The organism is Leisingera sp. (assembly GCF_982940295.1).
The window spans coordinates 1-111,133 of sequence record NZ_CEYXRG010000007.1 but is presented as its reverse complement, the minus strand read 5'-3'; the positions used below and the strand labels follow the sequence as shown (position 1 = coordinate 111,133).

Below are 111,133 nucleotides of genomic sequence, written 5' to 3'. Positions count from 1 at the left end.
AACAGCGCCACGGCGTGGTTCTTGCGGTCCGGGTCGCTCCAGACATTCATGTCGGTGATGCCCGAGGCCTGACGGTTACGCTTGTCCTGCCGGAACACGGTGAGCCAAGCGTCGAAATCGGCCACATCGGCCTGCCAGAGTACATGGGTTGCCATCGGTGTTACTCCTTTATCCTTGATGGAGGCAGGATGCCCCGGATTGGCTGGAGAGCGCTTTGATACCACTCAATAAAGGTGGAGCCAGTGGCAAGGTTTGCGGACTGGGGGCGCTGCCCCCGGCCCTGGCGGGCCTCCCCCGGAGTATTTTTGCAAAGGTGAATAATCATAGAAGCGCCGCCATCAGCATGAGGGCGGTGGCGAGGTAGCCCACGCTCCAGATCAGGCTGCGCCAGGGCACCCAGCCGAAGGCGTAGGCGGGGATATAAAGCACCCGCGCGCCGAGGTAGGCATAGGCGCAGGCCGCGGTGAAGGGCGAGCTTTTTCCTGCCAGCGTGACTGCAACACAGGCGATGGTGAAAAGGATCAGCCCTTCGAAGTGGTTGTTCATCGCGCGGTAGAGACGCGCGGTACGTCTGGAGACCTGATCCTGCAAATCGCCGCCCAGCCGGTCCCGGTCGCGGGGGCCGAGCGTCTTGCCCTTGCCAAGCTCCAGGTTGGCAGGCACCGCCATCAGGGCGATCTGGAAGACCTGTAGGAGTGCGGCAAGGGTGAGGGCGGTGAGTTCGGGAGTCATGTCTGGCGATCTTTTCGAGCTTTCACCCAAATCCAAAGTGGATAGATCCAGCCAAGAGCAGCGTACAAAGCGAAGACCTTGAAAGATGGTCTCTGCATTTGATGGATGGATTGTCCTGCGTAAGTCAACAGCGTGACGAATACGCAGAGAAACCAGATCCACAACCAGAAGGAAACCGGGCGGTTGGACTTCCATTCGAGCACGCGTTTCTTAAGCGCAAACAGTTTGGGAAGTTCCCTTTGATGGTCTGGCTCGGGCTGGTAGCTCATACCGCTCACGCAATGCTTTAAAGAAATATGCATCGGGCCGCTAATGGGCCCGATGCAACTCGAGTGCGCCCGTGTTACAGATCCATAAGCAGGCGCCGAGGATCCTCCAGCGCTTCCTTGACGCGGACCAGGAAAGTCACGGCCCCCTTGCCGTCGACGATGCGGTGGTCGTAGCTCAGCGCCAGGTACATCATCGGGCGGATCTTGATCTCGCCGTTCACAACCATCGGGCGGTCCTGGATCTTGTGCATGCCCAGGATGCCGGATTGCGGCGGGTTCAGGATCGGCGAGGACATCAGCGAGCCGTAGACGCCGCCGTTGGAGATGGTGAAGGTGCCGCCCTGCATTTCCGCCATGCTGAGCTTGCCGTCACGGGCGCGCTTGCCCTTCTCGGAGATCGCCTTTTCGATCTCGGCAAAGGACATCCGGTCGGCATCGCGGATCACCGGCACCACCAGGCCCTGCGGGGTGCCTGCCGCGACGCCCATGTGCACGAAGTTCTTGTAGACGATGTCGGTGCCGTCAATCTCGGCGTTGACTTCCGGCACTTCCTTCAGCGCGTGGCAGCAGGCCTTGGTGAAGAAGGACATGAAGCCCAGGCGCACGCCGTGCTTCTTCTCGAACTGGTCTTTGTACTGGTTGCGCAGCGCCATCACCTCGGTCATGTCCACCTCGTTGTAGGTGGTCAGGATCGCGGCGGTGTTCTGGGCGTCCTTCAGGCGCTTGGCGATGGTCTGGCGCAGGCGGGTCATCTTGACCCGCTCCTCGCGCGCGGCGTCGTCTGCAGTGACCGGGCCGCGCACCTGGGCAGGGGCCGGGGCGGACGCCGGTGCGGACTTGGCGGCGGCGAGGGCGGCCGCGACGTCTTCCTTCATGATGCGCCCGTCGCGCCCGGTTCCCTTGACTTGGCTGGCGTCGATGCCGGCTTCTGCCATCGCCTTTTCCGCCGACGGGGCGTTTTTGACGCCTGCACCAGGGCCGGTATAGGTGCCGCTGGCAGCTTCTGCGGCGGGTCCGGCATCCGTGCCGCCTGCTGCCGCGGTTTCACCCGACGACATGACGGCCAGCTTGCCGCCGGCGTTCACGGTCGCGCCTTCCTCGGCCAGGATTTCGGTCAGCACGCCGGCTGCAGGCGCGGGCACCTCGACGGACACCTTGTCGGTTTCCAGCTCGCACAGCATCTCGTCCTGCGCGACGCTGTCGCCCACCTTCTTGAACCAGGAGGAGACGGTGGCCTCGGAAACGGACTCGCCAAGCGCGGGAACCATGACCGGCACCGGGGCGCTGCCGCCGCCGGAGGACGCATCGGCCTGGGCCGGTGCCTCCGACGGTTTGCTTGCAGGCGCGGCCGGGGCCGCGGCGGCGCCGTTGGCCTCGGTCAGGGTCGCCAGCAGCGCATCGACGCCGACGGTCTCGCCTTCACCGGCGACGATTTCGCCCAGGGTGCCGGCCGCAGGGGAGGGCACCTCAACGGTCACCTTGTCGGTTTCCAGCTCGCAGAGCATTTCATCGGCGGAAACGGCGTCGCCGGGTTTCTTGAACCAAGTGGCCACGGTGGCCTCGGTCACGGATTCGCCCAGGGTGGGTACGCGGACTTCGGTTGTCATGTCTCTTTATCCTCAGATGCTCAGCGCTTCGTTCACGAGGGCTGCTTGTTGGGCTTTGTGTTCGCTGGCCAGGCCGGTTGCGGGCGAGGCCGAGGTGGCGCGGCCTGCATAGAGCGGCCGGGTGTGCTTGGCGCCGATCCGGGTCAGCACCCATTCGATGTTGGGCTCGATGAAGGTCCAGGCGCCCTGGTTCTTGGGCTCTTCCTGGCACCAGACCATTTCCGCCTGCTTGAAGCGTTCCAGCTCCTTCACCATCGAGATCGCCGGGAACGGATAGAACTGCTCCACCCGCATCAGGTAGACATCGTCGATGCCGCGGGCGTCGCGTTCCTCCAGCAGGTCGTAGTAGACCTTGCCCGAGCACATGACGACGCGCTTGATCTTGTCGTCGGCGACCAGCTGGGTGTCGGAGTTGCCTTTCTGGGCGTCATCCCACAGCACCCGGTGGAAGCTGGAACCGGTGGTGAAATCCTCGGCGCTGCTGACCGCCAGCTTGTGGCGCAGCAGCGATTTCGGCGTCATCAGAACCAGCGGCTTGCGGAAGGTGCGGTGCAGCTGGCGGCGCAGGATGTGGAAGTAGTTCGCAGGCGTGGTGCAATTGGCCACGATCCAGTTGTCCTGGCCGCACATCTGCAGGAACCGCTCCAGGCGGGCGGAGGAGTGCTCCGGCCCCTGGCCCTCGAACCCGTGGGGCAGCAGGCAGACCAGGCCGGACATGCGCAGCCATTTGCTCTCGCCCGAAGAGATAAACTGGTCGAACATGATCTGGGCGCCGTTGGCGAAGTCGCCGAACTGGGCTTCCCAGAGCGTCAGCGCGTTGGGTTCCGCCAGCGAGTAGCCGTATTCAAAGCCCAGCACCGCGTATTCGCTGAGCGCCGAGTCGATCACCTCATACTGGGCCTGGCCCGCGCGGATGTTGTTGAGCGGGTAGTAGCGCTCCTCGGTCTCCTGGTTGACGATGCCGGAATGGCGCTGCGAAAAGGTGCCGCGGGTGGCGTCCTGGCCTGCCAGCCGCACCGGGTAGCCTTCCAGCATCAGTGAACCGAACGCGAGCGCCTCACCGGTGGCCCAGTCAAAGCCTTCGCCGTTCGCAAACATTTTGCCGCGCGCGTCCAGGAAGCGGCCAACGGTGCGGTGCTGCGGGAAGCCCTCCGGCACCTGGCTCAGCGCTTTGCCGATTTCGGACAGTGTCTCAGGCTCGATCGCGGTGCGGCCGCGCTGGTAGTCGGCGTCCTTCTTGTCGAGATGCGACCAGCGCCCGTCCAGCCAGTCGGCCTTGTTGGGCTTGTAGTCCTTGCCGGCTTCGAATTCCTCATTCAGATGCGCCTGGAAGGCGGCCTTCATGTCCTCGATCTCGCCCTCGGGGATCAGCCCGTCCTTGACCAGGCGGTCGGTGTAGAGGGTGAGGGTGGTCTTGTGGCCCTTGATCTTCTTGTACATCAAGGGGTTGGTGAACATCGGCTCGTCGCCTTCGTTGTGACCGAAGCGGCGGTAGCAGAAGATGTCGATGACCACGTCCTTGTGGAACTTCTGGCGGAACTCGGTCGCCACCTTGGCGGCGTGCACCACCGCTTCCGGGTCGTCGCCATTCACGTGGAAGATCGGCGCCTCAACCACCAGCGCGTTGTCGGTGGGGTAGGGGGAGGAGCGCGAGAAGTGCGGTGCGGTGGTGAAGCCGATCTGGTTGTTCACCACGATATGCATGGTGCCGCCGGTGCGGTGGCCGCGCAGGCCCGACAGCGCAAAGCATTCCGCCACCACGCCCTGGCCCGCAAAGGCGGCGTCGCCGTGCAGCAGGATCGGCAGCACCTGGGTGCGCTCGGCGTCGCCCAGCTGGTCCTGCTTGGCGCGGACCTTGCCCAGAACCACCGGGTTCACGGCTTCCAGGTGGGAGGGGTTGGCGGTCAGCGAAAGGTGCACACTGTTGCCGTCGAACTCGCGGTCGGAGGAGGCGCCGAGGTGGTATTTCACGTCGCCGGAGCCGTCCACGTCTTCGGGTTTGAAGCTGCCGCCCTGGAATTCGTTGAAGATCGCCCGGTAAGGCTTCTGCATCACGTTGGCGAGGATGTTGAGGCGGCCGCGGTGCGGCATGCCGATTACGATGTCCTTCACACCCAGCGCGCCGCCGCGCTTGATGATCTGTTCCATCGCCGGGATCAGGCTTTCACCGCCATCAAGGCCGAAACGCTTGGTGCCGGTGTATTTGACGTGCAGGAATTTTTCGAAGCCCTCGGCCTCGACCATCTTATTGAGGATCGCCTTGCGGCCCTCGCGGGTGAAGGTGATTTCCTTGTCATAGCCCTCGATCCGCTCTTTCAGCCAGGCGGATTGCTCAGGGTCGGAAATGTGCATGTACTGCAGCGCAAAGGTGCCGCAATAGGTGCGCTTCACGATGTCGACGATCTGGCGCATGGTCGCGACCTGCAGGCCGAGCACATTGTCGATGAAGATCGGCCGGTCCATGTCGCCGCCGGTGAAGCCGTAGCTCTTGGGGTCCAGCTCAGGGTGCGGGGTGGCGGCACGCATGCCCAGCGGGTCGAGATCCGCCGCCAGGTGGCCGCGGATCCGGTAGGCGCGGATCAGCATCAGGGCGCGGATCGAGTCCAGCACCGCGCGCTGCACCTGATCGTCGGTCAGTTCAACGCCCTTGGCGGCGGCCTTTTCCTTGATCTTCTTGCCTGCCGCCTTGGCCTCAGCCGGGGCGGGCCAGTCGCCGGTCAGCGCGCCTGTCAGGTCGTCGGCGGGCATCGGCGGCCAGTCATTGCGCGCCCAGGAAGGGCCGGAGGCCTCGGCCTTCACGTCGAGCTCGGCATCGCCCATCTGGCGGAAGAACTCCGCCCAGGCGGCATCCACCGCGTTCGGGTCATTGGCGTACTGGGCATAAAGCTGCTCCAGATACTCCGCATTGTGCCCCTGCATGAAGGAGGAGGCGCGGAAGAGGTCGTTGGGGCTTTGTTCGGTCATTTTGGTGCCTCTTGCGGGTTGGGACCGTATTTGTTCTGGCCTTAGGCCACTCCCGGCAGGGTGGTGCGCAGGAGTTTCAATTGGATGAATGTGCCGCAGAACCTTGCGGCCAATCCGGTGGGGCGCACCGGCTTGGCGGCGAGGTCCTTAATTAAATGTGCTGCCCTGGCAGGAGGGGATGCCCGGCGGAGGCCGCCGGGCAATGTCCGCTTTGTGGTATGCAAAGCGGAAAGAGGCATTACTTGCCGATCGCTTTCAGAACCGCTTCGCCAAGGCCGGCCGGGCTTTCGGCGACCACGATGCCTGCGGATTTCATCGCTTCGATCTTGTCCTCGGCGCCGCCCTTGCCGCCGGCGACAATCGCGCCCGCGTGGCCCATGCGGCGGCCCGGGGGGGCGGTGCGCCCGGCGATGAAGCCTGCAACCGGCTTCTTGCGGCCCTTCTTGGCCTCATCGGCCAGGAACTGCGCGGCCTCTTCTTCGGCAGAGCCGCCGATTTCGCCGATCATGATGATGCTCTCGGTCTCATCATCGGCCAGGAACCATTCCAGCACGTCGATATGCTCGGTGCCTTTGATCGGGTCGCCGCCGATGCCGACGCAGGTCGACTGGCCCAGGCCGACGTCGGTGGTCTGCTTCACCGCCTCATAGGTCAGGGTGCCGGAGCGGGACACAACGCCGACGGTGCCGCGCTTGTGGATGTGGCCGGGCATGATGCCGATCTTGCAGGCGTCAGGCGTAATCACACCGGGGCAGTTCGGGCCGATCAGCACCGACTTGGAGTTCTCCAGCGCGCGCTTCACCTTCATCATGTCGAGAACCGGGATGCCCTCAGTGATCGCCACGATCACTTCCATTTCGGCGTCGATGGCTTCCAGGATCGAATCCGCGGCGAACGGCGGCGGCACGTAGATGACGGAGGCGTTGGCCTCGGTCTTGGCCTTGGCTTCATGCACGGAGTTGAAGACCGGCAGGTTCAGGTGGGTCTGGCCGCCTTTGCCGGGGGTCACGCCGCCGACCATCTTGGTGCCGTAGGCGATGGCCTGTTCGGAGTGGAAAGTGCCCTGCGAGCCGGTGAAGCCCTGACAGATGACCTTGGTGTTTTCGTCGATGAGGACTGCCATGTTTTTGGTTCCTTCAAGCGGTATGAGTGTGTTGGGTCTGCGGGGTGGCCAGAGAACGGCCGTCGAAGCGGATTTTTTCGAGAGTGGCCCGCCCCAAGACCACACTGGGAAGTATTCGGAAGCCGCCGCGGAACTCGTAAATCCCGCGCCGGAGTTTCTGGCGGACCAGAGGCCAGCCCTTGGGCCGGTGGCGCGCCGGGCCGATGGCGTGCTCGTCCGGGGCCTCGTTGCCCTGTTCGGCAAGCGCCGGCTGGACCTGATAAACCTTGATGCCGCGCGCAGGCAGCGAGGCGTCAAAGTTGAACAGGAGGTTGTCCAGCGTGATTTCGAACGGGCGGCTGTCCAGCAGGTGCTGCGCCGCCCGGCGGGAGATCACATAGGCCGCACCGCCTGCGTGGCGGGACAGCAGCTGGCGCACCTCGCGGCCCAGATGGGTGAAGCCGTCCTTGCCAAGCGCCACCTGCAGCTTGCGGCTGCGCCAGCGCTCGAACTTGACGATGCCGGCATCCTGCGGCCACCAGGAGAGATCCGCCAGCCAGGCGCCGGTGTCGGGCGACAGGAAGACGTCATCCTCCAGGATCAGCGCCACATCGGCGTCTGACGCCAGGAACGCCTCCCAGGCCTTGGCATGGCTCAGGGTGCAGGCCATGTCCTTGGTCTGGAAGTAGCCCCAGTTGCCCTCAGGCCGGCACTGCTGCAGCATCTCTTCGCGGCTGACTTGGGTGCTGTCCACCGCGTCAATGCGCACAGCCGAGAGCCCGGCCTGATCCAGCTCGCGCTGCATCAGCTCCGCCCGGCCCGTCGCCTGCTGCAAGCCTATGAGGTAAACAGCCGCCTTCACCGGATCTGGCCCTTAGCCCTTAACCGCCTTCACGATCTTCTCGGCGCCGTCCTTGAGGTCGTCGGCGGCGATCACGTCGAGGCCGGAGGTGTTGATGATCTCCTTGCCTTTCTCGACGTTGGTGCCTTCAAGGCGGACCACCAGCGGTACCTTCAGGCCGACTTCCTTGACCGCGGCAACCACGCCCTCGGCGATCACGTCGCAGCGCATGATGCCGCCGAAGATGTTGACCAGAATGCCTTTGACGTTTTCGTCGGAGGTGATGATTTTGAACGCCTCGGTCACCTTTTCCTTGGTGGCGCCGCCGCCCACGTCGAGGAAGTTGGCAGGCTCCGCGCCATACAGCTTGATGATGTCCATGGTCGCCATCGCCAGGCCCGCGCCGTTCACCATGCAGCCGATCTCACCGTCCAGCGCGATGTAGTTCAGGTCGTACTTGGAGGCTTCCAGCTCTTTCGGGTCTTCTTCGGTGGTGTCGCGCAGCTCGGCGACGTCGGAATGGCGGTAGACCGCGTTGCCGTCAAAGCCGACCTTGGCGTCCAGCACCTTGAGGTTGCCGTCGTCGCTGACGATCAGCGGGTTGATCTCCAGCATCTCCATGTCCTTCTCGACGAAGGCTTTGTAGAGCTGGCCCATCAGCTTGACGCACTGCTTGACCTGCTGGCCTTCGAGACCCAGCGAGAAGGCGATGCGGCGGCCGTGGTAGGGCTGGTAGCCGGTGGCCGGGTCAACGGAGAAGGACAGGATCTTTTCCGGGGTGGCGGCGGCCACTTCCTCGATGTCCATGCCGCCCTCGGTGGAGCAGACAAAGGAAATGCGCGAGGTCTGGCGGTCGACCAGCAGCGCCAGGTACAGTTCCCGCTCGATGCCGGAGCCGGCCTCGATGTAGATGCGGTTCACCTGCTTGCCCGCCGGGCCGGTCTGATGGGTGACCAGGGTGCGGCCCAGCATCTTCTTGGCTTCTTCGGCAGCTTCCTCCACCGATTTGGTCAGGCGCACGCCGCCTTTTTCGCCGGCATCGGCTTCCTTGAAGGAGCCTTTGCCGCGGCCGCCTGCGTGGATCTGTGCCTTCACGACCCACAGCGGTCCGTCGAGCTCACCGGCGGCGGTTTTGGCTTCCTCGGCCCGCAGCACCACGCGTCCGTCGGACACCGGTGCGCCGTAGCTGCGAAGAAGGGCTTTGGCCTGATATTCGTGGATGTTCATCTGAAACTGTCCCGTCTGGCTGCAATTGTCTGCTGTTCAATAGGCCGTGTTAAAGCCAAGTGTTAAAGGCTTATTTGACGGGAGACGGGGAAATGGTGAAGATTTTCAGGTTTTGTGATCACAGGTTTTGGGGGTGTGATCACAATTTACCGGAGGCTTAACGGCGGTGATTCGAGCCGTGGCCGGAAGGCCGCCGCCGCCGCATCATAGGCCAAAAGCGTCAGCCGCCGGACCGGGACGCTGCGGCAAAAGAAAAGGGCCCGCCAGATGCGGGCCCTTTGAGCTGTCGCTCGGTGCTGTGCTTAGGCCAGGGAGCTGTCGATGCCCTTGCAGGCCTCGACCAGGCCTTTCACCGCGTTGACCGAGTTGTCGAACATGGTCTGCTCTTCTTCGGTCAGCTGGATGTCGACGATCTTTTCGATGCCGCCGGCGCCGATCACGGTGGGCACGCCCACATACATGTCGCTGACGCCGATCTCACCGGTGCAATAGGCGGCGCAGGGCAGCACGCGCTTCTGGTCTTTCAGGTAGGCTTCGGCCATTTCGATCGCCGAGGTCGCCGGCGCATAGAAGGCGGAGCCGGTTTTCAGCAGGCCGACGATTTCGGCGCCGCCGTCACGGGTGCGCTGCACGATGGCGTCGAGCTTGTCCTGGGTGGTCCAGCCCATCTTGACCAGGTCGGGCAGCGGGATGCCGGCCACGGTGGAGTAGCGCACAGACGGCACCATGGTGTCGCCATGGCCGCCCAGCACGAATGCGGTGACGTCTTTCATGGAGACGCCGAATTCCTCGGCCAGGAAGTGGCGGAAGCGGGCGGAGTCCAGCACGCCGGCCATGCCGCAAACCTTGTTGTGGGGCAGGCCGGAGAACTCGCGCAGGGCCCAGACCATCGCGTCCAGCGGGTTGGTGATGCAGATCACGAAAGCGTCCGGCGCGTGGTCGCGGATGCCTTCACCCACGGATTTCATCACCTTGAGGTTGATGCCCAGCAGGTCGTCGCGGCTCATGCCCGGTTTGCGCGGCACGCCGGCGGTCACGATGCAGACGTCGGCGCCTGCGATGTCCTCATAGGACTGGGTGCCCTTGAGGGAGGCGTCGAAGCCCTCGGACGGACCGGATTCCGCGATGTCCAGCGCTTTGCCTTCGGGGGTGCCTTCGGCGATGTCGAAAAGAACAACGTCGCCCAGTTCCTTGAGGGCTGCGAGGTGCGCGAGGGTGCCGCCGATCTGACCTGCGCCGATGAGGGCGATTTTGGGTCGTGCCATTGGTAAATGTCTCCGGTCCGGTTGAAATTTCCTGATGCCTACGGCGTAAACCCGGGCCGTGCAAGGGTTCTGCGCTGCGGCATAGGGTGCGGTATACTTGCGTATGCCGAAGTGATACCGCTAAACGGTCTTTAATTCAGGGCTTTCAGGGGCGGGCTATGGCGGCATTTGATGCGATGTTTTTCGTTTTTGCCATTCCTGCGGTCGTTTTTGCGGGCGTCTCCAAGGGCGGTTTCGGTTCCGGCGCGGCCTTTGCTTCGGGGGCGATTCTGGCGCTGGTGCTGGAGCCCGGAATGGCGCTGGCGCTGATGCTTCCGCTGTTGATGCTGATCGACGTGGCGACGCTGAAACCCTATTGGGGGCGCTGGAACATGGGGGCCGCGCTGCTGCTGATTGCGGGCGGGCTGCCGGGGGTGGCGCTGGGGGCGTGGCTTTACACCTCGGTCGCTGCCGATGCGATGCGGGTGCTGATCGGCGCGGTGGCAGTGGGGTTCGTGCTGTGGCAGCTGCGCGCCCGGCTTGGGTTGCGGGCCGTGGCGGCGCGGCCGCTTTCGCGCCTTGCAGGTCTCGCTGCCGGGCTGGCAGTGGGGTTTACCAGTTTTGTCAGCCATGCCGGCGGGCCGCCGGCGGCGGTCTATCTCCTCAGCCTGAGGTTACGGAAGACTGAGTATCAGGCGAGCACGGTACTGATTTTCTGGGCGATCAACATTGCCAAGGCGGTGCCTTATGCCGCGCTGGGGCTGTTCACACGTGAAACGCTGATGCTGGATCTGATGCTGGCGCCCTTTGCGCTGCTCGGGGCCTGGCTGGGGGTGAAGCTGCATCACAGCATCCCGGAGCGCTGGTTCTTTGCGCTGACCTATGTGCTGCTGATGGTGACCGGCAGCAAGCTGATCTGGGACGGGCTGGCCTGAAGCCCCCTTCAGGCGCAGCCCGCCGTGGCGTTCCCGGCCACTGTAACCGCGGCCTGGAAACCTGCCTCAATAACTGCTCAGACGTCGCTGTCTGCTTTTGGCAGTGCTTCTGCGAGCACCTCATAAGACTGGCCGGAGGCCACCAGGCAGGTCATGCCGTTGGGAGTGGTCACGGTGATGGTCCAGCTGCCGGTTTCGTCCGACGCAAAGGTTTCCATCACCATGCCTTGCTGGCCCATGCCGATGCTCTGGCGGCTTTCGCCGTATTTCTCGGCCAGGCGTTTCACCACCGCATCGCGGGGAGCGCAATTGCGGCTTTGCGCGGCGGCGGGGGCCGCGGCCAGAGTGACGGCGGCCAGGACGGCCGGCAGTGCAAATTTTGTCCTTTTCATCTCGTTTTACCCTTTCCGGAACGGCCGGACAGGGCAGGGTGCCGGACGGCAGCCCCCGTATCCCTGAGCGGGCCGGTGTGTGACGCAATTCGTGTCGCAGGCCCCATGCCTGCGGGCAGCAGGGGCGGCCCTGATTGGGCGGCGGAGATCCTGTGCCGTGGTACCCTTAACTTTGCCTGTCAGGTGCTGATAAGTGGTTAACCCTGAGGGCGCCGGAAAAGCACACGTTTTATCAGAGGCTTGCTGCAATTGCGGGGAAAGTTACGCTGCGCTGCGGCGGAATTGTACTTGAAAGTATAAAATCGAATCTGTACCGCTTTACGCAATAAAATAACTTTTGGAGAGCTTGCATGGACCCGCGCGCGCGCCCTTACCGTTCGGTTTTGTATATTCCCGGTTCCAAGCCGCGCGCGCTGGAGAAGGCCAAGACTCTGCCGGTGGATGCTGTGATCTTTGACCTGGAAGACGCGGTGTCGGTGGATGAAAAACCGAATGCCCGCGCAACCTTGGCGCAGGCGCTGGAGGCGGGCGGCTTTGGCGCGCGGATGAAAATCGTGCGGATTAACGGGCTGGACACCGAATGGGGCCGCGAGGACGCCATCGCGGCGGCCAAAATGGATTGCGACGCGATTCTGCTTCCCAAGGTGAACGCGCCGGAAGATCTGGACGCGCTGGCAGAGATCACTGGTGACATCCCGCTGTGGGCGATGATGGAAACCCCGCGCGGCATGCTGAATGCCGCCGCCATCGCGGCGCACCCCAAGCTGCAGGGCATGGTAATGGGCACCAATGACCTCGCCAAGGAGCTGCAGACCCGCTACCGCCCCGACCGGATGCCGATGATGGCAGGGCTGGGCCTGTGCCTGCTGGCGGCCAAGGCCGAGGGGCTGGTGATCGTCGATGGTGTTTACAACGCCTTCAAGGATGCCGAAGGGCTGGCCGCGGAATGCGCGCAGGGCCGCGACATGGGCTTTGACGGCAAGACCCTGATCCACCCGGCGCAGGTGGAGGTGGCCAATGCCGCCTTTGCCCCGACCGAGCGCGAGATCGATACCTCCCGCCGCCAGATTGCCGCATTCGACGAGGCGCAGGCCGCAGGGCAGGGTGTTGCCGTGGTCGATGGCAAGATAGTCGAGAACCTGCATGTGGCGACGGCGCGCGAAATCCTGGCAAAAGCGGATGCAATCGCCGCGCTTTCCGCATAGGTGTTAACAAGCTTAACATCTAAGAGGGGCTGATATGGCGCTTTTGATCCTGGGACTTCTGCTGTGGTGGGGCGGCCACCTGTTCAAACGGCTGGCGCCGGATATGCGCGCCTCTATGGGCAATGCCGGGCGCGGCGTAGTGGCGCTGGTGCTGGTTGCCGGTATTGTGCTGATGGTGCTGGGCTACCGCGGCATGGAATTCATCCATGTGTGGGCGCCGCCGTCCTTCATGGTGCATATCAACAACCTGCTGGTGCTGATCGCCATCTATATGATGAGCCCGGCGCCCAAGAAAGGCGCGCTGCTGAATGGCATGCGCCATCCGATGCTGGGAGGTTTCAAGCTCTGGGCCGCGGCGCACCTGCTGGTCAATGGCGATCTGGCCTCGATCATCCTGTTCGGCGGGCTGCTGGCCTGGGCAGTGGTTGAGGTCATCGTGATCAACCGCTCCGAACCGGAGTGGCAGCCGGGCCCCAAGGGCACCATCGCCAAGGACGGGATGTTCTTCCTGGCCTCGATTGTGCTGCTGGCGGTGATTGGCTACGTCCACGGGCTGATCGGGCCGTCGCCGTTTCCGGGATAGGCCCTGAGCAGGAGAGAAAGCCATGAAACTGTACCGATTTTTGTCCGAGGACGACACCTCTGCCTTTTGCCACAAGGTGACTGATGCGCTGAACAAGGGCTGGGAGCTGCACGGCAGCCCGACCCAGGCCTTTGATCCCGTCAAGGGGATCATGCGCTGCGGCCAGGCGGTGGTGAAAGAGGTGGACGGAACCTACACCCCTGAGACCAAACTGGGAGAACACTGATGGCCAAGACCAATCCGGGCCGGTTTTTCGAAGACTATACCGTCGGCGAAGTGATCCGCCATGCAGTGCCCCGCACTGTATCGGGCGGAGAGCGGGCGCTGTACCACGCGCTATACCCGGCGCGCCATGCGCTGTATTCTTCGGATGAATTTGCCCGGGCCTCTGGTCTGCCCTCGGCGCCGCTGGACGATCTGGCGGCCTTCCACGTGGTGTTCGGCAAGACAGTGCCGGACATCTCCCTCAATGCGCTGGCGAACCTCGGCTATGCCGAGGGGCGCTGGCTGCTGCCGGTCTACCCGGGCGACACGCTGCGCTCTGAGTCCGAGGTGATCGGGCTCAAGCAGAACTCCAACGGCAAGTCGGGTGTGGTCTATGTGCGCACCCGCGGGCTGAACCAGCGCAGCGAGTGCGTGATGGAATACGTGCGCTGGGTGATGGTGCGCAAACGCGACCTGGAAGCACCGGCGCCGGAGACGGTGATCCCCGAGGTGAACAAGGTGATCCCGGCGGAGCAGCTGGTGGTCCCGGCCGGGCTGGATTTCAGCAATTACGATTTCACCTTGGCCGGCGAGCCGCACCGCTGGGGCGATTACGAGGCGGGCGAGACCATCGACCATGTGGACGGCGTCACCATCGAGGAAGCCGAGCACATGATGGCGACCCGCCTGTGGCAGAACACCGCCAAGGTGCATTTCGACACGACGGCGCGCCCCGATGGCACCCGGCTGATTTACGGCGGTCATGTGATCTCGATGGCGCGCACGCTGAGCTTCAACGGGCTGGCCAACGCGCAGATGATCGTGGGCCTGAATGGCGGCGCGCATGCCAATCCCTGCCTGTCGGGCACGACCGTGCGGGCCTGGTCGGAGGTGCTGGACAAGGCCGATACAGACGCGCCGGGTGTCGGCGCGATCCGGTTGAGGCTGGTGGCGACCAAGGGCGGTGCGCCTTTTGAGTTGAAGGGCGAAGACGGCAAGTACCTGCCGGATGTGCTGCTGGATCTCGACTACTGGGCCTTGATGCCGAAGTAACCGGGCAGGGGGCTTTGCCCCCTCGCAGGCTGCGCCTGCTCACCCCCAGGATATTTTCAGCCAGATGAACAGGGGGGCTGGCAGAAATGTGATGACCCTTGGTGCAATTGCCGCTTAAGCTGGCGGCATGCGGGTTTTGCAGCTTCTGGTTTTCTCCATGCTCTCCCTCTGGCCGCTGCGCACGGCGGCCTGCGATCTGGCATTGGTGCTGGCGGTGGATGTCTCTGGTTCCGTTGATGCCGATGAATACCGCATTCAGATGGACGGTTTGGCGGCGGGGCTGCGCGACGGGGTGGTCTCTGAGGCGCTGGTCAAAGCGCGTGCCCAGGTTCTGCTGCTGCAGTGGTCGGGCGAGTCGCGTCAGGAGGTGACGCTGCCTTGGGCGCAGGTGCGCAGCTTTGCCGAAGTAGAAGCGCTGGCGCGGCGGATCGAACAGGCGCCGCGGCCCTGGCGCAATTACTCCACCGCGGTCGGCGAGGCGCTGTTTCTGGCGGTGGAGCAGTTCGCCGCTGTGCCGGAGTGCACGCGCAAGGTGATCGACATTTCCGGCGACGGGTTCTCCAACGAAGGGGTCGAGCCGCGCGAGGCGCATGGCGCGCTGTCGGCGCTGGGGGTGACCGTGAACGCCATCGCCATCGAGCAGAGCGAGCCGGACCTGACCGCCTATTTCTTTGAGAACGTGATCCGCGGTGAGGGGGCGTTTGTGGTCACCGCTGCCAGCTTTGCCGACTACCCGTCACGCATCCGCAAGAAGCTGGTGCGGGAGGTGGCGCGGCAGACGGCAGCGGCCCGGCAGCAGGGCGGCAAGACCGTGGCAGCTTTGCAGTGATTTGCAGAAGGGGCTGTGATTCTGCAAAAGATTTCCAATGAGGTGTTTTGTGATCACTAAATATTTGCTGTGATCACAACACGTGACGTTTTAGCGCCAACAGCACGGAAACCTGCTGTTTTTAACCGTTCGGTCGGGTGACACGCCGTAAAAATCGGCTAAAACGTCGTCAGCCAACCTGAAAAGGAGCCAACATGGCCGATGTCAATCGGGGCAACCGCCCGCTTTCGCCGCATTTGCAGGTCTACCGCCCGCAGCTGACCTCCGTGACGTCGATCCTTACGCGGATCACAGGCAACGCGCTGATCGTCTCGGCGCTGCTGATCGCCTGGTGGTTCCTGGCGGCCGCAACCTCGCCCGAATACTTCGCCACTGCCAACGGCCTGCTGACCAGCTGGTTCGGCGATCTGGTGATGACCCTGTCGGTGCTGGGCCTGTGGTATCACACGCTGGCCGGCATCCGGCACCTGATCTGGGACAACGGCTACATGCTGGATCTGGAGCAGGCCGAGAAACTGGGCTGGATTGTCGTGATCGGCTCGGCGGTTCTGACCGTACTCACCATTATCATCGTCTAAGCTGGGGACACACGCGATGCGATATCTGACTGACCGCAAACGCGCCGTTGGCATGGGCGCTGCAAAATCCGGAACCAGCCACCACTGGTCGATGCAGGTGAGCTCCATCGCTCTGCTGATCCTGGTGCCGCTGTTTGTTTTCACCTTCGGCTCTGCGCTGGGCGGCTCCTATGAGGAAATCACCGCCTATTATTCCCGCCCGTTCCCGGCACTGGTGGCCGTGCTGACCATCTGGGTCGGCATGATGCACTTTAAATCCGGCGCCCAGATCATGATCGAGGACTATGTCCACGGCTTTAAAGGCCGCCTGGCGATCATCCTGGTCAAATGCCTGTCCTATGCCGTCGCCGCGACCAGCGCCTACGCGCTGATCCGCTTGGCCCTGTAACTCCCCGAGGTCTTTTTCAATGGCTGCTTACGAATACGAAACACATGAATATGACGTGGTCGTGGTTGGCGCCGGCGGGGCTGGCCTCCGCGCGACGCTGGGCATGGCGGAACAGGGCCTGCGCACCGCTTGCGTGACCAAGGTGTTCCCGACCCGCTCCCACACCGTGGCGGCGCAGGGCGGCATTGCCGCGTCCCTGGGCAACATGGGCCCGGACAGCTGGCAGTGGCACATGTATGACACCGTCAAGGGCTCCGACTGGCTGGGCGACACCGACGCCATGGAATACCTGGCGCGTGAGGCGCCCAAGGCGGTGTACGAGCTGGAACATTACGGTGTGCCGTTCTCGCGCACCGAGGAAGGCAAGATCTATCAGCGCCCGTTCGGCGGCCACACCACCGAATTCGGCGAAGGCCCCGCGGTGCAGCGCACCTGTGCGGCGGCTGACCGGACCGGCCACGCGATCCTGCACACGCTGTATGGTCAGAGCCTCAAGAACAATGCCGAGTTCTACATCGAGTATTTCGCCATCGACCTGATCATGTCCGAGGACGGGCAGTGCCAGGGCGTGGTGTGCTGGAAGCTCGACGACGGCACTATGCATGTCTTCAACGCCAAGATGGTGGTGCTGGCGACCGGCGGTTACGGCCGCGCCTATTTCTCGGCCACTTCGGCGCATACCTGCACCGGCGACGGTGGCGGTATGGTAGCGCGCGCAGGGCTTGCGCTGCAGGACATGGAGTTCGTGCAGTTCCACCCGACCGGCATCTACGGCTCCGGCTGCCTGATCACCGAGGGTGCGCGCGGCGAGGGCGGCTACCTGACCAACTCCGAGGGCGAACGCTTCATGGAGCGCTATGCGCCCCAGTACAAGGATCTGGCGCCGCGCGACTATGTCAGCCGCTCGATGACCATGGAGATCCGCGAGGGCCGCGGTGTGGGCGCTGAGGGCGACCATATCCACCTGAACCTCTCCCACCTGCCGGCCGAGGCGCTGGCGGAGCGGTTGCCGGGTATTTCGGAAAGCGCCAAGATCTTTGCCGGCGTGGATGTGACCAAGGAGCCGATCCCGGTTCTGCCGACCGTGCACTACAACATGGGCGGCATTCCGACCAACTACTGGGGCGAGGTCCTGAACCCGACCGCCGACGACCCGACCGCGGTGGTGCCGGGCCTGATGGCCGTGGGCGAGGCGGGCTGTGCCTCGGTGCATGGCGCCAACCGGCTGGGCTCCAACTCGCTGATTGACCTTGTGGTCTTTGGCCGCGCCTCCGCCATTCGCGCGGGCAAGGTTGTGGACGCCGATGCGGCAAACCCGGTGCTGAACCAGGCCTCCGTCGACAAGGCGTTCGACCGCTTCGACACCCTGCGCAACGCCAATGGCGGCATCCCGACCGCGGACCTGCGGCTGGAGATGCAGAAGTGCATGCAGGCGGACGCAGCGGTGTTCCGCACCTCCAAGACCATGGCGGAAGGCGTCGAGAAGATGACCGCGATCGCGGCCAAGCTCGATGACCTGAAGGTGACCGACCGCTCGCTGGTCTGGAACTCCGACCTGATGGAGACGCTGGAGCTGACCAACCTGATGCCGAACGCGCTGGCCACCATCGTTGGCGCCGAAGCGCGCAAGGAAAGCCGCGGTGCCCATGCGCATGAGGACTTCACCGACCGCGACGACGACAACTGGCGCGTCCACACCGTCTCGCGCGTGGAGGGCAACAAGGTTGATCTGTCCTACCGCCCGGTGGTGGTCGACCCGCTGACCACCGAGGATGAAGGCGGCATCAGCCTCAAGAAAATCGCGCCCAAGGCGCGGACGTTCTAAGGAGACAGACCATGGTTCAATTCAGCCTCCCCAAGAACTCCAAGATCACCACCGGCAAGACCTGGCCCAAGCCGGAGGGCGCCAGCAATGTGCGCAAGTTCAAGATCTACCGCTGGAACCCGGATGACGGGAAAAACCCGCAGGTCGACACCTATTTCGTCGATATGGACAGCTGCGGCCCTATGGTCCTGGACGCGCTGATCAAGATCAAGAACGAGATCGACCCTACGCTGACCTTCCGCCGCTCCTGCCGCGAAGGGATCTGCGGTTCCTGCGCGATGAACATCGACGGCATCAACACGCTAGCCTGCATCTATGGCATGGATGAGATCAAGGGCGACGTGGCGATCTATCCGCTGCCGCATATGCCGGTGGTCAAGGACCTGATCCCGGACCTGACGCATTTCTATGCTCAGCATGCCTCGATCATGCCGTGGCTGGAGACTAAGACCAACCGACCCGCGAAAGAGTGGAAGCAGTCGATCGAGGACCGCAAGAAGCTGGACGGGCTTTATGAGTGTGTGATGTGCGCCAGCTGCTCGACCTCCTGCCCGAGCTACTGGTGGAACGGCGACCGTTACCTGGGGCCGGCTGCCCTTCTGCATGCCTACCGCTGGATCATCGACAGCCGCGACGAGGCAACGGGCGAGCGTCTGGATCAGCTGGAAGATCCGTTCAAGCTGTACCGCTGCCACACCATCATGAACTGCGCCAAGACCTGTCCCAAGGGCCTGAACCCGGCCAAGGCGATTGCGCATATCAAGAAGATGATGGTCGAACGCACCGTTTGATTTCCAGAAGGGCTGATCCGCAAGGTTCCGCCGCACCGGAATCATGAAAATTGCATGGCCCCCGGTTTCCTGCGAAACCGGGGGTGTGTTTTTGGCAGGCATTGGATTTCGGGCATGAAACAACTTGTATGCGCTGCGGGCGCACTGACCCTGCTGACTGGCTGCATGACGGCAACGGATCACGACCGCATCGGCGCCCAGCTGGCGGCGACCGATGCCAAGATCCCTGGCTGTATCGCGGCTGCGGGCATCACCGGGCAATACCGGGTGCGCACGGAGTTTCTGGGCCATGGGGCAGGGGCGACAGTGCTGCGAACGGTGCAGCCGGGGGTTAACGTGACCGAGGCGCAGGCGGCACAGGCGACGTCCTGCATCAATACCTGACGCGAAGCGGTTGAGCAGCAGCGGCTGCCACCCTAAGGTGCCGGAATGCAACCGCATTTCTATGCAATTTTTCTGGCTGGCCTTGCCGGCCTTTCGATGCCGCTGGGCGGGTTTCTTGCCTGGTGCGAGCATATCCGCAACCCGACGCTGCGGGACGACGTGCTGCACGCCATCGCGGCCTTCGGCGGCGGCGCGCTCACTTCGGCAGTGGCGCTGGTGCTGGTGCCGGAGGGGGCTCAAGCTTTGCCAGCCGTGCTGGCTGTGCTGCTGTTTGCGGCGGGCGGCGGCGTATTCTATCTGGCCGATACCGTGCTGCAAAAACGCGGCGGCAGCGGCGCGCTTTTACTGGCCATGCTGCTGGACTACGTGCCCGAGGCGATGGCGCTGGGGGCGATGCTGGTGGCGGATGCCGCCACCGCCTGGCTGCTGGCGCTAATGATCTTTCTGCAAAACCTGCCGGAGGGCTTTGCCGCCTTCCGCGAGGTCTGGAGCGGTGACAGCCCGGCCTGGCACGTGCTGCTGGCCTTTGTGGGGCTGGCGGCACTGGGGCCGGTCTGCGCGCTGGCGGGGCTGGTCTGGCTGGCAGAGGCCCACGCGGTGCTGGGGGGCATCATGGTTTTTGCGGCGGGCGGCATCCTCTACCTGCTGTTTCAGGACATCGCCCCCAAAGCGCATTCGAACCGCAGCAGCGTGCCGGCACTGGGCGCGGTTGCAGGCTTTGCGCTGGGGCTGGCGGGGCATTTGCTGACAGTTTGATACCCCTCTGGGTTGCTGCAATGCAGCAACTGCATGCCGCCTTTGCAAAATGGGTGGCTGCATCTGAGACAGCCAGCGGGTAGTCTGGGTCGCAAGGGAGGATCGTGCCAGACTATGGAGGCAACCCGATGAACCCGATGAACCCGATGAACTTGCAGCAGGACCCGAAAGACAAGGCCCGGCAGGCCGCGCTGGAGGCCTTGGAGCAGGCCTATGCCTACTACACCCCGGAACCGCTGACCGCAGCGACAGAAGCCGAAGCCGTTGAGGGCGTGGTCGAGTATTACCAGGCAGCCTGACGGCTGCCTCATGGGCGCGCGGCAATCCGGTTGAGCCGGGGTCAGCTGCGGCGTAGACAGGTGTATGCCTGTTTTGCTGCTTCTTCTTCTGGCGGGTGTGTTCGCCTATTTCCTGTGGCGCCGCCACGCCACCAGCCTGACCCGCAACTGCCGCTGGCGCCAGCAGCGCGCCCAGGGCCAGTGGCGCTGCAGCTATTGCGGCGCCGCGGAACCGGGGGAGGCCGCCCCGCGCATCTGCCGCGATCCGCAGCGCAAGACTTAACAGTGCACTCCCGCGCCCGCAGGCGCCCCGGCTGCGCCGGAACGCCTTCCGTGCGGCCTTGGGCCCGGCACCGCGCCGGGGCGCGGTGCCGGGCCCAACTGCGAGACGCCTTTCCAAAGGCGCCGCAGCAGGCGGGAGCCTTTCGCTCCGCGCATGGCAGATCCGCAAAAAATAATGCTTGAAAGACTCACCTCTTTGCCCGATATGGGCGGGCAAGACGCCAACGCACGCGCCTCTGTCGAAAGGGGTTACTCCCCTAAGGTTACGTAGCGACGGTAACGTCTCTGACTGAACTGAGCGGTCATATATGGCCGGGTCTTTTGGAGATGACCATGAACGTACACGTAGCCGGGCAGACCGCTCGCGATTCCGTATCTGTATCCCGTCACCTGCAGCACATTGCGCAAAGCCGCTTTGACCGGCCGACTCTGGTCATCGACAGCCAGGCGGTGGCCCGTCAGTACCAGGCGCTGGACCGCGGTCTGGGCCGGGCGCGCATCCACTATGCCGTCAAGGCCAACCCGGCGCCGGAAGTGCTGGAAACCCTGGTCCGTCTGGGCTCCAACTTCGATGCCGCCAGCCGCGCCGAGATCGAGATGTGCCTGGCGGCCGGCGCACGGGCTGAGCAGATCACCTTCGGCAACACCATCAAACGGCCCTCCGATATTGCCTTTGCCCATGGCATCGGCATCACCCATTTTGCCGCCGACGCACAGGAAGAGCTTGAAAAGCTGGCGGAATTCGCGCCGGGCGCGCATGTCTGCCTGCGGGTGATCGTCGAGGCGTCGGGCGCCGACTGGCCGCTCAGCCGCAAGTTCGGCTCCTCAGCTTCGATGGCGCTGAGCCTGATGGATGCCGCCGCCGCACTGGGCCTCACCGTGCATGGCCTGTCTTTCCACGTCGGCTCGCAAACCCGCGACCCGCTGATGTGGGCGCCGGTGCTGGATCAGGTGGCAGAGGTTTGGAATGCTGGCCGCGCTGCCGGACACGACCTTAAGCTGGTTAACATCGGCGGCGGCTTCCCGGCCTCCTATAAAACCGAGGTGATGGGCGCCGAGGACTATGCCCGCGCGGTGATGGAGCAGGTGAACGCGCGCTTCCCCGATGCTGCCGAAGTGATGGCAGAGCCAGGCCGCGGCCTGGTGGCCGAAGCCGGCGCGATCGCGGCGGAGGTGCTGCTGGTGTCCCGTAAGCATGCCGATGACATGTTCCGCTGGGTCTATCTGGACATCGGCAAGTTCTCCGGCCTGGCAGAGACCATGGACGAGGCGATCCGCTACCAGATCAGCACCAGCCGCGACCATGAGCCGACCGGCCCCTGCGTGCTGGCAGGCCCGTCCTGCGACAGCGCTGATGTGCTGTATGAAAAGCAGCTGGTGCAGCTGCCGCTGGGCCTGAAGGCTGGCGACCGCGTGGTGATCCATTCCTGCGGCGCCTACACCTCGACCTACGCCTCGGTCGGCTTCAACGGCTTCCCGCCGCTGGACGTGGTGGTGATCTGACCTCCGCCTTCCGGCGCTTGTGATCTTTACCGGCCGCCGCAGGGCTTGAAACCCTGCGGCGTTGCCGTCTTGATAGGGCAAACGCACAAGAAGGTTTGCCCCATGACGATCCCCCCCGAAGCCCCCGCCGACGCGGACGCCCGCCGCGCGGTCAAGCCGGTGATCTGCTACCCCAACGACACTCTGCCGGTTCCGGATCTGCCGCTGTACCGGCAAGCGCGGCAGGGGGCCGTGAAAACCGGCGAGGTGCTGGTGCAGCCCCGCGATGCCGCCTGTTTCGAGGTGCCTGCCGGGCATTTCTTCCGGATTACTTCGGTGGAGGGGCCGCAGGTGGGCGATTTAAACCTGTGGAACAAGGCAGACCTCAGCGAGCGGTTCTATTCTGGCAAAACCCGCGCCCTGCACGGCACCCATATCACCACGGGCGAGCGGATGTGGACCAGCTTTCCGCACATGCGCCCGATGGCGACCATCACCGACGACACGCTGGGCTGGTACGGCATCGACCAGTACGGCGGCTCGGTGCATGATGTGATCGGCACCCGCTGCGATCCCTACACCGGCAACCTTCTGGCAGGCAGCCAGTATCATCACTGCTGCCATTCCAACCTGACCCGGGCGCTGGCGGATCATCTGGGGGTGCCGCTGACAGAAGCGGAGCCGCACGTGCATGATGTGCTCAATGTCTTCATGTGCACCGGCTTTACCCGTGATACGGGCCAGTACTTCATGAAGGCCAGCCCGGTCCGGCCCGGTGATTATCTGGAGTTCTTTGCCGAGATCGGCTTGCTGGGCGCGCTCAGCGCCTGCCCGGGCGGGGATTGCTCTGCGGAACATTCCAGCGATACGGCGGCCTGCTATCCGCTGCTGGTCGAAATCTTTGCCCCGGCCAAAGGGGCCCTTGGGGATTGGAAAAGCCCGCGGCGCAATGGTTATGACCGCACCCACGGCCTTGGCTGAGCGGGCAATAATGGTTGGATTTCCGGCCAGAGGACAGAATTGGCGCAATATCTTCATGGAAGCAGTCAGGCCAATTAATTGGCCCGACCGCAAACACCATTAGGCCTGTGTTTTCCACGTGCAGAAAATGAAGCCAGACCTTTCAGGCAGCAAAAAAGGGCAGGGCGAAAGCCGCTGCCCTTACTAATTATCAAAATGAAAACTTTCAGCCGAATGCGGCTTCCAGCGCAATTTCCACCATATCGCCAAAGCTGCGCTCGCGCTGATCGGAGGGTAGCGCCTCGCCGGTGCCCAAATGATCGGACACGGTCAGCACTGCCAGCGCGCGGCATCCGTGGCGGGCTGCCAGCGTATACAGCTCTGCCGCTTCCATCTCCACGCCAAGAATGCCGTGGCGCACCATCTGCTCGTTCAGGTCGGGGCGTTCGTCATAGAACACATCCGAGGAGTAGATACCGCCGATATGAGTATCTGCACCGCGCTTGGCAGCTGCCTGGGCCGCCGCCTGCAACAAATCCCAATCGGCGCAGGGGGCAAAGTTCAGCTCCCGGAAGATGCCGCTGGAAGGGCTGTTGAGGGTGGTGGCAGTCATCGCCAGGATCACATCCCGGACCTTGACCTTGTCCTGCATACCGCCGCAAGAGCCGATGCGGATCAGCGTCTTGGCGCCAAATTCGCGGATCAGCTCATTGGCATAGATCGACAGCGAGGGCATCCCCATGCCGCTGCCCTGGATGGTCACGCGGTGCCCGTTCCAGGTGCCGGTGTAACCCAGCATGCCGCGCACCTCGTTGACCAGCTTGGCGTTCTCGAGAAAGGTTTCAGCCGCCCATTTGGCCCGGTAGGGGTCGCCGGGCATCAGAACGGTTTCCGCGATATCGCCTTTGGCGGCGCCGATGTGAATGGTCATCGCTCAGCTCCAGCCAGATCAGATTTCCAGATCGGAAATATCCTTGCCGGCGGTCAGCGCGGCATGCACCCAATGCGGTTTGCGACCGCGTCCGGTCCAGGTTTCTTCCGGGTTCTCCGGGTTGCGGTATTTCGGAGCGGCCTTGTTTTTCTTTGCGCCTTGGCGCGACGCGGCGGCGATTTCATCCAGCGAGAAACCGTATTTCGCGGCGGCCTCCTCGGCGGCTTTCAGCGCTTCTTGGCGTTCGCGCAGTTCTGCTTCCTGCAGTGCTTTTTCAACATCGCTTTGAAGCTGCAGAAGCTCTTTTCTGCTCATTGCCGAAAGGTCGAAGGTCATTCTGAACTCCATATAAAAAATGACATACCGGAAAAACCGGTATGTCATTCTTTATGGACTGAGTACCAGACGCGTTTCAGCATCTTTTTTATCGGTATGCAGAAAATTGCCGGTAAAAAGTCAATTCACTGCAATTTCCGGTGGCTTTGCCAGGTCGACAATGTCGCTCATAATTGAATTGAGCTCGAAATCCTTGGGAGTATAGACGCGAGCAACGCCCATGGACCTCAGCTTTTGCGCGTCCTCGTCAGGGATGATGCCGCCGACAATCACGGGAATATGGCCAAGCCCGGCGTCGCGCATCCGGGTCATCATTTCTTCGACCAGCGGCAGGTGGCTGCCAGACAGGATCGACAGGCCGACCACATGGGCGTCGTCCTTTTGCGCGGCCTCCACCAGTTCGGCAGGGGTCATGCGGATGCCGTCATAGGTGATGTCCATGCCGCAATCGCGGGCGCGGAAGGCGATCTGCTCAGCGCCGTTGGAATGGCCGTCCAGGCCCGGTTTCCCGACAACGAACTTGATCCGGCGGCCCAGCACGTCGCTGACGGCATCCACTGCATCGCGCAGGTCGTCCAGCCCTTCGGTCTTGTTTGACACCGAGGCCGACACGCCGGTCGGGCCGCGGTAGGTGCCATAGACCTTGCGCATTTCTTCGGCCCATTCGCCGGTGGTGACACCTGCCTTGGCGGCGGCGATCGACGGCTCCATGACGTTGGCGCCGCTTTGCGCCGCGGCGCGCAGGGCTGCCAGCGCCGATTGCACCGCGTCATTGTCGCGTTCGCCGCGCCAGGCGTTCAGCCGTTCGATCTGCTCCTGCTCCACCGCCGGGTCGACCACCATGATGCCGCCGTCCTCGGTTTGCAGCGGCGAGGGCTCGCCCTCGGTCCACTTGTTGACCCCCACCACCACGGTCTCGTTCTTCTCGATCCGGTTCAGGCGTTCGGCATTGGAATCCACCAGGCGGCCCTTCATGTATTCAATGGAGGCGACGGCGCCGCCCATTGATTCCAGGTTTGCCAATTCCGCGCGGGCGCCTTCCTTCAGCTCCTCCACCTTGGCATCGACCGCCGGGTTGCCGTCGAACAGGTCGCCGTATTCCAGCAGGTCTGTTTCATAGGCAAGGATCTGCTGCATCCGCATCGACCACTGCTGGTCCCAGGGGCGGGGCAGGCCAAGCGCCTCGTTCCAGGCGGGCAGCTGCACCGCGCGGGCGCGGGCTTTCTTGGACAGAGTCACCGCCAGCATCTCGATCAGAATGCGGTAGACATTGTTTTCCGGCTGCTGCTCTGTCAGGCCCAGCGAGTTCACCTGCACCCCGTAGCGGAAGCGGCGGAACTTGGGGTCCTCAACGCCATAGCGGTCGCGGCAGATCTCGTCCCACAGATCGACGAAGGCGCGCATTTTGCACATCTCGGTCACAAACCGGATGCCTGCATTCACGAAGAAGGAGATGCGGCCGACCATCGCCGGGAAATCCTCCGGGGCGATGCGCGGCTTCAGCTCATCCAGCACCGCCTGGGCAGTCGCCAGCGCAAAAGCCAGCTCCTGCTCCGGCGTCGCGCCGGCCTCCTGCAAGTGGTAGGAACACACGTTCATCGGGTTCCACTTGGGCACGTTGGTGTAGCAGTATTCGGCCACATCGGCGATCATCTTGAGGCTGGGTTTGGGCGGGCACACATAAGTGCCGCGGCTCAGGTACTCCTTGATCAGATCGTTCTGAACGGTGCCTTGCAGCTTGGACACATCTGCGCCCTGTTCCTCCGCCACCGCGATGTACAGCGCCAGCAGCCAGGGGGCGGTAGCGTTGATGGTCATCGAGGTGTTCATCTGCTCCAGCGGGATCTGGTCGAACAGGCTTCGCATGTCGCCCAGGTGACAGACAGGCACGCCCACCTTGCCCACTTCGCCGCGCGCCAGCACGTGGTCGCTGTCATAGCCGGTCTGGGTCGGCAGGTCGAAGGCGACCGAAAGGCCGGTCTGGCCTTTTGCCAGGTTGGCGCGGTAAAGCGCGTTGGACGCCTTGGCCGTGGAGTGGCCGGCGTAGGTGCGGATCAGCCAGGGGCGGTCTTTTTGCATCTGCGGCATGTCGGGCCTCGCGAGTCAGTGTGTCGGTAATTTTATTTCGTCAAGCTGATGTAAACTGCAATTTTCAACCCATGTCAATTCGCTGCGTTGCGGCATTCGCAGTGTTGCCGGCCGGGTGCGCAGTTATAGGGCGGCCGGGGGGTAAGGTTGAGATGTTGCAAGAGGCGGGTTAGGGTTCTTGGATTAATCTATCTCAAAGAAGAGTGTCCTTTTGAAAAACACTTTGATCGGGCGGCGCATTCCTGAAATTGACGGGTTGCGCGGCGCCGCGGTGCTGGCGGTTGTGCTGTACCACTACTTTCAGGCTTATTCTCAGCACTACCCTTATGGCGACGGGCTGTTTCCCTTGGCCAAATATGGCGACCTTGGGGTCGAGCTGTTTTTCGTGATTTCCGGCTTCGTCATCACCCTGTCCCTGGCGCATCAGACGGGCCCCTTGCGTTTTGCGGTGAAGCGCGTGGCGCGGCTTTGGCCGGCAATGGCGGTTTGTTCCGTCATCACGTTTGCATTCGTGCACATCGCCGACAGCAGTTTCAGCCGGGAGGTGCAGGGCGGGCTGAGCGGCTTTGTGGCCTCCTGGACCTTTACATCGCAGCGCTTCTGGCACAGCGCCTTTGGCTTTGATGGCTATGTTGATGTCGTCTACTGGACCCTCGCCATCGAGATCCGCTTTTACCTGGTGGCGGCGGCCATCTTCTGGCTGGTTCCGGCCGGCCGCTTTGCCACGGCGGCCCCTTTGGTGCTTTTGCTGATGCAATTTCTCGCCGCAGTCGCTCAGTCTGCGGTGCCGGGGCTGGTGCCGCAGGTGCTGATCGAAGGATTATTTCTCGCTTATGCGCACCTGTTCGCGGCGGGCATAACCTTTGCCGCGGTCTATGCCGGTGCCCGCAGCAAGCGGGAAGCGGCGCTTCTGTTCTGGAGTTTCGCGGTCGCTTTCGTCCGCGCTGAAGACAGCTGGGAGGTTGTCTTCCTGGCCCTGATCTATTTGGCGGTTGCTGCCTGTGCCTTGCGCCTGCGGGCGGCCAGTCTGCTGGCGTGGCGGCCGCTGGCGGGGCTGGGGCTGGTCAGCTACCCGGTTTATCTGCTGCACAATTACATCGGCGTGACCCTGCTGTCTCTGCTGCCCGCGGGTCTGGCGGGGGAGGCCTATGTGTTTGCCGCAGCCCTCGTCCTGGGCGGTATAGTGGTCCTGTCGATGGCCGTGTTCCGGCTGATTGAGCTGCCTGCCCAAGCAGCCGTCCGCTCCCTGCTTGCACGCAGCTCGGAGCGCGGCAAGGATGTGCAGCCTGCGGCGGGGGGCTGAGGCCGCAAAGGCTTGTAAACCGGGCAGGTTTGGGCAAGGCTTTGCGGGATGATGCAAACCGTGGAACTGCCGCTGTGGCTCTTTGCGCTGATCGTCGGCTTTGCCGCGGTGACTTTTGCGTCGCATTTCCTGTTCCCTTCGGTGCGGTGGTTCTTCCGGCGGCGGCTGGAGCGCGCCGTGGCGCGCCTGAACAAGCGGCTTGAACGCCCGATTGAGCCGTTCAAGCTGACCCGCCGCTATGACATGATCCAGCGGCTGATCCACGATCCGCAGGTGGCACAAGCTGCGGCGGACCACGCGGCGGCGGAAGGCATCCCGGAAAATGTGGCCTCTGAGCAGGTGCGCCGCTATGCGCGCGAGATCGTGCCGGGCTTCTCGGCCTTTGCCTATTTCAGCTTTGCCATCCGGGCGGCCCGGTTCCTGTCCAACGCGGTGTACCGGGTGCGGCTGGGCCATCAGGACGAGGAAGCGCTGCGCGCCATCGACCCCAAGTCCACCGTGGTTTTCGTGATGAACCACCGCTCCAACATGGACTACGTGCTGGTCACCTATCTGGCGGCGGAACGCTCTGCGCTGTCCTATGCGGTGGGGGAATGGGCGCGGGTCTGGCCGCTCAGCCGCCTGATCCGGGCGATGGGCGCCTATTTCATCCGCCGCCGCTCGCGCAATGATCTCTACCGCAAGGTGCTGGCCGCCTATGTGCGGCTGGCCACCCGCGGCGGCTCCACCCAGGCGATGTTCCCCGAAGGCGGCCTTAGCCTGGACGGAGCCCTTGCGGCGCCGAGGCTGGGGCTCTTGAAATACATCGTCGAAGGCTATGATCCGGACGGGCGCGATGTGGTCTTTGTGCCGGTGGCGCTGAACTATGACCGTGTGCTGGAGGACAGGATTTTGACGTCTGCCGCCAAGGCGGGTGAGCGCCGGTTCCGCGCCCGCATCGGGCTGGTGGCGCTGCGGCTGCTGCGGCAGCTGTGGTTATGGATGACCGGGCGCTATCACCGTTCCGGTTATGCCGGAGTCAATTTCGGCAGGCCGCTCAGCCTGGCCGGGTTCGGTGCCGGGCGGGACGGGGATATCACCAAGCCGCTGGCGCGCGAGCTGATGGAGCGCATCAGCGCCATTGTCCCGGTGCTGCCGGTGCCGCTGATCGCCGCCATCCTGCAGCGGTACGGGCCGCTCAGCCGCGCCGCCATCGAACACCGGATGGACAGGCTGATTGCCGAGATGCCGCTGGCGCATGTCCACATGCCGCGGGACAACCTGGGCTATGCCGCTGAGACCGGCCTGCGGCAACTCCTGCGGCGCGGACTGGTGACTGAGGCCAATGGCCAGTTTTCCCCGGTGGAGGATCGTCGCGACATACTGGCGTTTTATGCCAATTCGATCCGCCACCTGCTGCCCGGGGACGGCGCGGAGTCGGACGGAAAACGTGGTTTTTCTGCACCTGCTAAGGGAAATGCTGCATCCGCAGGGTCATAAAATTACTCAGATGCGCCAAAAGAGGTTGCAATATTACTCTGCCAATCCTATCCCTCAGATAACCGCTGCGATTCTGCACCGCGGCAAAGGACAGGATACAAAGGAGGCCATCATGGCATTGGATACCCAGACTGACGTCATGTCGTACGAGGCGCCGGAGAAAGATCTCTATGAAATGGGGGAAATCCCCCCGATGGGCTTTGTGCCCAAGAAGATGTATGCATGGGCGATCCGCCGGGAGCGTCACGGCAACCCCGACACCGCGATGGTGCAGGAAGTTGTCGACGTGCCGGAGCTGGACAGCCACGAGGTGCTGGTTCTGGTGATGGCAGCGGGCGTGAACTACAACGGCGTCTGGGCCTCTCTGGGCAAGCCGATCTCGCCGTTTGACGGCCACGGCAAGCCGTTCCACATCGCCGGCTCCGATGCCTCGGGCATTGTCTGGGCGGTGGGCTCCAAGGTGACCCGCTGGAAGGTCGGCGACGAGGTTGTCATCCACTGCAACCAGGACGATGGCGACGACGAGGAATGCAACGGCGGCGACCCGATGTACTCCCCCAGCCAGCGGATCTGGGGCTACGAGACCCCGGACGGATCGTTTGCCCAGTTCACCAACGTGCAGGCCCAGCAGCTTATGCCGCGCCCCAAGCACCTGACCTGGGAAGAAAGCGCCTGCTACACGCTGACGCTGGCAACCGCCTACCGGATGCTGTTCGGCCATGAGCCGCATGACCTGAAGCCGGGCCAGAACGTGCTGGTCTGGGGTGCCTCGGGCGGCCTCGGCTCCTACGCGATCCAGCTGATCAACACCGCCGGCGCCAACGCCATCGGCGTGATCTCCGACGAAAGCAAGCGCGACTTTGTCATGGGCCTGGGCGCCAAGGGCGTTCTGAACCGCAAGGACTTTAACTGCTGGGGCCAGCTGCCCACCGTGAACACCCCGGAATATGCCGAGTGGTTCAAAGAAGCCCGCAAGTTCGGCAAGGCGATCTGGGACATCACCGGCAAGGGCAACAACGTCGATATGGTGTTCGAACACCCCGGCGAAAGCACCTTCCCGGTCTCGACCTTCGTGGTCAAGAAAGGCGGCATGGTCGTGATTTGCGCCGGCACCACCGGCTATAACCTGACCTTTGACGTGCGTTACATGTGGATGCACCAGAAGCGCCTGCAGGGCTCGCACTTTGCCCACCTCAAGCAAGCCGCTGCTGCCAACAAGCTGATGGTTGAGCGCCGCTTGGACCCCTGCATGTCGGAGGTGTTCACCTGGAACGACCTGCCGGAGGCGCACATGAAGATGCTGCGCAACGAGCACCTGCCGGGCAACATGTCGGTGCTGGTGCAGGCGCCGAAGACCGGTCTGCGCACTCTGCAGGACGTTCTGGACGCTTGATCCCGCTCCGGCATTAATGCCGGCCCGATTCTGCAAAACGCCGCGAATCACCCGGGTGGTTCGCGGTTTTTTGCTGGAATTGCGGAATTATGCCGAAGGAATTCAGCCTATTGCGGGCTGTGATCTCGCTATTCCTGGGGAGGTCGCGGCGGATTGCCGAAAAAGATGAATCTCTATTACGCGGTTTTTGTGCAGTTTTTTCGCGGCCAGCCGGATCTGTTCACTCAAAATAAACGAATGCGGAACCTTCGCATTGACCTCCGGGAGGTCCTCGCTGCAAAACAACAGGAAACACCGGCCCGTCCGCTGCAGAACATCTTGTCGCGGCAAACGATCAGAACCGGGGCCGGACCGAAGAGGCAACAGCAAACAACTTCATGGCATACAAAGCAGAACTCGACCGCATTTTGGAGGCGCTTGACGCCACTGAGACCTTGGAAGGCCTGCAGCTGATCGTCGAGCAGGTCTGCGAGGTGTTTGCTGTCGACCACGCGATGTACCTCTGGGTGGAGACCGCCGGAAACCACTATTATTTCGGCACCTACTCTAAGGAGTGGACCGACCGTTATCTGGATAAGGCGTATTCGCGGGTCGATCCGGTTGTAGTGGGTTGCTACCAGCGCTTTCATCCGGTCGATTGGAAACGGCTGGACTGGAACCCCAAACCGGCGCGTGAGTTTCTCAAAGACGCGCTGGTGCATGGTGTGGGCAATCAGGGCTATGCGATCCCGATCAGAGGGCCGAACGGCCAGTTCGCGCTGTTTACGCTCAGCCACAATTGCGATGATGCGGCCTGGGAGAAGCTTATCGGCAAATATGGCCGGGATTTCATTCTGGTGGCTCATTACTTCAACCGCAAGGTGCTGGAGCTGGAACCGACAAGGGCGGCCGAACAAGCCCAGCCGCTGTCGCCGCGGGAAGTCGATGCCCTGACCCTGCTGGCGATCGGCTACAGCCGCGCGCAGGTTTCACAGACCCTTTCGATCTCGGAACACACCTTGCGCGTCTACATCGAAAGCGCCCGGTTCAAACTCGGCGCAATCAATACCACACACGCCATCGCCCGGGCTCTGAGCCTTGGTTTGATTGTGATTTAACGGTAGCACTACACCTTTAGGTGTAAATCCTCTCCGGCATTAACCTTAAAGAGCGTATCATTCCCCTGGTTTTCTACTAAAAGGGGATTTTGCAATGCTGCGCTATGTTTATGGCCACGACCTTCACAACCATGCCGCCTTGGCCCATTCGATGTTCCGGGACAGGGCGGATCAGTTCAAGACACGGCTCGGCTGGGATGTGCAGGTGGACGTCAACGGCGAGGAGAGAGACCAGTACGACGAGCTGGATCCGCTCTACATGATCTGGGAGATGCCTGATGGCAGCCATGGCGGCTCCATGCGGTTTCTGCCCACGACCGGCCGTGTGATGGTGAATGAAATTTTCCTGGATCTCTGCGGCGGTGTGCCCATCTGCAGCCCGCTGATCTGGGAGTGCACCCGCTTCTGCCTGTCCCGAAACGTGCATGGCAGGATCGGAGCCGGGCTGATGCTAGGCAGCCTCGAGATCATGCGGAACTTTGACATCCCCCACTACACGGCTGTCTTCTACCGGCACACGGCCAGGGCTTTCCGCAATCTGGGCTTCGCGCCAGAGATTGCCAGCACGCAAGGCGAGGGGCGCAACCCCATCTGCATGGGCTATTGGGAGTATGCTGAGGAGACCTACCTCAGCGTGTCGCGCAAGGCGGGCATCCCGCCGGAGCTGTCGCAGCTTTGGTTCGACCGCTCCTTCGGCGGCGCCGGCGCTTCAGGTCCGGTGGCGCTGAGCGCGTGATCAAAACGTAAACCGGGGCCGGATCCTCTGGCGGACCCGGCCCCGCGGCTGTAGGGTCGCGCCATGACAGCTCTGCCCGTACAGTTTTCCGATGACCAGGCCACGGCTTTTGACAGCGTGACCGAACTCCTGCGCCAGGCGGGGGTCGACCTTGATGACGGGCTTTTGCACCCGCCCCGCGGCGATGCAGGGGTGATGGCGGTGATCGGCAAGGCGGGATCGGGCAAGACGCTGCTGCTGGCTGAGCTGTACAAGGCGCTGGAACAGGCCGGGGTTGAAGTTGTCTCGGGTGACTACGAGAGCCGTAAGAAGGGCGAAGACCGCCGCACCCTGGCAATCCTGGCGCCCACCAACAAGGCTGCGAGCGTCCTGCGCCTGCGCGGGGTTCCTGCAACCACCATCCACCGCATCCTTTACACCCCGGTCTATGACCCGGAATACGAGCGCATTGCCGAATGGCTGGCCGGGCAGGGGGATCAGCCTGACATCGAAGGCCTGACCGAGGAGGCGCTGGCCCGCGCCGCGGCTTTTTATGAGAAGAACAAGTCGATCCCCGGCGCGCTGGCAGCCGCGGGCCTGCGCGGTTCCGATTTCATCACGGGCTGGAAACGGCGCGAGGAGCCGCTGGACATCGGCTTTGTCGACGAAGCCTCGATGCTGGACGACCGCCAGTTCGAGGATTTGAAGGAGATCTTCCCCAATCTGATCCTGTTCGGCGACCCGGCGCAGCTGGCGCCGGTCAACCAGTCGGGCTCGATGGTGTTCGACGCGCTGCCTGAGCCGCGCCGCCTGATCCTGAACCGCATACACCGGCAGGAAGCTGGCAACCCGATCCTCGACCTCGCCCACGCGCTGGCCGACCCGCAAGTGGGTTTCGAGGATTTCGAGCGCATGGTGGAGGACACAGCCCGCCGCGACGACCGGGTGGTCTGGGGCCAGCGGGTGGAGGTCGACCTGATGGCGCGCTCGCCGGTGCTGGTCTGGCGCAACAACACCCGCATCCGGCTGATCAACGCCTTCCGCGCCGTGCATGGCGCGCCGGAGGACGAACTGATCGCGGGCGAGCCGTTGATCTGCGACGGCATCGAACTGCCGATGAAGCACCGCAAGAAACGCCTGGACCTAGAAGCCCGCGGCCTGATCAAAGGCGCGCAGGTGATCTTTCTCGGCCCCGGCCGCAAACCCGGCTTTTCCCGCCTGCACGTGATGGGGGCCGAAGATCCGCAGGTCTCGGCCGCCTCGATTGTGAAGATCGAGAAGCCGGACGAGGAAGAGCCTTTTATCCCCTATGCCGCCCGCATGGGCGCAACCTTTCTGCATGGCGCGGCGGTGACCATCCACAAGGCGCAGGGCTCGCAATGGGATACCGCGCAGGTCTTTGCCCCGGACATCTACGCCGCCGCGCGTATGGGCCGGGTAGAGGCAGGCCAGCCCCTGTGGAAACGGCTGGCCTATGTCGCCATCACCCGGGCGCAAGAGCGGCTGATCTGGGTGGTCCGCAACCGCCTTGCCAAGCCCACCGGCCCGCTGCCGGTGGATGACCTCAAAGCCATGCCCGCCGCCGCGCTCACCCTTGAAGCACAGGAGGATACCCCCGCATGAGCCATTCGATCCTGATCACCGGCGCAAGCTCCGGCATCGGCCGCGCCGTGGCGGAGCTGTTTCTGGCCGAAGGCTGGCAGGTCGGCTTGGTGGCCCGCCGGGCAGAGAAGCTGGAGGAGGTTGCGCAGGGCTTTGCAAACGCCCAGGTGCTGCCTGCGGATGTCACGGACCCGGCAGCGGTGGATCATGCGGTGAACAGCTTTGCCATGGCGGCCGGGCGGCTGGATGTGCTGTTCAACAACGCCGGCATCTTCACCCCGCCGGGCACCATCGACGAAATCCCGCTGGAAGACTGGTTTGCCTCGGTGAACGTGAACCTGACCGGCATGTACCTGACCGCCCGCGCTGCCTTCCGCCAGATGCGGCAGCAGGCGCCGCAGGGCGGGCGGATTATCAACAACGGCTCCATCGCCGCTTATGTGCCGCGACCCCATTCAGCGCCGTACGCAGCCACCAAGGCAGCCATCACCGGCCTCACTAAAAGCCTCTCGCTAGACGGCCGCCCCTTTGACATCGCCTGCGGCCAGATCGACATCGGCAACACCCGCACGCCGATGGTGGAGGATTTGAGCCAGCGCCACGCAGAGGCCAACCCCGGTGCCGGACCGATGCACACCTTCGCGGTGGAGGATGCGGCAAAGTCGGTGCTGCACATGGCCAATCTGCCGCTGGAAGCCAACGTGCAGTTCATGACGGTGATGGCCACCAAGATGCCCTATATCGGCCGCGGCTGAGCGCTCCCGCCCGTCGCTGGCGCATCCCGGATGCGCCGCTCCCGTTGGGCCGGGCGCTGCGCTGGCGCGCAGCGGGCCGCCGGCAGGCGTACAAATCAGAAAGCCGCACGCCCCTTCATCTTTCCGGAAATACTCCGGGGTGAATTGGCCGCAAGGCCAAGAGGGGCTGCGCCCCTCCCACCTGTCTTCGGCGGGTTGGGTCCTCGTTACCGGTTCCTGAGCAGGCTGAAGGCTGCGGACGCGCCCCAGCCGGCCGCAATGGCAATCGCCAGCGACATCAGGCCATAGAGGAACGGCTGCTCGCGCGAGAGCGAGTACAGGAACCGTTCCAGCCCCACCTTGCGCACGTCGATGGTGGTCTCGTAGCTCGACACCACTTCGCCCCCGCGGGTCAGGAAAATCCTGGTCTGGTATTCCCCCTCGGTGAGGTCGGCGGGCATCGTGATGGCAGTGCGGAACAGGGTTTGCTCATCCACCGCAACGGTGTTTTCGCGGAGGGAATAAAGCCCGTTCTTCTCGCGGATCCGCACCACCGCATCGGCAAAGGCCTGGGCGCCGCGTATATGCATGGCGGCGCCGACCGAGCGGATCGCGCGCTTGATCGAAATCCTGTAGCGCAGGTCCTCGGTGTCCGTCAGCACCTCCTTGAACGGGGCGCTGGTGGCCACGGCGTAGAATGCTGGTGCCGAGTCGACCAGAACGCTGTCGACATTGACCCAGATCCCCAGCTTCTTTTCCTTGCGCCGCACCATGACGGAGGGGGCCGGGCCGGAGACGGTGACCACCACTTCCAGCGGGTCGTCCTGCGGGATCGGGGTTTCGCGTTTCACCGCACCGAAGACCAGGATTTCCGAACCGTCGAAGGTGGCAGTGATCGCCACCCGGTCCTGGCTGAGGCCGAGCACAACCTCTTCCTTGCCGGCCTGAGCGGCGGATTGCGGCAACAGAGCCAGGCTGGCGGCCGTCAGGGCGGACAGGAGCAGCTTGCGCATGATCAATGCCCTCCCGGCTCGCCCAGGGAGAAGATCTCGGAGGGCTGCAGCAGCAGGTCGAGGCCCAGCTTGACGCAGACCGCGATGACCATCAGCGCCAGCAGGATACGCAGCTGTTCGGCCTTGAGATAAACGCCGATGCGGGTGCCGATCTGGGCGCCAATAACACCGCCGATCAGCAGGAGAACCGCCAGCACGATATCCACAGTGTAGTTGGTGGTGGCGTGCAGCATGGTGGTGAAGCCGGTGACCAGGATGATCTGGAACAGCGAAGTGCCGACAACCACCTTGGTCGGCATGCCGAGGATATAGATCATCGCGGGCACCATGATGAAGCCGCCGCCGACACCCATGATCGCGGCGAGGATACCGACGGCCACGCCGACCAGGATGGGCGGGATCACCGAGATATAGAGCCCCGAGGTGCGGAAGCGCATCTTGAAGGGCAGCGCATGGACCCAGCCCCGCTGGCGCCGGGCCGCAGGGGCGCTGCCGCCCGCCTTCTTTGCCTTGCGGATGGCGTTCAGGCTTTCGATGAACATCAGCCCGCCGACAACACCCAGGAAGACGACGTAGCAGAGCTTGACCAGCAAATCGACCTGGCCAAGCGCCTTGAGGTAGTTGAACACCACCACCCCGAGCGCGGCCCCAATCAGGCCACCGGCCTGCAGCACCAGCCCCATCTTGATATCGACCGTGCGCCTTCGGAAATGCGCCAGCACCCCGGAGAACGAGGAGGCGACAATCTGGTTCGCTTCCGTGGCCACCGCAACCGCCGGCGGGATGCCGATGAAGAACAGCAGCGGCGTCATCAGGAAGCCGCCGCCAACTCCGAACATGCCCGAGAGAATTCCGACCATTCCTCCGAGGCCCAGAAGAAGGAAGGCATTCACCGAGACCTCAGCTATGGGAAGGTATATCTGCATGATCTTTGTTAGACCGCAGACCGTTCAAAAATCAATGATCTATGCCGCTATGCAGCGTGCAGGACTGATTTGACGCGGCAAACTGGACTTAACTGTGGCCGCCGTGCACTGGTGGGGCAGGGCTGCCCCTTAGTGCCCTGTTCGAGTGTAATTGCGTCGTTGCCGCGGCAAGAGTGAACGGCGCTTTGCGCTGCCGCTGCCGCGGCCCTTATCCCGGAAAAGACGCAGGCCGGGAGCAGGCAGGAAAAAGAAACGCCCGGCGCAAGGCCGGGCGTTCCGGTGTTTCCGTTACGGCGCTCAGCGCTCCTTGACGTAGGGCTGGCCGCCGGCGCGGGGCGGGATTGCCTTGCCGACGAAACCGGCCAGGATCACCACCGTCAGCACATAAGGCAGCGCGTCCATGGCCTGAACCGGGATCACGATGCCGCCAAGCTCGATGTTCTGGAACCGCAGGGCGACCGCCTGCAGCAGCCCGAACAACAGGCAGGCACCCATCGCGTGCCACGGCCGCCACTTGGCAAAGATCAGCGCAGCGAGCGCGATGAATCCGCGGCCGGCGGTCATGTCCTTGACGAAGCCCGCCTGCAGCGCGGTGGCCAGATAGGCGCCGGCAATGCCGCACAGCAAACCGCAGATCATCACCGCGCCGTAGCGCAGGCCGACAACCGAGACGCCTGCGGTGTCCACTGCCGCCGGGTTTTCACCCACTGCGCGCAGGCGCAGGCCGAACCGGGTGCGGAACAGGATCCACCAGGTGGCCGGCACCGCCAGGAAGGCGAGGTAGACCAGCACCGAATGGCCTGACAGCAGCTCGGAGTAAATCGGGCCCAGAACAGGCACGCCAGAGAGGCTGTCGGCAAAGGGCAAGGTGATCGGGGTGAACCGGCCGCCGCTGAACAGCGACGGCGTGCGGCCGCCCTGCTGGAACCAGTCCTGGGCAATCAGCACCGTCATGCCCGCGGCCAAAAAGTTGATCGCAACGCCGGAAATCAGCTGGTTGCCGCGGAAGGTGATCGACGCCACCCCGTGCAGAAGCGCCAGCACCAGCGAGGAGCCGATGCCCGCCAGCAGGCCCAGCCAGACATTGCCGGTCACCGCAGCGACGGCGGCGGAGAAGAAGGCGGCCATCAGCATCTTGCCTTCCAGGCCGATGTCAAAGATGCCTGCACGCTCGGAGTAGAGGCCGGCGAGGCAGGCCAGCAGCAACGGTGTGGCCAGGCGGACGGTGGAATCCAGAATCTGGATGATCGTCAGGAAATCCATCAGTTCTGCCCCTTCCGCACCGCCAGGAAGATCTTCTCAAGCGGCATCCGGACCATGTTGTCGAGCGCGCCGGTGAACAGGATCACCAGGGCCTGGATCACCACGATCAGCTCGCGCGGGATCGAGGTCCAAAGCGCCAGCTCCGCGCCGCCCTGGTAGAGGAAGCCAAAGAGGATCGCTGCCAGGAACACTCCAAACGGATGGTTGCGCCCCATCAGCGCCACCGCGATGCCGATGAAGCCGGCGCCTTCGGTGGCGTTCAGCACCAGGCGTTCCGCTTCGCCCATCACGTTGTTCACGGCCATCATGCCGGCCAGCGCGCCGGAGATCAGCATCGCGATCATGATCGTGCGGACCGAGGAGATGCCGGCATAGCGGGCGCCGGGCTCCGATTTGCCCAGGGAGCGGATCTCATAACCCAGCGGCGTGCGCCAGATCAGCAGCCAGACGAACAGGCAGGCGCCCATGGCAACCAGCAGGCTGACGTTGGCGGGGGCCGACTTGGAGAAGTTGATGCCGATCGGGGCCAGCAGCTCATGCAGGGAGGGCAGGTGCACCGCCTCGGGGAAGCGTTCGGTGGCCGGGTCCATCGAGCCTTCGGGGCGCAGCACGTTGACCAGCACATAGTTCAGCACCGCCGCGGCGATGAAGTTGAACATGATGGTAGTGATCACGATATGGCTGCCACGCTTGGCCTGAAGGTAAGCGGGGATTGCGGCCCAGGCAGCCCCAAAGATCCCGGCACCAAGCGCTGCAAAGACCAGCGCCAGCGCCCAATGCGGCCAGGGGATCAGCAGGCAGACCAGCGCCACGCCCAGGCCGCCCAGCATCGCCTGGCCTTCGCCGCCGATGTTGAACAGGCCGGCATGGGCGGCAACCGCCACCGCCAGGCCGGTAAACATGAAGTTGGTGGCGTAATAGAGCGTGTAGCCCCAGCCATAGGTGGAGCCCAGGGCGCCGTCGACCATCAGCTTGACCGCAGCCACCGGGTCCTCGCCGATCCCGAGGATCACCAAGGCCGACAGAAGTGCGGCCAGGATCAGGCTGATCAGCGGGATCAGGACCACATCGGCCCATTTCGGCATCTTGTCCATTTACGCGGCCTCCCCCGCGACACCGGCCATCAGCAGGCCGAGCTCTTTCTCATCGGTCTGATCCGCAGGGCGTTCGCCCATGATCATGCCGTCAAACATCACCGCAACCCGGTCGGAGAGCGACAGGATCTCCTCCAGCTCGACGGAGACCAGCAGGATCGCCTTGCCCTGATCGCGCAGCGCGACGATCTGCTTGTGAATGAATTCGATGGCGCCGATATCGACACCGCGGGTCGGCTGGCCGACCAGCAACAGGTCCGGGTTGCGCTCAATCTCGCGCGCGACAACGATCTTCTGCTGGTTGCCGCCGGAGAAATTCTTGGCCGCCAGCCAGGGGTCCGGCGGGCGCACGTCGAACTTCTCCATCTTGGCCTCGGTATCGGCCTGCAGGGAGGCGTTGTTCATCAGCACACCCTTCTGATAGGCCGCATCGCGGTGATAGCCGAAAGCCACGTTCTCCCAAGCGTGGAAGTCCATGATCAGGCCCTCGCGCTGGCGGTCCTCCGGCACATGGCCGATGTGGGCGTCCCGGCGCGCCTTGGCATCCGAGCCCGGCCCGCGCAGGGGCAGGGGGGTGCCGTGCAGCTTGATACTGCCCGTGCCCGGACGCATGCCGCCCAGAACCTCCAGCAGTTCCGACTGGCCGTTGCCCGCGACGCCGGCGATGCCGACGATCTCGCCCGCGCGCACGGTCAGGTCGATGCCCTTGACGCGCTCGACGCCGGCCTCGTCCACCACCCGCAGGTTCTCGATCTCCAGGATCGGGGCGCCGGGCTGGGCGGGCACCTTATCGACGCGCAGAAGCACCTTGCGGCCCACCATCAGCTCCGCCAGGTGCTCGGGGCTGGTCTCGGCGGTCTTGACGGTCGCGGTCATCTGGCCGCGCCGCATCACCGAAACGGTGTCGGTGTACTCCATCACCTCCCGCAGCTTGTGGGTGATCAGGATGATGGTCTTCCCCTCGGCGCGCAGCCGGTCGAGGATGCGGAACAGCTGGTCGGCCTCCGACGGTGTCAGCACGCCGGTCGGCTCATCCAGAATCAGGATCTCCGCCTTGCGGTACAGCGCCTTGAGGATTTCCACCCGCTGCTGCGCGCCGACGCCGATTTCGTCGATGCGCGCATCGGGGTCCACGAACAGCTCGTATTCTTCCTCCAGCGCCTTCAGCTCCTTGCGGGCGCGGCGCAGCGAGGGCATCAGCATGCCGCTGTCCTCGGCGCCCAGCACGATGTTTTCCAGCACGGTGAAATTCTCCACCAGTTTGAAATGCTGGAACACCATGCCGATGCCCGCGGCAATCGCCGCCTGGCTGTCCGGGATCTCGGTCTTCTTGCCGTTGATGAAAACCTCCCCTTTGTCGGCCTTGTAAAAGCCGTAGAGGATCGACATCAGCGTCGACTTGCCCGCACCGTTTTCACCGATGATACCGTGAATGGTGCCGGGGGCGACGCGGATGGAAATGTCCTTGTTTGCCTGGACCGGGCCAAAGGCCTTGGAGATGCCTTTGAGTTCGATGGCGGGGGCAGTCAAGAGGGCTCTCCCATGCCTGTATATCCGATCAGCCGCACCACTTTGCCATCTTGCAGATCGGCAAAATACTGGCCGCGCACCATGCGGGTGCCGTCCTTCAGGAAATCCACCGTGGCTCGCGCGTGGCCATGGTGTTCCGAGACGGCCACGACTTTGGCCTCGGCGCCCGGCATCTTCGCGCTGAACTGCGCGATGTATTCCAGATAGGCGTCGCGGCCCTCGATGGGGGCGGGGGTGTTGGGATCGGAATAATAGAATTCGGGCCCGATCGCCGCGTCGGTTTTTGCAACACGGCCTTCGGGGGTTGGGTCGCCCCAGGCCGCAAACAGAATATGAATAGACTCCGTCATGGCCTGGGGCTTTCTCTTTAGAAGCTCAGCGCCGGGCAGCTGTCATCGGACATGTAGTCATGCACCTTGATCTCGCCCGAGGCGATCTTGGCAGCAGCGTCGTCCACCGCGGCCTTCATTTCGCCGGTCACCAGATCGGCGTTGTGCTCATCCATCGCATAGCCGACGCCGCCATTGGCCAGGCCCATGACAGAGAAGCCGGTCTCCATCTCGGCACCGTCCGAGAACGCCTCGAACACGGCGTTGCCGACGTTCTTGGTCATCGAGGTCAGCACCTTGCCCGGGTGCAGGTGGTTCTGGTTGCTGTCCACGCCGATCGACAGGATGCCCTCGTCGGCCGCGGTTTGCAGAACGCCCACACCGGTGCCGCCGGCCGCGGCATAGACCACGTCAGCGCCCTGGGAGATCTGCGCCTTGGTCAGCTCCGAGCCCTTCACCGGGTCGTTCCAGGCTGCCGGGGTGGTGCCGGTCATGTTGGAAATCACCTTGGCGTCCGGGTTGGCGGCCTTGACGCCTTCGGCATAGCCGCAGGCGAACTTGCGGATCAGCGGGATGTCCATGCCGCCGATAAAGCCTACGGTGTTCGACTTGGACGCCATCGCCGCCAGCATGCCGACCAGGTAGGAGCCTTCGTGCTCGTTGAAGACAACCGAACGCACGTTGTCGCCCTCAACCACCATGTCGATGATGGTGAACTTGGTGTCCGGGTAGTCGGCTGCCACCTGGCCCAGGGCGTCGGCAAAGGCAAAGCCCACCATCACGATCGGGTTGGCGCCGGCCTCGGCAAAGCGGCGCAGCGCCTGCTCGCGCTGGGCTTCGGACTGCAGCTCGATCTCGCGGTAGCTGCTGCCGGTCTCCTCGACCCAGCGCTGGGCGCCGTTGTGCGCAGCTTCGTTAAAGCTCTTGTCGAACTTGCCGCCCAGGTCGAAGATCAGCGCGGGCTCGGCCAGCGCGGCACCTGCTGTCAGGGCCAGCGACGCGGCTGCGCCCATCAGCGGTTTCATCAGGGTCATCAGGTTAACTCCCACTGTCATTTTTGTTGGATGCAGCGGGGAATTTCCGCTGCCCGGCCACGTTCAGGCCATAGAGGGTGCGGCAATTTAGCCTGCAGGGCAGGGAGAGGGTCAACCGCTTTTTGACCATTTGGTGCGAAATCCGCGCAACTGGCCTAGCGTAAACCTTTTCTCATCAGGATTGCATCCGCCGGTTTTGCCCCTTTCCGGCGGTAATATCCGGCCCGGCGCCCGCATTCCGCGAATCCGCAGGCGCGGTACAGCGCTTGTGCCGGGGCGTTGTCGGCGGCGACTTCCAGGAACACCTCAGCCGCGCCGCGGGTGCGGGCGGCTGATTCCCAGTCCGCCATGCAGGCGCGGGCCAGCCCCTGGCGCTGATGGCCGGGGGCGGTGGCAATGGTCAGCAGCTCTGCCTCATCCGCGATCACCCGCACCAGCGCAAAACAGCGGGCGTCGCCCGAGGCAAAGGTCAGCGGGCTGTCCAGCAGGGAGGCAAACTCCGCCGCCGACCAGGGGCGCGACTGGGTGAAGGCCGCGGCATGGGTGGCGGCCATCGCTTCGGGTGTCAGCGGGTCAGCCATCAATCAGTGCCGGCGGCACATCGCTGGACGGCGCAGCATCGGCAGAGCGCAGGTACAAGGGGGCAGGCGGCTCGGTCACAGTCTGAAACCGCGCGGCTGCGATCCGGGCGATGGCTTCGGCCATCCCCGCGGGGCTCGCCTCAGGCGCACACGCCAGCCCGGCGCCGCGGGCGGCATCCTCCGCCTGCTGGCGCGGCATCAGACGCGGCGTTTCGCCCGGCAATGCGGCATAGACCTGATCGCGCGGCGCCGGCACCGCGGGCAGGGTGCCTTCGGCCGCGCGGGCCTCAAACCCGTCAACACCCACGGCGGGAATCTCCAGCCCAAGCGCCAGGCCGCGCGCGGCGGATACCGCGATGCGGATGCCGGTGAAATTGCCGGGGCCGACACCGACGCCGATGGCATCAAGGTCGGCCCACGCGGCGCCGCCTTCTGCCAGAACTTCTTCCAGCAGCGGCATCAGCCGTTCGGCCTGGCCGCGGGTCATTTCTTCCAGCCGGGAGGCCAGCAGCTGATCCCCGCGCAGCAAAGCGGCCGCGCAATGCGCGGCCGATGTGTCAAATCCCAGAACCAGCGGTTCGGAGGTCATGTGTTGTCCTTTCGCAGCCGGTCAGACGGCAACCGGGCGCACCTCGGTGACTTCCGGGATGTAGTGGCGCAGCAGGTTCTCGATCCCCATCTTCAGGGTCAGGGTCGAGGACGGGCAGCCCGCGCAGGCACCTTGCATGTGTAGGTAGACAACACCGCGGTCAAAGCCGTGGAAGGTGATGTCGCCGCCGTCCTGAGCCACTGCCGGGCGCACGCGGCTGTCCAGCAGCTCCTTGATCTGGTTGACGATTTCGGCGTCCTCGCCGGAATGCTCGGCGTGGCCGGAGGCCGGATCGGCAGAGCCGTCCGCCATCACCGGCTGGCCGGACTGGTAATGCTCCATCACCGCGCCCAGGATGGCGGGTTTGATGTGGTCCCAATCAACACCGTCGGCCTTGGTCACGGTCACGAAATCATTGCCGAAGAACACGCCGGTCACGCCTTCAACCGCAAAGATGCGGGACGCCAGCGGGGATTTACCTGCAGCGTCTGCGCTGGGGAAGTCGGCGGTGCCGACCTCCAGAACGGTCTGGCCCGGCAGGAATTTCAGCGTCGCCGGGTTGGGCGTGGATTCGGTCTGAATGAACATGTCGGGTCTCCGTTAAGCGTGCCCCCGATATGCGCCTTGCGGCCTGCCAAGTCAAGATTTGGAACTATTCTAAATTCGGGCGGCCTGCGGCGTGCTCCAGCGCTTGCTCCAGACGGTCGTCGCCCCAGAACAGCTCCGGGCCGCAGGTAAAGCTGGGCGCGCCGAAAATGCCGGCCGTAATCGCCTCTTCGGTCTGTGCCCGCAGTGCCGATTTGATATCGGCGGATTGTGCGCGTGAAATCAAACCTGCATCAAGGCCGGATTTGCGCAGGCATTCTTGAAGTGCCGCGTCGCTGGAAATATCCGAGCCGTCTCCGAACTGCGCCTGGAACACCGCCATTGTGAAAGCTTCAAGGCAGTCCTGCTCGGCGGCGGCCAAAGCCAGCCGCGCGGCCTTCAGTCCGTTTTGCGGAAACGGATCCGGGCGGCGGAAGGGCAGCCCGCGGGCCGCACAGATCCGCTCCATGTCGCGCCACATGTAGCGGCCTTTGGCGGGGTAGATATTGAACGGGGAGGTGTCCCAGCCTTGCGCAGCAAACACCGGCCCCAGCAGGAACGGTTTCCAGGTGACGGACACCCCGCGGCCGGCAGCCAGCTCGCCAATCCGCATCACGCTGAGATAGGAATAGGTGGAGGCGAACTCGAACCAGAATGTGATCCTGCCATTCATTGCCTCTGCCGTGCCATCTGCTCAGGTAATTGCTTCCAGCTTCTCTTTGCTGAGGTCGCCCGGCACGATGGTGATCGGCACCGGCAGGGTGCCGGAATTCTTGGTCAGCTGGGTGACCAGCGGGCCCGGTCCCTTGCGCCCGGTGCCGGCCCCCAACACCAGCACGCCGATTTCCGGGTCGCCCTCGATATAGTCAAGGATTTCCGGCACCGGCTCGCCCTCGCGGATGACCAGTTCCGGGTCGACGTTCTGGCGGTCGCGCATCCATTTGGCAAAGACTTCGAAATGCGCATGGATCCGCTCGCGGGCTTCCTCCCGCATCACTTCGCCGACGCCGATCCAGTGGTTGAACTCGTCCGGCGGGATCACCGACAGGATGGTGACGCCGGCACCGGTATGCGCCGCGCGCATCGCGGCGAACCGCATGGCGTTCAGGCATTCGCGGCTGTCATCCAGTACCACAAGGAATTTGCGCATTTTCGCTCTCTCGTTGTTCCTCGGCGGATCATGACGCAAGCGGGCGCATCAGGCAATAGAGCCAAACCCTTTGAGCCGTTTCAGGAAACTGGCGCTAGGTCCGGGCGGGGGGGGAGGCGCTCCCGCGCCCGCAGGATCTTCCGGCTGCGCCGGAAGCCCCTTTGCGGCCTTGGGCCTGGCGCCGCGCAAGGCGCGGCGTGGCACCGTGCGCAGGCACGGTGCCATGCCCAACTGTGCAAGGGCCTTTGGTACAAAGGCCCGGAGCAGACGGGAGGGTGTCCTGGCGTGTGGGTAAGGGCGGCTGCGGTTACGTCCCGCTGCGGGCCCAGTCCCAATACAACTCACGCACCCGCTTGGCGACGGGGCCGGTTTGATACCGGCACTCGTCGAATGCGGTGACCGGTGTCACTTTGCTCATGTTGCCGGAGAGGAAGATCTCATCGGCTTCTTCGAAATCCTGATACCCCAGCACGCATTCATGCACGGTGATGCCATCGGCGCGCATGTTCACGATGTGGCGGGCGCGGGTGATGCCGGCCAGGAAGGTGCCGTTGGGGATCGGAGTGAAGACCTCGCCATCGCGGACCATGAAAACATTGGTGGTGGCGGTCTCCGCGACATTGCCCATGGCGTCCTGCACCAGCGCATTGGTGAAACCCTTGCTGCGGGCTTCGCGCAGCATCCGGGCGTTGTTGGGATAAAGACAGCCGGCTTTGGCGTTCACCACCGCGTTCTCCAGCACCGGGCGGCGGAAGCGGGTGCGGGTGAGAGTTGCGGCGGCCGTGTCCGGCGCCATCGGGATCTCCTCCAGGCTGACGGCAAAGCGGGTGCTGTCCGGGTCCGGCGCAATCAATGTCGCGTCGCCATCGGCAGCCCAATACATCGGCCGGATATAGACGGCGGAGCCGGGGGCAAACCCTTCCAGACCCTCGCGGATCAGCTCCACCATCTGCTCAACAGTGTGCGTGGGCGTCATCAGCAGCGCCTTCGCCGAGGCATTGGTGCGGGCGCAGTGGAGGTCCAGATCCGGGGTCACCCCGTCAAAGAACCGCGCTCCGTCGAACACTGAGGACCCCAGCCACATCGCGTGATCCGCCGCCCGCATCACCGGCAGGTCGCGGTCGTGCCAGCGGCCATTGAAATAGGTCCGGATTGTACCGCTTACAGCCATATTTCCCCTCCCTCTGCTTGCCGTTAGGGTAGGCAGGGAAAGGTCAGAGGTCCAGACCTAACATGGCTCGCCCGGGTCCAGGAAAAGCAGCGGTTTTGCTGCTTTTATTTTGCGTTACAGCGTGTTGCCGGGAACATGGACGCATTCTGACGCTGCGTCTTTTGGGTCAGCATCTCTGACCAATTGTTTCGCGCGCGAAACATTCCGGCAGCAAGCCTGACCTACTCAACCTCTGCGAGCAAAGCCTCCAAATCCAGGGCCTCTGTCCCCATAGCGAGGCTGCCGTCGCGCCCGCGCGGCCACTCCGTCTCAGGCCGGTCGCGGTAAAGTTCCACCCCGTTGCCGTCGGGATCGCGCAGATAGAGTGCTTCGGACACCCCGTGATCGGCGGCGCCGTCCAGCGCGATGCCTGCGTCCAGCACCCGCCGCAGCACCGCAGCCAGGCTCCGGCGGTCCGGCAGCAGGATGGCGGTATGATATAGTCCGGTCATATTGGGCGCCGGGGCAGGACCCCCGCGCGACTGCCAGGTGTTGAGGCCGATGTGGTGGTGATAGCCGCCGGCCGACAGGAAGGCAGCGGAGGAGCCCAGCCGCTGGGTCACCTCAAAGCCGAGGACACCGCTGTAGAAGCCGATTGCCCGCTCCAGGTCCGAGACCTTCAGGTGGACATGGCCAATGCCGGTGCCTGCGGGAAGTTTTGCCGTGCCGGTGCTCATTGCAGCCTCCATTTGTCTGGTGGTGCAGATATGGCTGCTGAGCGCCTTGGGTTCCATTCCGCAGCGCCGCACCATGTGCCTGTGGATTTGCACAGCACCGCCAGTGGCGGCGCAGGCCCGCGCGCCGTCAGGCGCGCCGGACCCAACCCGGCCAGCGCATCTTTGATGCGCTGCAGCCCGGGCGGGAGTTTGCAGGTCAGGATCAGGCGGCTGGTTTCAGGCCGGCCTTGTCCAGAATGGCCCCGGCGTCCTGCTGCCAGCGGGCCTTGAGATCCGCATTCGGGGTGCGGCGCAGGCCCATGGCCTTCAGCCCTTCGAATTTATCCGAGGCCTCCTGACCAAAGCTCGCCGCGACCCGCGGCCACCAGTAGTCTGCCAGTTCCTGCAGTCCATCGGTGCCCTGGGCCTCGACCAGCACCATCAGCCCTTCTTCGGCCAGCTCGGCGTGGCGGGTCTCCACCGGCAGGATGGCGCGGAAGGCTTCGGCCAGCGGCTGGTAGGAGACGTGGCTCAGTTCCTCCAGCTGCAGCACCACTGCGCGGCCCATCAGCAGGTTCATCATCACCGCGTCGGCCCAGCCTTCCAGCGGGTAGTTGAACACCGCCAGCCGCATGTCGTGCTTGGTCCGGCTCTGACCGATGTCGGCATCCCGCTCCAGCCGCGCGGTCCAGGGGTGATGGTCGGCATAGCGCTCGGTGTCGGCGCCGAAGTCGCCCATGATCCGCAAGACCTTCTCCGCGTGATCGGTCTTTTCCAGCACGATACGCGCCGCGGCGATGCGGGCCTTGATGCCGGGGCCTTCGTTGATGATGTCGGCAAAGCCCGCGGCGCCGGCCAGTTCGCTGTCGACGAAGGTCGCCATCAGCTTCATCAGCTCGGCGCGGTAGCGCGGCGGCACATTGGACGGGTTGGTCAGAACCCCGCCCTGGGCCAGATAGCTTGTGATGCTCATCTCTTCGGACATGAAACGTCCTCCCTGAAAACTCCGGCTAACCGGTTATTTGAAATTCCCTTACTGATCGTAGTCGACAACTACGCTGTCGGTCACCGGATAGGCCTGGCAGGACAGCACATAGCCTTTTTCGACCTCGTAATCCTCCAGCGCGTGGTTTGCGACCATTTCGACTTCGCCTTCCAGCACCTTGCAGCGGCAGGTGGAGCAAACGCCGGCCTTGCACGCGTAAGGCGCGTCCATCGCGTTTTCCAGTGCCGCATCCAGCAGGGTTATGTCCTTGCCCATCTCGATGGTCTGGGTGGCACCGTCCAGGGTGATGGCGGCCTTGGTCTGGTTGGCGCTGCTGGCTGCGTCTTTTGCGGTGGCTTTGCGCTTGGCGCGGCCCGGCTGGGCCGAGGCGAACAATTCGAACTTGATCTGGCTGTCATCAAGGCCGGCAGTGCGCAGTGCGGCAGCGATGCCCAGCATCATTGGTTCCGGGCCGCAGATAAAGGCGGTGTCGACCGACTTGATGTCGATCCAGTGCTCGAACAGCTGGGCGCATTTCTCCTCGGTCACCAGGCCGGTGAACAGGTCGATTTCCTGTGCGTCGGATTCCAGCACGTGGATCACGTTGAACCGGCCCATGTAGAGGTTTTTCAGATCCTCCAGCTCCTCGCGGAACATGATCGTGTTCACGCCCTTGTTGGCGTAGACCAGCGTGAAGGACGAGTTGGGCTCCGCCGCCAGCGTGGTCTTGAGGATCGACAGGACGGGTGTGATGCCGGAGCCGCCGGCAAAACCCAGATAGTTCTTCTCTGCGCCTGCATCCAGCGGGGTGAAGAAGGTGCCCATCGGCGCCATAGCCTGCAGGGTGTCGCCGGCCTTCAGTTCGGTATTGGCCCAGGTCGAGAACGCACCGCCGTCGACGCGCTTGATGCCGACCTGCAGGATGCCCTCGTCCTTGCCTGCGCAGATCGAGTAGCTGCGCCGCAGCTCCTCGCCGTCGAAGTCGCGGCGGAAGGTCAAGTACTGACCTTGGGTGAAATCGAATTCCTCAGCCGCGCCATTTGCGGGCTTCAGGGTGACAACCACCGCATCGCGGATGGTCTTGCGGACGTCGGTGACTTCGAGGTCGTGAAAGCGCGCCATCAGGGTCTCCTCAGATGCACTTGAAATAATCAAAAGGTTCGAGGCAGTCCTGGCAGCGCCAGTGGGCCTTGCAGGGGGTCGAGCCGAACTGGCTGACCTTGGTGACATTCTTGCTGCCGCAGTGCGGGCATTTTTCGGGGCCGCCGGCGGGCTGGGGCGGGGCGATGCCGTAATCCTCCAGCTTGGCGCGGCCTTTTTCCGACAGCCAGTCGGTGGTCCAGGCGGGGGAGATCCGGGTCTCGATCTTCAGGTGCTCGATTCCCTTGCTGCGCAGCGCAGTCTCGATGTCGAGGCTGATGATCGAGGTCGCCGGGCAGCCTGAGTAGGTCGGGGTGACGGAAACGACCAGGGTTTCGCCCTGCCATTCCACGCCGCGGACGATGCCGAGATCGACGACCGAGATGACCGGGATTTCCGGATCCGGCACGGCGTCGAGCCACTCCCAGATCTGGTCAGTGCTTGGCTGAGTTGTCACTTGGCTCATGCGGTTACCCTCATTGGCTGTTCCGCCCGGCAGTACGCCGGGCAACGCCCGTCCCGCCCCCGCGGGGGCGGAGGTTCAACGCCCGCCGCTCGTGACGGGCGTTGCCTTCAGTTCTCTGACCGTGGCCTTACCACTTGGCGCCGGGATAGGCGCGCTGCAGCCATTGCATCTGGGTCAGCAGGTGGCCCAGGTGCTCGGTGTGCATCGCACCGGTGCGCCCGCCCTTGTGGGCAAAGCGGCTCTCCGGAATGGTCAGCGTCGCGTCGCCCAGGATGCGGGAGATCAGGGCGTCGTATTCCTCGCGCAGGGACGCCGGGTCGGGCGCGATACCTGCCTTCACCATTTCGGCGTCGGCCTCGTCGGACTGGAACATCTCGCCCACGTAGGGCCACAGATAGTCCAGCGCCTCCTGCATGCGGCGGTGGCTTTCCTCGGTGCCGTCGCCCAGTCCCACCACCGTATCGGCGGAGCGCTCCAGGTGATAGGCAACCTCTTTCGAGGCCTTTTCGGCAATTGCGGCGACCCGCTCGTCCGAGGATTTCATCAGGCGGCCCAGCTGGATCGAATGCCAGGCGTCAAACAGGAACTGGCGCATCAGGGTGCGGCCGAAGTCGCCGTTCGGCACCTCGCACAGCAGCACGTTGCGGAAATCCCAGGCGTCGCGCAGGAAGGCGAGGTCGTCGGCGGACTTGCCTTCGCCCTGCACCTCAGCCGCGAGGCCGAGCCACATCTGGGTCTGCCCGATCAGGTCCAGCGCGGTGTTGGCCAGCGCGATGTCCTCTTCCAGCACCGGCGCGTGGCCGCACCATTCGCTGACCCGGTGGCCGAGGATCAGGGTGTTGTCCCCCATCCGCAGCAGAAACTGGGCAAAAGCTTCTTCGCGGGTCATTACATTGCCCCCACTTCTTCGGGGATGTCGAAGAAGGTCGGGTGGCGGTAGACCTTCGACTCGGACGGCTCATAGAGCGGGCCCTTGTCGCTGGGCGAGGAGGCGGAGATGTGGTTCGCCTCAACCACCCAGATCGACACGCCCTCGTTGCGGCGGGTGTAGACGTCACGGGCGTTCTTGATTGCCATCTCGGCGTCCGGCGCGTGCAGGGAGCCGACGTGGCGGTGGCTCATGCCGTGCTGGCCGCGGATGAAGATTTCCCAGAGGGGCCATTCGTTTTTCATGTCTCAAATCCTCCTGGCTGAGGGGGCGCTGCGCGGCGGACCGGAGCGCCGGAATGCTTGGGGTTACTCGGCGGCGTGCTGGCGCGCGGCCTTCTTCTTGGCGTGGGCGAGCAGGCCGTCGCGGACCCAGGCGCCGTCGTCCCAGGCCTTGTTGCGGTCGGCGAGGCGGTCGACGTTGCAGGGGCCGTTGCCCTGGATCACGTCAAAGAATTCGCTCCAGTCCGGGTCGGTGTAGTCGTAATGGCCGCGCTCCTCGTTCCATTTCAGATCCGGATCGGGGATGGTGAGACCGAGGTATTCGGCCTGCGGCACGGTCTGGTCGACGAACTTCTGGCGCAGCTCGTCGTTGGTGTTCATCTTGATCTTCCACTTCATCGACTGGGCGGAATGGACCGAGTCCTTGTCGGATGGGCCGAACATCATCAGCGACGGGTACCACAGGCGGTTCAGCGCATCCTGAGCCATCTTCTTCTGCTCCGGCGTGCCCTCGGCCATCTGGCGGATGGCGTCATAGCCCTGGCGCTGGTGGAAGCTTTCTTCCTTGCAGATGCGGATCATCGCGCGGGAGTAGGGGCCGAAGGAGGTCCGCTGCAGCGGCACCTGGTTCATGATCGCGGCGCCGTCCACCAGCCAGCCCACCGCGCCGATGTCGGCCCAGTTCAGCGTCGGGTAGTTGAAGATCGACGAATACTTCATGCGGCCGTCCAGCAGCATCTCGGTGATCTCGTCGCGGGAGACACCCAGGGTTTCCGCCGCGCAGTAGAGATACAGGCCGTGACCGGCCTCATCCTGCACCTTGGCGAGCAGGATCGCCTTGCGCTCCAGCGTCGGCGCGCGGGTGATCCAGTTGCCCTCGGGCAGCTGGCCGACGATTTCCGAATGGGCGTGCTGGCCGATCTGGCGGATCAGCGTCTTGCGGTAGCCTTCGGGCATCCAGTCCTTGGGCTCGATCTTCTCGCCCGCGTCAATGCGCGCCTGGAAGGCCGCCAGCTTTTCCGGATCGTCCTGGGTCGCTTCGGATTTGATCATCTGAGCATACATGTCTGGGACCTCCTCAGGGTTTCGTTACACGCGTTCGAGGATCAGGGCGGTGCCCTGTCCAACGCCGACGCACATGGTGCAGAGCGCATACCGCCCGCCGGTGCGCTGCAATTGGTAGGCGGCGGTCAGCACCAGCCGCGCGCCGGACATGCCGAGCGGGTGGCCCAGTGCGATCGCACCGCCGTTGGGATTAACATGGGGCGCATCGTCCGCGACGCCAAGTTCGCGCAGTGTCGCAAGACCCTGCGAGGCAAACGCCTCGTTCAATTCGATCACGTCCATCTGTTCGATGGTGAGGCCGGTGCGGGCCAGCACCTTGCGGGTGGCGGGCACCGGGCCGATACCCATGATGCGCGGCTCGACGCCTGCGGCGGCCATGCCGACGATGCGGGCCATCGGTTTCAGGCCGTTCTTAGCAGCCGCGGCCTCATTTGCCATCAGGATGGCTGCGGCGCCGTCGTTGACGCCGGAGGCGTTGCCGGCGGTCACGGTCTTGTCCGGGCCGTTGACGCCCTTGAGGCCCGCCAGCTTCTCCGCCGAGGTGCCGGGGCGGGGGTGTTCGTCGGTATCCACCACCAGGTCATCGCCCTTGCGCTGGGGGATGGTGACCGGAGTGATCTCGTCCTTGAAGATGCCGGCCTCATGCGCGGCGGCCCAGCGGGCCTGGCTGCGGGCGGCGAATGCGTCCTGATCCTCGCGGCTGACGCCGTAATCCTCGGCCACGTTGTCAGCGGTCTGGGGCATCGAGTCGGTGCCGTACATCTCGTGCATTTTCTTGTTCACGAAGCGCCAGCCGATGGTGGTGTCATAGATCGCATTGGCGCGGGTGAAGGCGGATGTGGCCTTGGGCATCACGAACGGCGCGCGGCTCATGCTTTCGACGCCGCCTGCGATCGCCATGTCATAATCGCCGGCCTTGATGCCGCGGGACGCCATGCCGACCGCATCCATGCCGGAGGCGCAGAGGCGGTTGATGGTGGTGCCGGGCACTGTGGTGGGCAGGCCCGCCAGCAGCGCCGCCATGCGGGCCACGTTGCGGTTGCTTTCACCGGCCTGGTTGGCGTCGCCAAAGATCACATCGTCGAGGGCGCCCCAGTCCACGTCCGGGTTGCGCGCGGCAAGTGCGGCAATCGGCAGGGCGGCAAGATCATCGGTACGCACCTGGCTCAGCGCGCCGCCGTAGCGGCCGATCGGGGTGCGGGTGGCATCGCAGATGAAAGCATCCATGGGTGTTCGCGTCTCCTGTGGCGGCGGCAGGAAAAGCCGACCGTTGGGTCGGTATTACGCTGGAAGATGATTCGCAGCAAGTGAAATGTAACCTGAAACTTTCACCTTTGGAAATTCTGTAACGTGTCGTTGCGGCGGAGCAAGCTCTTCGCCGCAGCGAACGCGGGGTTATTGTTGCGAAGCCAAGGTCTTGGCGGCCAGGCTGGTGGCAAGGGGCCGCCGATTGCGGGCAAATCCGTGTATGCTGTGCACCGGATGGCGGCCATCGGGAGGAGCAATGCCAGAGATACTGCGCATCGGCGGCGCTGCCGGGTTCTGGGGGGAGGCCGCCCTGGCCACGCCGCAATTGCTGGCGGCCGGGGGCTTGGATTTGCTTGTCTATGACTACCTGGCCGAGATCACCATGGCGGTGCTGGCGCGCGCGCGTGCAAAAGATCCGGCGGCGGGATATGCGACTGATTTCGTGACCGCGGCGATGGCGCCCAGCCTGGCAGGGATCGCGCGGCAAGGGGTGCGGGTCGTCTCCAACGCGGGCGGGGTGAACCCGGAGGCCTGTGCCGCGGCCCTGCGGCGGGAGATCGCCGCTCAGGGGCTGGATCTGCAGGTGGCGGTAGTTGAAGGCGACGATCTGCTCGGACGCGCGGCGGAGCTGGCGGAGGCCGCGCCCAGAGATATGTTCACCGGCGCGCCGTTTCCGCCGCTGGAGAAGATTGCCAGCGTCAACGCTTACCTCGGAGCCTTCCCGATTGCCGCAGCCCTGGACCGGGGCGCGGATATCGTCGTGACCGGGCGCTGCGTGGACAGCGCGGTGACGCTGGGGGCCTGCATCCATCATTTCGGCTGGGGGGCGGCGGATCTGGACCGGCTGGCGGGCGGCAGCCTGGCGGGCCACATCCTGGAATGCGGGCCGCAAGCCACCGGCGGAAATTTCACCGACTGGCAGGCGGCGGCCGAGAGCATGGCCGCGATCGGCTACCCCATTGCGGAAGTCCGTGAGGATGGCACATTTGACGTAACCAAACCTGCGGGCACCGGGGGGCTGGTCTCCCGCGGGTCGGTGGCGGAGCAGCTGCTGTATGAGACCGGTGACCCGCAAGCCTATGTGCTGCCGGATGTAGTCTGCGATTTCTCCGGCGCTACGGTGACGGAGAGCGGGCCGGACCGGGTGCGGGTGGCTGGCGCCAGGGGGCGCGGGGTACCGGATACATACAAGACTTGTATTACCTGGCAGGATGGCTTCCGCAGCGGCCATTACTTTACCTTCTACGGCCTTGATGCCGAAGCCAAGGCACAGGCCTTTGCCAAGGCGGCGCTGACCCGCGCGCGGGATGTGCTGCACGGGATGAAGCTGCCGGACTTCAGCGATGTGAGTATTGAGCTGATCGGCAGCGAAAGCCAGTTCGGCGGGCTGCGGCAAAGCGGTGCTGCGCGGGAGGTGGCCGCCAAGATCGCTGTGCACCACCCGGAGGCGCGCGGGGTGGGGGTGTTCCTGAAGGAGGCGGTGGGGCTGGGCCTGTCGGCGCCGCCGGGCTTGAGCGGTTTTGCGGGCGCCCGGCCCAAGCCCTCGCCGGTGCTGGCGCTGTTTTCATGCCTGCTGCCCAAGGCGCAGGTGCCGGTGGCGGTGCAGGATGCGGCGGGCCGCAATACGGTGCCGGCGGCGGCCGCTATCCCGCTGCAGGTGCTGGAACGGCCTGCGCCGCCGCCGGGTCCGGCCTCAAAAAGAGTGGCAGAGGTGCCGCTGATCCGCCTTGCCTGGGCGCGCAGCGGCGACAAGGGCGACATCGCCAACATCGGGGTGATCGCACGCAGGCCGGAAATGATGCCCTGGATCTGGGCGGCGCTGGACGAGGCCCATCTGCGGCGGGTGTTCGGGCATTTCTGGGATGGCCGGATGGAGCGGTTTTTCCTGCCGGGAAGCCTGTCGATGAACATCCTGCTGCACGGCGCGCTGGGCGGCGGCGGCACGTCGTCCTTGCGCAACGATCCGCAGGCCAAGGGCTATGCCCAGCTGCTGCTGGCGGCGCCGGTGCGGGTGGATGCGGAATTGCCGGAGGAGCTTTGAAAATGCCGAAATGCTGCTGCATGACGCAGAGGGCGGTGCCCGGCCGCGGGTGGAAACGAAGTGCCCGGCCGTTTTGCCAGAGGCAAACCTTGGGTTTGACGGGGCGGCCGGGCACTGCCCGGCTTCGCCGGGCGAAAGGCGGGGGCTTGCAATGACAGCCTTCGAAACCAAAATCAGCCCCGGCAGCGAAACCTTCGCCCAGAACCGCGAGGACATGCTGGCCCTGGTCAAGCGGATGCGTGATTTGGAGGCGCGTGCGGCGGCAAAATCCGAAGAGCGCCGCCCGGTCTTCGACAAGCGCGGTCAGCTGTCGCCGCGGGAGCGGGTCTCAGCATTGCTTGATCCGGGGCTGCCGTTCCTGGAACTCTACAACATGGCCTCCTACCTGGTGGATGATCCGGACCCGGAGACCTCGATCCCCGGCGCCTCGATCATCCTGGGGATCGGCTTTGTCGAGGGGGTGCGGGCGATGGTCTTTGCCGATGATGCCGGGATCAACGCGGGTGCGATGACGCAGAAATCGGTGGACAAGGCGCTGGGCGCAATCGCCATTGCCGAGCGGCAGAAACTGCCCTTTATCCACTTGGTGGAAAGTGCCGGCGCCGACCTGATGCGTTACACGGTGGAGCTGTGGGCGCATGGCGGCGGCATGTTTGCAGGGCTGGCGCGGCTGTCGGCGGCGGGCATCCCGGTGATCACGGTGCTGCATGGCGCTTCGACCGCGGGCGGGGCCTATCAGCCTGGGCTGTCGGACTATGTGATCGGGGTCAAGGGCAACGGCATGGCGATGCTGGCGGGTGCGGCGCTGGTGCAGGCCGCGACTGGCGAGGTGGCGCAGGACGCGGATCTTGGCGGCGCAGAGATGCATGCTTCAACCACCGGGCTGGTGGAGTATCTGGCAGAGGATGACGCCCATGGCATCGAGATCGCCCGTGAGGTGGTGGCCGGGTTGGGCTGGACGCCCTGCGCACCCGCACTGCCGGATTATGCCGAGCCGGTGCTGCCGCCGGATCAGATTGCCGGCGTGGTGCCGGTGGATTACCGCAAGCCGTACGATATGCGCGAAGTGGCGGCTCGGATCGCCGACGGATCTGACCTGCGTGAGTTCAAGCCGGGCTTCGGTCCGGCCACGCTGTGCCTGCAGGCACGTATCATGGGGCAGCAGGTCGGCCTCCTTGGCAACAACGGCCCGCTGGATCCGGACGGGGCGGCCAAGGCAACGCATTTCCTGCAGGCAATGGATCAGGCCGGCACGCCAGTGGTTTTTCTGAACAACACCACTGGTTACATGGTCGGGACCGCATCGGAGCGGGCGGGGATGATCAAGCATGGCGCCAAGATGATCCAGGCGGTCACCAACCTGCGGGTGCCCAAGATAGCGCTCTATACCGGGGCCAGCTTTGGGGCAGGGAACTACGGCATGTGCGGCTATGCTTTCGGTGCCGATTTCCTGTTCACCTGGCCCAATGCGATGACCGGTGTGATGGGCGGCGAGCAGGCGGCGCTGACGATGGAGCAGGTTGCCAGGCGCACGGCGGAGCGCAAGGGAGTGGAACCGGACGAAAAGCGGCTCGCAGCGCAGCGCGCCAGGATCACCGCGCATTTCGACGGGCAGTCGGACGCCTTCTATACCTCCGGGCGGGTGCTGGACATGGGGATGATCGATCCGCGCGACACCCGCCGGGTGATCGGCTTCTGTTTGCAAACCTGCCAGGAGGCTCGGGCGCGGGAACTTTACCCGAACAGCTTTGGCGTGGCGCGGATATGACGGGGGCAGGATGAGCAGTTTTGACACGATCCTGGTGGCCAACCGCGGCGAGATCGCGCTGCGGGTAATGCGCACGGCGCGGGCAATGGGGCTGAAAAGCGTTGCGGTTTACACCGATGCGGATGCTGCCAGCCCGCATGCGGATTTTGCCGATATCTCCATCCGCATCGGCGCAGGCCCGGCGGCGGAGAGCTATCTGTCGATAGACAAGGTCATCGCGGCCGCCAAGGAGGCGGGTGCCGGGGCGGTGCATCCGGGTTACGGTTTTTTGTCGGAGAACGCAGATTTGGCCCGTGCTTGTGCGGCCGCCGGGCTGGTCTTCATCGGCCCGTCTCCCGAAGCGATTGCCCTGATGGGAAACAAGGCTGCGGCCAAGCGGAAGATGATTGCGGCAGGTGTTTCTTGCATACCCGGCTATGAGGGCGCGGATCAGGCGGCAGATGTGCTGGCGGCGGAAGCCGCCCGGATCGGCTTTCCGGTGATGATCAAGGCAGCCGCGGGCGGCGGCGGCAAGGGGATGCGGCTGGTGCAGCAGGCGGCGGAGTTCAGCGCTGCGTTGAAGCTGGCCCGCAGCGAGGCGCGGGCGGCTTTCGGCTCCGATGAGATGATCCTGGAAAAGGCCCTGATGCGCCCGCGCCATGTGGAGGTGCAGGTGTTCGGCGACACCCACGGCCAAGTGATCCATCTGGGGGAGCGCGACTGTTCCATTCAGCGCCGCCATCAGAAAGTGGTGGAGGAGGCGCCAAGCCCGGCCGTGGATGATGCCTTGCGCGCCCGGATGGGAGCCGCGGCGGTCAAGGCCGCGCAGGCGATTGGCTATCAAGGGGCAGGCACGGTTGAGTTCCTGCTGGATCAGGGCGGTGATTTCTATTTTCTGGAGATGAACACCCGGCTGCAGGTGGAGCATCCGGTGACCGAGATGATCACTGGGCTGGATCTGGTGGAAATGCAGATCCGGGCGGCCCGGGGCGAGCCCTTGGGGCTAGCGCAGGAGGATGTGCGGATGGCGGGCCACGCCATCGAGGTGCGGCTCTATGCGGAGGATCCGGCGCAAGGCTTTCTGCCGCAGGCCGGGCGGATCGCGCAGTGGCAGCCCCCCAGCGGCTATGGCATCCGGGTTGATGAGGGGATCGCTGCGGGGCAGGAGGTGTCCACTTTCTATGACCCGCTGCTTGCCAAGCTGATTGCGCATGGCCGGACGCGGGAAGAGGCACGGCAGCGGCTGATGGCTGCGCTGCGGGATTGCGTGCTGTTCGGGCCCGCGTGCAACCGGGACTTCCTGCTGGAGGTTCTGGCTCATCCGGAGTTCGCGGCAGGGGAGGCCGCTACTGATTTCATCGCCAACCATTTCCCGGACGGGCTGGAGGCGCCTTTCACCGCCAGTGACATGGCTTTGACGGCAGGGCTGGTCTTCCGCGCGGAACAGCAGCGGTGCGCCGCAGCTGGCGGCGTGGCACCGGAACTGCTGGGCTGGTCGAGCCAGGGCGGCTTGCGGTCCTCTATGCGCCTGGAGTGCGACGGGGAAACCCATGAACTTCAAGTCCTTGAAGAACCGGGGCAGCTGACTGTGGACGGCGGGGACTGGCAATGTCGCGTGACGGGGCAAGGCAGCGGCCTGCGGGTTGACGGCAGGCGGGCGGACCTCAGGTCCTGGGTGATGGACGGCGGCACGCTGCAGGTGGCCACCGGCAAGCGGATATTCGCAATCACCCGCCTGCGGGCGGCAGCTGGTGCAGGTACTGGCAGTCAGGCAGGGCAAGCCGTTGCGCCCATGCACGGGCTGCTCCGGGAGGTTTGTGTTGCCCAAGGCGACAGGATCGCCGCGGGCAGCCGCCTTGCAGTGGTGGAGGCAATGAAGATGCAGCATGAAATCCGGGCGGAGGCGCCGGGCACTGTCGCGGCTGTTACGGTGCGCCCGGGCGTGCAGGTTCAAGCCGGGCAGCTGCTGCTTGAAGTCATCCCGCAGGACGAGGACGCCACGTGACATGGCAGCGGTGAATTTCCGCCCGTCGCTGGTGCATTGAAAATGCCCCGCTCCCGTTGGGCCCGGCGGGCTTCAGGTTTCCGCAGGGGGCCAGCGCCCGCAATACTGCAAAACATCGTTCGGGTACCGGTTGTCCTGGATCTGGAAGTGGGTCAGGCCCGCCAGTTCAAAACCGTGCCGGAGATAAAAGGCAATGGCGCGATTGTTCTGCGGGTTGGCCGCAAGCCACGGTGCGTCCCATGCATTTGAAAGGCAAGTTTGCAGTCCGGCGTCAAGAAGACACCACCCGATGTTTCGCCCCTGATGCCGGGGCTGCACATAGAGTGTCGAAATCTCGGTGCGGGAGGGGCCGCCGGCCGGGCTCGGCCTGCCGTGGCTGATCCGGATGTAACCGTCGATACCTTCCTGGTTTTGAGAAACAATCAGGTGTTCTGCCGGATCTTGCAGGGCTTCTATAAAATGCCCCGGCGTGTAAGTGCCCAGCACCTACTCTGAAAAGCCCCTGTTGATGCCGTTGCGCAAATATGTGCCCAGCCAGACCTCGATGGACAGGGCGGCCAGGCTGGCGCAGTCGTCCTCTGTGGCGGGCCGTAGGGAAGCAGCGGGGAGGGCCGGGGTCATGCTGGCGTTCAATTTCTGGTGTTCAAAATCGGTTTCACAATGCCCGCCACTGTTGCGCGTCCTCTGCACGGCGGTCAATGAAATACCCTCGTCAAGGTTGCTTCACGTGTTTAATAATGCCGCAGCACTGTGCGGGAGGCTCCGATGAACATTCTCTACATCATGTTCGACCAGCTGCGGTTCGACTACCTGAGCTGCGCAGGCCATCCGCATCTGCACACCCCGCATATCGATGGCCTTGCGGCCAAGGGGGTGCGCTTTAGCCGCGCTTATGTGCAGTCGCCCACCTGCGGCTCGTCGCGGATGTCGAGCTATACCGGGCGCTACCCCTCCAGCCACGGGGTGCAGTTCAACAGCTACCCTTTGCGGGTGGGCGAATGGACCATGGGCGATCATCTTCGCAAGGCAGGCATGGGCTGCCACCTGATTGGCAAGACACACATGGTGGCGGACGCCGAAGGAATGCAGAGGCTGGGACTGGCGCCGGACAGCGTGATCGGTGTGCGCCAGTCGGAATGCGGGTTCGACCCCTGGGTCCGCGATGACGGGCTGTGGGCGGAAGGGCCGGACGGGTTCTATGACAGCAAGCGCAGTCCCTATAATGAATACCTGAAGGAGAAGGGCTACCCGGGAGAAAACCCGTGGAACGACTTTGCCAACGCCGGCATGGAGGGCAATGACATCGCCTCCGGCTGGTTCATGGTCAATGCGGACAAGCCTGCCAACATTGCCGAGGAAGACAGCGAAACCCCCTGGCTCACCACCCAGGCGATGGAGTTCATCGCCCAGGCGGAAGGCCCCTGGTGCGCGCATCTGAGCTATATCAAGCCGCATTGGCCGTACATCGTGCCCGCGCCTTACCATGATATGTACGGGCCGCAGCATGTGCTGCCGGCGGTGCGTTCGGAGGCAGAGCGCGAAGGCGCGCATCCGGTCTTCGAAGGCATGATGAAAAACCAGATCGGCAAGACCTTCAGTCGGGACGAGGTGCGGCAGAAGGTGATCCCCGCCTACATGGGGCTGATCAAGCAGGCTGACGACCAGATGGGGCGGCTGTTTGCCTGGCTGGAAGAGACAGGGCGGATGCAGGACACGATGATCGTGGTGACCTCTGACCATGGCGATTACCTGGGCGATCATTGGCTGGGGGAAAAGAACCTGTTCCACGAGCCGTCTATCAAGGTGCCCCTGATCATCTATGATCCGCGCGCGGAGGCCGATGCCACCCGCGGCACCGCCTGCGATGAACTGGTGGAGGCAATCGACCTCCTGCCGACTTTCCTGGAGGCGGCGGGCGGGGAACCGGCGCCGCATATCCTGGAAGGGCGCTCTCTGATGCCGTTCCTGCGCGGGGAAAGCCCGGACTGGCGGGACTTTGTGATTGCAGAGTTCGACTATTCCACCATGCCGCTGTGCGAAAAGCTGGGGCTGGAACCCAAGGACGCGCGTCTTTTCATGGTGACGGACAAACGCTGGAAATTCATGCACGCCGAGGGCGGGCTGAGGCCGATGCTGTTCGACATGGAGAACGACCCGGAGGAGCTGGTGGACCTGGCCAAGGACGGCAAACATCAGGAGATCATCGGTCTGATGTATGACCGCTTGCTGGAGTGGGGGCTGCGGATGTCCCATCGGATCACCCTGTCCGATGCGCAGATCAAGGCGCGCCGCGGCAAGTCGGGGCGCAAGGGCATCCTGCTCGGGGTCTATGAGCCGGACGAGGCGGCGCCTGAATTGACGGAAAAATACCGGGGCCCGGTACCGCAGTAGCCGCCCTGCCTATTCACCTTTGCAGAAATACTCCGGGGGAGCCCGCAGGGCGGGGGCAGCGCCCCCCTGCCTGCGTTGCCTTGCGGCGGGCGGGCTCTTAGGGTGTCCGGACGGGAAATGCAGGCGGAACAATGGCAGGTCAGACAGAACAGGTTCTGAACGCGATCCTTGAGGATATCGAGTCGGGCCGCCTGGTGCCGGGCGCGCCGCTGGAGGAAAGCGAACTGGTGGAGCGTCATGGCGTTTCCCGCACGCCGGTCCGGGAGGCCTTTATCCAGCTGGAGGCGATCGGGCTGATCAAGCGGCTGCCGCGCAAGGGGGCGGTGCTGTTCAAGCCGACACTGGAAGAGTTTCTGGCGATCCTGGAAGTGCATGCGCGGCTGGAAGGTCAGGCGGCAGCGCTGGCGGCGCGGCGTTTGTCTCCGGCGCAGGCCAGAGAGCTGGAGGCGGCAGTGGCCGCTTGTGAGAAGCATGCTTCGGAGAAGGGCGATGGCGATCCGGCGGGGTACTACCAGCTGAACCTGCGCTTTCATGCCTGTGTGGCTGAAGGCTCGGGCAATCCGTTCCTGGTCGAGATGATCAAGACCAACGCGCGCAAGCTGATGGCCTATTACCGGGCGCGTTACCGGTATCCCGGTGTGATCGCGCAGTCCGCCAGGGAGCACCGCGAGATTGCCGCGCTGATCCTTGCACATGACCGGAAAGGCGCAGAGACGGCGATGATCGCGCATGTTCAGTTTGACCAGGTCACGGTGATGGATCTGCTGGCAGCGCTGGGTTGAAATTGCGGTGAACGGAGCCTGACGGCTCCGTGCCTGCGGCCGAGTATTTGGGCAAAGGTGAAGCCTTAGCGGGCCGCCTGCTCAAAGAATCGCGCGAGGCTTTCCGCAAACACCTGTTGGTCAGCGTGCTCCTTTAGGCTGTCTATGGCGGCAGCATAAGTCTCCGGGCCCAGTTGGTCCCGCATTTCTTCAGTCAGCGCGAGGATAAAGCTGCGGGTCATTTCCGGGTGGTGCTGAGTGGTGAAGATGTGGCGGTCCAAGGTGAAGCCCGTGTTAATGCCGTCCCTTTCACTAAAAGGGGTTGCGCCGTCAGGCAGGGTTCTGACGCACTCGCAGTGGGAGCCGTAAAGCTTCACTTCCTCCGGCAGGGCTGCGGCCCAGTGCGGGCGGTGCAGCAGCCGGTTGCGAGTGAGCCCATGGACCCAGCCATCAGGGTTGCGGTCCAGGCCGCCGCCGAGGGCCTGCGCGATGGCCTGATGGCCAAAGCAGGCGCCGAACAAAGGGAAATGGCGGGCATGCACCTCACGGATCAGCGCCAGAAGCCGGGTCACCCAAGCCGCGCCGGAGCGGACCGAGGCGGGGCTGCCGGTTATCATCGCACCGTCATGCTCAAGCAGGTCCCGTGGAAACTCTCCGTCCTTCACGGCGAATACCGTGGTGCGCCAGTCCAGCCGCGCCATTTGGATCAGGCTGGTGAATTTCTCACCGTCCTTCGGGTGCCTATGAGCAAATTCGCTTTCGTCGGTGTTGGTCATCAGTATGGCCAAATGCATGAGACGGCTCGCAAGATTTCGTTTTACATATTTATGATGGTTATTAATATACATTGAGCCAGCAGGATAGGAAAGCCCGCGATGACAGTTTGGACTCCCACGGATGACGGCTATGCGGATCTGAGCAGCCATGACGCGTTTGCAGATGGCGCGCCGCACAACACCTTTGCCCGGCTCCGGCGCGAGGATCCGCTGCATTGGACAGAATATGCGGGCGGCGAGAACTTCTGGTCGGTGACCCGCTATGAGGACATCACGGTGATGAACAAGAACACCGAAGTGTTCTCGTCGGCGCGTGGGATCCGGATGGAGGATCAGTCCTACGAGGAATACCTGGCGCGGCGCACCTTTCAGGAGACCGACCCGCCGGAGCATTCCAAGGTGCGGATGAAACTGCTGAAGGCATTCTCCAAGACCACAATGGCGCAGTATGAGCAGGATATCCGCGACTTGTGCGCGGATATTCTGGATCAAGCGCTGGCCAAGGGAGAGTTTGACGCCACCAAGGAGATCGCCCGCCAGCTGCCGATGCGGATGCTGGGCCGCGTTGTGGGCCTGCCGGAGGCGGACCTGCCCTGGCTGGTGGAGAAGGGTGATGCGCTGATTGCCAACACGGACCCGGATTTCACCTCCCATGTGCTCGACAAGATGCAGACGGATGAGTTCCGGATGATGCCCTTCAACTCGCCCGCCGGGGCGGAGCTGTATGTCTATGCCAAGGAGCTGATGGAAGAGAAGGCGCGCAAGGGCGATACCTCGGGCGTGCTGAACCTGATCCTTGAGCCGGCCAAGGACGGCTCGGTCATTACCGAGACCGAGTTCCGCAATTTCTTTTGCCTGCTGGTGGCGGCAGGTAACGACACCACGCGGTATTCGATTGCCGCGGGCATCCAGGCAATGTGCCACCAGCCGGAGCTGCTGCCGCAGATGCAGGCGGGCGGTACGGTCTGGGACACTGCCGCGGATGAGATCATCCGCTGGGCGACGCCCGCGCTCTACTTTCGGCGCACCGCGACGCGGGATCATGAAATGCACGGCAAGACCATCCGCGCGGGCGACAAGGTTCTGTACTGGTTCGTCTCGGCCAACCGGGACGAGGCGCATTTCGGTGATCCATTTCACGTGAATCTGCACCGCAGCCCGAACCGGCATCTGTCGTTCGGGCAGTTCGGCCCGCATGTCTGCCTGGGCATGTGGCTGGCACGGCTGGAGGTCACGGTGCTGTTTCAAGAACTCGCCAAGCGCATTAGGCGTATCGAGGCCGCCGGGCCGAATAAGTTTCTGCGCTCGAACTTCGTCGGCGGCATCAAGGAGTTGCCGGTCAGGGTGCAGGCTGCGTAGCGGCTGGGCCTCCCCGCAGGAAAGACTCTGCGAAAACCGCTAAATATGTTAAGCAATAGAGCACGGGAAGCCGCTGCCGAAGACTGTCCAGCAGGGAAGGACCTTGAGCCATGAAGACCCGCTTGCGTGCGATGTTCTGTGACCACCTCAGCATCATGCGGGGGAAGTATCTGCCCAACTCCAAGATCGGCGACGGCACCACGCGTTTTTGCCGGTCGGTCTTTGGCACCCATTACGACAAGGACCTGCTGGATGCGCCGGGCGCGATGGTGAAACAGGGGCTGCCGGATATGGAGCTGAGATGGCTGCATGATGATATCCGCGACAGCTGGCATGCCTCGACCCAGGTGGTGCTGGGTGACCTTTATGACGACGAGGGCGAGCCGCTGGCGCTATGCCCGCGCCGGGCTCTGAAGCGGGCGGTCGCGGACTGGCAGAAGCACGGGCTGACGCCAAAGGTCGGGATTGAACTGGAGGCCTTTGCCCTGCAGGCGGACGACCGGGGTCGGCTAATGCCCTACGATGCGCCTGGTGGTGTTGTGTACGGAACCGGACCTTTTGCCGACCCCTTGCGCTTCAACGACCGGATCTGGGCGATGGCGGATGACATGGGCTTCTCGCTCGACATGATCACCGCAGAATTCGACAGCCCGCAGTTCGAATACACGCTGACCTTCGATGACGCGGTGAAGGCGGTGGATGACATCGTTCTGTTCCGCCTGATGGCGCGGGAGGTGGCGCTGGAATACGGCATCGTGCTGACGTTCATGCCGAAACCGGTGGCTGAGGCCGGAGGATCGGGGATGCATATCAACTTCTCATTTCTGGACGAGGCGGGCGGCAATGCGCTGTCTGCGGGGCCGCGGGGCGGGCCGGAGCATATGAACGATCTGGCGCGCGGCTGCCTGGCGGGGCTTTTGCATCACCACAAGGGGCTGGCGGGGCTGATTGCGCCCACCGCCAACAGCTATATGCGGCTGCAGCCGGGGTCGCTGTCGGGCTACTGGCGCAACTGGGGCGGCGACCACCGCAACGTGACGACGCGGATCAGTTCCGAAGGCGGTGCCAAGGCGCGGCTGGAGCACCGGACGGCGGATGCTTCGGCCAATCCCTACACGGCGGTGGCGTCGGTGCTGCAGGCCGCGCGGCTGGGGGTGGAGAACGGCCACCAGCTGCCGCCGATGGAGACCGGCGACGGGTTCGACCGCACCGATGCGCGCGAGGGCACGGCGGTGGACCTCAAGGGAGCGATGAATGATCTGGAACGGGACACCGCATTGGCAGAGGCCGTTGGCGCGGAACTGGTCGCCAACCACGTCTTCATGAAACGCAAGGAAGTGCGCAAGACCCGAGATCTGGAAGGCGACGGCATGCGCGATTTCTACGTGCATTTCATTTGACGCGCTCAACGCTGTCTATGTGAGGCCCGCGCGGGCAGGGAAATCCGGTTCGGTGCAAGGAGTCCGAAGTGCCCTGCCGGATCTGGCGGAAAGCGGCGGAGGACAAGCTGCCTCGATTGCGGCCCGAAAATAGCCCGGCCCCGGACGGCCTGTCTGCGGAGGCCTCTGAAGCAAAGGTCTCAGTGGCTTCCGAAGGTTATGCAACACGCGCCGCTGCGGCAGCTGCGCCTGTTTCCGTATCGCGCCACCGCGCCGCGTCAGCGCCTCCGCCGGAGGCGCGGGCCCGAAGCATGTGCTTCGGGCCCGCCATGGCATCTGGTGGCGCCCGGACCTGCCGGCCCGGGCGCGGGCGGTGTTTGCAGCTGCCGTCAGCTCACCGCCGCAAAGCCTGCATCCAGGGCAGAGAGGATGGTGTCCGCCTCTGCCTCGTTCAGCACCAGCGGCGGCGACAGGATGATGTTGGGGCCGGAGACCCGCACCATGGCACCGGCCTCATAAGCTGTTTCCTGCAGCTTGCCGATGGTCTTCTTGTCCACCGCGGCCTTTGTGGTGCGGTCGGACACCAGTTCCAGCGCGCACATCAGGCCGTGGCCGCCGCGCACGTCACCGATGAGATCGTACTTCTGCTGCAGCGCCAGCAGGCCCTGGTGGATTTGGGTGCCGCGGGCGGCGGCGTTTTCCGGAACGTTCAGGCGCAGGGTTTCCGCAAGGCAGGCGAGGGCTGCAGCCGCGCCGACAGGGTGGCCGGAGTAAGTATAGCCATGTCCAATGGCCGCCTTGCCGGTGGCATCCTTCTCGAAGGTCTCTGTCATATGGTCCGCGATCATCACAGCGCCAAATGGGAAGTACCCGTTGGTGATCGCCTTGGCGGTTGCCATCATGTCGGGCTGCACGCCCCAGTGGCGCGAGCCGCTCCATGAGCCGGTGCGGCCGAAGGCGGTGATCACCTCATCCGCAATCAGCAGAATGCCGTGTTTCGAGCAGATCTCACGCACGCCGGGCATGAAGCTCTTGTGCGGCGGGATCACCCCGCCTGCGCCCAGGATGGGTTCCATGATGAAGGCGGCAATGGTGCCCGCGCCCTGAAAGGCGATCTCATCCTCCAGCGCCTGCAAGCAGAGTTGGGCCAGCCGCTCCGGATCGGTCTCGTTGAACGGGTTGCGGTAGGTGTAGGGTGCCGGGATGTGGTGGCAGCCGGGCAGCAGCGGCTCATACTGGGTTCGGAAATTGGCGTTGCCGTTCACCGAGGCGCCGCCCATGTGGGTGCCATGGTAGCCCTTCTTGAGGCTCAGGAACTTGGTGCGGCCCTCTTGGCCGCGGATCTTGTGGAATTGGCGGGCCAGGCGCAGGGCGGTTTCCACCGAATCTGAGCCGCCTGAGGTGAAGAAGGCACGGGTGAGACCGTCGGGCGCAAAGAACTTGCGCAGTTCCTCGGCCAGCTGGATCACCTGATCGTTGGTGGTGCCGCGGAAGGTGGAGTAGTAGGGCAGCACATCCAGCTGAGCGGCGATTGCGTCCTTTACCGGCTGGCAGGAGAAGCCGAGGTTCACGTTCCACAAGCCGCCGACCGCATCGACCACCTCGTGCCCGTCGATGTCGGTGATCTTCACCCCCTGGGCGGAGGTGATGATCGCGGGCGGGTTGGCCAGGCTGTCGCCGGGATGGGCCATCGGGTGCCAGAGGGATTTGGCGTTGTGTTCCTTCAAAAAGTTGGAGTCTTTCATGGGGGCAGCTCCTGGATGCGGCCCGTTCAGGGCCGGTAAAAGTTCAAGCGGTTTCTTCCTGCGGGTAGTCCGCGGGGGCAGAACCGCCGATGCGATGGGTGAGTGTGGCGCCCGCGCGGCGCAGGGCCGCCGGGATCAGCTGTTTCTGCTCCGCCGTCATGCGGGAAACCGGCGCGGCCACGGCCAGCGCGCCGATCACCTGGCGGTCCGAGCCAAAGACCGGAACCGCGTGGGAGTGCACGTCGGCCTCAAACCCGCCGATCGACTGGGCCAGGCCGGTGGCCCGCACCTCCGTCAGCTGGGCGCGGATTTCCTTCGGGTCGGTGATGGTCTCGGGTGTGTGGATCTTCAGCGGTTGTGCCAGCGCGTCCTCAACGAAGCCGGGATCGGCGAAGGCCAGCACGGCCAACCCTGAGCTGGTGCCGTGGAAAGTCAGCACCTCGGCGTCCTCCATCATAACCTTGGTGGCGTGGCGCGGCGAATAAGCATGCGACAGCGAGTTCAGCTGACTGCCTTGCAGCAGCGACAGGTGGGTCGTTTCACCAGTCTCGTCGCTCAGGTCGCGCAGCACACGGCGCGAGACCGACAGGATCGGCACCGCCGCCTCGCGCAAGGCGGCCAGCCGCAGAACCTGCGGGCCGAGCCGGTACATGCGGTCGCCGTCGGTTTGCTCAACAAAGCCCGATTCCTGCAGCTCGCTCATCAGCCGGTAGACGGTTGCCTTATTCATGCCCGACAGGCGTGTGAGGTCGCTGAGCCCGATTCCGGTCCGGCCGTGGTTGAAATGCGTCAGTAATGACAAGGCTTTGGATACCGTTCCCATGCGCTTGCCCAATCTCCCTGGTTGGTCTTGGCGGGCGGTGCCTTCTGAAAAAGACGCACCCGTGATGCAATTTTGTTGACAGATAAGCGGGCGGCCTGTCAATCTAAATTCAAACCAACGGTTCGCATAATGAACCATGTAAGGTGATTGGTGCCAAACTGGGAGGAAAGCCATGAAACTCAAAACCCTCATGAAAGGGGCGGCCGCAGCGGCGGTGCTGGGGCTGGGCGCGGTTGCAGCGCAGGCCGAATATCCGGAGAAACCGGTGAACTTCATCGTGCCGTGGCCGCCGGGTGATCTGGAGGACGTGCTGACCCGGATGATTGCCGAGGATTTTCAGAACGAATACGGCGTTGCGGCAGCGGTGGTGAACAAGCCGGGCGGCGGCGGCGGGCCGTTTCCTGGAGCAATCGAAGTCGCCAATGCGCCGGCGGATGGCTACACCATCGGCTCCTTCGTGATCGGGGTGCCGGTGATGGGCCACCAGATCGACATTCCGCCGCTGACGCCTGAGAAATTCGACCCGCTCGGGATCTTTCTGACATATCCCTTTGTAATCGCCGCCTCAGGCGATGCGCCTTACAGCTCGATGGAGGAGCTGGCGGCCTATGCCAAGGAAAACGACGTGGCATTGGGCCACTTTGGCGACGTGCTGACTCCGACCCAAGTGACCAAGGCCTATGCCAAGAACGCGGGCTTTGAGTGGGGTTCGGACGCTGCATTTGACGCGCTGGACTGCAATACGCTGGCCTCTGGCGATGCGGATGTGATCAACACCACGCTGCAGCTGGTGCTGCCCTGCCTGGATCAGATCAAGGTGCTGGTCTCGATCACCGACGAACGCATCCCGCTGGCCCCCGACGCTCCGACTATCGGCGAGCTGGACGAGAGCCTGAACATCGCCCTGTGGAACGGTCTGTTCGTGACCAAGGACACCCCGCAGGATGTGCGGGATAAGATCATCGCGGTCGCCGAGAAAACGGTGATGAGCGAGCGTGCTCAGAATGTCGCCAAGGAAACCGGCGCGCTGGTCTATTGGCAGGGCGCCGATGACAGTGCGGCGCGGGTTGCAAACGACATCGACACGATGGCCCGCATCGGCGGCCTGCTGTCGGAATAATCCTCCCCCCGCACCGGGGTCCTGATCGGCCCTGGTGCCCTCATCCCCGTACGGACAAAGTACTCCTCTGATGCCTTCGGAACGTGAACGCCGCTTTGCTGGACCCAGGCGCGGACAGCTTGTCTTTGCCTTGGCTATGGTCGGCGCAGCACTGCTGCTGCTGGTCCTGATCACGGATCAGACCGCCTGGGTCAAGAAGACCAAACTGTTTGCCCAGCCCCGCTTCTGGCCTGCCGTAGCCATTGGTGGCATGGTGCTGCTCGGCGGCTTGCATCTCTACAAACTGCCCTGGCGGCGGGTCAGCCGCTATGACCTGTGGGAGGTCAAGCGCTGGGGGCAGGTGTTTGAATTTGCCGGCTGGTTCATGGGCTACGTCATGCTGGTGCCGGTCATCGGCTATCTGCCCGTGACGCTGGTGTTTGTGCCGCTGCTGAGCTGGCGGATGGGCTACCGCAGCCCTTTCATGCTGTGGACAAGCGCGGTGTTTGCGGTGGTGGTGGTGGTGCTGTTCAAGGCCTTACTGTCGGTGAAAATCCCGGGCGCGCTGATCTATGAGTATCTGCCGGGATCGTTGCGCAGCTTCTTCATTCTCTATCTCTGAGCCCCGTCATGGACCTGATCCTCTCTGCAATAGACATCCTGATGCGCTGGGACGTGGCGCTGGCGCTGCTGGCAGGCTCGGTCGGCGGCGTGCTGATCGGGGCGATCCCCGGTGTTGGCCCGGCGGTAGCGATTGCGATCCTGCTGCCCGCGACCTTCTCAATGGATCCGATTGTCGGCTTGACCGTGCTGCTGGGCATCTACGGCTCCTCAATGTACGGAGGTGCGATCCCGGCGATCCTGATAAACACGCCCGGCACCGCGGTTAATGCGCTGACCACCTATGACGGCTATCCGATGACCGCGCGGGGAGAGCCCCGGCGCGCGCTTAGCCTGGCCTATTCCGCCAGCTTCTTTGGCGGCATCTTCTCGGTGATCTGCCTGATCCTGTTCGCGCCGGTCCTGGCCAAGATCGCGCCAATGTTCGGCTCCCGCGAGATATTCATGGCGGCGTTGCTGGGCCTCATTCTGGTGGTGGTCGCCCACCGCGGGCAGGCGCTGATTGCAGGCACCTTGGCCTGTTTCGGAATTTTCCTGCAGACCATCGGGCTGGAACCGGTGAAATACACCCAGCGCTACACCTTCGGGCAGGATTTCCTAGGTGGCGGCATCAACCTGATTGTCGTCGTGCTGGGCCTGTTTGCGATCTCGCAGGCTTTCGTGCTGCTGACGGACGAAGACGAGAAGGTGCGCATGACCCGCCTGCGCGGCGGCATGTTCCAGGGCCTGCGCGAGCTGGCGCGCCATCCGCGGGTGGCCGGGGTCTCTGCCACCTTCGGCGTGCTGATGGGAATGATCCCCGGCGTGGGCGAGTTTACCGCGCAGTTCATGTCCTACACCTATGCCCAGAAAACCTCGAAACGGCCGCAGGACTTCGGCAGTGGCTCTTCCGAGGGGCTGATCGCGGCGGAGACCGCCAACAATGCGGTCCCTGCGGCTGCCATGGTGCCTCTGCTGGCGCTGGGTATCCCGGGCGAGGCGCTGACGGCGATGATGCTGTCGGTGTTTTACGTTCACAACGTGGTGCCGGGGCCGGGGCTGTTTCAGAACGACATGGATTTCGTCGTCGCTCTCTACCTGGCGCTGCTGGTGCTGAATGTCCTGGTCCTTGCTTTCTTGCTCTTTGCTACCAAGTCGCTGATCCAGGTGGTGCGCATCCCAAACCGGTTCCTTGGCGTCTGTATCCTGACGCTCAGCTTCGTCGGGGTTTACTCCCTGCGCAACTCCGCCACCGACTGCGTGATGGCGGCGGGCTTTGGCATCCTCGGCTTTATCCTTAAGCGCCTGTCGCTGCCCTCGGTGCCGATCATCCTGGGCATGGTGCTGGGCGGCATCATGGAGGTGAAACTGCGCGCGGGCATGGCAAGGGTGAAGGAACCCCTCGATTTCATTGACCGCCCGGTGGCGTTTATCCTGTTTCTACTCATCATCATCGTTCTGGCGGTCCACACCCTGCGGGTGCTGAAGGACCGGAAGGAACTGAAGGAGGCCGAATGGCAGACCAATCGCGCATCGACAAGCTTCGGCAGCTTGATGTGGCGCCGCAGAAACTCTTTCTTGAAGGATCATGGCAAGAAGGTACGGGCCAGACACTCGAAGTTGCTTCGCCGGTTGACGGATCTGTTCTGACGACGCTGGCAGGCGCTTCTGCCACGGACGTCGAAAACGCTGTCGCTTCGGCGCGGCGGGCATTTGAGGACCGCCGCTGGGCGGGACAGAGCCCCGCCGCCCGCAAGCAGGTGCTGCATCGGATCGCCGACCGGATCGCGGCCGAGGCGGTGGAGCTGGCCGTGCTGGGCGTGCGCGACAACGGCACAGAGTTCAATATGGCGCTGAAGGCCGAGCCGGGATCGGCTGCTGGCACCTTCCGTTACTACGCCGAGGCGCTGGACAAGGTGGCGGGCGAGGTCGCGCCGACCGCGCCGGACGTGCTGGGGCTTGTGCACCGGATGCCGGTAGGCGTGGTGGGGGCCATCGTGCCCTGGAACTTCCCGCTGATGATCGGCGCCTGGAAGCTGGCGCCGGCCTTGGCGATGGGCAATTCGGTGGTGCTGAAACCGGCGGAAACCGCCTCCCTGTCTTTGCTTAGGCTGGCCGAGATCTGCTCCGAATGCGGTCTGCCGGACGGGGTGCTGAACGTGGTAACCGGCTCCGGCACGGAAACCGGCGCGGCGCTGGCGGCGTCAAGCGGCGTAGATGTGCTGGCCTTCACCGGCTCCGGCGCGACGGGCCGGAAGCTCCTCGAAGCTTCGGCGCGGTCGAACCTCAAGCGGTGTTATCTGGAGCTGGGCGGCAAGTCCCCCAACATCGTTTTTGCGGATGCACCGAACCTCGCGAAGGCGGCGAAAGTTTCTGCGGCAGGGATCTTCCGCAACTCCGGACAGGTTTGCATTGCCGGCTCCCGGCTGCTGGTGGAGGCGTCGATCCACGATGAGTTCGTCGCAATGCTGAAGGCCGAGGCGGAGGCGCTGCGGGTGGGCGACCCGCTGGATCTGGACACCCAGATCGGGGCAGTGAACTCCGAGGATCAGCTGCGCCGAAACCTGTCCTTCATGGACATGGCGCGGGCCGAGGGCGGGCAGGTGGTGACTGGCGGGGCGCGCATACTGGAAGAGACCGGCGGCACCTATATGGCGCCGGCCATCGTCACCCGCGTCGCGCGCGACCACGCGCTGTTCCAGCGGGAGGTGTTCGGTCCGGTGCTGGCAGTCACCAAATTCGAAACCGAAGAGGAGGCGCTGAGCCTGGCTAATGCTACCGCTTACGGCCTGGCGGCCGGGGTCTGGACGGAAAACCTGTCCCGGGCGCACCGGATGGTCGCAGGTATCCGTGCCGGGATGGTGCATGTGAACACCTATGGCGGCGCCGACAATACGGTGCCCTTGGGCGGGGTCGGGCAGTCCGGCAACGGACATGACAAGTCGATGCACGCGCTGGACAAATACACCGATCTGAAGACCGCATGGATTCAGCTGTGATGCAGGTTTTGCCGGGGCAAAACCTGCAGCCTCCGGCGGGAGTATTGGGGAAAGATGAAGGGGCGGCCTCGCTGCACAGAGCAGGCCGGAGGGAGGACGGGATATGACGGTCAAAACGATCCTGGTTGCCGGGACATATGACACCAAGGACGATGAACTGGGATATCTGGCGGAGGTCATCCGCGGGCAGGGCGGCAAGGTATTGACGATGGATGTGAGCGTGCTGGGTGACCCCGCCGACCCCGCGGATGTCAGCAAGCATGCAGTGGCAGAGGCCGGCGGCAGCTCGATCAAGGCGGCGATTGCCTCCGGTGATGAAAATACCGCCATGCAGATCATGGGCGCGGGGGCTTCGGCCAAGGCGCAGGAGCTGTACCGGGCGGGGCGCATCGACGGGGTGATCGTGCTGGGCGGCACCATGGGCACCGATCTGGCGCTGGACTTGTGTGCGGCGCTGCCTGTTGGGGTGCCGAAGTACATCGTCTCCACCGTAGCCTTCTCGCCGCTGATGCCGCCTGAGCGGATTCCGGCGGATGTGCAGATGATCCTCTGGGCGGGCGGGCTGTATGGCCTGAATTCGATCTGCAAGGCGTCGCTCAGCCAGGCCGCGGGCGCGGTGCTGGGCGCGGCACGGGCGGTGGAGCCGCCCAAGCGGGAACGGCCGCTGATCGGCATGACATCGTTCGGTAAGACTGTGCTGCGCTATATGGTGACGCTGAAACCGGCGCTGGAGGCGCGCGGGTTTGAGGTCGCCGTGTTTCACGCCACCGGAATGGGCGGGCGGGCATTTGAGAGCCTGGCGGCGGAGGGCGCCTTTGCTGCGGTGATGGATTTCGCGCCGCAGGAGGTCTCGAACCACCTGTTCGGCGGGTTGTCGGCAGGAGCGGACCGGATGACCAATGCAGGCCGCGCCGGCACACCGCAGCTGGTCGCGCCGGGCTGCTATGATCTGGTGGATTTCGTCGGCTGGCAGGCAACGCCCGCGCAGCTGAAGGGGCGGGAGACCCATGCTCATAATCGTTTGCTGACCTCTGCCTTGCTGGAAGCGGGCGAGCGTCGGCAGGTGGCGCAGGCTGTCTGCGGCAAGCTGGCGGCGGCCCAGGCGCCGGTGGCGGTGCTGCTGCCTGCCGGCGGCTGCAACGAATGGGACCGCCCCGGCGCGCCGCTGCACGACGCGGCGGGGCTGGCGGCCTTTTGTGATGAGATGCGGCGTAGCTGCCCGGAAAACGCCAGCCTGCATGAACTGGATTGCCATATCAACGACGCAGCGTTTGCGGACAAAGCACTGGAGATTCTCGACTCTTGGATCGCCAGCGGCATTGTGAAAGGCGGCTGAGCCGTCAGCCGCACTGTCCGGAGGCGCAGTCTCTGGCTGACGTGTTTCAAGAAGTTTGATTTTTACCTGCGTTCTGTTACGTAACTCCGGCAGCGCAGCGGCTGCGGCCCGGTGCATTGTGACGCGGGGTCCGTGGGCGCGCGGCGGATTTTGGGGCTTGGCGCGAAGACGGCCGCCGTGCCTAATCAGTTGGGGCGCGGGTCTGCATCATCGGCCCCCGCAGGAGAGAGGAAGACCGGATGAGTGAAGCCATTGCATATGAGCGCGTGGGCGATATCGCCGTTCTGAAGGCGCAGAACCCGCCGGTGAACGCGCTGGGCGTGGATGTGCGCAAGGGGCTGCTGGCCGGGATCGAACGCGCCGAAAGCGAAGGTGCCAAGGCGGTTCTGATCTATGGCGAGGGCAAGACCTATTTTGCAGGCGCCGACATCCGGGAATTCGGCAAGCCGCCGCAGGAGCCCTGGCTGCCCGGGCTGTGCAGCCGGATCGAGGCCACGCCGCTGATCGTGGTCTCTGCCATGCATGGCACCGCGCTGGGCGGCGGGCTGGAAGTTGCCTTGTCCTCGCATTACCGGATCGCGGTGCCCTCGGCCAAGATGGGGCTGCCGGAAGTGAACCTGGGCATTCTGCCCGGCGCTGGCGGCACCCAGCGGCTGCCGCGGGTGGCCGGAACCGAAGCTGCGCTGGAGATGATCACCACCGGCCGCCACATCAGCGCGGCGGAAGCGCTGGAGAAGGGCATCATCGACCGGATCGAAGAGGGCGAGCCGCGGGAGATCGGCCTTGCATATGCGCAGGAGCTGCTGGAGCAGGGCGCACCGCGCCGGGCCGTGGGTGAAATGCCCGCTCCGGAAGCGGTTGATTTCGATGCTGTTTATAACGCCACGCTGAAGAAGGGCCGTGGCCAGCTGTCGCCTGCGGTTGCGGTGCGCGCGGTGCAGGCAGCGGCTGAGGCGGAGAGCTTTGAGGCCGGGCTGAAGCGTGAGCGCGAGCTGTTCATGGAGCTGATGGACTCCGATCAGCGGCAGGGTTTGATCCACGCCTTCTTCTCGGAACGTGCGGTCAGCAAGCTGCCGGAACTGGAGGGCGTTGCGCCCCGCGACGTGGCTTCAATGGGGGTGATCGGCGGCGGCACCATGGGGGCGGGCATCGCCACCGCGGCGCTGCTGGCGGAGCTGCCGGTGGTGCTGATCGAAATGACGGACGAGGCCGTGACGGCGGCGCGCGGCCGGATCGAGGGCAACCTGAAAGGCGCCCTTAAACGCGGTAAGATCAGCCAGGCGCAGTACGATCAGTTGACTGGCGAGGCGCTGACAGTGGCGACGGATTACGCCGCGCTGTCCGAGGTAGACCTGGTGGTCGAAGCGGTGTTCGAGGACATGGGCGTCAAGCGCGAGGTTTTCGGCAAGCTCGACGCCCATTGCAAGGCCGGTGCGGTGCTGGCGACGAACACCTCCTACTTGGACGTGGACGAGATCGCCGCGGCGACCTCCCGTCCGCAGGATGTGATAGGGCTGCATTTCTTCTCGCCCGCGCATGTAATGAAGCTGCTGGAAGTCGTCGTGGCGGAGAAAACCGCGCCAGAGGTTCTGGCCACCGGGTTCGCGCTGGGCAAACGGTTGAAGAAAGTCGCGGTCCGCTCCGGCATCTGTGACGGGTTCATCGGCAACCGGATCATGAATGCCTACCGCAAGGCGGCGGAATACGTGGTGCTGGACGGCGCCTCACCCTATCAAGTGGACAATGTGGTGACCGGTTTCGGCTTCCCGATGGGGCCGTTTGCCATGGGCGATCTGGCGGGACTCGACATCAACTGGGCCGCCCGCAAGCGCCGCGCGCCCACCCGCGACCCGCGCGAACGGGTGCCTCGGTTCTATGAGATGCTGTGCGAAGGCGGTGACTTCGGTCAGAAGACCGGCAAGGGCTTTTATGTCTACGAAGAGGGCCGGCGCGGCGGCGTGCCGAATCCGGAGGTGGCGGAGCTGATTTCCAAGGATCAGGAGCAGCAGGGGGTCACTCCGCGGGAGTTCTCTGATGCAGAGGTGCTGCGCCGCTACATGTGCGCCATGGTCAATGAGGCGGCCAAGGTGGTGGGCGAGGGCATCGCCCGCCGTCCGCTGGACGTGGATATGGTGATGCTGTTCGGCTATGGCTTCCCGCGGTTCTGGGGCGGGCCGCTGAAATGGGCCGATCTGCAAGGGCTGGATGGAATCCTTGCCGACATCAGGTCCTATGCGGAAGAGGATGATTTCTTTTGGCAGCCCGCGCCGCTGCTGGAGCAGCTGGTGGCAGAAGGCAAGACCTTCGACTCACTGAACAAAGGCAGCTGAGCAGGCGGGCGGGCGCCCTTCCGGCCCGTCGAGGGCCATCAGGGCGCGGCCCGGCTTTGCCGGGCGGGGCGCGCAAACGCTGGCCGTATCACGAAAAAGCGCCGCGCGGAACGCGCGGCGCCAGGCCCAACAAGAGCGGCGCATAATTGATGCGCTTGGCGATTGGCGGGAGTGCCCCGTGCTTTACACCCACGTGCCTTTTGTGGCGGCACGGATCTTGCTGATATTCTCTCCATAGACCTCAGGGGTGTTGACCGAGCCGCCCTTGAAGACGGCGGAACCCGCGACCAGCACGTCAGCGCCGGCTTCGGCCACCAGCGGCGCGGTGGTCGGATCGACGCCGCCGTCGATCTCGATATGCACCGGGCGGTCGCCGATCATCGCGCGCAGACGGCGGATCTTGGCGGTCATGTCGATGAATTTCTGGCCGCCGAAGCCCGGGTTCACGGTCATCACGCAGACCAGATCAGTGAGGTCCAGGAGGTGCTCCACCGCTTCTGCCGGGGTGCCGGGGTTCAGCGCCACACCGGCCTTCATGCCAGCGCCGCGGATCGCTTGCAGGGTGCGGTGGATGTGGGGGCCCGCCTCGAAATGCGCGGTCAGCACATCGGCGCCGGCATCTGCGTAGGCGTCGATGTAGGGATCCACCGGCGCGATCATCAGGTGCACGTCCATCACCGTCTTTACGTGCGGGCGAAATGCTTTCACCGCCTGCGGTCCAAAGGTGAGGTTCGGCACGAAATGCCCGTCCATCACATCCACATGCACCCAGTCGGCGCCCTGCGCTTCGATGGCCCGGATCTCCTGGCCGAAGTTGGCGAAATCAGCAGACAGGATGGAGGGCGCGATCTTGATGTTGCGGTCAAAGGACATCTGGCAGCTTCCTTTTGCAAAGGGAATTGAGGAGTCGAAGGGCATATAGCCTCTGCAGCCCCGCCTGGACAGGGGCAGAATGCCGGCAAGGCCGGTTTCGCGGTGCGCAACGCCCGCGGGTTGCGCCGGGCCGCGTTACAAAACTTTCACGGCAGTGACACATGAGGTTTGAGCGGAGGCACTAGGCAATCCCCGAACGAGAAGGGAGCGCCACCCGTGCTGCGCATAGAAAAACTGACCAAGAAGTTCGGCGACAAGACCGCAGTGGACGCGGCCTCGCTGGACATCGACAAGCCGTGCATGATTGGCATCATCGGCCGCTCCGGCGCGGGCAAATCGACGCTGCTGCGGATGCTGAACCGGCTGGAAAACGCAAGCGAAGGCCGCATTCTGTTTGAGGGCCGCGAAATCACCGGGCTGAAGGGCCGGGACAAGCGCGCCTGGCAGTCCGACTGCGCGATGATCTTTCAGCAGTTCAACCTGGTGCCGCGGATGGACGTGGTGTCGAACGTCCTGCATGGCACGCTGAACCGCCGCAATGCGATGGCGACGCTGTTCAACCTCTATCCGATGGATGACATTCACCAGGCGATCGACATCCTGGACCGCTTGGGCATCGCTGAGCATGCCGCCAAGCGGGCCGAAGCGCTGTCAGGCGGGCAGCAGCAGCGGGTGGCGATCGCCCGCGCGCTGATGCAGGACCCCAGGATCATCCTGGCGGACGAGCCGATTGCATCGCTCGATCCGATGAACGCCCAGACCGTGATGGAGGCGCTGCGCCGCATTCACGAAGAAGACGGGCGCACCGTCATTGCCAACCTGCACACGCTGGACACCGCGCGCCGCTATTGCGACCGGGTGGTTGGCATGCGCGACGGGCGCATTGTGTTCGACGGGCTGCCGGAACAACTGACCACGGGCGTGGCCCGCGAAATCTATGGCGCCGGAGCGGATTTCTCCGAGGCCGCCACTTCGACCGAGATCGAGACGCTGGAAAAGACGGACGCCATGCGCGCCGCCATTCCCGCCGAGTAACCCCGAACCGTTTTCATCGACCCGGGGGCTGCTCCTCCGGGAACAGACCAACCGGAGAGACACGAGATGAAAAAGCTGATTGCTGCCGTTCTGGCAACCACCGCGCTGACCGCCCCCGTTGCGGCAGAGGAAATCAAGGAATTCCGTATCGGCATCCTGGGTGGCGAGAACGCTCAGGACCGCCTGAACAACAACGAATGCCTGCGCGAGTACACCGAGAAGGAACTCGGCGTCGAAACCAAGCTGTTTGCCCCTGCCGACTATAATGGCGTGATCCAGGGCCTGCTGGGCGGCACCATCGACATGGCCTGGCTGGGCGCCTCCGGGTATGCCAAGCCCTCCCTGTCCGATCCCGAAGCGGTTGAGCCGGTTCTGGTCAAGGTGAACACCGACGGCGGCTACGGCTACTACTCGGTCGGCTTTGCCCGCAAAGACAGCGGCATCACCTCGCTGGAAGACCTGAAGGGCAAAACCTTCGGCTTTGGCGATCCGAACTCCACCTCCGGCTACCTGATCCCGTCGATCGAGATCCCGAACAAGATCAATGCCAGCATGGACTCCGGCGACTACTTTGGCGAAGTGAAATTCACCGGCGGCCATGAACAGACCATCGTCGCGGTTGCCAATGGCGACGTGGACGGCGGTGTGACCTGGGCCGACGGCCTGGGCGAATGGGAAGACGGCTACCAGTCGGGTGCGCTGCGCCGTGCGGTTGACGCTGGCCTGGTCGATATGAACGACATGGTGGAAATCTGGAAATCCGCCCCGATCCCGGAAGGCCCGGTGGTTTTGCGCAAGGCCCTGCCGGCGGACGTCAAAGCCAAGATGACCGCGCTGATGGACAACCTCAGCGAGATCGACCGCGACTGCTTCTACGGTGTCGCAGCCGGCGAGGCCAAGAGCTTCGACCCGATCACCCATGATGCGTATGAGGTGATCATCGAAGCCCGCAAGCTGAAGTCCCAGTAATTTCAGTCCGCGCTCTGCGGGGTTCCGGCTTGCCCGGGCCCCGCAATTTCCTTGATGGCCGCTGGATTGGCCATCCATTGAAGACCAGGATCCCTAAATGGCAGATTTGACAGCCGCCCGGCCGGGCATCGAGGATATCCGGCAGCAATACACCGCCCATACTCAGCGCAAGAGACTGTATGGCGGCATTCTTCTCGCGGTTTTTGTGGCGCTGATGGCAGCGGGGTTCCGCACTGCAGACAGCCGCAATGCAGGTTCTTTTGCCGACGGGTTCACACGCATTTTCGACTACCCGACCGAAGTGCTGGCGGAAGCAACGGAGAAGGCCGCGCAGCTGCCCGGGCATCTGGTGCATTTCTTTCCCGCGCTGGTGGAGACGCTGAACATTGCCGCCGCCTCGACCCTGGTGGGGACCGTGTTCGGCACCCTGCTGTCGCTGCTGGCAACCCGTGGCATGTCGCCTTGGCCTGCGCTGATCCCGCTGTTCCGGCGTATCAGCGACATCTGCCGGGCGATCCCGGAAATTGTCATCGCGCTGGTGCTGATCTTTGTGCTGGGCGGCGGGCCGGTGCCTGCGATGATTGCCATCGCCATTCATACTGCCGGCGCGCTGGGCAAGTTGTTTTCCGAAGTGAATGAAAACGCCTCGCTGAAACCGGTTGAGGGCCTCACGTCGGTTGGTGCCACCTGGGCGCAACGGATGACGCTGGGGGTGATCCCGCAGGTGGGTCCGAACTACGTCAGCTACGCGCTCTTGCGGTTTGAGATCAACATCCGCGCTTCTGCCATCCTCGGCTTTGTCGGCGCGGGCGGCATTGGCTATGAACTCAAGAATGCGATGTCCTGGGGCCAGGGGCGCTACGACGAGGCCGCCGCGATCTTCCTTCTCCTTTTTGTCACTATCGTGGCCGTTGACCAGCTGTCCGGCCTGCTGCGTGACCGCCTGACCCATGGAGCGAAGGCATGACCACTTTTGACACCACCCTGACGCCGGCAGGCCTGAAGCCGGACATCACGCGGCTGTTCCTGAAGAAGCGGCTGATGAGTTTCGCCCTGCCTGCCGCGGTGCTGGCCTATCTGGCCTATGTGTTTTTTGCCTTCGACATGCCGGGCCTGTGGGAGCGTGCCAGTCTGGACAACGCCAAGACCCTGGTCAGCGACAGCTACAGCTACAAGACCCATGTCACCCGCGACAACCGCAGCGGCGATGTTTCGGTCGCGATCGAAGGCGAGCGCAAGGGGAGATATCCGGAAGGAACCGCACCGGATTGGGTGGCCTTTGGCGAGACCACGATCATTGATCTGGAGGACGGCCATACGGTCGCCTTCGGCCCTGAAACAATCGAATATGCAATCCCCGGCTACGGCACGGTGCGGGCCACACCATCCCGCAGCGCGGGCGTGCAGGCAGAGCTGCCGCCGGGGGCGGTGCCGGAATGGATCAGTGTCTCCAAGAACCGCCTGGCCGTTACCACCGAAGCAGGCCGCCTGACCGTGACCCGCAACAGGGCCGAGGTGTTCCGCTACTTCGCCGGATGGGAGCTGTTCTTCTTCACACTCGACAGCCCCTATTACGGCATGGGGGCAGGGGAGCTGCTGCAGCGTGCTGCCACAGGCGAGGCGGGCGCGATCTTCCAGGACTTCTGGACCAACAAGATGTGGCGCCATCAGGATGTCGCGTGGGCGATTGCTGAAACCCTCCTGATGGCCTTCCTCGGCACCATCGGCGCGGGGCTGGTCGCGCTGCCGCTGGCCTTTGCCGCGACCCGAAACTTCATGCCCCTGCGCAGCATCCGCTTTGCCATGCGCCGCCTGTTCGATTTTGTTCGCGGCGTGGACTCGCTGATCTGGACGGTGGTTCTGGCCCGCGCCTTTGGCCCCGGCCCGCTGACCGGCGCGCTGGCGATCCTGGTGACGGACACCGGCACCTTCGGCAAGATCTTCTCGGAGGCGCTGGAAAACGTCGACCAGAAGCAGATCGAGGGCGTTGCCTCCACCGGCGCCAAACCTGTGCAGCGCTACCGGTTCGGGGTGATCCCGCAGATCACGCCGGTGCTGCTGAGCCAGCTCTTGTACTTCCTGGAATCCAACACGCGTTCGGCGACCATCATCGGCGCGATTACCGGCGGCGGTATCGGTCTCTTGCTGACCCAGGCGATCATCACGCAGAAGGACTGGGAGGAAGTGGCCTATTACATTACCCTGATCATCCTGATGGTGATGCTGATGGACTGGTTCTCCGGCTGGCTGCGGCGCCGCTTGATCAAGGGGGAGGGCGGTCAGGCCACGCGCAAGGAGCGCAAGGGCAAGGCCTTCCTGCTGCCTTGAGCAGTATGCCGCGATCAATAAGGAGAGAAGACATGGCCCGTTTGCAGGCGCAGATGCCCTTCATCCACCCGGAATGCCAGATCACCGGCAGCTCCTTTGGAGCCTACGTTGAAATCGGCGCCGGCAGCCGGGTGGCAAATTCGGTGTTCGGGGATTACAGCTATTGCGACCGCAGCTGCGACATCGCCAACGCAGAGATCGGCAAGTTCGCTAATATCGCCAGCTGTGTGCGGATCGGTGCCACCGACCACCCGATGGAGAAAGCCTCGCTGCATCATTTCCTCTACCGGTCGGCAAGCTATTGGGATGATGCGGAGGACGACGGGGATTGGTTCGCCCGCCGCGCCAGCCGCCTGGCCCGGATCGGCCATGACACCTGGATCGGCCACGGCGCGATGATCAAGCCGGAGGTGACTGTCGGCGCTGGCGCGGTTGTGGCGTCGGGGGCGATTGTGACCAAGGATGTGGCGCCCTACACGATCGTCGGCGGCAACACGGCCAGGGGGATCCGCCGCCGTTATCCTGAAGCGGTGGCCGAGCAGATGATGGACCTTGCCTGGTGGGACTGGAGCCACGATGCCCTGCGTGCAGCGCTGCCGGACTTCCGGAACTTGCGGGCGGAGGAATTCCTGGAGAAATATGCCTGATCCGGCGGGTGGGAGGCTCCCGCCTGTTCCCGGGCATTCAAAGAATGCCCGTCACAGTTGGGCGTGGCGCCGCTTTGCGGCGCTGAAGGGCTGCACCCGTTCGAACCTCAAATGATCGCCCGGATCACTTTGTATCCGGCTATCACTGCTGAGAAGCGTGTCAGGTGCAAGTATGCCACTGACACGCCTTCGCGGTTGTTTGGCCTGCAATCCCGCCGCAAAGGTGAAAGGTGCCGCGCACCGCCGCCTCGCGGCCCTGGATCGGGGGTCGGCAGGGTTACGCGGCGCCTGCGTCGACCAGCTGGGTGGCGATTTCGAGGAAGACCTTGGCCTGGGCGCTCTCGGGCTGCGCGGCCACGATTGGCGTGCCGTTGTCTCCCGCCAGTCGCACGTCCAGATGCAGCGGCACTTCGGCCAGCAGCGGCACGCCCAGCTTTTTCGCTTCCTGCGCCACGCCGCCGTGGCCAAAGACATGCTCCTCATGCCCGCAGCGGGAGCAAATGTGCGTGGACATGTTCTCGATCATGCCAAGCACCGGCACGTTCATCTTGCGGAACATGTCGATGCCCTTGCGGGCGTCGATCAGCGCCACGTCCTGCGGGGTGGAAACAACGATGGCACCGTCCACATGGGTTTTCTGCGCCAGTGTCATCTGCACGTCGCCAGTCCCGGGCGGCAGATCGACGACCAGCACGTCCAGCTCGCCCCATTGCACCTGCAAGAGCATCTGCTGCAGCGCCCCCATCAGCATCGGCCCGCGCCAGATCACCGCCTGGTCCTCGCCAGTCATCAGCCCCATCGACATCATGGTTACGCCGTGGTTGCGCAGGGGCAGGATAGTTTTGCCGTCGGGGCTGGCGGGCCGCCCGCTGACCCCAAGCATCCTTGGCTGAGAGGGGCCGTAAACATCCGCATCAAGCAATCCCACCTTGCGCCCCTGCATTGCCAGCGCACAGGCGAGATTGGCCGAAACGGTGGACTTGCCGACGCCGCCCTTGCCCGAGGCAACAGCCAGTATCCGCGCCACACCCGGCACCTTCTGCGGCGCTTGCTGCTGCGGCTGGGCGGCTTTCTTCGGTTTCAGATCCGGCGGTGCTTTCTCGGAATGGGCGGTCAGCATGGCGGAGACTTTCTCCACCCCCGGCAGCGCCGCCACAGCTGCATCGGCCTGGTCCCGTACCGGGCCATAGGCCTCTGATTTGCCGGGATCGATCTCCAGCACAAAGCGGACGGTGCTGCCTTCAACGGTGACCGCGCGGGCGACACCCGCGCTGACGAGATCGCTGCCGCTGACGGGATCGGTGATTGTTCTGAGCGCCTCGAGGACGGTTTCACGGGTGACGGTCACGCCGGTCTCCTGTAGCTGTTCATGCCTTGCGCCCGTTGTGGCGCAATTCAACGCGTCATACCAGCCGCGCTCTGCCAGGAGTTTGTTTTTACGCATCCTGGAGTCAGCTTTTTTGTCTCGCACCGTTCACAAGAGACAAAAGAGGCCCGCACCATAATGCAACAGCGCCGCGCGTTAGCGCGGCGCCGGGCCCAACGGGAGGAGGCCCCTTGGGGGCCGGACGACGGGCGGGAGAACCCCGTCAGCTGGCCAATGCAACCCCGGAGGAGTTCATAACCGCGCCGATGCGGCGGCCGGTGTCCACCATGCGGTTGGAGAACCCCCATTCGTTGTCATACCAGCTGACCACACGCACCAGTCCTTCGGCGGTGACTGCGGTCTGCGCGGCGGCAAAGCAGCTTGAATGCGGATCGTGGTTGAAGTCGACCGAGACCAGCGGGTCTTCTTCATATGACAGGATGCCCTCCAGCCCGTTTCCGGCAGCCGCCTTCACCGCAGCATTGACCGCCTCAACGGTGGCAGGGCGTTCCGGCACAAAGCTCAGGTCCACCACAGAGACATTGGCCGTGGGCACCCGGATGGCGGACCCTTCCAGCCGGCCCTTCAGATGCGGAAGCACCTCAGAGATCGCCCGCGCGGCGCCAGTAGAGGTGGGGATCATCGACAGCGCAGCGGCGCGGGCCCGGTACAGATCCTTGTGGCTGGTGTCATGGGTCGGCTGGTCGCCGGTATAGGCGTGGATCGTGGTCATGTAGCCGGTTTTGATGCCAAAGGCCTCATCCAGAACCTTTGCCAGCGGCGCCAGGCAGTTGGTGGTGCAGGAGGCATTGGAGACGATGACGTCGTCTGCAGTCAGGTCCATGTGGTTGACGCCGTAAACCACCGTGCGGTCGGCGTCCTTGCCCGGCGCCGAGATCAGCACCCGCTTGGATCCGTTCTTCAGAAGCCGCGCCGCCTGGTCCCTTGCAGTGAACAGGCCGGTGCATTCATAGGCGATGTCCACGTCCTGCCAGGGCAGCTCTTCGGGGTTGCGGATGGCGCTCAGCCGGATGCTGTGACGGCCGACGCGGATCAGGTCATCGGCCAGGAAAACCGGCGTTTTCAGGCGCCCGTGCACACTGTCGTATTTCAGCAGGTGCACCAGGGTTTCCGGCGGCGACAGGTCGTTGATGGCCACCACCTCGATATCTTCTGCACCGCTTTCCAGCAGCGCCCGCAGCACCCCGCGGCCAATGCGCCCGAATCCGTTGATTGCAATCTTCAGTGTCATCTCTGATCTCCGGCTAGTTGCACCGGGCAAGCGCCGGTAGCGGTAACGGTTTCGGTACCGATAACGATAACGGATCCCAAAATCAACCCCCGTTACCAGTGAGCTGCCCTTGCAGCGGCCTGCGATCTGCAGGAGCATGGAGCCATGACGAAGAAACTGCTCCTGAAAGACGTGGCCCGGCTCGCCGGAGTCAGTGAGATGACCGCCTCCCGTGCGCTGCGCGGCGCGCCTGATGTGTCCGCTAAGACCAAGGCGAAGATTGAGGAAATCGCACGCATCCATGGCTATGTGCCGAACCGCATCGCCGGCTCGCTGTCCTCGCAATCGGTTAATCTGGTGGCGGTGGTGGTGCCTTCGCTCAACAGCTTTGTGTTTCCTGAAGTATTGTCGGGCGTTTCCGCGATACTGAAGGACAGCCCGCTGAAACCGGTGGTGGGGGTCTCCGGCTATGATCTGGCGGAAGAGGAAAGCGTCATCCGCGAAATGCTGAGCTGGCGGCCGTCGGGACTGATCGTGGCGGGGCTGGAGCATACCGAAGCCACCAGGCGGATGCTGCAGCAGGCCGATTGCCCGGTGGTCGAGGTGATGGATGTGGACGGCGACCCGGTGCGCCACTGCGTCGGTATTTCCCACCTGCAGGCCGGGCGCGACATGGCGGCGCAGATCCTGGCCCGCGGCTACCGCCGGATAGGCTTCATCGGCACTAAGATGCCGCAGGACTTCCGCGCCCGTAAACGCTTCGACGGCTTCACCGACGGGCTCGCGGCAGAAGGTGTGACCCTTGCCGACCTGGAGCACTATTCCGGCGAAAGCTCGATCCAGACCGGACGCCAGATGACCGCCCAGATGCTGGCGCGCAGCCCGGAGCTCGACTGCCTCTATTTCTCCAGCGACGTGATGAGCGTCGGCGGTCTGATGCATTGCCTAGCCGCCGGGCTGACGGTGCCGGGGGATATTGCGCTGGCGGGTTTCAACAACCTGCAGATCCTGCAGGGCCTGCCGCAGCAACTGGCCACGACGGACGCCTGCCGCCGGGAAATCGGCGAGCGTGCGGCGGGCATCATCCTGCAATCGCGCGAGGCTGGCGGCACGGGGGAGCTGGTGTTTGACCGGCTGTGCCCGGCGATCAGCCTGGGTGAGACGCTCTGACAGTCTGAGCGCCGCTGAATCCGGGGGCAGTTCGCGCCGAAAGGGCAGGGCGGCTGCATTTGCGGCGCTTTTCGATGGCTTTGCGGCGCGCCTTGGGGCAGCCTGTAGTCAGCCCGTTCAGACAAGCCATCCGGAGAAGGAGCCCCGATGCCCCAGTACAACGACATGTTCGAATTGTCCGTCGCGGATATGGAGCTGATCGAAACTGCCCTGCAGACCACCCGGGACACGTTGTCAGAGGCGCTTCCCGCGGCGGGCAGCAGTGAGGAAGACACACTGCGCCGCGTTCATGAGCTTTTGGGCCGGCTGCACAACCAGAAGATCTTCTATTACCCCAAGGACAAGGTCTATGTGAGCGGCTGACATTGTGCCGGAATGACAAAGCGCTCCCCGCGTGGCGGGGAGCGCTGAAGCCTGGTAATAGGCGTTTTCTTACATTGCAGCCTTGAACAGCTGGGCGAGGTTGTCCTCGGTCAGCTCAATCGGGTTGCCGCCGCAGGACGGGTCGATGATCGCGCCCTTGACCAGCTCGGGGATCGCACCCTCGGTCACACCCAGGTCCGACAGCCCGCGCGGGATGCCCAGCGAGTCGTTCAGCTCCTGTACAAAGCTGCGGAACCCGTCGAAACCGCCCTCGATGCCCAGATACGCCGCTGCCATGTTGAACCGGTCTGCAATCGCGGAGGCGTTGAACTCCAGAACGCTGGGCATGCAGACCGCGTTGGTGGTGCCGTGGTGCGTATTGAAATGGGCGCCGATCGGGTGGCTCATGGCGTGGATTGCGCCAAGGCCCTTCTGGAAGGCGGTGGCGCCCATTGCGGCTGCCGACATCATCTGCGCACGGGCTTCGATATCGGTGCCATCAGCATAGGCACGTGGCAGGTAGTCCTTGACCAGACGCATGCCTTCCAGCGCAATGCCCTGGGACATCGGGTGGTAATGCGGCGAGGAGAACGCCTCGACGCAATGGGCAAAGGCGTCCAAACCGGTGCCCGCGGTGATGAACTTGGGCATGCCGACGGTCAGCTCGGGATCGCAGATCACCACTGCGGGCAGCACTTTGGGGTGGAAGATGATTTTCTTTTGATGGGTGACAGAGTCGGTGATCACCGAGGCGCGGCCCACTTCTGAGCCGGTGCCTGCGGTGGTCGGCACGGCGATGATCGGCGCGATGGCGTCGGCATCGGCGCGGGTCCACCAGTCGCCGATGTCCTCGAAGTCCCACACAGGCCGGGTCTGGCCCGCCATGAAGGCGACCATCTTGCCCAGGTCCAGGCCGGAGCCGCCACCGAAGGCGATCACCCCGTCATGGCCGCCCGCCTTATAAGCGGCGACACCGGCGTCCAGGTTCTTCTCATTCGGGTTCGGGTCGACCTCGGAGAAGATCCCGCGGCCCAGACCGGCGGCTTCCATAATATCGAGCGTGCCCTGCGTGACCGGCAGATCGGCCAGCCCCTTGTCGGTGACCAGCAGCGGTTTCTTGATGCCGGCTGCCGCACAAGCATCGGCCAGTTCCTTGATCCGGCCAGCGCCGAATTTGATTGCGGTCGGGTAGGACCAGTTTCCAACGAGAGACATTTCGTTTTCCTTTGATGTAAGTGGCCCGCCCCGGGGAGGAGACGCCGGGGCGGGCGGGGCCGCCCTTAGCCGGTCACCTTCTTCAGGTGATAAGACTTCGGACGGGTCAGATTGTGATAACCGATGACCGACAGGCCGCCGCCGCGCCCGGTGTCCTTGCAGCCGGTCCAGCACAGGCCCGGATCCAAGTAGTCGGCGCGGTTCATGAAGACGGTGCCGGTTTCGATTTGATCGCCCACGGCTTGCGCCCGTTCCACGTCGGCGGTCCAGAGCGAGGCGGTGAGGCCGAAGTCGCTGTCGTTCATCAGAGCGATGGCCTCCTCGTCGGAGGACACCTTCATGATGCCAACGACGGGGCCAAAGCTTTCCTCGCGCATCACCCGCATATCGTGGGTGACATTTGTCAGAATCTGCGGCGTCAGATAGGCACCGCCGTCATCCTCGGCAAAGGTGCCGATATGGGCCACTGCACCGGCCTCAACCGCCTCGGCAATCTGGCCGCGCACTTCATTGGCAAAGCGCACATTGGCCATCGGCCCGATGGTGGTCTCCGCATCCAGCGGATTGCCCAGCTTGTAGCCCTTCACGATGGCAACGGCCTTCTCCAGGAAGGCGTCATAGAGGCTCTCATGCACGTAAATCCGCTCGATCCCGCAGCAGCACTGGCCGGAGTTGAACATGGCGCCGTCGATCAGCGTGTCCACCGCCGCGTCCAGATCGGCGTCTTCCATCACATAACCAGGATCCTTGCCGCCCAGTTCGGTGCCGACGCCGGTGAAGGTGCCCGCTGCGGCGCGCTCCATCGCCTGGCCGCCGCCAACCGAGCCGGTGAAGTTGACGAAGTCGAATGCGCGGTTTGCGATCAGTTCCGAGGTGGTATCGTGATCCAGGAAGACATTCTGGAACACGTCCTCCGGCACGCCCGCGGAATGGAAGGCTTGCGCCATGCGCTCGCCAACCAGAAGAGTCTGGGTTGCATGCTTCAGCACCACGGTGTTGCCGGCAATCAGCGCAGGCGCGACGGTGTTGACCGCGGTCATATAGGGGTAGTTCCAGGGCGCCACGACAAAGACCACACCGTGCGGAATGCGCTTGATGTAACGCTTGAAGGTGGCGTCCTCGCCCACTTCGATATCCGCCAGCGACTCCGCGGCGATCTTCGCCATGTGGCTGGCGCGCTCGTTAAAGCCGCCGAATTCACCGCCATAGCGCACCGGGCGGCCCATCATATGGGCCAGCTCCGGCACAATCTCGTCATTCATCGCGCCAACAGCGGCCACGCCCGCCATTACCAGATCAATGCGCTCCTGCAACGGCCGTGCCGCCCAGGCAGGCTGCGCCGCCCGGGCGCGTTCCGCGGCTGCAAAGGCGTCCTCGCGCGACAGCACTTCGCGCTCCGCAAAGACCGATCCGTCGACCGGCGAGATACACTTCAGGGTCTGGCCCATCGCCATTCACTCCATTCAGGAAAGGGCAAAGCCCTCTTCATCTTTCCAAAAAATACTCCGGGCGTCCGGGGGCAGGCCCCCGGCGCTTCCGGATCACGCCCGCTCGAACCCGCGGGCGATCTCGTAATCGGTGACCACTCGGTCGAAATCCTCGATCTCCACCTCCGCAGCGCGCGCGTAGTGGTCCACCACGTCATCGCCCATCGCCTTGCGCAGCATCTCCGAGCCTTTCAGCGCCGCCGCCGCATCGCGCAGCGTGCCCGGGATCATGCCAGAGTCGCCCTGGTACACATCCCCCTTGGCGGGGGCCTGCAGCTCCAGGCCTTCCTCGATGCCGGCAATCCCTGCCGCCAGCATGCCTGCCATCGCCAAATAGGGGTTCATGTCTGAGCCTGGAATGCGGCACTCCACACGGATTGCCTTTGTCCCGTCACCGCACAGCCGGTAGCCCGCGGTGCGGTTGTCCACCGACCAGATGATGCGCGTGGGCGCGAAGGTGCCCTTCATGAAGCGTTTGTAGCTGTTGATATAGGGCGCCATGAAAGCGGTGTAGTCGGGCGCGTATTTCAGCAGTCCGGCCATGTAGTTCTTCATCAGGGGCGACATGCCCAGCTCGTCGCTCTCGTCATAGAACGCGGGCTTGCCGTCCTGCCACAGCGACTGATGCACATGGGAGGAGGAGCCGACCTTGTCGTGGCTCCACTTCGGCAGGAAGGTCACCGCGTGGCCCTGCTGCTCGGCGATTTCCTTCACCGCGTGCTTGGCGATGGTGTGGTACTCCGCCGTGTCCATCGCCGCGGCGTATTTGATGTTCAGCTCCTCCTGGCCGGTCTCCGCCTCGCCCTTGGAGTTCTCGATCGGCAGGCCCGCATCCCACAGATGATTGCGGATCGGGCGCATCACATGCTCCTCGCGGGTGGTTTGCAGGATGCTGTAATCCTCGTTGTACCCCGAAATCGGCGCCAGATCGCGGAAGCCCGATTTACGGATCTCGTCAAAGCTCTGCTCGAACAGGAAAAATTCCAGTTCAGTGGCGCACATGGCGTCATAGCCCATCGCCTTGAGCCGGTTCACCTGCTTCTTCAGGATCGCGCGGGGGGAGTGGGAGACTTCCTCGTGGGTATGATGATCCAGCACATCGCAGAGCACCATCACAGTGCCCTCAAGCCAGGGCACCGGGCGCAGGGTCGAAAGGTCGGGCTTCATCACATAGTCGCCATAGCCCCGTTCCCAGCTGGTCGAGGCATAGCCGTCCGGCGTCGCCATCGCCAGGTCGGTGGCCAGCAGGTAGTTGCAGCAATGGGTTTCCTCCCAGGCGCCATTCACGAAATGCTTGGCGTGGAAGCGCTTGCCCATCAGGCGGCCCTGCATGTCCACAAGGCAGACCAGAACGGTGTCAACGGTGCCATCGGCAACCTGGTCCTTAAGAGTGTCGAAGGAGAGCATGAGCGGCCCTTTGTCTGTTGCGCGCAAAACTTTTCCTCAAAAGTTTTGGCAAATTCCTTGAGTAAGGAATTTGGCCCGCTGCGGCGCAGGCCAAATCCTGTTGTTTCAACCGAAGCCTCAGCCGTAGCGGTAGGGGCGGCCGGCTTTCTGCATGTCAGCGTTATACTTCTTGAAGATCTCCACAACCTTCGCCTTGGTCTCGGACTCGGCTGCGATTTCATCCCAGAACTTCACCGCCGCGTCTTCGACCTGCTGCCATTCGTTGTCGGGAATGGTGGTCAGCTTCATCTTGTCGCCGTTCACACGCAGGGACGCTTCGCCGCCCCAGTACCACCACTGGCGGTAATAATGCGACTGGTCGCAGCAGACGCGGAACAGGGTCTGCAGGTCTTCCGGCAGTTCGTTCCAGCGGCCCTGGTTGGCAAAGAACGAGCCCGCCCAGGCGCCGGAGATGTTGTTGGTCAGGAAGTAGTCGGTCACATCGGCCCAGCCGACGGTGTAGTCTTCGGTGATGCCCGACCATGCGATGCCGTCCAGCTCGCCGGTCTGCACCGCGACCTCGATGTCTTCCCAGGGCAGGGTGACCGGCACGACGCCGAACTGCGCCAGGAAACGGCCCGCGGTGGGGAAGGTGAAGACGCGCTTGCCCTTCAGGTCAGCCAGCGAGTTGATCGGGTCCTTGGTGGCAAAGTGGCAGGGGTCCCAGGCACCGGCCGAGATGTGCTTGACGCCGACTTTGGAGTATTCCGCGTCCCAGATCTCGTTCAGGCCGTACTGGTTGAACAGCACCGGCACATCCAGCGAATAGCGCGAGGCAAACGGGAAGTAGCCGCCGAACACGGTGACTTCGGTGGGCGAGGCCATCGAGTCATCGTCGGACTGCACTGCGTCGATGGTGCCGCGCTGCATGGCGCGGAACAGCTCGCCGGTAGGCACCAGCTGGTCGGCATAGTAGAGCTCGATCTGCATCCGGTCGCCGGCGATCTTGTTGAACATGTCGATGGCGGGTTTCACCACGTGTTCGGCCAGCGCAGCACCTGCATAGGTCTGCATCCGCCACTTGATGGTGGACTGGGCCAGCGCCGGGGTGGCCAGCGGCGCCGCCATCGCGCCGACACCGGCGCTTTGCAAAAACTTGCGTCTTGTTGTCATATCTTCCTCTCCTCTGTTGAACTTAAATCAATGCCTGTGCCCGCAGGGCGCCAGGTTCCTGAAGCCTTCGCGGAGCCGTTGCGGTGCATTCTCACGAAGGATGTCGCCGTGCGCGAGCACGACGGTTTCGGGTTTCCATTCCAGCATCCGGGAAAGCGCTTTGCGCAGCTTGTCCCGATTGCCTGCGAAGGAAAACCAGATGTCGATGGGCATCTTCCCGTTCGGGGCCAGGATGCCGGCGGCCCAGGCCAGCGGCCGCACCCACAGCGGCAGCGTCTTGCTGGGCATGTTCTCGATCAGGTCGGTCAGCACCAGCACCTTGGAGCGTTTGTGGAAAAAGACGACTTCGGTATGCGCCCTGCTTCCATGCACAATCATCTGGTCCAGCTCCGCCGCCCAGTCCTGCGGCGCGCTGTCCTCCAGGTCGCGGTCGAACTGAACCTCCACGCCCTGGCTTTTGGCCCGCTCGCGCACGTTGGGCGAAGCCCAGGCGATGGCCTCCGGATAGGCTGCAGCCCACTCCGCGATATAGGCGTAGTGAATCCAGTTGGGTGAAACCAGATGGCGGATGCGCCCCAGCGCCTCCAGTTCTGCGGCCAGTTCCTTGCTGTACCGGATCGGCGAGTGCAGGAACAGGTCGCCGTTCTCCAGGCGGATGACGGTCATCCGGGTCTGGAAGGGGATCTTGTAGAACTGGATTTCTGGTCCGTCCACGATCCAGATGTCCGGCCCCAGCGCCTGCAGCATGGTCTTATTTTCCATAGACATACTCCGGCAGCCACAGGGCGATTTGCGGGAACATCATGATCAGGGCCAGCGCCAGCACCATCACCGCGGCAAAGGGGATGATCGAGACATAGATGTCCTTCAGCCCGATCTCCGGCGGCGCCATCGCGCGCATCAGGAACAGGTTGTAGCCGAACGGCGGCGTCATATAGGCGATCTGGGTGGTGATTGTGTACAGCACGCCGTACCAGATCAGGTCAAAACCAAGCGCCCCCACCAGCGGCACATAGAGCGGCGCAACGATCACCAGCATCGCGGTGTCATCCAGGAAGGTGCCCATCACGATGAAGCTCAGCTGCATCAGGATCAGGATCATCCACGGGCTGAGGCCCAGCTTGGTGGTGAACAGATCCTCGATTGCCTTGACCGCGCCCAGGCCGTCAAAGATCGCACCAAAGGCCAGCGCCGCCAGGATGATCCACATGAACATGCAGGAGATGCCGAGGGTCGAGCGCACCGAGGTTTCGAATACCTCCTTGTTCATCCGCCCCTTCAGCACCGCGGCGAGGAAGGCGGTCATGGCGCCGATCGCGGAACTTTCCACCAGCGAGGTCCAGCCGTTCACGAAAGGCACCATCATTGCAGCGAAGATCGCCAGCGGCAGCACGCCGGAGAACAGCAGGCGGTACTTCTCCTTCATGAACACGTCTTTGTAGAACAGCGCGTTCTTGCGGGTCAGGAAGGACAGCGCCCCCAGGGCCAGCGCCACGCCAAGCGCGAGCTTGGTCTCCATCGCGCCGGTCAGGATCAGAAGCGGCACCAGAACCAGCGCGCCCAGCACGATGTAGTTCAGACGCAGCGGGTGGTCGGTGATCTGCTCGTATTCCGCCAGATCCTCGTCGTGCATGGCAGGGCCAAGATGCGGCTGCATGCGGGCGCGGACGTAGATGTAGATGATGAACATGGTGGCCATCAGCAGACCGGGGATAACGCCGGCAAGCCAAAGCTGCCCGACCGGCTGGCGCGCGATCATCGCGTAAAGAACCAGCACAACGGAAGGCGGCACCAGAATACCCAGAGAGGAACCCGCCTGAATGGTGCCGGTCACCAGGATCTTGTCATAGCCGCGGCGCAGCAGTTCCGGCAGCGCAATGGTCGCACCGATTGCCATGCCCGCCACCGACAGTCCGTTCATCGCCGAAATCAGAACCATCAGGCCGATGGTGCCGATCGCCAAACCGCCCTTCACCGGCCCCATCCACACGTGGAACATCCGGTAAAGGTCGTCGGCAATCTTCGACTCCGACAGCACATAACCCATGAAGATGAACATCGGCAGCGTCAGCAGCGGATACCACTTCATTAGCTTCATTGCGGCAGAGAACGGGATCTCCACGCCGCCGGTGCCCCACAGCAGCATGCCGGCAACCGCGCCGACAAAGCCGATGGCGCCAAACACCCGCTGGCCGGTCATCAGCATCAGCATCATGCCGGCAAACATGACGATCGCAATCCATTCGTAGGACATCAGATTTCAACTCCGCGCAGGCGTCCGATATCCCGGAACAGTTCGGCAAGGCATTGCAGCAGCATCAGGAAGACGCCGAAGCAGAGGATGGTTTTGACGGGCCACAGGAACGGCCGCCAGGCGGTGGAGCTGCGCTCCAGATAGCCGATCTTCTCACCGGCGGCGGCGGGACCTTCGGTCACCAGCGTTGTCAGGAGGTCCCAGAAGAACTCCAGCGGCTCCAGCCCGAAATAGCCAAGTGAGTAGGCCGTGGAGCTGAGCGCCCCATACATCAGGATCACCAGATAGGTGATCAGGAAAAGGACCGTGAAGGCATCGACCATTGCCTTGGTTTTCGTCGACCAGGCGCCATAAAACAGGTCCATCCGGACGTTTGACCCCAGCTGGATCGAATAGGGGCCGCCCAGAACGTAATAGGCGACCATCACAAACTGCGCGGTCTCCAGCGTCCAGAGCGACGGGTTAAAGAAGGTCTTGGAGACCGACGACCACAGCAGCACCCCGATGAGGGCAAAGATCAGGTACATGGCAAAGCGGCCGATGAAGCGGTTCATCGCGTCGATGCCGCGGACATAGGCCCGGATTATTCTAGGCATCGGGACCTCCCTCAGCCGTCAGCGCGGCCAGGGCCGGGCGCAGCAATGTCAGCATTTCTTCTGCCATGGCCTCTTCTTGTTCCGGCGTCGCCACCAGGTCGTTACGGATTTCGATCATCACATTGGCCAGCCCGTGCGCCAGACCGTGGAGCTTCAACGAATGGGTGACGCCGTCTGCCGGTCCATAGGGCTCATTGCGCTCCACCCGGCGGTGCGGCAGGGCAGAGGCCTGTTCCAGCATCGCGTCCGCCAGCCGGCTGTCGTCATCGTGCAGGATGCCGATTTCGACATCCCGCGGCTTGCCGAAATAGACGGGAGTGAAACTGTGCATGGTGACCAGAAAGGTCTTCAGCCCGGCCTCTTTCCGCGCCTTGATCACGTCCGTTACCGTTTGGCAAAACGGCACATAAACCTTGTCCACGCGTTCCTGGCGCTCTTCATCACTCAGCCCGAAATTGCCCGGCACCGCGACCAGCTCGGATTTCTCCGGCATGGCGCTGGCCGCCTCGGGCGGGCGGTTGCAGTCGTAAACCAGCCGCGACACCCGGCTGGCCACCAGCGTTGCATCCAGCGCCTTGGCCATGTGCAAGGCCACCGCCCGCGCGCCTGGGTCCCAGGCGGCATGGCTCAGCCGGTCCTCATCGCGCAGCCCCAGCCCGTTATAGCGGCCGGGAATGTTGCTGGAGGCATGTTCGCACAGCAGCAGGACCGGGCTGGTGCCCTCACGGTTCACCACCTCGACTGTTTCTCCCAAAGCGTGAGAATCGCTCCCTCGCATCTGCTGTCTCCCTGCGATTTGGAAAAATGTTTCCATGAAGAGATATTTGTGTCAATATCTTTTCATGACCGGTTTCGGACAGGGATTCCTGAAACTTTCTTTTCAGGCCGGATCCGGGTAGGAAAGTGTCCGTTCAAACGCAGGGAAGCGCCGTTGTCCAAACCGCCCGCCACAGTTCGCGAGTTGATCCGCGAGAATTATTCCTCGCTTACCCAGTCCGAGCGCAAATTCGCGAACCTTCTGCTGGAGAACTATCCTGCGGCGGGTCTGGCCTCGATCACCATCGTCGCCGGCAATGCCGAGGTCTCCACACCGACGGTGGCCCGGATGGTGCAGAAACTGGGCTTCAAGGGCTATCCGCAGTTCCATCAGGCGTTGCTGAAGGAGCTTGAGGCCAAGGTCTCCGGCCCCACCAAGCGGCGCGACAACTGGGCGACCGAGGCGCCCGAGGGCCATCTGCTGAACAGATTTGCACAGGCGGTCACTGACAACCTGCAGCAGACGTTTTCCAACATCGACTCGGCACAGTTCGACGCCGCCGTGCATCAGCTCGCCAATACCGAGGGGCGGCTTTACGTCGTCGGCGGCCGCATCACCCGGGCGCTGGCGGATTATGCCTTCACCCACTTCCAGGCGATCCGGCAGCGGGTCACCCATATGACCTCCTCCTCCGCCACATGGCCGCATTACGTGCTGGACATGGTCGAAGGCGACACGCTCCTGATGTTCGACGTGCGCCGCTATGAGACCAACCTGCAGCGGCTGGCGGAGCTTGCCTCGGAGCGGGGGGTGAAGATTGTCCTGATCACCGACCAATGGGCCAGCCCCATCGCCTCGGTCGCCGAACGCACCTTCAACTGCTGGGTCGAAATCCCGTCGGCCTGGGACTCCAACATCTCCACCATGATGCTGCTGGAGGCGATGATCGCCGCCACCCAGGAGGAAAGCTGGGACAAGACCAAGGACCGGTACGACCGCCTGGATGAGCTGTTCGACATGACCCGGCTGTTCCGCAAATTCTCCTGATCCGGCCTGAACTGACCTGCCGCATGGACTTTGACGGCGGCTTGCGCCTTACTGGTCTGGGTGCGGCCCGCCGTAGGGCAGCGCGCCGGGCCGGTTCCTTTCAGGCAGGAGTACTCAAATGCGATTTTCCCGAATTCTGACCGCCGCCGCAGTTGCGGCGCTTGTTGCAGCGCCCGCCGCGGCCAACCCGCTCAGCCGCATTCTGGCCAAGTCCGGGCTGACGCCGCAGGACACCAACCTCATGCGCAAAGCTGAGCAGGCACTGCTGGCTGAGGGCGGCAGCGGCCATAGGGCCAAGTGGAGCAACCCGGACAGCGGCGCGAATGGAGAGGTCCGCGTGGCCGGCAAGGAGGGCGATTGCCTGCTGCTCCAGCATCAGGCCTATCTCAAGGACAGCCAGGACGCCAAACAGGTCCGCCGCAAGTTCTGCCCCTCTGGCGGGGACTGGCTGCTGTCGCAATGATCTGCTGCAACCCCGCGTCCTTGCCGCGGCACAGAGGCAGAGCTAAGCAAGGCGCAGGATTTTCTGACTTTTCAAGAGCGAGGCACCCATGTCCGAGATCACCCGCAAACACACCGGCCAGCGCATGAGCCAGATCGTCACCCATGGCGATACCATCTATCTGGCCGGCCAGGTCGGCACCGCCGGTGCCAGTGTGGAGCAGCAGACCAAGGATTGCCCGGACAAGATCGAGGCGCTGCTGGCCGAGGCAGGCAGCGACAAGACCCGCATCCTGCAGACGGTGATCTGGCTCGCCGACATGAAGGACTTTGCCGAGATGAATGCGGTCTGGGACGCCTGGGTGCCCGAAGGCCACGCCCCGGCGCGCGCCTGCGGCGAGGCCAAGCTGGCCCGCGAAGATCTGCTGGTCGAATTCATCGTCACCGCTGCCAAGGCCTGAGCCCTGCATAGGGAGCATTCGGGCGGGCCATTGGCCCGCCTTTCTATTTTCGGTGCCGCCGCAGGACAGGCTCAGGGCTTCAGTACCAATGTCCCGCCCATTGCCCGATTCACGTGCAACAGCGCGTGCTTTCAGTCCAGCGCCATGGCAGCCTTGCGGATTGCCGCCTCGGTCTGCTGCAGGTCTTTTTCCGTCAGCGCCAGGCTCGGGTAGGTTTTGCCCGGCGATTTGAAGATGCCTTCCTCGCGCAGCACCGCGTTATAGCGCCTGGTGCGTTCGGCATCGCCTGCCTGGGTGTCGCGGTAGTCCCGCACCTTGGCACTGGTAAACACCACCTCGAACAGCGACGGCTCACCGACGATCCGGAACGGCACCCCGGCTTCTTCCAGCGCAGCACTGGTCGCCTGCATCAGCCGCTTGCCGGTACCGTTCAGCTGGTCATAAGCCCCGTCGCGGCGCAGCACCTCCATGGTCTTGAGGCCCGCAACAGCGGCCACCGGGTTGCCCGACAGTGTCCCCAGCTGCATCAGCCAGCCCTCGGCGCCGACCTGCGCCTTGTCGAAATGCCGCATGATATCGGCGCGCCCCGCGATGGCCGCCAGGGGGAAGCCGCCGCCGATCACCTTGCCCAGGGTCGCCAGGTCCGGGGTCACGCCGTACAGTTCCTGCGCGCCGCCATAGGCAAAACGGAATCCGGTCACCACCTCGTCAAAGATCAGCAGGCTGCCGTGTTTCTGTGTCTCTTCGCGCAACAGCTCAAGGAAACCTGGCAGCGGCGGCACGATGCGCTGCAGCGGCTCGGCAATGATGGCGGCAATCTCGTGCCCATGCTCCGCCATCAGCTGCTTGATGTATTCAAAGTCGTTGAACGGCGCGACCAGCACATCGGCCGCCACCGACGGCGGAATGCCCGCGCTGTCCGGTACCGCCTGCGGGAAATTCACCCGGACTGAGGGCGCCAGGCTCATCTGCGCCTCAGCCGACATGCCGTGATAGCCGCCCTCGAACTTCACGATCTTGGTGCGCCCGGTAAAGGCGCGGGCCAGGCGGATCGCATACATATCCGCTTCGCCGCCAGTGGAGACGTAGCGCAGCTGCTCGCCGCAAGGAACCGCGCGGCAGATCTCCTCGGCCAGCTCGATCCCGCGGGCGTTGTTGGCAAAGAATGTCATGCCCTTGGGCAGCTGCTCCAGCACCGCCTCCATCACCTCCGGGTGGCCGTGGCCCAGCATCATCGGGCCGGAGCCGATCAGGTAGTCGATGTATTCCTTGCCGTCTTCGTCCCACACGCGGGAGCCCTTGCCCTCGCGGATGACGATACCGGGGTCAAAGTTGCCAAAGCCGCCTGCGGGCAGCACCGCGCGGGCGCGGTCAATCCATTCAGCCTGGGTGAGGATCTTTTCCATGTCACTTGTCCTGTTGCGGGCGGGTTGCCCATTGTAGGGAGTATTTTGACCAGAAAGTCAAAAATCAGCCGATCACAGCTGCGGGAGCACCCAGGGCCTCCCGGTCAGGCCGCACGCCAAGCCCCGGGCCTTCGGGCGGCGCAATGCGGCCATTGCGGCGCGCCGGTCCTTCCGGCGCCAGCCGCGGGCTGACGTAATGGGACAGATCGCAGACGTTCAGCACACGCAGCGGGTCGGTGGATGTGCCCAGATGCAGCAGCGCCGCGGTGGTGATGTCAGAGCCCCAGGTGTCCTCGATGCACATCCTGGCGCCCAATTGCAGGCACAGGTCGCGCGCGCGGCGCGCCGCCGACAGTCCGCCGAATTTCGACAGCTTGATGGCCACCGCGTCCATCACTCCCGCCGCATGTCCTGCCAGCAGCGATGCCGTGTCATGCGCGTTCTCATCCAGTTTCATCGGCAGCCCGCAGGCTGCCCGCACCCGCGCGCAGTCCTCGATGGTGGCGCAGGGCTGTTCCAGCATGATGTCCAGATCCGCCACGGCCCGGCCCACGCGCGAGGCATCCAGCGAGGTCGCGCCGCAGTTCCAGTCGCCATAGACCAGCGGGCCGTCCCCGACTGCCTCCCGCACCATGCGTAGCCGCGCCACATCTGCCTGCCAGTCGCGGTCCGCACCCAGTTTCACCTGAAACTGAGTGATGCCGGTTTCCTGCGCGTCACGGGCCATGCGTGCCATTTCCTCCGGCGCGACGCAGGTGATCGAATGATAAAGCGGCAAATCCGCCTGCCGCTGCCCGCCCAGCAGCGCATGAAGCGGCAGGTTTGCCGCCTGTGCGGTCAGGTCCCAAAGGGCGATGTCGATGGCGGATTTGGCGTAAGGATGCCCTTGCAGCCAATGGTCGAGCTTGGCCATCACCGCCTCCGGCCCCACCGGATCAACCCCCAGCAGCACTGGTGCCAATTCCTTCACCGCCGGCACCACGCCGCGGGCATAGGCGGGCAGGTAATGCGGTATCGGACAGACCTCGCCCCAGCCGGTGAGCCCGGTATCGGTGTCCAGCGCCAGCACAACGCTTTCGACCGTGCCGCAGGTCTTGCCCTCGGCCATGTGATAGGCGGTGTGGCTGGTCAGTGGCACATGCCAAAGGGAAATTCGGGTGATCTTCATGTGCGTGTCCCCAAGTCGGATTTCTTCAGCAGATCGTCACCGCGCCAGAAGGCTGCCGCCAGCAGCGGGCCGGGCACCATATCAATGGCATGTTTCTGGTGCGGCGCGTGGTGGATGGTGTCGCCGGGACCCGCATCCCACGCCGGGCGGCCCTCGGAATGAAACCGTGCCTGGCCTGCGAGGATCAGATAGGTCTCTTCCGGCGCGTGCGAGTGCTCGCCGTAGTGCTGCCCGGCGCCCCAATAGCCGATGGACAGCCGCATCTCTTCGCTCTGATACAACCCCTCGGGCGAGATCAGGTCGACCCATCCGTAATTGTCCAGCCACTCGCGGGTGAAGCCGTCGGCCTCGGTATAGGTCTGCTGCCAGCGCAGGCGCGGCAGGCCAGAGGCCAGTGCGGCCACCGCAGGCGCAGTCGCCTTGCTGACCTGCCTACCGGCATCCGCTAGCTCTTCAATTTTATCGCAGACCGGCAGCCGGCGCGGCTCCACCTGCAGCACCTGCAGGTTCCGCATCCGCGCGGCGAACCAGTCCAGCCCTTCAGTCCGGGCAGCAAGCTGTATCAGTTCAGTGAGCAGCCACGCGGGCATCGCACTAGCCTCCGTTAACCGCAACCGGATCCCCCAGCGCGCCGTCCTCGGGCGTCACGCCAAGGCCGGGCAGGGAGGGCGGCACCGCAACGCCGCGGTCATTCCGCGCGCCCTGGCCGGGGACCGGATCCAAATCCAGATGATAGTGGCACAGCCAGCTCGCCAGCCGGTTTGCCTCAGGTGTTGAGGCCGCCAGATGGATCGCCGCGGTATCCGCCAGCGCCGAGCCGCCCACATCCTCGATATGCATCTGCCAGCCCACGGAGACGCCAAAGTCGCGGATCTGCCGGGCCTTGGTCAGCCCGCCAACGCGGTTGGGCTTCACCTTCACGCCCTCGCAGGCGCCGCTTTTCCAAGCCTGCAGATGGTCGCCGAAGGTATGCAGGCATTCGTCCAGCATGATCGGGTTGGACACGCGCGCCGCCACATGGGCACATTGATCCAGAGTCTCGCAGGGCTGTTCCACCCAGTCGCGCGCCTTGACCGAGTTCAGCACCTCCACCGCCACCGCCGGCTGCCAGGCGCGGTTCACGTCAAAGGTCACCTTGTGCCCCTTAGGCAGCCCTTCTGATATCGCCTCGATCCGCTCGATGTCGAGGCCGATGTCGGTGCCGCCCACCTTGGCGGAATGCACGGTATAGCCTTTTTCCGCCGCACGGGCGATCAGTGCCAGCATCTCCTCCGGAGTTCCGGTTGAGATGGAGGAGTTCACCAGCACCGGCGCCGCTTCAGCCCCGCCCAGCAGCTGCCACAGGGGCAGACCGTAGGCCTTGCCCAGGATGTCCCAGCAGGCCATGTCGATGGGTGATTTCACATAAGGGTGTCCCGGCAGCTGCACGTCCATTACCCGGTTCACATGATCCAGGCTGCGCGGGTCCAGCCCGATAAGGGCAGGCGCGAGTGTTTCGATCCCCGCACGGACCCCAGGCCCATGCGCGGGCAGATAGGTGTTCCCCCAGGGACAGCCTTCACCCCAGCCGGAGAGGCCCCCATCCGTGTCGATGCGCACAAATGTGCTGTCGAGCTTCTCGAACTTAAGCCGCCCGCCCGACAGGCAGTAGGGCTCGGTCAGCGGCATATCGAGCTGGTAGACGGTGATGCGGGTGATTTTCATGCGGTGCCTCCAAATTCTGCCACCGGCGCACCGAGGCTATCGAAATCAGGGGTGACGCCCAGCCCCGGCGTGTCCGGCGCGTAGAGCTTGCCGTTATCTGCCCAGGCGCCGCCGATGCCGGTGGAGCGGGTGTTGTAGTTCATCAGGTCAGTGGTGTTGTGCAGGTACTCCGCCGGCGTGGTGGCCGCGAAATGTGCCAGCGTCGCGCTGGCAATCTCGCCGCCCCAGGTGTCCTCGGCCACCACAGGCAAGCGGTTCCCGACCAGATAGTCCCGCACCCGGCGCGCCTTGGAGATACCGCCGAGGTTGGAGATCTTGAGGCAGACCAGATCGGCGCCGTGATCGGCAACGATGCGCTGGGCGGCTTGCATGCCGGTCACGCATTCATCCAGTTTCATCGGCAGGTCGGTGCGCATCCGCACCTGCTGGCATTCCTCGTAGGTCCTGCAGGGCTGTTCCAGAGTGTAGTCAAGGTCCCTGGTCGCCCGCGCCACCCGCAGCGCATTGTCGACCCGCCAGCCCTGATTGGCATCAGCCATTGCCTTCTCACCAGGCTTCAGCAGCGGCACAGTGGCGCGGATGCGGTCGATATCCGAGGCCCAGTCGCCGCCCACCTTGACCTGGAACTGGCGGTAGCCTTGCGCCCGGTAACGGTCCATCTCGGCGATGGTTTCCTCGGTGCCCTTCTGCGGCGCCACCCGGTACATCGGCGCGCCATCGGTCAGCTTGCCGCCCCAGAGCCGCCATAGCGGAGCATCCAGCGACTGGCCCAGAATATCCCAGCAGGCGGCATCAAACGGGCCCTTGGCATAGCCATGCCCCTGCACGAGGTGGTCCATGATCTGTTCGATCCGGGCGACGTCGCGGGGGTCCTCGCCGATCAGCACTGGCGCCACCAGACGCGCCAGCGCCGGCACACCTTCGGAATGCGCCACTATGTAGTTCTCGCCGCAGGGGGTGAACTCGCCGCAGCCTTGCAGGCCGGCATCGGTGTCGATCACCACAACCGAGGCTGTAGCAGTTTCAATGGTGTTGCCTGCTCCCCAGACATAGGCTCCGCCGACATACGGCAGACCGGTCTGGAACACACGGATACGGGTGATCTTCATGAGTGGCGCTCCTGGTCTTCAGCCCGGGGACATCGCCGGATCATCGGCAAGCCCCGCGCCACGCCAGAAGACAAAGCAGAGGATCGGATGCTCGTTGGTAATCATGGCATGGGGCTGGTTTGGCCCGTGCATCTTGGTATCGCCCGGCACCAGGCGGCGCACTTCTTCGCCCTTGGCCATGAAATCGGCGCTGCCGGAGAGGATGGTATAGAGCTCCTCCGGCCCGTGCTGGTGCCAGGGGTAGTCCAGTCCTGGCCCCCAGTAGCCGATGGTCATCCGGCTCTGCAGCGAGTGGAAATGGCCGGTGGGTCCCACCAGCTCAAACCAGCCGTACCTCTGCAGGAAGTTGTGGCCGACCTCCTCCTCAGTATAGGTAAGGCGCCACTCCGCATGCGGCGCCAGCGCAATGATCGCCTGCTGCAGGGCGCGGACCTCGGCTTCGGCCGGGATGCCCTCGGCAGCAAAACCCGGATCGGATTGCGCCAGTGCTGCACCGGGCACTTGATGCCCCTCGCGTCCGGCCCAGGTGATGTCATCCGGCCAGGGCCGGAAGTCCGCCACTGCGGGCAGGGCGGTATGGAATGCCTTGGCGGCCTCCAGCGCCTGATCGAACAGGTGTTTGCTCATGGGATCACCACAATGTTTCCGGTGTGCTTCTTGGCGATGAAGGCAGCCTGCGCCTCCTTCAGCTGCTCCAGCGGGTAAGCCGCCGCCAGCGCCGGCCTGATCTCGCCCTTCTCGATGTAGGAGACCACATCCGTGAAGTTATGATGCGGCGTCACGGTGGAGCCGGTAAAGGTCAGATCGCGCAGATAGAAGGTGCGAAGATCCAGCTCCACCATCGGCCCGGCAATCGCGCCGGAGCAGGTGTAGCGGCCGCCGCGCTCCAGCACGTCGATCAGCTTGGGCCATTGCGCGCCGCCGACCACATCGGCGACCACAGTGACTTTCTCATCCCCGAGGGCGGCCCGCAGGTTCTCCGGCGCGCGCGGCAGGATCAGGTCGGGTCCAAGCTCTGCCACTTCGGCGTGTTTGGCCTCGGAGGCCATCGCAATGACCCGTGCGCCGCGCCGTTTCGCCAGCTGGATCAGCGCGCCGCCAACCCCGCCGGAGGCGCCGGGGATCAGCACCGTGTCGCCAGCACCTACGTGCGCGCGGCTCAGCATTCCCTCAGCGGTGACATAAGAGCAGGAGAAGGTCGCCAGCTCCGCATCGCTGAGGGGGCTTTCGACAACTGCCACGCCGCGCACGTCTGCCTTGGTGTATTGGGCAAAGCCGCCATCGCACTCGGAGCCGAAATAGCCAGCCTTGTCCTTGTTCTCCGGGTCGTCCCAGTCGCGGACCCAGCCGCCGGCCATGACGCGCTTGCCGATCAGGGCGGGGTCAGCGCCGTCACCGACGGCCACCACTTCGCCAACCGCATCTGCGCCCTGAATGCGCGGGAAGGTGAGGGGGCGGCCGCCCCAGGTCGGGTCTTCCTCGCCGACCTGCTTGAAGGCGCCGCCGGTGGTGGCGTCCTCGACTGTCTTGGAATACCAGCCGGAGCGGGTGTTCACATCGGTGTTGTTCAGCCCGCAGGCGCCGACCTTGATCAGCACTTCCATCGGGCCGGGCCGCGGCACCGGCCAATCCTGATGCCACTCGTATTTGTCCAGATCGCCGTGGCCGGTCAGCACCATCGCCTTCATGGTTTCGGGCAGGGTCATTAATCGCGTTTTCCTTTTGGCTATGGGGGAGGGGGCGCTGCCCCCGCCTTCGGCTCCCCCGGAGTTTTTCTGGAAAGATGAAAGGGGAGCCGGATTTTGTTTATTCCGCCGGGGTGAGTGCGGCGTCGGTGCGGGGCAGCAGGCTTTCGGGGTCATAGGCGGGGGCGCCCAGGATCCGGCCTTGGCGCGGCTTGCCTGCGATCACCACCTCGATCTCCGTGCCCGGCACATTGGCGTGCGGCTTGACATAGGCAAAGGCCAGGATCTTGCCGGCGGTATGGCCATAAGCGACCGAGGCGGTGGAGCCCACAACCTTGCCCTCCAGCATGACAGCCTCGCCGCCGTGGCCGTCCTCAATGCCGTCCGGTTCGATCTCCAGATAAGCGCAGACCCAAGGCTTATCCGCGTCGTTCAGCGTCTTATCCTTGCCGAGGTAGTCCTTGTCCCTGCGGGCAAAGCGCAGCACGGCCGCTTCGGCCAGGGTCACCTCGTTGGTGAGTTCGCCTGCGCCCTTGAAGCCTTTTTCCATCCGCATCGCGTTCATGGCGAAGGAGCCGTAGTCGGCAATGCCATGCGCCTCGCCCGCCGTCCAAAGCGCGTCATAAACCGCCAGGGTGCTGCCGCGCGGGATGTGCAATTCCCAGCCGAGTTCCCCGGCGTAGGACATCCGGAAGGCCCAGAGCTTGTGGCCCGCGACCTCGATCTGCTGCGCCGTCAGCCATTTGAAGCCGGCGTTTGTCAGATCCGCATCGGTGCAGGCGCTCAGGACCTCGCGGGCTTTCGGGCCGTTGAGAGCAAGGGCGGCCCAGTCGGTGGAGAGGGTTGTGATCTCCACCTCTTCGCCCGCGAGGTTCTGGTTCAGGTGGTCCAGCAGCCGCTGTTCAAAGAAGGCGGCGCAGACCAGGTAGTAGCTGTCCTCTGCCAGTTTCACCACGGTGGTTTCCAGCTCGATCCGGCCGCGGCGGTTCAGCATGTGGGTGAGGGCAATGCCGCCCGCTTTCTGCGGCAGGCGGTTGGCGGTCAGCCGGTCTAAGAGCGTTGCGGCGCCGGGGCCGGAAACCTTGACCTTGGTAAAGGCGGAGATGTCCATGATGCCCACGCCCTCGCGCACGGCCTTCACCTCAGTGCCGACCATGTCATGCACCACATTGCGCTTGAAGGAGTAGTGGTCGCGCTGCTCCACACCGTTTTTGGCAAACCAGCGGGGGCGCTCGTGGCCGTAAACCTCCTCATAAACCGCGCCCTTTTCCTTCAGCCGCTCATAAAGCGGCGATGGCTTGATCGGGCGGCCAGCCAGCCGGTTGAAATGCGGGAAGGGGATCTCGTGGCGCAGTTTGTAGTCCTCATGCGCCTTGGTCACTTGCCAGTCCTTGGTGGCGTAGGAGCCGAAGCGGCGCGGGTCGTATTCGCGCATGGAGATGTCAGCGGAGCCGTGCACCATCCAGCGCGCCAGCTCGCGGGTCAGGCCCGGACCCCAGCCGATGCCGATCTGGGTGCCGCAGCAGCACCAGTAGTTCTTGACGCCCGGCGCCGGGCCGATCAGCGGGTTGCCATCCGGCGGATGCGAGATCGCGCCATGCACTTCGCGCTGAATGCCGAGGTCAGCAAAGATCGGCATCCGGTTCAGGCTTTCCTCCAGCCACGGCATCACCCGGTCATAGTCGGCGTCGAACAGCCAGTTCTCGTATTCCCAGGGGCAGTGGTCGTGCCAGACCGAGTTGCTGCCTTCCTTCTCGTAGATGCCGATCAGGCCGCGCTTCTGCTCCATGCGTATGTAGCCGGAGACCTGTCTGTCGTCGCGGATGACCGGCAGTTCCTTGTCCAAAGCTTCGAACTCAGGCACCGGCTCAGTCACGAAGTAGTGGTGGGTCATCGAGGTCATCGGCAGCTGCAAACCAGACCATTCACCCATCTGACGGGCATAGGTGCCGCCGGCGTTCACGACATGCTCGCAGCGGATGGTGCCCTTTTCCGACTCGACGATCCATTCGCCGTTTTCGGCCTGGGTGATGTGTGTGGCGCGGCAGTGGCGGATGATGCGCGCGCCCAGCTGACGGGCGCCTGCGGCCATCGCCATGGTGACGTTGGTCGGGTCGACGTGGCCGTCATCGGGTGTGTAGAGCGCACCCAGAACCCCTTCGAGGTTATAGAAGGGATGCAGCTCGGCGACCTTTTCCGGGCCGACCAGTTCGATATTGAACCCCAAGGAGCGCCCGACGGACAGGGTGTGGCGCAGCCAGTCCATCTCATCCTCGGTATAGGCCAGGCGGAACGAGCCGCAGCCGTGCCAGGTCACCGCCTGGCCGGTCTCTTCCTCCAGCTTCCCGGAATAGAGGCCGATGTTGTAGTCCACGCATTTGCCCAGCCCGAACGAGCTGGTGGAATGGGTGATCTGCCCGGCCGCGTGCCAGGTCGAGCCGGAAGTCAGCTCGGCCTTCTCCAAGAGAACCACTTCTGGGCCCCAGCCCTCATGCGCCAGGTGATAAGCCAGGCCCACCCCCATAACGCCGCCGCCCACGATGACCACACGGGCCTGTGCCGGGAATTCCTTCTGAGCCATTTCGCCGTTCCTGATTGCAGAGTCGCTTTTCTGCTCGACAGGCTAATTCCACATTTGTACCATCGTCAATCATGAATGACACAAATGTATCAACAACCGTTTTGGAGCGCCTCACCGACGAGTGGGATGCGCTGACCCCCGAGGCCCAGAAGGCGGCCCGCTATGTGCTGGAAAACCCTGCGGATGTCGGGGTCTCCACCGTGCGCGAGATTGCCGAGGCGGCGAATGTGAAGCCCAACACCTTTGTCCGCATGGCGCGGCAGGTGGGCTTTGAAGGGTATGAGGATTTCCGCGCCCCCTTCCGGGAAGCGATTCGCCGGGGCGGGGTATCCTTCCCTGACCGGGCGCGCTGGCTGCAGGATATCGGCAAGTCCGGCGAGCTGGGCGGGCTTTATGCCGATATGGTGGGGGCAGCGATCCGCAATATCGAGGAGACCTTTGCGGGCATTGATGCCGCCGGGCTTGAGGCCGCAGCGCAAGCGATCTGGCAGTCCCGGCAGGTCTTTACCCTTGGGGTCGGCGTCAACAATGCCAACGCCCGCAACTTCACTTATCTCGCCTCCACCGGCATGAAGCAGTTCCACGCCATCCCGCGGCCAGGGTCCACCGCCGTGGATGACCTTGCCTGGGCCGACAGCCAGGATGTGCTGATCGCCATGACCTGCAAGCCCTACCGCACCGAAGTGATCGATGCGATCCGCATCGCGCGCGAACAGGGCGTCACCATCGTCGGTATCTCCGACAGCCCCGCCAGCCCCGTGGTCCTGAACGCGGATCACGGGTTTGTCGTCGCGGCGGACACGCCGCAATTCTTCCCGTCATCCGTCTCGACCATCGCCCTGCTGGAAACACTGCTCTCCTTTGTGATCGCGGTTTCCAGCGAGGAAATCGTCGAGCGGGTGGAGAAATTTCACAAGCGCAGGCACCAGCTGGGCCTTTATGCGGAGGAACCTGAATGAACGCCCCTCTGACCCATTCCCTTGAGGCGCGGTATTATACCGACCCGGCCATCTTCGAAGCTGAGCGCAAGGGCCTGCTGGCCCGCACCTGGCAGTTTGCCGGCCACGCCAGCCAGCTGGAAAACCCCGGCGACTATTTCGCTTTCGAGATGGCGGGGGAAAGCCTGTTCAGCATAAAGGGGCGCGATGGAGAGATCCGCACCTTCTATAATGTCTGCCAGCACCGCGCCCACCAGCTGGTCTCGGGCGAGGGCACCACGCGGGTGGTGGTCTGCCCCTACCACGCCTGGACCTACGAGCTGACCGGCCAGCTGCGCGCCGGGCCGAACCTGAAATCGGTGCAGGGGTTCGACAAGTCCAAGGTCTGCCTGACCGAGGTCCGCACCGAGGTCTTCCTGGGCTTCATTTTCGTGAACCTCGACCCCGAGGCCAAGCCGATGGACGACTGGTTTCCGGGCGTGCGCGGCGAGCTGGAAAGCTTTGTCCCCAACTGGGGTGACCTGAAGCCGCTGGAATGGGTGGAGATCCCCGAAGACTGCAACTGGAAGGTCTCGGTCGAGAACTACTCTGAATGCTACCATTGCAGCCTCAACCACCCGACCTTCTCCACCGGGGTGATCAAGCCGGAAACCTACGACATCCAGCCCCAGGGCTTCTGCCTGCGCCACACCACCGAGTGCAACTCGCTGGACCAGATGACCTATGACATCAACTCGGGCTTCGAAAACAACGAGAAATACTCCAGCTGGTTCCTGTGGCCGATGTTCTCTTTCCAGGTCTATCCCGGCAACCTCTTGAACACTTACCACTGGCGGGCAGTGGATGCCGATCACGTGGTGGTCTGGCGCGGCTGGTACTCGATCCGCGGTGAAGACAATGAAACCGTGCGCAGGATGGCGGTGCAAGACCGGGCCACCACAGTGGAGGAAGATATTCACCTGGTAGAATCGGTTCAGCGCGGCCTGAAAAGCCGCGGTTATGTTCCCGGCCCCTTGGTGGTCGACCCCTCTTGCGGAGTGAACTCGGAACATTCCATCCTGCATCTTCAGAAGTGGATGCGCGAAGCGGCAGACCGCGACCTACAGGAAGCAGGGAACTAACGGACTATGACACAGCTTGATGCCGAATGGCTGAACTATATCGACGGCGCCTGGGTGCCCGGCGGGGCAGGGTGGATCGATGTCACCGACCCGGCCAATGGCGAGCTTCTGGCCCGCCATGCGCTGGCTGATGCCGCCGACGTGGACCGCGCCGTGCAGGCCGCCCGCCGTCTGCACCAGTCGGGCGAACTGTCGGCGCTGCGCCCGATTGCCCGCGGCCGCATGGTGCAGGCGATGGGCCGCTACCTGCTCGAGCACATTGACGAGATCGCCCGTGTCCTGACCCTGGAGCAGGGCAAGCCGCTCTGGGAATCCCGGATCGAGATCGAGGGCGCCGCGCTCTATTTCGAATACTACGGCAACCAGGCCAGCACGGTGGAGGGCCGCTCGATCCCGCTGGGCGGCGGCTATTTCGACTGGACTGAAAACGAGCCGATGGGTGTCTCCGCCCAGATCATCCCCTGGAACTACCCGGTGGAGATGACGGCGCGTTCGCTGTCGGCGGCGCTCGCCACCGGCAACGCCTGCGTGATCAAGACGCCAGAGCTTACGCCGCTCACCAACGCCTGGCTCGCCCGCGCGGCAGAGGCTGCTGGGTTCCCGGCTGGCGCGGTCAATGTGCTCTGCGGCTACGGTCATGAGGCCGGCGCGGCGCTGGCTGGCCATCCGCAGGTGAACCAAATCGTCTTTACCGGCTCCGTCCCCACCGGCATCCGCATCGCCACCGCGGCGGCGCAGAACGTGGTGCCTTGCGTGCTCGAACTCGGCGGCAAATCCGCCGCCATTGTGCATGAGGACGCCGACCTCGACGCATTCGAGAACGACATCCGCTGGGGGATCTACTTCAACGCAGGCCAGGTCTGCAGCGCCATGAGCCGGGTGATCGTGCACGAAAGCCGCCACGACGAACTGGTCGAGCGCGCTGTGAACGTGGCCCAAAGCCTGAGTGTCGGCCCCGGTATCGACCGGCCTGAGTTCGGCGCCAACATGGGGGCCATGGTCTCCATGCCCCAGCGCGACCGTGCCCTAGCCATTGTCCAGCAGGCCCAGTCCAACGGCGCCACAATCGCCACCGGCGGCGCGCCCGTCGGCAACGCGGGCGCCTTCCTGGCTCCGACTGTGGTCTCCGGCATCACCCCGTCGGACAGCATCGCCAGCGAGGAAATCTTCGGCCCTGTCCTCTCGGTCCTCAAGTTCCAGTCTGACGCCGAGGCAATCGGGATCGCCAACAGCACCGAATACGGTCTGGTCGGCGGCGTCTTCACCCGCGATCTGGACCGCGCCACCCGCTGCGCCCGCCAGATCCGCGCAGGCCAGGTCTTCGTGAACGAATGGTACGCAGGCGGCGTCGAAACGCCCTTTGGCGGCTATGGCAAGTCCGGCTACGGCCGCGAAAAGGGCCGCGAGGCGCTGTGGAACTATGTTCAGACCAAGAACATCGCCATGAAACTGAAAGGCTGAGTCTATGGCAGCGCGCTACCAGCTCTACTACTGGCCGATCCCGTTCCGGGGCCACTTCATCCGCTACGCGCTGGCCTATGCCGGCCAGAAATGGGAAGAGCCCGGATTCGACGCGGTGGCAGAGCTGAAAAGCGGGGATGTGGCGGACCAGCCGCACCCCTTCATGGCGCCGCCCCTGCTGGCCGACACCCGGACCGGCACCCACCTCAGCCAAATGCCCGCGATCCTGATGGCGCTGGGCCGCGAATACGGGCTTCTGACAGAGCCTGACCAAACCCTGCGCCTGATCTGCGATGCCTCGGATATCCTGTTCGAGATCACCCGCTATCACGGCGCCCTGATGTGGGAAGCGGAAAGCTGGGCAGAGTTCCACAGCACCCGCCTGCCGCGCTGGATGCAGATCCACGAACGCATCGCAGTTGAGGCGGGCGTCTCTGACGGGAAAGGATACCTGTGGGGCAGGGACCGCCCCGGCCTGGCGGACCTGGTACTGGGCGCTCTGTGGCACACGATGATCGACCGTCTGCCGCCTCTGCGCGTGCTGCTGCACGATAACGCGCCAGTATTGGAAGGGCTGGCAGACCGCATCGCCGCCGAGCCCGCTATCGCCACCCTCATCAAAAGCTGGGCCGCCCGCGAACCGAAATACTGCGCAGGCCAGATCGAGGCCTCGCTGCTGACCATGCTGAATATGGAGACCAATACATGAGCACTTTTGACGAGGACCTTTTCCTCAAGGGGCTGGAACAGCGCAAATTCACCCTCGGCGCCGAATATGTCGAAAAGAACCTGGCCGCCGCGGATGACTTCACCCGCCCGTTCCAGGAAGCGATGACCGCCTGGTGCTGGGGTTTTGGCTGGGGCGATGACGTGATCGATGCCAAGACCCGCTCGATGATGAACCTCTCGATGATCGGCGCGCTGGGCAAAATGCACGAATGGGAGCTGCATTGCCGCGGCGCCATCAACAACGGCGTCACCAAGGAGGAGATCCGCGCTATCATCCATGTGATCGGCATCTACTGCGGCGTGCCCCAGGCTTTGGAGTGCTTCCGGGCCGCGCGCAAGGTGCTGGAGGAGCAGAGCTGAAAGCTCTGTTCTGGAGTTTCGAAGGGCGGCCGTTTGGCCGTCTTTTTTGTTTGTGGCTCTGCCGCCTTTGTCCTTTGGC

108 protein-coding genes (1 of these 108 cut by a window edge) are annotated in these 111,133 nt (G+C 63.9%); 51 read left to right on the top strand and 57 right to left on the bottom strand.

The genetic code is table 11. The features are described from left to right. The 9 genes from AC4HIX_RS08895 to mdh form a co-directional block, all read right to left on the bottom strand. Positions 1-155, bottom strand: partial view of a hypothetical protein gene (locus AC4HIX_RS08895; RefSeq protein WP_259968614.1) — the 5' portion only. It extends 115 nt beyond the left edge of the window; the window shows 155 of its 270 coding nt (coding positions 1-155); it begins with the start codon at positions 153-155; its stop codon lies beyond the left edge, outside the window. 166 nt (positions 156-321) lie between these two features. Beyond that, on the bottom strand, positions 322-732 hold the full coding sequence (locus AC4HIX_RS08890; RefSeq protein ID WP_490398719.1) for an MAPEG family protein: 411 nt from the start codon (positions 730-732) through the stop codon (positions 322-324). Then, positions 729-1,001 carry a hypothetical protein gene (locus AC4HIX_RS08885; protein ID WP_490398718.1) on the bottom strand — a complete coding sequence of 91 codons (273 nt, stop codon included), beginning with the start codon at positions 999-1,001 and terminating at the stop codon, positions 729-731. Before AC4HIX_RS08885 ends, AC4HIX_RS08890 begins: the two co-directional genes overlap by 4 nt. A 74-nt stretch (positions 1,002-1,075) precedes the next feature. Beyond that, the gene (gene odhB / locus AC4HIX_RS08880) at positions 1,076-2,608 is read right to left on the bottom strand and encodes a 2-oxoglutarate dehydrogenase complex dihydrolipoyllysine-residue succinyltransferase (RefSeq protein WP_490398717.1); all 1,533 of its coding nucleotides are present in this window, start codon (positions 2,606-2,608) and stop codon (positions 1,076-1,078) included. Between the two features lie 12 nt (positions 2,609-2,620). Beyond that, a complete protein-coding gene (locus tag AC4HIX_RS08875; protein WP_490398716.1) occupies positions 2,621-5,572 on the bottom strand; it encodes a 2-oxoglutarate dehydrogenase E1 component in 2,952 nt (983 codons plus the stop codon). Positions 5,573-5,810: 238 nt separating this feature from the next. Beyond that, positions 5,811-6,695: a succinate--CoA ligase subunit alpha gene (gene sucD, locus AC4HIX_RS08870; protein WP_027235115.1), complete on the bottom strand. Its 885-nt coding sequence runs from the start codon at positions 6,693-6,695 to the stop codon at positions 5,811-5,813. Between the two features lie 13 nt (positions 6,696-6,708). Next, positions 6,709-7,536 carry a glycosyltransferase family 25 protein gene (locus AC4HIX_RS08865; protein WP_490398715.1) on the bottom strand — a complete coding sequence of 276 codons (828 nt, stop codon included), beginning with the start codon at positions 7,534-7,536 and terminating at the stop codon, positions 6,709-6,711. 12 nt (positions 7,537-7,548) lie between these two features. Further along, the gene (gene sucC, locus AC4HIX_RS08860) at positions 7,549-8,742 is read right to left on the bottom strand and encodes an ADP-forming succinate--CoA ligase subunit beta (protein ID WP_490398714.1); all 1,194 of its coding nucleotides are present in this window, start codon (positions 8,740-8,742) and stop codon (positions 7,549-7,551) included. Positions 8,743-9,044: 302 nt separating this feature from the next. Beyond that, positions 9,045-10,007 (bottom strand): malate dehydrogenase, encoded by a 963-nt coding sequence (gene mdh / locus AC4HIX_RS08855; protein WP_259968620.1) that lies wholly within the window; start codon positions 10,005-10,007, stop codon positions 9,045-9,047. A 158-nt stretch (positions 10,008-10,165) separates the two neighbouring features. On the opposite strand from mdh, the gene AC4HIX_RS08850 reads away from it, so the two are divergent. Next, positions 10,166-10,921 carry a sulfite exporter TauE/SafE family protein gene (locus tag AC4HIX_RS08850; RefSeq protein WP_490398713.1) on the top strand — a complete coding sequence of 252 codons (756 nt, stop codon included), beginning with the start codon at positions 10,166-10,168 and terminating at the stop codon, positions 10,919-10,921. Positions 10,922-10,998: 77 nt separating this feature from the next. Here the strand turns inward: AC4HIX_RS08850 and AC4HIX_RS08845 are convergent, their stop codons facing one another. Continuing rightward, positions 10,999-11,313 carry a hypothetical protein gene (locus AC4HIX_RS08845; protein WP_475050217.1) on the bottom strand — a complete coding sequence of 105 codons (315 nt, stop codon included), beginning with the start codon at positions 11,311-11,313 and terminating at the stop codon, positions 10,999-11,001. Positions 11,314-11,663: 350 nt separating this feature from the next. Here AC4HIX_RS08845 and AC4HIX_RS08840 point away from each other — a divergent pair, with 350 nt between their 5' ends. From AC4HIX_RS08840 to AC4HIX_RS08770, 15 genes are all read left to right on the top strand, one after another. Continuing rightward, positions 11,664-12,518, top strand: a complete 855-nt coding sequence (locus AC4HIX_RS08840) for an HpcH/HpaI aldolase/citrate lyase family protein (RefSeq protein WP_490398712.1) — start codon at positions 11,664-11,666, stop codon at positions 12,516-12,518. Positions 12,519-12,552: 34 nt separating this feature from the next. Further along, entirely contained in the window at positions 12,553-13,101 is a 549-nt protein-coding gene (locus tag AC4HIX_RS08835) for an NnrU family protein (protein ID WP_490398711.1), read from the top strand. 22 nt (positions 13,102-13,123) lie between these two features. Then, positions 13,124-13,327 carry a DUF1737 domain-containing protein gene (locus AC4HIX_RS08830; RefSeq protein ID WP_019297062.1) on the top strand — a complete coding sequence of 68 codons (204 nt, stop codon included), beginning with the start codon at positions 13,124-13,126 and terminating at the stop codon, positions 13,325-13,327. After that, complete coding sequence (locus AC4HIX_RS08825; protein ID WP_490398710.1) at positions 13,327-14,358, top strand: MaoC family dehydratase; 1,032 nt, start codon at positions 13,327-13,329, stop codon at positions 14,356-14,358. The genes AC4HIX_RS08830 and AC4HIX_RS08825 overlap by 1 nt, the downstream gene beginning before the upstream one ends. 127 nt (positions 14,359-14,485) lie before the next feature. After that, entirely contained in the window at positions 14,486-15,187 is a 702-nt protein-coding gene (locus tag AC4HIX_RS08820; RefSeq protein ID WP_490398709.1) for a DUF1194 domain-containing protein, read from the top strand. A gap of 194 nt (positions 15,188-15,381) precedes the next feature. After that, positions 15,382-15,765 (top strand): succinate dehydrogenase, cytochrome b556 subunit, encoded by a 384-nt coding sequence (sdhC, locus tag AC4HIX_RS08815; protein ID WP_174146112.1) that lies wholly within the window; start codon positions 15,382-15,384, stop codon positions 15,763-15,765. Positions 15,766-15,781: 16 nt separating this feature from the next. After that, positions 15,782-16,153 (top strand): succinate dehydrogenase, hydrophobic membrane anchor protein, encoded by a 372-nt coding sequence (gene sdhD, locus AC4HIX_RS08810; protein WP_475050228.1) that lies wholly within the window; start codon positions 15,782-15,784, stop codon positions 16,151-16,153. 19 nt (positions 16,154-16,172) lie between these two features. Next, positions 16,173-17,978, top strand: a complete 1,806-nt coding sequence (gene sdhA, locus AC4HIX_RS08805) for a succinate dehydrogenase flavoprotein subunit (RefSeq protein WP_490398708.1) — start codon at positions 16,173-16,175, stop codon at positions 17,976-17,978. Positions 17,979-17,989: 11 nt separating this feature from the next. Beyond that, positions 17,990-18,769, top strand: a complete 780-nt coding sequence (locus AC4HIX_RS08800; protein WP_421053361.1) for a succinate dehydrogenase iron-sulfur subunit — start codon at positions 17,990-17,992, stop codon at positions 18,767-18,769. Between the two features lie 114 nt (positions 18,770-18,883). Continuing rightward, on the top strand, positions 18,884-19,153 hold the full coding sequence (locus AC4HIX_RS08795; protein ID WP_490398707.1) for a hypothetical protein: 270 nt from the start codon (positions 18,884-18,886) through the stop codon (positions 19,151-19,153). 45 nt (positions 19,154-19,198) lie between these two features. Continuing rightward, the gene (locus AC4HIX_RS08790) at positions 19,199-19,909 is read left to right on the top strand and encodes a ZIP family metal transporter (RefSeq protein ID WP_490398706.1); all 711 of its coding nucleotides are present in this window, start codon (positions 19,199-19,201) and stop codon (positions 19,907-19,909) included. A 104-nt stretch (positions 19,910-20,013) separates the two neighbouring features. Continuing rightward, the gene (locus tag AC4HIX_RS08785; protein ID WP_490398705.1) at positions 20,014-20,208 is read left to right on the top strand and encodes a hypothetical protein; all 195 of its coding nucleotides are present in this window, start codon (positions 20,014-20,016) and stop codon (positions 20,206-20,208) included. 64 nt (positions 20,209-20,272) lie between these two features. Beyond that, positions 20,273-20,470 (top strand): hypothetical protein, encoded by a 198-nt coding sequence (locus AC4HIX_RS08780; RefSeq protein WP_490398704.1) that lies wholly within the window; start codon positions 20,273-20,275, stop codon positions 20,468-20,470. Between the two features lie 332 nt (positions 20,471-20,802). Then, the gene (locus tag AC4HIX_RS08775) at positions 20,803-21,972 is read left to right on the top strand and encodes a type III PLP-dependent enzyme (RefSeq protein WP_490398703.1); all 1,170 of its coding nucleotides are present in this window, start codon (positions 20,803-20,805) and stop codon (positions 21,970-21,972) included. Between the two features lie 102 nt (positions 21,973-22,074). After that, on the top strand, positions 22,075-22,932 hold the full coding sequence (locus tag AC4HIX_RS08770; protein WP_490398702.1) for an urea carboxylase-associated family protein: 858 nt from the start codon (positions 22,075-22,077) through the stop codon (positions 22,930-22,932). 205 nt (positions 22,933-23,137) lie between these two features. Here the strand turns inward: AC4HIX_RS08770 and deoD are convergent, their stop codons facing one another. The 3 genes from deoD to AC4HIX_RS08755 form a co-directional block, all read right to left on the bottom strand. Next, positions 23,138-23,842 carry a purine-nucleoside phosphorylase gene (gene deoD, locus AC4HIX_RS08765; RefSeq protein ID WP_490398701.1) on the bottom strand — a complete coding sequence of 235 codons (705 nt, stop codon included), beginning with the start codon at positions 23,840-23,842 and terminating at the stop codon, positions 23,138-23,140. An 18-nt stretch (positions 23,843-23,860) separates the two neighbouring features. Next, entirely contained in the window at positions 23,861-24,178 is a 318-nt protein-coding gene (locus AC4HIX_RS08760) for an H-NS histone family protein (protein ID WP_475050250.1), read from the bottom strand. 120 nt (positions 24,179-24,298) lie between these two features. After that, complete coding sequence (locus AC4HIX_RS08755; protein WP_490398700.1) at positions 24,299-26,266, bottom strand: methylmalonyl-CoA mutase family protein; 1,968 nt, start codon at positions 26,264-26,266, stop codon at positions 24,299-24,301. A 211-nt stretch (positions 26,267-26,477) separates the two neighbouring features. On the opposite strand from AC4HIX_RS08755, the gene AC4HIX_RS08750 reads away from it, so the two are divergent. The 7 genes from AC4HIX_RS08750 (at position 26,478) to AC4HIX_RS08720 (ending at position 34,610) form a co-directional block, all read left to right on the top strand. Continuing rightward, on the top strand, positions 26,478-27,569 hold the full coding sequence (locus AC4HIX_RS08750; protein WP_490398699.1) for an acyltransferase family protein: 1,092 nt from the start codon (positions 26,478-26,480) through the stop codon (positions 27,567-27,569). Positions 27,570-27,617: 48 nt separating this feature from the next. Further along, on the top strand, positions 27,618-29,048 hold the full coding sequence (locus AC4HIX_RS08745) for a 1-acyl-sn-glycerol-3-phosphate acyltransferase (protein ID WP_490398698.1): 1,431 nt from the start codon (positions 27,618-27,620) through the stop codon (positions 29,046-29,048). Positions 29,049-29,160: 112 nt separating this feature from the next. Continuing rightward, a complete protein-coding gene (ccrA, locus tag AC4HIX_RS08740; RefSeq protein ID WP_475050258.1) occupies positions 29,161-30,441 on the top strand; it encodes a crotonyl-CoA carboxylase/reductase in 1,281 nt (426 codons plus the stop codon). Positions 30,442-30,818: 377 nt separating this feature from the next. Then, complete coding sequence (locus AC4HIX_RS08735) at positions 30,819-31,538, top strand: helix-turn-helix transcriptional regulator (protein WP_475050260.1); 720 nt, start codon at positions 30,819-30,821, stop codon at positions 31,536-31,538. Positions 31,539-31,632: 94 nt separating this feature from the next. After that, positions 31,633-32,274: an acyl-homoserine-lactone synthase gene (locus AC4HIX_RS08730; protein WP_490398697.1), complete on the top strand. Its 642-nt coding sequence runs from the start codon at positions 31,633-31,635 to the stop codon at positions 32,272-32,274. Positions 32,275-32,337: 63 nt separating this feature from the next. Then, positions 32,338-33,876: an ATP-dependent DNA helicase gene (locus AC4HIX_RS08725; RefSeq protein WP_490398696.1), complete on the top strand. Its 1,539-nt coding sequence runs from the start codon at positions 32,338-32,340 to the stop codon at positions 33,874-33,876. Beyond that, complete coding sequence (locus AC4HIX_RS08720) at positions 33,873-34,610, top strand: SDR family oxidoreductase (RefSeq protein WP_490398695.1); 738 nt, start codon at positions 33,873-33,875, stop codon at positions 34,608-34,610. The genes AC4HIX_RS08725 and AC4HIX_RS08720 overlap by 4 nt, the downstream gene beginning before the upstream one ends. A gap of 206 nt (positions 34,611-34,816) precedes the next feature. Here the strand turns inward: AC4HIX_RS08720 and AC4HIX_RS08715 are convergent, their stop codons facing one another. The 21 genes from AC4HIX_RS08715 to pcaF form a co-directional block, all read right to left on the bottom strand. Beyond that, entirely contained in the window at positions 34,817-35,602 is a 786-nt protein-coding gene (locus AC4HIX_RS08715) for a TIGR02186 family protein (RefSeq protein ID WP_475050268.1), read from the bottom strand. Positions 35,603-35,604: 2 nt separating this feature from the next. Beyond that, positions 35,605-36,528: a sulfite exporter TauE/SafE family protein gene (locus AC4HIX_RS08710; RefSeq protein ID WP_475050270.1), complete on the bottom strand. Its 924-nt coding sequence runs from the start codon at positions 36,526-36,528 to the stop codon at positions 35,605-35,607. 297 nt (positions 36,529-36,825) lie between these two features. Next, entirely contained in the window at positions 36,826-37,791 is a 966-nt protein-coding gene (locus tag AC4HIX_RS08705; protein WP_490398694.1) for an ABC transporter permease, read from the bottom strand. After that, a complete protein-coding gene (locus AC4HIX_RS08700; protein ID WP_490398693.1) occupies positions 37,791-38,885 on the bottom strand; it encodes an ABC transporter permease in 1,095 nt (364 codons plus the stop codon). Before AC4HIX_RS08700 ends, AC4HIX_RS08705 begins: the two co-directional genes overlap by 1 nt. Further along, the gene (locus tag AC4HIX_RS08695) at positions 38,886-40,415 is read right to left on the bottom strand and encodes an ABC transporter ATP-binding protein (protein ID WP_475050275.1); all 1,530 of its coding nucleotides are present in this window, start codon (positions 40,413-40,415) and stop codon (positions 38,886-38,888) included. It lies immediately after the preceding gene. Further along, the gene (locus AC4HIX_RS08690; RefSeq protein WP_490398692.1) at positions 40,412-40,765 is read right to left on the bottom strand and encodes a nuclear transport factor 2 family protein; all 354 of its coding nucleotides are present in this window, start codon (positions 40,763-40,765) and stop codon (positions 40,412-40,414) included. Before AC4HIX_RS08690 ends, AC4HIX_RS08695 begins: the two co-directional genes overlap by 4 nt. 17 nt (positions 40,766-40,782) lie before the next feature. Next, a complete protein-coding gene (locus tag AC4HIX_RS08685; RefSeq protein ID WP_490398691.1) occupies positions 40,783-41,778 on the bottom strand; it encodes a BMP family lipoprotein in 996 nt (331 codons plus the stop codon). A gap of 155 nt (positions 41,779-41,933) precedes the next feature. Beyond that, positions 41,934-42,359: a GNAT family N-acetyltransferase gene (locus tag AC4HIX_RS08680; RefSeq protein ID WP_490398690.1), complete on the bottom strand. Its 426-nt coding sequence runs from the start codon at positions 42,357-42,359 to the stop codon at positions 41,934-41,936. Continuing rightward, the gene (gene tsaB / locus AC4HIX_RS08675) at positions 42,352-42,948 is read right to left on the bottom strand and encodes a tRNA (adenosine(37)-N6)-threonylcarbamoyltransferase complex dimerization subunit type 1 TsaB (protein WP_490398689.1); all 597 of its coding nucleotides are present in this window, start codon (positions 42,946-42,948) and stop codon (positions 42,352-42,354) included. Before tsaB ends, AC4HIX_RS08680 begins: the two co-directional genes overlap by 8 nt. Before the next feature lie 21 nt (positions 42,949-42,969). Then, the gene (locus AC4HIX_RS08670; RefSeq protein WP_475050286.1) at positions 42,970-43,536 is read right to left on the bottom strand and encodes a NifU family protein; all 567 of its coding nucleotides are present in this window, start codon (positions 43,534-43,536) and stop codon (positions 42,970-42,972) included. 64 nt (positions 43,537-43,600) lie between these two features. Continuing rightward, positions 43,601-44,206, bottom strand: a complete 606-nt coding sequence (locus AC4HIX_RS08665) for a 2-hydroxychromene-2-carboxylate isomerase (RefSeq protein WP_490398688.1) — start codon at positions 44,204-44,206, stop codon at positions 43,601-43,603. Positions 44,207-44,227: 21 nt separating this feature from the next. Next, a complete protein-coding gene (locus AC4HIX_RS08660) occupies positions 44,228-44,683 on the bottom strand; it encodes a universal stress protein (RefSeq protein ID WP_027235076.1) in 456 nt (151 codons plus the stop codon). 307 nt (positions 44,684-44,990) lie between these two features. Further along, a complete protein-coding gene (locus AC4HIX_RS08655) occupies positions 44,991-45,854 on the bottom strand; it encodes a branched-chain amino acid aminotransferase (RefSeq protein ID WP_490398687.1) in 864 nt (287 codons plus the stop codon). Positions 45,855-46,075: 221 nt separating this feature from the next. Continuing rightward, positions 46,076-46,570 (bottom strand): VOC family protein, encoded by a 495-nt coding sequence (locus AC4HIX_RS08650; RefSeq protein ID WP_490398686.1) that lies wholly within the window; start codon positions 46,568-46,570, stop codon positions 46,076-46,078. Between the two features lie 202 nt (positions 46,571-46,772). Further along, positions 46,773-47,534, bottom strand: a complete 762-nt coding sequence (locus AC4HIX_RS08645) for a Phenylacetic acid catabolic protein (RefSeq protein ID WP_490398685.1) — start codon at positions 47,532-47,534, stop codon at positions 46,773-46,775. Positions 47,535-47,582: 48 nt separating this feature from the next. Next, positions 47,583-48,656 carry a 1,2-phenylacetyl-CoA epoxidase subunit PaaE gene (gene paaE / locus AC4HIX_RS08640; protein WP_490398684.1) on the bottom strand — a complete coding sequence of 358 codons (1,074 nt, stop codon included), beginning with the start codon at positions 48,654-48,656 and terminating at the stop codon, positions 47,583-47,585. A 10-nt stretch (positions 48,657-48,666) separates the two neighbouring features. Continuing rightward, positions 48,667-49,140, bottom strand: coding sequence for a 1,2-phenylacetyl-CoA epoxidase subunit PaaD (paaD, locus tag AC4HIX_RS08635; RefSeq protein ID WP_475050300.1), 474 nt, complete (start codon positions 49,138-49,140; stop codon positions 48,667-48,669). A 127-nt stretch (positions 49,141-49,267) separates the two neighbouring features. Continuing rightward, a complete protein-coding gene (paaC, locus tag AC4HIX_RS08630; RefSeq protein WP_490398683.1) occupies positions 49,268-50,029 on the bottom strand; it encodes a 1,2-phenylacetyl-CoA epoxidase subunit PaaC in 762 nt (253 codons plus the stop codon). Beyond that, the gene (paaB, locus tag AC4HIX_RS08625; RefSeq protein WP_008562338.1) at positions 50,029-50,313 is read right to left on the bottom strand and encodes a 1,2-phenylacetyl-CoA epoxidase subunit PaaB; all 285 of its coding nucleotides are present in this window, start codon (positions 50,311-50,313) and stop codon (positions 50,029-50,031) included. Before paaB ends, paaC begins: the two co-directional genes overlap by 1 nt. 63 nt (positions 50,314-50,376) lie before the next feature. Continuing rightward, positions 50,377-51,354, bottom strand: a complete 978-nt coding sequence (gene paaA / locus AC4HIX_RS08620; protein ID WP_259958542.1) for a 1,2-phenylacetyl-CoA epoxidase subunit PaaA — start codon at positions 51,352-51,354, stop codon at positions 50,377-50,379. Between the two features lie 24 nt (positions 51,355-51,378). Then, a complete protein-coding gene (pcaF, locus tag AC4HIX_RS08615) occupies positions 51,379-52,581 on the bottom strand; it encodes a 3-oxoadipyl-CoA thiolase (RefSeq protein WP_490398682.1) in 1,203 nt (400 codons plus the stop codon). Positions 52,582-52,858: 277 nt separating this feature from the next. Here pcaF and AC4HIX_RS08610 point away from each other — a divergent pair, with 277 nt between their 5' ends. The 3 genes from AC4HIX_RS08610 (at position 52,859) to AC4HIX_RS08600 (ending at position 58,395) form a co-directional block, all read left to right on the top strand. Then, positions 52,859-54,643, top strand: coding sequence for an acyclic terpene utilization AtuA family protein (locus tag AC4HIX_RS08610; RefSeq protein WP_490398681.1), 1,785 nt, complete (start codon positions 52,859-52,861; stop codon positions 54,641-54,643). Between the two features lie 151 nt (positions 54,644-54,794). Next, positions 54,795-56,411 carry an acyl-CoA carboxylase subunit beta gene (locus AC4HIX_RS08605; RefSeq protein WP_490398680.1) on the top strand — a complete coding sequence of 539 codons (1,617 nt, stop codon included), beginning with the start codon at positions 54,795-54,797 and terminating at the stop codon, positions 56,409-56,411. 10 nt (positions 56,412-56,421) lie between these two features. Further along, positions 56,422-58,395, top strand: a complete 1,974-nt coding sequence (locus AC4HIX_RS08600) for an acetyl/propionyl/methylcrotonyl-CoA carboxylase subunit alpha (protein ID WP_490398679.1) — start codon at positions 56,422-56,424, stop codon at positions 58,393-58,395. A 72-nt stretch (positions 58,396-58,467) separates the two neighbouring features. Here AC4HIX_RS08600 and AC4HIX_RS08595 read toward each other — a convergent pair whose 3' ends face one another. Further along, positions 58,468-58,881, bottom strand: a complete 414-nt coding sequence (locus AC4HIX_RS08595; protein ID WP_490398678.1) for a GNAT family N-acetyltransferase — start codon at positions 58,879-58,881, stop codon at positions 58,468-58,470. A gap of 279 nt (positions 58,882-59,160) precedes the next feature. On the opposite strand from AC4HIX_RS08595, the gene AC4HIX_RS08590 reads away from it, so the two are divergent. Both AC4HIX_RS08590 and AC4HIX_RS08585 read left to right on the top strand, forming a co-directional pair. Then, positions 59,161-60,786: an alkaline phosphatase family protein gene (locus AC4HIX_RS08590; RefSeq protein ID WP_490398677.1), complete on the top strand. Its 1,626-nt coding sequence runs from the start codon at positions 59,161-59,163 to the stop codon at positions 60,784-60,786. Positions 60,787-60,917: 131 nt separating this feature from the next. Continuing rightward, positions 60,918-61,568, top strand: coding sequence for a GntR family transcriptional regulator (locus AC4HIX_RS08585; RefSeq protein ID WP_490398676.1), 651 nt, complete (start codon positions 60,918-60,920; stop codon positions 61,566-61,568). Positions 61,569-61,633: 65 nt separating this feature from the next. Here AC4HIX_RS08585 and AC4HIX_RS08580 read toward each other — a convergent pair whose 3' ends face one another. Further along, positions 61,634-62,341 (bottom strand): type 1 glutamine amidotransferase, encoded by a 708-nt coding sequence (locus tag AC4HIX_RS08580; protein WP_490398675.1) that lies wholly within the window; start codon positions 62,339-62,341, stop codon positions 61,634-61,636. An 81-nt stretch (positions 62,342-62,422) separates the two neighbouring features. Here AC4HIX_RS08580 and AC4HIX_RS08575 point away from each other — a divergent pair, with 81 nt between their 5' ends. Further along, positions 62,423-63,682 (top strand): cytochrome P450, encoded by a 1,260-nt coding sequence (locus tag AC4HIX_RS08575; protein WP_490398674.1) that lies wholly within the window; start codon positions 62,423-62,425, stop codon positions 63,680-63,682. A gap of 110 nt (positions 63,683-63,792) precedes the next feature. Continuing rightward, positions 63,793-65,082 carry a type I glutamate--ammonia ligase gene (locus tag AC4HIX_RS08570; protein ID WP_490398673.1) on the top strand — a complete coding sequence of 430 codons (1,290 nt, stop codon included), beginning with the start codon at positions 63,793-63,795 and terminating at the stop codon, positions 65,080-65,082. A 368-nt stretch (positions 65,083-65,450) separates the two neighbouring features. Here AC4HIX_RS08570 and AC4HIX_RS08565 read toward each other — a convergent pair whose 3' ends face one another. Next, complete coding sequence (locus AC4HIX_RS08565) at positions 65,451-66,806, bottom strand: aspartate aminotransferase family protein (RefSeq protein WP_490398672.1); 1,356 nt, start codon at positions 66,804-66,806, stop codon at positions 65,451-65,453. 43 nt (positions 66,807-66,849) lie between these two features. Continuing rightward, complete coding sequence (locus AC4HIX_RS08560; protein ID WP_490398671.1) at positions 66,850-67,629, bottom strand: IclR family transcriptional regulator; 780 nt, start codon at positions 67,627-67,629, stop codon at positions 66,850-66,852. A 172-nt stretch (positions 67,630-67,801) separates the two neighbouring features. On the opposite strand from AC4HIX_RS08560, the gene AC4HIX_RS08555 reads away from it, so the two are divergent. The 6 genes from AC4HIX_RS08555 (at position 67,802) to AC4HIX_RS08530 (ending at position 75,993) form a co-directional block, all read left to right on the top strand. Then, positions 67,802-68,749 carry a tripartite tricarboxylate transporter substrate binding protein gene (locus AC4HIX_RS08555; protein ID WP_490398670.1) on the top strand — a complete coding sequence of 316 codons (948 nt, stop codon included), beginning with the start codon at positions 67,802-67,804 and terminating at the stop codon, positions 68,747-68,749. A 70-nt stretch (positions 68,750-68,819) separates the two neighbouring features. Beyond that, the gene (locus AC4HIX_RS08550; protein ID WP_490398669.1) at positions 68,820-69,350 is read left to right on the top strand and encodes a tripartite tricarboxylate transporter TctB family protein; all 531 of its coding nucleotides are present in this window, start codon (positions 68,820-68,822) and stop codon (positions 69,348-69,350) included. A gap of 8 nt (positions 69,351-69,358) precedes the next feature. Next, positions 69,359-70,978, top strand: coding sequence for a tripartite tricarboxylate transporter permease (locus AC4HIX_RS08545; protein ID WP_490398668.1), 1,620 nt, complete (start codon positions 69,359-69,361; stop codon positions 70,976-70,978). After that, positions 70,885-72,327 (top strand): aldehyde dehydrogenase, encoded by a 1,443-nt coding sequence (locus AC4HIX_RS08540; protein ID WP_490398776.1) that lies wholly within the window; start codon positions 70,885-70,887, stop codon positions 72,325-72,327. Before AC4HIX_RS08545 ends, AC4HIX_RS08540 begins: the two co-directional genes overlap by 94 nt. A 103-nt stretch (positions 72,328-72,430) precedes the next feature. Continuing rightward, positions 72,431-73,663 (top strand): Tm-1-like ATP-binding domain-containing protein, encoded by a 1,233-nt coding sequence (locus AC4HIX_RS08535; RefSeq protein ID WP_490398667.1) that lies wholly within the window; start codon positions 72,431-72,433, stop codon positions 73,661-73,663. A gap of 239 nt (positions 73,664-73,902) precedes the next feature. Next, positions 73,903-75,993 (top strand): 3-hydroxyacyl-CoA dehydrogenase NAD-binding domain-containing protein, encoded by a 2,091-nt coding sequence (locus tag AC4HIX_RS08530; protein ID WP_490398666.1) that lies wholly within the window; start codon positions 73,903-73,905, stop codon positions 75,991-75,993. Between the two features lie 183 nt (positions 75,994-76,176). On the opposite strand, the gene rpe is transcribed toward AC4HIX_RS08530, so the two are convergent. Beyond that, on the bottom strand, positions 76,177-76,866 hold the full coding sequence (gene rpe, locus AC4HIX_RS08525) for a ribulose-phosphate 3-epimerase (protein WP_490398665.1): 690 nt from the start codon (positions 76,864-76,866) through the stop codon (positions 76,177-76,179). A gap of 216 nt (positions 76,867-77,082) precedes the next feature. On the opposite strand from rpe, the gene phnC reads away from it, so the two are divergent. The 5 genes from phnC to AC4HIX_RS08500 all read left to right on the top strand — a co-directional run bounded on the left by phnC (position 77,083) and on the right by AC4HIX_RS08500 (position 81,845). Further along, the gene (gene phnC / locus AC4HIX_RS08520; RefSeq protein ID WP_475050346.1) at positions 77,083-77,901 is read left to right on the top strand and encodes a phosphonate ABC transporter ATP-binding protein; all 819 of its coding nucleotides are present in this window, start codon (positions 77,083-77,085) and stop codon (positions 77,899-77,901) included. 66 nt (positions 77,902-77,967) lie between these two features. Further along, the gene (phnD, locus tag AC4HIX_RS08515) at positions 77,968-78,870 is read left to right on the top strand and encodes a phosphonate ABC transporter substrate-binding protein (protein WP_490398664.1); all 903 of its coding nucleotides are present in this window, start codon (positions 77,968-77,970) and stop codon (positions 78,868-78,870) included. Positions 78,871-78,967: 97 nt separating this feature from the next. Beyond that, on the top strand, positions 78,968-79,837 hold the full coding sequence (gene phnE / locus AC4HIX_RS08510; RefSeq protein WP_475050351.1) for a phosphonate ABC transporter, permease protein PhnE: 870 nt from the start codon (positions 78,968-78,970) through the stop codon (positions 79,835-79,837). Next, positions 79,834-81,198, top strand: coding sequence for a phosphonate ABC transporter, permease protein PhnE (gene phnE / locus AC4HIX_RS08505; RefSeq protein WP_490398663.1), 1,365 nt, complete (start codon positions 79,834-79,836; stop codon positions 81,196-81,198). The genes phnE (AC4HIX_RS08510) and phnE (AC4HIX_RS08505) overlap by 4 nt, the downstream gene beginning before the upstream one ends. 32 nt (positions 81,199-81,230) lie before the next feature. Beyond that, entirely contained in the window at positions 81,231-81,845 is a 615-nt protein-coding gene (locus AC4HIX_RS08500) for an LbetaH domain-containing protein (protein WP_490398662.1), read from the top strand. 277 nt (positions 81,846-82,122) lie between these two features. Here the strand turns inward: AC4HIX_RS08500 and apbC are convergent, their stop codons facing one another. Beyond that, the gene (gene apbC / locus AC4HIX_RS08495; protein ID WP_490398661.1) at positions 82,123-83,289 is read right to left on the bottom strand and encodes an iron-sulfur cluster carrier protein ApbC; all 1,167 of its coding nucleotides are present in this window, start codon (positions 83,287-83,289) and stop codon (positions 82,123-82,125) included. Between the two features lie 145 nt (positions 83,290-83,434). Continuing rightward, positions 83,435-84,463: a type I glyceraldehyde-3-phosphate dehydrogenase gene (gene gap, locus AC4HIX_RS08490; RefSeq protein WP_490398660.1), complete on the bottom strand. Its 1,029-nt coding sequence runs from the start codon at positions 84,461-84,463 to the stop codon at positions 83,435-83,437. Between the two features lie 144 nt (positions 84,464-84,607). Here gap and AC4HIX_RS08485 point away from each other — a divergent pair, with 144 nt between their 5' ends. Together AC4HIX_RS08485 and AC4HIX_RS08480 are read left to right on the top strand one after the other, a co-directional pair. Further along, complete coding sequence (locus AC4HIX_RS08485; RefSeq protein ID WP_490398659.1) at positions 84,608-85,612, top strand: LacI family DNA-binding transcriptional regulator; 1,005 nt, start codon at positions 84,608-84,610, stop codon at positions 85,610-85,612. Positions 85,613-85,759: 147 nt separating this feature from the next. Beyond that, positions 85,760-85,975, top strand: coding sequence for a hypothetical protein (locus tag AC4HIX_RS08480; RefSeq protein WP_475050365.1), 216 nt, complete (start codon positions 85,760-85,762; stop codon positions 85,973-85,975). A 69-nt stretch (positions 85,976-86,044) separates the two neighbouring features. Here the strand turns inward: AC4HIX_RS08480 and AC4HIX_RS08475 are convergent, their stop codons facing one another. From AC4HIX_RS08475 to AC4HIX_RS08440, 8 genes are all read right to left on the bottom strand, one after another. Continuing rightward, positions 86,045-87,190, bottom strand: a complete 1,146-nt coding sequence (locus AC4HIX_RS08475) for an iron-containing alcohol dehydrogenase (protein ID WP_490398658.1) — start codon at positions 87,188-87,190, stop codon at positions 86,045-86,047. Between the two features lie 65 nt (positions 87,191-87,255). Beyond that, the gene (locus tag AC4HIX_RS08470; protein WP_490398657.1) at positions 87,256-88,638 is read right to left on the bottom strand and encodes an aldehyde dehydrogenase family protein; all 1,383 of its coding nucleotides are present in this window, start codon (positions 88,636-88,638) and stop codon (positions 87,256-87,258) included. 93 nt (positions 88,639-88,731) lie between these two features. Then, the gene (locus AC4HIX_RS08465) at positions 88,732-90,084 is read right to left on the bottom strand and encodes a glutamine synthetase family protein (RefSeq protein WP_490398656.1); all 1,353 of its coding nucleotides are present in this window, start codon (positions 90,082-90,084) and stop codon (positions 88,732-88,734) included. 117 nt (positions 90,085-90,201) lie between these two features. Beyond that, complete coding sequence (locus AC4HIX_RS08460; RefSeq protein WP_039181977.1) at positions 90,202-91,236, bottom strand: TRAP transporter substrate-binding protein; 1,035 nt, start codon at positions 91,234-91,236, stop codon at positions 90,202-90,204. Positions 91,237-91,263: 27 nt separating this feature from the next. Further along, positions 91,264-91,998: a DUF4336 domain-containing protein gene (locus tag AC4HIX_RS08455; protein WP_490398655.1), complete on the bottom strand. Its 735-nt coding sequence runs from the start codon at positions 91,996-91,998 to the stop codon at positions 91,264-91,266. Then, positions 91,988-93,490, bottom strand: a complete 1,503-nt coding sequence (locus AC4HIX_RS08450) for a TRAP transporter large permease (protein WP_490398654.1) — start codon at positions 93,488-93,490, stop codon at positions 91,988-91,990. The genes AC4HIX_RS08455 and AC4HIX_RS08450 overlap by 11 nt, the downstream gene beginning before the upstream one ends. Further along, positions 93,490-94,086: a TRAP transporter small permease subunit gene (locus AC4HIX_RS08445; RefSeq protein ID WP_475050378.1), complete on the bottom strand. Its 597-nt coding sequence runs from the start codon at positions 94,084-94,086 to the stop codon at positions 93,490-93,492. The genes AC4HIX_RS08450 and AC4HIX_RS08445 overlap by 1 nt, the downstream gene beginning before the upstream one ends. Beyond that, complete coding sequence (locus AC4HIX_RS08440) at positions 94,079-94,864, bottom strand: N-formylglutamate amidohydrolase (protein ID WP_490398653.1); 786 nt, start codon at positions 94,862-94,864, stop codon at positions 94,079-94,081. Before AC4HIX_RS08440 ends, AC4HIX_RS08445 begins: the two co-directional genes overlap by 8 nt. 153 nt (positions 94,865-95,017) lie before the next feature. On the opposite strand from AC4HIX_RS08440, the gene AC4HIX_RS08435 reads away from it, so the two are divergent. The 3 genes from AC4HIX_RS08435 (at position 95,018) to AC4HIX_RS08425 (ending at position 96,792) form a co-directional block, all read left to right on the top strand. After that, complete coding sequence (locus AC4HIX_RS08435) at positions 95,018-95,890, top strand: MurR/RpiR family transcriptional regulator (RefSeq protein WP_490398652.1); 873 nt, start codon at positions 95,018-95,020, stop codon at positions 95,888-95,890. A gap of 118 nt (positions 95,891-96,008) precedes the next feature. Further along, positions 96,009-96,353 (top strand): hypothetical protein, encoded by a 345-nt coding sequence (locus tag AC4HIX_RS08430; RefSeq protein ID WP_490398651.1) that lies wholly within the window; start codon positions 96,009-96,011, stop codon positions 96,351-96,353. Positions 96,354-96,441: 88 nt separating this feature from the next. Further along, a complete protein-coding gene (locus AC4HIX_RS08425) occupies positions 96,442-96,792 on the top strand; it encodes a RidA family protein (RefSeq protein ID WP_490398650.1) in 351 nt (116 codons plus the stop codon). A gap of 131 nt (positions 96,793-96,923) precedes the next feature. Here the strand turns inward: AC4HIX_RS08425 and AC4HIX_RS08420 are convergent, their stop codons facing one another. The 8 genes from AC4HIX_RS08420 to AC4HIX_RS08385 all read right to left on the bottom strand — a co-directional run bounded on the left by AC4HIX_RS08420 (position 96,924) and on the right by AC4HIX_RS08385 (position 106,445). Continuing rightward, positions 96,924-98,198 (bottom strand): aspartate aminotransferase family protein, encoded by a 1,275-nt coding sequence (locus AC4HIX_RS08420; protein WP_490398649.1) that lies wholly within the window; start codon positions 98,196-98,198, stop codon positions 96,924-96,926. Positions 98,199-98,262: 64 nt separating this feature from the next. Further along, positions 98,263-99,366, bottom strand: a complete 1,104-nt coding sequence (locus AC4HIX_RS08415; RefSeq protein ID WP_490398648.1) for a mandelate racemase/muconate lactonizing enzyme family protein — start codon at positions 99,364-99,366, stop codon at positions 98,263-98,265. Then, positions 99,363-99,956 (bottom strand): dimethylsulfonioproprionate lyase family protein, encoded by a 594-nt coding sequence (locus AC4HIX_RS08410; protein WP_490398647.1) that lies wholly within the window; start codon positions 99,954-99,956, stop codon positions 99,363-99,365. Before AC4HIX_RS08410 ends, AC4HIX_RS08415 begins: the two co-directional genes overlap by 4 nt. Positions 99,957-99,960: 4 nt before the next feature. Beyond that, a complete protein-coding gene (locus tag AC4HIX_RS08405; RefSeq protein ID WP_490398646.1) occupies positions 99,961-101,070 on the bottom strand; it encodes a mandelate racemase/muconate lactonizing enzyme family protein in 1,110 nt (369 codons plus the stop codon). After that, positions 101,067-102,179 carry a mandelate racemase/muconate lactonizing enzyme family protein gene (locus tag AC4HIX_RS08400; RefSeq protein WP_490398645.1) on the bottom strand — a complete coding sequence of 371 codons (1,113 nt, stop codon included), beginning with the start codon at positions 102,177-102,179 and terminating at the stop codon, positions 101,067-101,069. The genes AC4HIX_RS08405 and AC4HIX_RS08400 overlap by 4 nt, the downstream gene beginning before the upstream one ends. 18 nt (positions 102,180-102,197) lie before the next feature. Then, on the bottom strand, positions 102,198-102,806 hold the full coding sequence (locus AC4HIX_RS08395) for a dimethylsulfonioproprionate lyase family protein (protein ID WP_490398644.1): 609 nt from the start codon (positions 102,804-102,806) through the stop codon (positions 102,198-102,200). Beyond that, positions 102,803-103,885, bottom strand: a complete 1,083-nt coding sequence (locus AC4HIX_RS08390) for an alcohol dehydrogenase family protein (protein WP_490398643.1) — start codon at positions 103,883-103,885, stop codon at positions 102,803-102,805. Before AC4HIX_RS08390 ends, AC4HIX_RS08395 begins: the two co-directional genes overlap by 4 nt. A gap of 100 nt (positions 103,886-103,985) precedes the next feature. Further along, positions 103,986-106,445: an FAD-dependent oxidoreductase gene (locus tag AC4HIX_RS08385; RefSeq protein WP_490398642.1), complete on the bottom strand. Its 2,460-nt coding sequence runs from the start codon at positions 106,443-106,445 to the stop codon at positions 103,986-103,988. Between the two features lie 71 nt (positions 106,446-106,516). Between AC4HIX_RS08385 and AC4HIX_RS08380 the strand changes: the two genes are divergently transcribed. Genes AC4HIX_RS08380 through AC4HIX_RS08360 form a run of 5 tightly spaced genes read left to right on the top strand, consistent with a single transcriptional unit; the run spans position 106,517 to position 111,054 of the window. Beyond that, positions 106,517-107,404, top strand: coding sequence for a MurR/RpiR family transcriptional regulator (locus AC4HIX_RS08380; RefSeq protein ID WP_490398641.1), 888 nt, complete (start codon positions 106,517-106,519; stop codon positions 107,402-107,404). Then, entirely contained in the window at positions 107,401-108,504 is a 1,104-nt protein-coding gene (locus tag AC4HIX_RS08375; RefSeq protein ID WP_475050406.1) for an aromatic ring-hydroxylating oxygenase subunit alpha, read from the top strand. Before AC4HIX_RS08380 ends, AC4HIX_RS08375 begins: the two co-directional genes overlap by 4 nt. Positions 108,505-108,510: 6 nt before the next feature. Continuing rightward, a complete protein-coding gene (locus AC4HIX_RS08370) occupies positions 108,511-109,965 on the top strand; it encodes an aldehyde dehydrogenase family protein (RefSeq protein ID WP_490398640.1) in 1,455 nt (484 codons plus the stop codon). Between the two features lie 4 nt (positions 109,966-109,969). Continuing rightward, a complete protein-coding gene (gene gst, locus AC4HIX_RS08365) occupies positions 109,970-110,674 on the top strand; it encodes a glutathione transferase, Atu5508 family (protein ID WP_490398639.1) in 705 nt (234 codons plus the stop codon). Next, positions 110,671-111,054, top strand: coding sequence for a carboxymuconolactone decarboxylase family protein (locus AC4HIX_RS08360; RefSeq protein WP_490398638.1), 384 nt, complete (start codon positions 110,671-110,673; stop codon positions 111,052-111,054). Before gst ends, AC4HIX_RS08360 begins: the two co-directional genes overlap by 4 nt. Positions 111,055-111,133: the final 79 nt, after the last annotated feature.

Excerpts from the sequence above, each read along its gene's own strand:
- AC4HIX_RS08480 (WP_475050365.1), top strand. The coding sequence starts at position 85,760 with ATGCCCCAGTACAACGACATGTTCGAATTGTCCGTCGCGGATATGGAG.
- sdhC (WP_174146112.1), top strand. The coding sequence starts at position 15,382 with ATGGCCGATGTCAATCGGGGCAACCGCCCGCTTTCGCCGCATTTGCAG.
- pcaF (WP_490398682.1), bottom strand. The coding sequence starts at position 52,581 with ATGGATGCTTTCATCTGCGATGCCACCCGCACCCCGATCGGCCGCTAC.
- AC4HIX_RS08555 (WP_490398670.1), top strand. The coding sequence starts at position 67,802 with ATGAAACTCAAAACCCTCATGAAAGGGGCGGCCGCAGCGGCGGTGCTG.
- sucC (WP_490398714.1), bottom strand. The coding sequence starts at position 8,742 with ATGAACATCCACGAATATCAGGCCAAAGCCCTTCTTCGCAGCTACGGC.
- paaE (WP_490398684.1), bottom strand. The coding sequence starts at position 48,656 with ATGGCGCGCTTTCACGACCTCGAAGTCACCGACGTCCGCAAGACCATC.
- AC4HIX_RS08710 (WP_475050270.1), bottom strand. The coding sequence starts at position 36,528 with ATGCAGATATACCTTCCCATAGCTGAGGTCTCGGTGAATGCCTTCCTT.
- AC4HIX_RS08660 (WP_027235076.1), bottom strand. The coding sequence starts at position 44,683 with ATGCGCAAATTCCTTGTGGTACTGGATGACAGCCGCGAATGCCTGAAC.
- AC4HIX_RS08655 (WP_490398687.1), bottom strand. The coding sequence starts at position 45,854 with ATGGCTGTAAGCGGTACAATCCGGACCTATTTCAATGGCCGCTGGCAC.
- AC4HIX_RS08835 (WP_490398711.1), top strand. The coding sequence starts at position 12,553 with ATGGCGCTTTTGATCCTGGGACTTCTGCTGTGGTGGGGCGGCCACCTG.
- phnD (WP_490398664.1), top strand. The coding sequence starts at position 77,968 with ATGAAAAAGCTGATTGCTGCCGTTCTGGCAACCACCGCGCTGACCGCC.
- AC4HIX_RS08430 (WP_490398651.1), top strand. The coding sequence starts at position 96,009 with ATGCGATTTTCCCGAATTCTGACCGCCGCCGCAGTTGCGGCGCTTGTT.
- AC4HIX_RS08730 (WP_490398697.1), top strand. The coding sequence starts at position 31,633 with ATGCTGCGCTATGTTTATGGCCACGACCTTCACAACCATGCCGCCTTG.
- AC4HIX_RS08795 (WP_490398707.1), top strand. The coding sequence starts at position 18,884 with ATGAAACAACTTGTATGCGCTGCGGGCGCACTGACCCTGCTGACTGGC.
- mdh (WP_259968620.1), bottom strand. The coding sequence starts at position 10,007 with ATGGCACGACCCAAAATCGCCCTCATCGGCGCAGGTCAGATCGGCGGC.
- sdhA (WP_490398708.1), top strand. The coding sequence starts at position 16,173 with ATGGCTGCTTACGAATACGAAACACATGAATATGACGTGGTCGTGGTT.
- odhB (WP_490398717.1), bottom strand. The coding sequence starts at position 2,608 with ATGACAACCGAAGTCCGCGTACCCACCCTGGGCGAATCCGTGACCGAG.
- AC4HIX_RS08445 (WP_475050378.1), bottom strand. The coding sequence starts at position 94,086 with ATGCCTAGAATAATCCGGGCCTATGTCCGCGGCATCGACGCGATGAAC.
- paaA (WP_259958542.1), bottom strand. The coding sequence starts at position 51,354 with ATGTATGCTCAGATGATCAAATCCGAAGCGACCCAGGACGATCCGGAA.
- AC4HIX_RS08565 (WP_490398672.1), bottom strand. The coding sequence starts at position 66,806 with ATGAAAGACTCCAACTTTTTGAAGGAACACAACGCCAAATCCCTCTGG.
- AC4HIX_RS08800 (WP_421053361.1), top strand. The coding sequence starts at position 17,990 with ATGGTTCAATTCAGCCTCCCCAAGAACTCCAAGATCACCACCGGCAAG.
- AC4HIX_RS08475 (WP_490398658.1), bottom strand. The coding sequence starts at position 87,190 with ATGTCTCTCGTTGGAAACTGGTCCTACCCGACCGCAATCAAATTCGGC.
- AC4HIX_RS08685 (WP_490398691.1), bottom strand. The coding sequence starts at position 41,778 with ATGACCCTGATGAAACCGCTGATGGGCGCAGCCGCGTCGCTGGCCCTG.
- AC4HIX_RS08690 (WP_490398692.1), bottom strand. The coding sequence starts at position 40,765 with ATGACGGAGTCTATTCATATTCTGTTTGCGGCCTGGGGCGACCCAACC.
- paaB (WP_008562338.1), bottom strand. The coding sequence starts at position 50,313 with ATGAAAAACGAATGGCCCCTCTGGGAAATCTTCATCCGCGGCCAGCAC.
- AC4HIX_RS08390 (WP_490398643.1), bottom strand. The coding sequence starts at position 103,885 with ATGACCCTGCCCGAAACCATGAAGGCGATGGTGCTGACCGGCCACGGC.
- AC4HIX_RS08700 (WP_490398693.1), bottom strand. The coding sequence starts at position 38,885 with ATGGACAAGATGCCGAAATGGGCCGATGTGGTCCTGATCCCGCTGATC.
- AC4HIX_RS08560 (WP_490398671.1), bottom strand. The coding sequence starts at position 67,629 with ATGGGAACGGTATCCAAAGCCTTGTCATTACTGACGCATTTCAACCAC.
- rpe (WP_490398665.1), bottom strand. The coding sequence starts at position 76,866 with ATGTCCTTTGACCGCAACATCAAGATCGCGCCCTCCATCCTGTCTGCT.
- AC4HIX_RS08760 (WP_475050250.1), bottom strand. The coding sequence starts at position 24,178 with ATGACCTTCGACCTTTCGGCAATGAGCAGAAAAGAGCTTCTGCAGCTT.
- AC4HIX_RS08645 (WP_490398685.1), bottom strand. The coding sequence starts at position 47,534 with ATGTCCGAAGAGATGAGCATCACAAGCTATCTGGCCCAGGGCGGGGTT.
- ccrA (WP_475050258.1), top strand. The coding sequence starts at position 29,161 with ATGGCATTGGATACCCAGACTGACGTCATGTCGTACGAGGCGCCGGAG.
- AC4HIX_RS08550 (WP_490398669.1), top strand. The coding sequence starts at position 68,820 with ATGCCTTCGGAACGTGAACGCCGCTTTGCTGGACCCAGGCGCGGACAG.
- AC4HIX_RS08455 (WP_490398655.1), bottom strand. The coding sequence starts at position 91,998 with ATGGAAAATAAGACCATGCTGCAGGCGCTGGGGCCGGACATCTGGATC.
- AC4HIX_RS08890 (WP_490398719.1), bottom strand. The coding sequence starts at position 732 with ATGACTCCCGAACTCACCGCCCTCACCCTTGCCGCACTCCTACAGGTC.
- AC4HIX_RS08885 (WP_490398718.1), bottom strand. The coding sequence starts at position 1,001 with ATGAGCTACCAGCCCGAGCCAGACCATCAAAGGGAACTTCCCAAACTG.
- AC4HIX_RS08735 (WP_475050260.1), top strand. The coding sequence starts at position 30,819 with ATGGCATACAAAGCAGAACTCGACCGCATTTTGGAGGCGCTTGACGCC.
- sucD (WP_027235115.1), bottom strand. The coding sequence starts at position 6,695 with ATGGCAGTCCTCATCGACGAAAACACCAAGGTCATCTGTCAGGGCTTC.
- AC4HIX_RS08775 (WP_490398703.1), top strand. The coding sequence starts at position 20,803 with ATGAACGTACACGTAGCCGGGCAGACCGCTCGCGATTCCGTATCTGTA.
- AC4HIX_RS08770 (WP_490398702.1), top strand. The coding sequence starts at position 22,075 with ATGACGATCCCCCCCGAAGCCCCCGCCGACGCGGACGCCCGCCGCGCG.
- AC4HIX_RS08705 (WP_490398694.1), bottom strand. The coding sequence starts at position 37,791 with ATGGATTTCCTGACGATCATCCAGATTCTGGATTCCACCGTCCGCCTG.
- AC4HIX_RS08450 (WP_490398654.1), bottom strand. The coding sequence starts at position 93,490 with ATGTCCTACGAATGGATTGCGATCGTCATGTTTGCCGGCATGATGCTG.
- AC4HIX_RS08725 (WP_490398696.1), top strand. The coding sequence starts at position 32,338 with ATGACAGCTCTGCCCGTACAGTTTTCCGATGACCAGGCCACGGCTTTT.
- AC4HIX_RS08840 (WP_490398712.1), top strand. The coding sequence starts at position 11,664 with ATGGACCCGCGCGCGCGCCCTTACCGTTCGGTTTTGTATATTCCCGGT.
- AC4HIX_RS08415 (WP_490398648.1), bottom strand. The coding sequence starts at position 99,366 with ATGAAGATCACCCGAATTTCCCTTTGGCATGTGCCACTGACCAGCCAC.
- AC4HIX_RS08470 (WP_490398657.1), bottom strand. The coding sequence starts at position 88,638 with ATGGGCCAGACCCTGAAGTGTATCTCGCCGGTCGACGGATCGGTCTTT.
- AC4HIX_RS08875 (WP_490398716.1), bottom strand. The coding sequence starts at position 5,572 with ATGACCGAACAAAGCCCCAACGACCTCTTCCGCGCCTCCTCCTTCATG.
- AC4HIX_RS08780 (WP_490398704.1), top strand. The coding sequence starts at position 20,273 with ATGCCTGTTTTGCTGCTTCTTCTTCTGGCGGGTGTGTTCGCCTATTTC.
- AC4HIX_RS08600 (WP_490398679.1), top strand. The coding sequence starts at position 56,422 with ATGAGCAGTTTTGACACGATCCTGGTGGCCAACCGCGGCGAGATCGCG.
- AC4HIX_RS08530 (WP_490398666.1), top strand. The coding sequence starts at position 73,903 with ATGAGTGAAGCCATTGCATATGAGCGCGTGGGCGATATCGCCGTTCTG.
- AC4HIX_RS08745 (WP_490398698.1), top strand. The coding sequence starts at position 27,618 with ATGATGCAAACCGTGGAACTGCCGCTGTGGCTCTTTGCGCTGATCGTC.
- AC4HIX_RS08485 (WP_490398659.1), top strand. The coding sequence starts at position 84,608 with ATGACGAAGAAACTGCTCCTGAAAGACGTGGCCCGGCTCGCCGGAGTC.
- paaC (WP_490398683.1), bottom strand. The coding sequence starts at position 50,029 with ATGACCCGCGAAGAAGCTTTTGCCCAGTTTCTGCTGCGGATGGGGGAC.
- AC4HIX_RS08665 (WP_490398688.1), bottom strand. The coding sequence starts at position 44,206 with ATGAATGGCAGGATCACATTCTGGTTCGAGTTCGCCTCCACCTATTCC.
- AC4HIX_RS08400 (WP_490398645.1), bottom strand. The coding sequence starts at position 102,179 with ATGAAGATCACCCGTATCCGTGTGTTCCAGACCGGTCTGCCGTATGTC.
- AC4HIX_RS08370 (WP_490398640.1), top strand. The coding sequence starts at position 108,511 with ATGACACAGCTTGATGCCGAATGGCTGAACTATATCGACGGCGCCTGG.
- AC4HIX_RS08715 (WP_475050268.1), bottom strand. The coding sequence starts at position 35,602 with ATGCGCAAGCTGCTCCTGTCCGCCCTGACGGCCGCCAGCCTGGCTCTG.
- AC4HIX_RS08575 (WP_490398674.1), top strand. The coding sequence starts at position 62,423 with ATGACAGTTTGGACTCCCACGGATGACGGCTATGCGGATCTGAGCAGC.
- AC4HIX_RS08420 (WP_490398649.1), bottom strand. The coding sequence starts at position 98,198 with ATGGAAAAGATCCTCACCCAGGCTGAATGGATTGACCGCGCCCGCGCG.
- AC4HIX_RS08830 (WP_019297062.1), top strand. The coding sequence starts at position 13,124 with ATGAAACTGTACCGATTTTTGTCCGAGGACGACACCTCTGCCTTTTGC.
- AC4HIX_RS08545 (WP_490398668.1), top strand. The coding sequence starts at position 69,359 with ATGGACCTGATCCTCTCTGCAATAGACATCCTGATGCGCTGGGACGTG.
- AC4HIX_RS08385 (WP_490398642.1), bottom strand. The coding sequence starts at position 106,445 with ATGGCTCAGAAGGAATTCCCGGCACAGGCCCGTGTGGTCATCGTGGGC.
- sdhD (WP_475050228.1), top strand. The coding sequence starts at position 15,782 with ATGCGATATCTGACTGACCGCAAACGCGCCGTTGGCATGGGCGCTGCA.
- AC4HIX_RS08405 (WP_490398646.1), bottom strand. The coding sequence starts at position 101,070 with ATGAAAATCACCCGCATCACCGTCTACCAGCTCGATATGCCGCTGACC.
- paaD (WP_475050300.1), bottom strand. The coding sequence starts at position 49,140 with ATGAGCCAAGTGACAACTCAGCCAAGCACTGACCAGATCTGGGAGTGG.
- AC4HIX_RS08755 (WP_490398700.1), bottom strand. The coding sequence starts at position 26,266 with ATGCCGCAGATGCAAAAAGACCGCCCCTGGCTGATCCGCACCTACGCC.
- AC4HIX_RS08410 (WP_490398647.1), bottom strand. The coding sequence starts at position 99,956 with ATGCCCGCGTGGCTGCTCACTGAACTGATACAGCTTGCTGCCCGGACT.
- AC4HIX_RS08720 (WP_490398695.1), top strand. The coding sequence starts at position 33,873 with ATGAGCCATTCGATCCTGATCACCGGCGCAAGCTCCGGCATCGGCCGC.
- AC4HIX_RS08850 (WP_490398713.1), top strand. The coding sequence starts at position 10,166 with ATGGCGGCATTTGATGCGATGTTTTTCGTTTTTGCCATTCCTGCGGTC.
- AC4HIX_RS08500 (WP_490398662.1), top strand. The coding sequence starts at position 81,231 with ATGGCCCGTTTGCAGGCGCAGATGCCCTTCATCCACCCGGAATGCCAG.
- AC4HIX_RS08590 (WP_490398677.1), top strand. The coding sequence starts at position 59,161 with ATGAACATTCTCTACATCATGTTCGACCAGCTGCGGTTCGACTACCTG.
- AC4HIX_RS08375 (WP_475050406.1), top strand. The coding sequence starts at position 107,401 with ATGAACGCCCCTCTGACCCATTCCCTTGAGGCGCGGTATTATACCGAC.
- AC4HIX_RS08670 (WP_475050286.1), bottom strand. The coding sequence starts at position 43,536 with ATGTTCATTCAGACCGAATCCACGCCCAACCCGGCGACGCTGAAATTC.
- AC4HIX_RS08790 (WP_490398706.1), top strand. The coding sequence starts at position 19,199 with ATGCAACCGCATTTCTATGCAATTTTTCTGGCTGGCCTTGCCGGCCTT.
- AC4HIX_RS08650 (WP_490398686.1), bottom strand. The coding sequence starts at position 46,570 with ATGAGCACCGGCACGGCAAAACTTCCCGCAGGCACCGGCATTGGCCAT.
- AC4HIX_RS08380 (WP_490398641.1), top strand. The coding sequence starts at position 106,517 with ATGAATGACACAAATGTATCAACAACCGTTTTGGAGCGCCTCACCGAC.
- apbC (WP_490398661.1), bottom strand. The coding sequence starts at position 83,289 with ATGCGTAAAAACAAACTCCTGGCAGAGCGCGGCTGGTATGACGCGTTG.
- AC4HIX_RS08845 (WP_475050217.1), bottom strand. The coding sequence starts at position 11,313 with ATGAAAAGGACAAAATTTGCACTGCCGGCCGTCCTGGCCGCCGTCACT.
- AC4HIX_RS08535 (WP_490398667.1), top strand. The coding sequence starts at position 72,431 with ATGACGGTCAAAACGATCCTGGTTGCCGGGACATATGACACCAAGGAC.
- AC4HIX_RS08440 (WP_490398653.1), bottom strand. The coding sequence starts at position 94,864 with ATGCGAGGGAGCGATTCTCACGCTTTGGGAGAAACAGTCGAGGTGGTG.
- phnE (WP_490398663.1), top strand. The coding sequence starts at position 79,834 with ATGACCACTTTTGACACCACCCTGACGCCGGCAGGCCTGAAGCCGGAC.
- AC4HIX_RS08825 (WP_490398710.1), top strand. The coding sequence starts at position 13,327 with ATGGCCAAGACCAATCCGGGCCGGTTTTTCGAAGACTATACCGTCGGC.
- AC4HIX_RS08585 (WP_490398676.1), top strand. The coding sequence starts at position 60,918 with ATGGCAGGTCAGACAGAACAGGTTCTGAACGCGATCCTTGAGGATATC.
- AC4HIX_RS08360 (WP_490398638.1), top strand. The coding sequence starts at position 110,671 with ATGAGCACTTTTGACGAGGACCTTTTCCTCAAGGGGCTGGAACAGCGC.
- AC4HIX_RS08610 (WP_490398681.1), top strand. The coding sequence starts at position 52,859 with ATGCCAGAGATACTGCGCATCGGCGGCGCTGCCGGGTTCTGGGGGGAG.
- gap (WP_490398660.1), bottom strand. The coding sequence starts at position 84,463 with ATGACACTGAAGATTGCAATCAACGGATTCGGGCGCATTGGCCGCGGG.
- tsaB (WP_490398689.1), bottom strand. The coding sequence starts at position 42,948 with ATGACCTCCGAACCGCTGGTTCTGGGATTTGACACATCGGCCGCGCAT.
- AC4HIX_RS08580 (WP_490398675.1), bottom strand. The coding sequence starts at position 62,341 with ATGCATTTGGCCATACTGATGACCAACACCGACGAAAGCGAATTTGCT.
- AC4HIX_RS08680 (WP_490398690.1), bottom strand. The coding sequence starts at position 42,359 with ATGGCTGACCCGCTGACACCCGAAGCGATGGCCGCCACCCATGCCGCG.
- deoD (WP_490398701.1), bottom strand. The coding sequence starts at position 23,842 with ATGACCATTCACATCGGCGCCGCCAAAGGCGATATCGCGGAAACCGTT.
- gst (WP_490398639.1), top strand. The coding sequence starts at position 109,970 with ATGGCAGCGCGCTACCAGCTCTACTACTGGCCGATCCCGTTCCGGGGC.
- AC4HIX_RS08820 (WP_490398709.1), top strand. The coding sequence starts at position 14,486 with ATGCGGGTTTTGCAGCTTCTGGTTTTCTCCATGCTCTCCCTCTGGCCG.
- AC4HIX_RS08460 (WP_039181977.1), bottom strand. The coding sequence starts at position 91,236 with ATGACAACAAGACGCAAGTTTTTGCAAAGCGCCGGTGTCGGCGCGATG.
- phnE (WP_475050351.1), top strand. The coding sequence starts at position 78,968 with ATGGCAGATTTGACAGCCGCCCGGCCGGGCATCGAGGATATCCGGCAG.
- AC4HIX_RS08570 (WP_490398673.1), top strand. The coding sequence starts at position 63,793 with ATGAAGACCCGCTTGCGTGCGATGTTCTGTGACCACCTCAGCATCATG.
- AC4HIX_RS08605 (WP_490398680.1), top strand. The coding sequence starts at position 54,795 with ATGACAGCCTTCGAAACCAAAATCAGCCCCGGCAGCGAAACCTTCGCC.
- AC4HIX_RS08425 (WP_490398650.1), top strand. The coding sequence starts at position 96,442 with ATGTCCGAGATCACCCGCAAACACACCGGCCAGCGCATGAGCCAGATC.
- AC4HIX_RS08465 (WP_490398656.1), bottom strand. The coding sequence starts at position 90,084 with ATGCTCTCCTTCGACACTCTTAAGGACCAGGTTGCCGATGGCACCGTT.
- AC4HIX_RS08395 (WP_490398644.1), bottom strand. The coding sequence starts at position 102,806 with ATGAGCAAACACCTGTTCGATCAGGCGCTGGAGGCCGCCAAGGCATTC.